Raw genomic sequence first — 114,228 nt, 5'->3', positions numbered from 1 at the left:
GCCCAAGCGCCAGCAGCCCAAGCGACAGAGCAAGTCGCAGCGCCAGTCCAAGACCGCCGGTGAGGCCGAGCCGAAGACGTCGCTGACCAAGCCGGACGAGCCGCAGGACGACAAGCCGGACAACCAGCCTGCCGCCCCTGCCGCCAAGAAGCCGGCTCAGAAGTCCGGCGGCGGCCGCAGCAAGGCCCAGTCCGGACAGCGCAAGGGCCCGCAGCGGCCCAAGTCCCCGTCGAAGAAGTAAGAAGGAGTCCATCCCGTGACGGAAGGCACCACCTCCGCCGCTGCCGAGGGCGCAGACACCCTGACCCGCCTCGAGCAGGAAGGCGAGATCGCCGCGGACTACCTGGAGGGTCTGCTCGACATCGCCGACCTCGACGGCGACATCGACATGGACGTGGAGGCCGACCGCGCCTCCGTCTCGATCATCAGCGACACGAACGGCCGGGACCTGCAGAAGCTGGTCGGCCGGGACGGCGAGGTGCTGGAGGCCCTGCAGGAGCTCACGCGCCTGGCCGTGCACCGGGAGACGGGTGACCGCAGCCGGCTGATGCTCGACATCGCGGGTTACCGGTCCGACAAGCGTGCCGAGCTGTCCGAGCTGGGCGCCAAGGCCGCGGCCGAGGTCAAGAGCAGCGGCGAGTCCGTGCGCATGAAGCCGATGACGCCCTTCGAGCGCAAGGTCGTCCATGACGCGGTCAAGGCCGCAGGCCTGCGGAGTGAGTCCGAGGGCGAGGAGCCGGAGCGCTTCGTCGTCGTGCTTCCCGCCTGATCGGTTCTCTCGTTCTCCGGCCCCGTCTGTTGCGCAGGCGGGGCCGAATTTTGTCAGCCTGATAGTTCTGGTGGTTCTGGCACCGGTGTCCTCGACGCCGGCGCCGTACGGAAGGACGGTCCCCGTGTCGGAGGCAGCGGAGCTTCCCCCTGTACCCGAGCAGGCACGCGACGTATTCGGTGATCGCTACGCGGACGCGGTCCGCTACGCGGAACTCCTTGCCGAGGCGGGGGTGAAGCGCGGTCTGATCGGTCCGCGTGAAGTGCCGCGCCTCTGGGAGCGGCACCTGCTGAACTGCGCGGTGCTCTCGGAGGTCGTCCCCGAGGGAGTGACCGTCTGCGACGTAGGTTCGGGCGCCGGTCTGCCCGGGATCCCGCTGGCGCTGGTACGGGAGGACCTGAAGATCACCCTCCTGGAGCCACTGCTGCGCCGTACCAACTTCTTGACCGAGGTCGTGGAACTGCTCGGCCTGGACCATGTCACCGTTGTGCGTGGGCGTGCCGAGGAGGTCATGGGCAAGCTGCCTCCGGTTCATGTCGTGACGGCCCGTGCCGTCGCTCCGCTGGACCGCCTCGCCGCCTGGGGGATCCCGCTGCTGCGCCCGTACGGGGAGATGCTCGCCCTCAAGGGCGACACGGCCGAGGAGGAGCTGAAGGCCGCCACTGCGGCGCTGAGCAAGCTCGGTGCGGAGGAGACGTCGATCCTTCACGTCGGTGAGGGCGTAGTCGATCCCATGTCCACCGTGGTGCGGGTCGAGGTCGGTGAGAGCCCGGGCGGTGTGCGTTTTGCCGCCAAGCGGGCGAAGGCCGCCCGGACGGGCCGGACGCGGCGGCGTCGCGGATAGCGTCACTGCCGGTGGCGGCGGCCGTTGTCGGGGCGAGTCCGTTCTGGTGCTGCCGTCGTACTCCACACAAGCTGCCGTACCCGCGCATGCCGGAGTGTCGCGGCAGTTCGGCATCTGTGGCTGTGCATCGTGTTTCACGTGAAACGTCGCTCACTGCTGCACGGCATCATCAGTCGCGGCCGCGCCGCGGCCGACCCCCACGACCGAAAGCCTCTCGGGGCACTCAGAGAGGGCATGGAGTTGTCCACAGAGGTGGATTTCTCCACAGAAGAGCAGGCCTCACTGGTTCATGACCCCGAAGGCATGGGAGGCTCTGTTCATTGCGAGCCTGAAGTCGAGGAGAGTGAATCCTTGCGGTCCGACGCCAATATCGCGGGACCGATGACCGATCCGGTCCCCGGCCCCCGTACCGAGTCGATGGGGGCGGATGTTTCACGTGAAACACCGCCGCCGATGGACGACACACCGATCGGTCGTGCTGCCCAACTGGCAGTGGAGGCTCTGGGCCGCGCCGGCGAGGGACTCCCGCGGCCGGAGCAGACCCGGGTCATGGTCGTGGCGAATCAGAAGGGTGGTGTGGGTAAGACGACGACGACCGTCAATCTTGCCGCGTCACTCGCCCTGCACGGTGCCAGAGTCCTGGTCGTCGACCTGGACCCGCAGGGCAACGCCTCCACCGCGCTGGGAATCGACCATCACGCCGATGTGCCCTCCATCTACGACGTACTGGTCGAGAGCCGACCGCTCTCGGAAGTGGTCCAGCCGGTCCCGGATGTCGAGGGCCTGTTCTGCGCGCCCGCCACGATCGATCTCGCCGGTGCGGAGATCGAACTGGTCTCCCTGGTCGCCCGCGAGAGTCGGCTCCAGCGGGCGATCACGGCGTACGAGCAGCCGCTGGACTACATCCTCATCGACTGCCCTCCCTCCCTCGGCCTGCTGACGGTGAACGCACTCGTCGCGGGTCAGGAGGTGCTGATCCCGATCCAGTGCGAGTACTACGCGCTGGAGGGTCTCGGACAGCTGTTGCGCAACGTCGACCTGGTTCGGGGGCATCTCAACCCCACACTGCACGTGTCGACGATCCTCCTCACCATGTACGACGGCCGGACGCGCCTCGCGTCACAGGTGGCGGACGAGGTGCGCAGCCACTTCGGTGAGGAGGTACTGCGGACGAGCATTCCCCGCTCGGTCCGTATCTCCGAAGCCCCGAGCTACGGGCAGACGGTACTGACCTACGATCCAGGATCGAGCGGAGCCCTCTCCTATCTGGAGGCGGCCCGGGAGATCGCGCTGAAGGGTGTGGGCCTCAACTACGACGGCACCCACGCTCACCTCGGCGCTCAGAATGACCCGAACATGGTGGAGGGGATCCAGTGAGTGAGCGACGGAGGGGGTTGGGCCGAGGTCTGGGCGCACTGATCCCCAACGCCCCGACTGAGAAGTCGGTCGCCTCGGCGGCTTTGGGCGGTGCGGTTTCCACGGCCCCGGGGGCGATGCCTCTGCTGCCGAACGAGCGCGGAGTGGCGGCGGCGAAGGTGGCCACCCTGTCGCGTGTTTCACGTGAAACAGGGGAGCCGATCACCCCCAGCGGTGCCGAGGCGCTTCGGCCCCCCATGGGGGCGCACTTCGCCGAGATTCCTCTCGACGCCATCACACCGAACCCGAAGCAACCGCGCAAGGACTTCGACGACGACGCACTGGCGGAGCTCGTCACCTCCATCAGGGAGGTCGGCCTTCTCCAGCCGGTTGTTGTCCGGCCGACGGAGCCGGGGCGCTACGAGCTCATTATGGGTGAGCGCCGCTTCCGTGCCTGTCGGGAGCTGGAGCTGGATGCGATCCCGGCGATCGTGCGGGCGACGGAGGACGAGAAGCTCCTCCTGGACGCGCTGCTGGAGAATCTCCACCGTGCCCAGCTGAACCCGCTGGAAGAGGCCTTCGCCTACGACCAGCTGCTGAAGGACTTCGACTGCACGCATGATCAGCTGGCGGACCGTATCGGTCGCTCCCGCCCGCAGGTCTCCAACACACTGCGTCTGCTGAAGCTCTCCCCGAAGGTTCAGAACCGGGTGGCCGCAGGTGTGCTCTCCGCGGGGCATGCGCGAGCACTGCTGTCTGTCGATGACCCGGAGGAGCAGGACCGGCTGGCCCACCGCATCGTGGCCGAAGGGCTCTCGGTGCGATCGGTCGAAGAGATCGTGACCCTCATGGGTTCCCGACCGCAGAAGCCGCAGCGAGCCAAGGGACCGCGAGCCGGCGCCCTGGTTTCCCCGGCGCTCTCGGACCTGGCGACGCGCCTCTCGGACCGCTTCGAGACGCGCGTGAAGGTCGACCTGGGACAGAAGAAGGGCAAGATCACCGTGGAGTTCGCCTCCATGGAGGACCTTGAGCGCATTCTCGGAAGTCTCGCTCCCGGCGAGGGGCCCGTCCTGCAGAAGGGCCTCCTGGACGACGAGGACGAAGACGCCGAGGCCTGATGTCTGGAGGGAGGGAGCGCCTGGTGGTGCTCCCTCTCCATCGAGGGCGGGCCGTGTCCGGTGCATACCGGAACACGGCCCGCCCTTTGCTCTGCGCCGGTGTCGAGGTCACCGCATCGTCGATACGATGCGATCGGGATGGCGTTGTCACCTGGCAGTACCTCTGGGAGGAAGGCAGGGGCCATGCGAACGATGAGCCGTACCGAACTGGTGGGCGCGGGCTTGGGGCTGGGCGCGGTCGGTGGGTTCCTCGGCAGCCTGCTCAGGGAACGGAGCGCTCTGACAGCCGCCCGCGACGCGGCAGGCGAAGGAAGCGAGGAACAGCCTTCATGGGCCGCCGGCTCGTACCGCTCACGCTGGACAACCTTCAGGACCTTCCCCAGCGCTGTCGCTCGTGCGTCTTCTGGGAACTGGACCCCGTCAGTGGCGAGGCCGCGGTAAAGGCGGGCACGCCGGCCCTGGAGAAGGAGTCCTGGATCTCCGCCGTCCTGTTGGACTGGGGGTCGTGCGGCCGGGTGGTCTATGTCGATGACATACCGGTGGGCTTCGTCCTCTACGCGCCCCCTGCTTACGTCCCGCGCTCGACGGCCTTCCCCACCAGTCCGGTATCGCCTGACGCGGTGCAGTTGATGACCGCGTTCGTGGTGCCGGGGTACCAGGGCCAGGGGGTGGGCCGGGTGATGGTGCAGACGGTGGCCAAGGATTTGCTGCGCCGGGGCTTCAAGGCCATCGAAGCGTTCGGTGATGCTCGCTGGAAGGAACCCGCCTGCGTGCTGCCGGCGGACCATCTGCTGGCAGTGGGCTTCAAGACGGTGCGGCCGCATCCTCGACATCCGCGGCTGCGGCTGGACCTTCGATCCACGCTGTCCTGGAAGGAAGACGTGGAGATGGCGTTGGACCGCCTTCTGGGAGCTGTCCAGAAGGAACCCGTGTTGCGCCCGTTGTAAAGCGAAGGGGCCGACCCGCGGTGGGTCGGCCCCTTCGTGTTTCACGTGAAACGTCAGTCGGCGATGAAGTCCTCAAGGTCGCGAACGATCGCGGCCTTCGGCTTGGCACCGACGATGGTCTTGGCGACCTCGCCGCCCTGGTAGACGTTCAGGGTCGGGATGGACATGACGCCGTACTTGGCAGCCGTACCCGGGTTCTCGTCGATGTTCAGCTTGACGATCTCGATCTTGTCGCCGTACTCGGCCGCGATCGCCTCGAGCGACGGCGCGATCTGGCGGCACGGACCGCACCAGGCGGCCCAGAAGTCCACCAGGACGGGCTTGTCGTTCTTGAGGACATCCTGCTCGAACGAGTCGTCGGTCACATGCTTCAGGGTGCCGGCCACGGCGGGCTCCTTAACTGGTTGGTGCGAGGGGATGGGGATCAGACGGTCGTCTTCTCGGGCTCCGCCTTGTCCTCGTCGCTGAGGGCGGCGAGGAAGCGCTCGGCATCGAGAGCGGCGGAACAGCCGGTGCCCGCGGCGGTGATCGCCTGGCGGTAGGTGTGGTCCACCACATCACCGGCGCCGAAGACACCCGTCAGGTTGGTGCGGGTCGACGGCGAGTCGACCTTCAGGTAGCCCTCCGGGTCCAGATCGAGCTGGCCCTTGAAGAGCTCGGTGCGCGGATCGTGGCCGATCGCGATGAACAGGCCGGTCACCGGCAGGTCCGAGAGCTCGCCGGTCTTGACGTTGCGCAGCTTCAGCCCCGCCAGCTTCTGCTCACCCTGGACCTCCGCGACCTCGCTGTCCCAGACAAACGTGATCTTGGGGTCGGCGAAGGCGCGCTCCTGCATCGCCTTGGAGGCGCGCAGGGTGTCCCGGCGGTGGACGATCGTCACGGACTTCGCGAAGCGGGAGAGGAACGTGGCCTCCTCCATCGCGGTGTCCCCACCGCCGATCACGGCGATGTCCTGGTCCTTGAAGAAGAAGCCGTCGCAGGTCGCACACCAGGAGACGCCGCGGCCGGAGAGAGCGTCCTCGTTCGGGAGGCCGAGCTTGCGGTGCTGGGAACCCGTGGTGACGATGACAGCCTTGGCCTGGTGGACCGTGCCCGCGGTGTCGGTGACGGTCTTGATCTCACCGGTGAGGTCGACAGCGACGACATCGTCGGGGATCAGCTCCGCACCGAAGCGCTCCGCCTGGGCGCGCATGTTGTCCATGAGCTCGGGGCCCATGACGCCGTCCTGGAAGCCGGGGAAGTTCTCCACCTCGGTGGTGTTCATCAGCGCTCCGCCCGCGGTGACGGCACCTTCGAACACCAGCGGCTTCAGCGAGGCGCGTGCGGTGTAGAGCGCCGCCGTGTAGCCGGCGGGCCCGGAGCCGATGATGATCACGTTTCGGACGTCGCTCACGGCTTCATTCCTCGTCTCTGGACTGCGTCTTCGGGGCCGGGTGGAGCTGCACTCGGAACTCTCACCCCACCTAACGGATCCTACGGGGCGCGCATTCCCGCTGTGCCCGGGCACACGGACGACGGGGCGGGGGCGAGTGACAAGGGGGTTGCGACGAGCGCTGAGAGGAGGAGCCTGACCTCTACGAACGCGAGTAGGAGTGCTTCAGGAGAATCTCGGCCTTGCCGACCGCGGGCTGCTCCACGCACGCCGAATCGACGATGTAGGCGGTGACCCGGGTGTCATTGGTGACGTCGGGCAGGACCACCAGCAGTGCTTCCCTGCCCTTGTAGACGCCCTCCTCCGTGGCGAGGGCCGCGTCGTCGCGACCGATTCCCCTCTGTACGCACTCGGGGACGGTCGGCTGCTTGAACACATGGTTCTCGGCGGTCCCGTTACCGTTCTCCGATTCCATGCCGAAGCTGCGTGGAGTACGGGAGCCGCCCTGTTCACTGTCCTCCGCGATGAGGGCGGTGACCTTGTCCTTCAGCTTCCCCTCGGAGAGGGTGTCGGCGAGTGCGGTCTGCTGCTCCTGCGCGGTGTCGTCAGTGGATCCCCCGGTCAGGGAGGACACGATGACCGAGCCGAGTCCGAGGGCGGCAGCGGCGGCCACGGTGCCCAGTACAGCGGCCCTGCGCCGCCCGAATCGACGGCGTTCCCTTCGGCCCGGGCCGGTGGAGGAGATACGGGCGTGCCCGGCCGGCCGGTCCGCCGACGCCGATGTTTCACGTGAAACGCGAGCATGGTCGCTGTCGGACGCGGCTTCCGAAGATGCGGGTCCGGGGGCTCCCCGGTGGGCCTCGGCCGCCAGGGCGGTGTCGATGCGGGCGGCCACGTCGGCCGGCATGCGCACCGGTTCCGGCAGGCCGCCGAGCAGTCCTTGGATCTCCTCCAACGACGCGTAGACCTCCGCGCAGAGCTCGCAGCTCTCCAGGTGCCGTCGTATGTCGGTGGTCCGTGTGGTCGGGAGGATTCCTTCGGCGAGGTCCGAGATTTCCGCGACGTCCGGGTGCCCGGTCATGTCTGTCGTCGACGACGTCACGCTCGTCCACCTCCGCCCTTCACTGCGGCTGAATCACTCGACCCTGCGTCCGGCGGTCCCGGAAGACGCGGTCCCGCTGCGGGTGGGACGGACGCCCCCTGCGTCCGGTTCCGCTCCGCGCCCGGTTTCGTCTTCTCCTCTCGGCCGTCGGGCCGGAGGTGAGTGAGGAGTGGCAGCAGCCTCGCTCTGCCCCGCGCGCACCGGCTCTTGATCGTCCCGGTCGGTACGTCGAGGATGCGAGCCGCCTCCGCGACGGGGTAGCCCTGCATGTCCACCAGGACGAGAGCGGCCCGCTGGTCGGCCGGCAGGGTGCCCAGCGCCTCCAGCAGCTGGCGGTGCAGGTCGTTGCGTTCGGCGGGCGCGGAGGCCGACTCGTGCGGCTCCAGGAGCTGCTCCAGGCGCTCGGTGTCGTCGACGGGCGCGGTCTTGCGTGACGCCGCCTTGCGGGCGCGGTCCAGGCAGGCGTTCACCGTGATCCGGTGCAGCCAGGTCGTGACGGCTGCCTGTCCGCGGAAGGTGTGGGCGGCCCGGTAGGCGGAGACGAGGGCGTCCTGGACGGCATCGGCGGCTTCCTCGCGGTCCCCCAGTGTCCGCAGGGCCACTGCCCAGAGACGGTCGCGGTGACGGCGCACGAGTTCACCGAAGGCGTCGGGATCGCCCTCGACGTGCCGGGCGAGGAGGTCCTGGTCGCCGATACCGCCGTATGCGGTGTCATCCGCCATGCCTCCACCCCTTCTCCCCGGTCGGCCGGCCCCTCAGCCCTTGAACGTCACGTCGGTGATCGCCTGCTTGTAGCCGGCGCCGCTGTAGCCGTCGGAAGGAGCGTTCGGCACGTCGGTCATCCACAGCAGCACGTACCGCGTCTTCACGGCCTTCGACGCCTTGGCCGTGAGGGAGGTGCCGGTCGTGGTGGAGGAAGCGATTTCCTTCATGCCGTCGACTCCTGCCGAGGGCGACAGCGAGTCGGTGGCGTAGAAGTGCACGGTCGTGTGGTCGCCGGTGTACCGGAGCCCTATCGACGCCGTGGAGACGTCCTGCGGCGAACCGAGGTCGTAGACGATGCCGACTCCGGGCTTGTACGGAGCGAGCTTCGGGCCTTCGTTGTACTTCTTCGTCCGCCAGAAGGTGGAGGCGTCGCCGTCGTAGGTGTTGGCCACGTCCTGCGGTGCCTGGGCCGAACCACTGGCCACGTACTCCTGGGCCCCCTGGACACTGATCGGTTCGACCGGCCTGGTCCGCTCGTCGTTCTTGTCGTTGCCGTCCGTCGTCTGGGTCTGGTTCTGGTCGTCGGTCTTGCCGCCCCGCTCCATGAGGGCGTCCGCGAGCTGCCAGCTACCGAGGCCGAGCGCGGCGATCAGCAGGGCCGAGACACCCCACTTGAGCGCCTTGCCGGTACGGCTCTGCAGCGGGGGCGGCGGCGTCGGCACCGGCTGGGTGGCACCGGGGTGCGCCGCCGGACGGCCGTACGCGCCCTGCTGGAAGGCGGTCCGCTGGTACGCGGGCGGAGCCGTGTACGCCGGCTCCGGCGGGCGGATGCGGGGCATCTCGCCGATCGCCTTCACCAGTTCCTCCGGCGTGGTGCACGGGGACTCGTGACGCGAAGCGGTGGCGCCGTCATTGGCGAGCGCGCGCATGGCCAGTTCGGACAGGCCGCGGTGGACACCCGCCCGCACCTGGTCCGGCGGGATCAGCCCGATGTCCTTGGGCAGGCCGGTCAGACCGTGCGCGTCGCTCTCGTACGGCCAGCGCTGGGTGAGCGTGGCGTACAGGAGGGCGCCGACCGCCTCGGTGTCGGTGCGCTGGGGGGTCTCGGAACTGATGCCGCGCAGGGCCGCGTTGACGGCCAGGCCGCGGATGCGCCACTGGCCCGTCGACGTGCGCAGCACCGCGTTGGGACTCAGACGCAGATGGGCGAGGCCCTCGCGGTGGGCGGCCGCCATGGCCGAGGCGACCTGACTGACCATCTGGTAGGCGTCGTACACCTCCAGCGGGCCGGAGGCGAGGAGGGCGGTCAGCTCGGTGGCGTCGGGGAGCCACTCGTGCACGACGTAGACGAGGTCGTCGTCCTCGACGGCATCCAGTACCTGGACGAAGCGGGGATCGCCGAGCAGGGCGGAGGAGCGGGCCGCAGCCAGCACGGAACGGGCGCGTGTGTGGTCCGCAGGGAGGAGGTGGACCCCGACGGCGCGGCGCAGCTTCTCGTCGACGGCCCGCCAACTGCTGAAGCCGTCCAGACGGGTGACGCACTCCTCGAGGCGGTAGCGTCTGGCGAGCTTGTGCCCGCTGTGCAGTTCGGGAGGCGAGGTCTTGCCGGCTTCCTCGCTCGCGTGGTTCCCCTGTGCCTCGTCGCTGTCCGTGTCCCGCTCCCGGTTGTTGGCCACCCCGTCGGCCGTGGACTGGTCCGCCTGTGCGGTCAGCGGCTCATCACCGCTGTTGTCTGCCACGTCGACGGCAGCTGTGCTCCGTTCCGCCACCGTCGTTCCTGCCTCCCCATTCGATGCACGCCGGCCGACTCCCGATGCGCGCAGTCCGACGCCGAACCCAATTGTGCCCACAGTCCGCCGCTATGCACGACACACAGCGGCGGATGATGGTTGTGCGCCTACCCCGGGTCTCAGCGTCCCAGGCGTCCGCGCACCATGCCGACCAGCGAGTTGACTTCTTCGATGCGCATGCGGCGGGCAGCGACGAAGAAGACGCCGAACAGGAGCAGCCCGCCGGCCAGCAGCGCGGCGAACGATCCAAGGACGCCCTGGCCGAGCGCGCGGCTGATCGCGTAGCAGGCGGCGCCACTGAGGAGGGCGGCCGGGACGGAGGCGATGCAGAGCCGGGCGTACGTCCGCAGGACGCGGGCGCCGTCCAGGTCCCCGCCGAGTCGCTTGCGCAGCCTGCGCCAGGCGACGCCCACGCCGATCACGTAGGCCAGGCCGTAGGAGGCTGCCATGCCGATGACGGCCCAGCGGGACGGCAGCAGGAGGTAACACAGTGCCGAGGCCGCGGCGTTGAACACGGCGACGATGACGGTGTTGTAGAAGGGCGTCCGGGTGTCCTCGTAGGCGTAGAAGGCGCGCAGGACGACGTACTGGACGGAGTACGGGATGAGGCCGAGACCGAAGGCCATCAGCATGTAGCCCATGTTGGTGGCCTCGCTGGTGCCTGAGGAGCCGAACATGAGCGTGCACATCGGGATGCCGAGTGCGACGAAACCGAAGGAGACGGGGACGATGGCGACGGCCGTGGTGCGCAGCCCCTGGGAGATGTCGTCCCGGACCGCTCCCCCGTCCTCCTCGGACGCCGAGCGGGAGATGCGGGGCAGCAGGGCGGCCATGAGGGAGACGGTGATGATGGCCTGGGGCAGGCCCCAGATCAGCTGGGCGTTCGCGTAGGCGGCGAAGCCGGTGCCGTCGACGGGTGACGCCTTGCCCGCGGCGGTCGACAACTGGATGACGATCATGGCGCCCGCCTGGTTGGCGAGGACGAACAGAACCGTCCACTTGGCGAGGGTGACGGCCTTGCCCAGTCCGTGGCCCCTCCAGTCGAAGCGCAGCCGAAGCCGGAAACCCGTCTCCCGCAGGTACGGGATCATGGCCAGCGACTGCACGATGAGCCCCAGCAGCACTCCGATGCCGAGCAGCCGCTCGCCCTCCGGCGGAATGCTCGTGACCTGCATCCCCGAGTTCTCGGCGGTGCCGTAGACCCAGATGAACATCCCCAGGGTCACGATGATGACGATGTTGTTCAGGACGGGCGTCCACATCATCGCGCCGAACCTGCCGCGGGCGTTGAGGACCTGCCCCATCACCACGTGCAGACCCATGAAGAAGATCGACGGCAGGAAGTAGCGGACGAAGGTGATGCCCACCTCGTTCGCGGCCGGGTCACTGGAGACGGAATTGGACAGGAGCCGGATCAGCAGGGGCGCGCCGAGGACGGTGAGAACCGTCAGTGCGCCGAGCGCCACCATGACAAGGGTCAGCAGGCGGTTGGCGTAGGCCTCGCCGCCGTCGTCGTCGTCCTTCATCGCTCGTACGAGCTGCGGTACGAAGACCGAGTTCAGGCCGCCGCCGACGGTGAGGATGTAGATCATCGTGGGCAGTTGGTAGGCGACCTGGAAGGTGTCGCCGAGCAGGCCGACGCCCAGCGCCGAGACGATCAGCGCCGAGCGGATGAAACCGGTCAGCCGCGACACCATCGTGCCGGCCGCCATCACGGCGCTCGACTTCAGCAGGCCTCCCGCCCGCCCGCCCTTCTTGGCCGGGGCGGCCGCGGGGGCGGGCTCCGGGGCCTGGAGGGGGGCCTCGGCCGCTTCGGGGGTGGGGGCCACCGCGTACTGGCCGGGGGCGGGCGCCGCGTGCTGTCCGGGCGTCGGGGCGGGCCCACCGCCGTACTGACCGTGCGCCGCCTGGGCGTTTCCGTACGGGTCGGGTGCCTGGTGTCCGCCGTACTGGCCCGGTGCCGGCGCTCCGCCGTACTGTCCGGGCCCCGGCGTTCCGCCGTACTGTCCGGGCCCCGACGCTCCGCCGTACTGTCCGGGCCCCGGCGTCCCGGCGTACGGCCCGGGGGCTGGAGCGGGTACGGATCCCTGGTTCTCGTACGAGGGGTGGCCGCCGCCCTGCTGCTGGTCGCGGAACAGGTGGGCGAAGGCGTCCGGCTCGTGACGTTGATCGCCCGCCTGGGTGACCAGGTCGTCGACGCCGACGAACTGGGTGGTCCGCGGGTCGTCGCCGTACGGCAGGTACTGGGTCGGGCCCTCCGGCTCGGGCGCCGGGGTCTGTGCCCAGACGCGGGGGTCCGGCGCGTAGGGCGACGGGGAGGGCTGGGAGTACAGCGGCTGCTGCGGCGGGTAGGTGCCCGGGGGCGGAGGAGGGTGCGCGGCGCGGTCGTAGAGCGCCTCGGACACGGGGTCCTGGGCGGAGAGGTCCTGCGCCCGGTACGGATCCTGGTCGTAGGCGTCCTGGAGGTACATGTCCACGGGCGGTTGCGGCGGCGTCTGGTCGGGGCCCGGTGGCGGACCCTGGGGTTGGCCCGAGCCGTCCACGGCCTGACCGCGGTCACCGTCGTACGGCGCGTTCATGGTTACCCCACCTCATCGTCCCGGGCCCACCGGCCACGACATCCTCAACGGTCCACTCTCTCACCCGTGCCGGACGGGTCGGCGCTTTCCGCTGCGGTGTCCGGTGTCGGGTCACTCGCCTGCTCCGGGTCGGCTGCCCGGCCCTGTTCCTCGGACTCCTGCGTGAGACGTCCTTCGGGGTCCTCCGGGTTCTCCGGGTCGTCCTCGGAGTTCTCCGCCGACTCCGTCTCCCCGGACTCGCTCTTCTCGGCGGCGCGGGCCGCGGCGCGCTTGCGCTGGGTGTACATCCGGAAGCCGGCGAGGACGAGCAGCAGGACACCGCCGCCGATGACGAGCATCACGGTGGCCGTGATCTCGGTGACCTTCACGTCGAAGGTGACGGGCTCGCCGTACTTCCGGCCGTCCGTCGTGTACAGCTGGGCGATCACCGTGGCCCGGCCGTTGGCGTTGGCCGACGTGGTGAACTTCACCGACTGGCTGTGGCCGCCGGATACGGAGATCGGCTGCTCCTCGTAGTCGGCGCCGCCGATCTCGAGGCGTGTCGGGTTCGTCGAGGTGAGCCGGAGGACCAGCGGACCGACGTCCTGCACCAGGTTGTTCTGTACCGTCACCGGGATCGTGGCGCTGCGGCCGGAGAGCTTCGTCTCCGACTTGTCGATCAGTCTGACCCGGCCCGTCAGGCTGTCGAGGTACGACTTCACGTCGGCTCGGAACGACGCCGCCTCGGTGGCCCGGCCCCGCCACGACGCGGACATCTCCCGGTTCAGAGCGCGCCCGAAGGGGGTCACCACCCGGGAGGGGTCGGACAGGACGACTTTGAACCTGTCGAGCGAGTTCTGGGTCCGCGCGCTCTCCACGAAGGCCGACCGGGGAAGTTCCTTCTTGCGCAGCGCCGAGGGGTACGAGGAGGTCCCCGGCACCTTGGTGGTGGCTTCCGGGTCAGGCTTGGCCGTGGAGGCCGACGCCAGCTTCTGGGAGGTGGACCAGGTGCCGCTCTGGATAGCCCGCAGGGCCTCGGCCATCGCGCGCGCCTGGCTGCCGGAGGGCGTGCGCTGCGGGGCGATGACGATGCTGCGCTGCTTGTCGGTCTGGAGGTTCAGGGCCAGGCTCTGGGCGAGGAAGCGCTGTACCGCGAGCGTAGAGGCGGAGGCCTTCGTCAGGTCGCCCCCGAACGCCGTGGACATGCGGGCGTCCGACACGACTGCCGTGGTGCCGCCGCCGATGGGGCGGGCGGCGGAGGGCGTGTACTGCAGACCGTTGGTCTCCTGGAGGCTGTCGCTGCGCGCGATCACCTTGTCGGCACCCGCGGAGGTGGCGACCTTCACGATCGACCGGTCGACGGCGCCCTCCACGGGCCAGGCGAATTCGGTGTTCGGCTTGACGTGGAGGATCGGCTCGACCGTGTTGCTGATGACGTCCGTGGCGTCCTTCAACTGGCTCAGGGAGCCGGCGACGTCCGTGCCGTTGTGGGCCAGGGACGCCAGGTCCGGGTCGGCGAAGGGGAGGGCGACGACCTCCTCGTCGGCCACCGCGTCCTGCAGGTCGGCCAACCACTGCTTGGCGATCGCCTGATGGGTGCCGGCGGTGGTCTTGTCCCCGTCCCGGATGCGGTAGCTGCCCGTCATCGCGTCGACGGAGGCCAGCAGGTCCGGATCGACCACCCAGGTGACGTCGAGGTCCTTGCCCAGCGTCACCATCTGGTTCAGACGGCCGCCGGGGGAGATCTCCTTGGCCAGGTCGTCGTTGAGGAAGACCGGTGTCTGCTCCTCGTTCGGTCCTGTCTCCGCGGCCATGTGAGTGGTGGAGACGAGGGGCCACAGCGCCGTGGTCTTGGTCCTGGTGGCGGCCTCGTCGGGCTGCCACGGCAGGAAGGTCCGCTGGATGCCGAGAATCTGCTCCCACGGCTGCGCGGAGGTCTCTCCGGAGAGGGAGACGGCGAATTCGTAGACGCCGTCGCCGCCGAGGTCCAGGTCGTCGACCGGTACGGAGATGTTGAAGTGCTCGGCGACGCCGGGAGCGAGCTTGGAGAACTTCGCGGTGTACTTGTCGTCGATCTCCGGGGCGATGGATCCCTGGAGATCGTCGCTGTCCTTGGAGATCGCGTCGACGGACGAGCGGGTGTCGATCTCGGGACCCACCCGCAGACCCACATGGGCGTCGGTGACGGCCCGCTTGCCCTTGTTGGTCACGGTGCCCGACACGGTCACCGTGTCCCCGTCCGTGGGCGCCGAGGGGGTGAGTGAGTCGACGGCCACGGCCACCGAGCCCGAGTCGGCGTCGGTGAGGGCGGCGGCCGCCTCCTCGGCGTGAACCGGTCCTGCGGCGGGCAGCTGGACCAGGCCGGCCAGCAACGGCGCCCCGGCGAGCAGTGTCGCGGTGCGCCGGAGCCACCGGCGGGCAGGTGAGGCACTGGTCCCCTGGAAGTCTGCCGCCTCGGCCACGCGCTCGCCCGTCCCTCGTCGTGATCAGTGGTCGTCGGAATGTGCGTCCACGCATGGTAACGATGTGCGCCGAGGGGAAGTGCCGCGGAGTACGGCACAAGATCGGCAGCCGGGCCGGGCCGCCCTGTATGTGCGCCTATAGAGGGAGCGGCGCGGAAGCGGGGGATTCGGTCCCCGATCAATGGGGGCGCCTGTCTCCGTCCGGGCCACGTACCCTGTTTTGTTGTGCCTAACGCCAACGAAGTCAGCCCCGATGCCCTGAGCCGGGAGCAGCACCGCGCGGTGACTGAGCCGCTGCGGGTCGCCCCTGTCGCCGACGATCTCGCCCGCCGTTTCCAGGATGCCGGGTTCGCGCTCGCCCTGGTCGGCGGCTCGGTCCGGGACGCGTTGCTCGGCCGGCTCGGCAACGACCTGGACTTCACGACCGATGCCCGCCCCCAGGACGTACTGAAGATCGTGCGGCCGTGGGCCGACGCGGTCTGGGAGGTCGGGATCGCCTTCGGCACGGTCGGGGCGCAGAAGGACGGCTGGCAGATCGAGGTGACCACCTACCGGTCGGAGGCGTACGACCGCACCTCGCGCAAGCCCGAGGTGTCCTACGGCGACACCATCGAGGAGGACCTCGTCCGGCGCGACTTCACGGTGAACGCGATGGCCGTCGCACTCCCGGAGAAGGTGTTCATCGACCCGCACGGTGGGCTCGACGACCTCGCGGCCCGCGTGCTGCGTACCCCGGGGACTCCCGAGGACTCCTTTTCCGACGACCCGCTGCGGATGATGCGAGCCGCGCGCTTCGCCGCTCAGCTCGACTTCCAGGTGGCCCCCGAGGTGGTGGCCGCCATGAAGGACATGGCCGAGCGCATCGATATCGTCTCGGCCGAGCGGGTCCGGGACGAGTTGAACAAGCTCATCCTCTCCCCGCACCCGCGCAAGGGACTGACTCTGCTGGTGGACACCGGCCTCGCCGACCGAGTCCTGCCCGAGCTGCCGGCGCTGCGGCTGGAGCGGGACGAGCACCACCGGCACAAGGACGTCTACGACCACACACTCATCGTGCTGGAGCAGGCGATGGCCCTGGAGAGTGAGGGCCCCGACCTGATCCTGCGCCTGGCCGCCCTGCTGCACGACATCGGCAAGCCGCGTACGCGCCGCTTCGAGGAGGACGGCAGGGTCTCGTTCCACCACCACGAGGTGGTCGGGGCCAAGATGACGAAGAAGCGCATGACCGCGCTCAAGTACTCCAACGACCTGGTGAAGGACGTCTCGCGCCTGGTCGAGCTGCACCTGCGCTTCCACGGTTACGGGACGGGCGAGTGGACGGACTCCGCGGTCCGCCGCTATGTCCGGGACGCCGGGCCGCTGCTGGACCGACTGCACAAGCTGACGCGCTCGGACTGCACGACGCGCAACAAGCGCAAGGCTTCGGCTCTCTCCCGTGCGTACGACGGTCTAGAGGACCGCATCGCGCAGCTTCAGGAGCAGGAGGAGCTGGACGCGATCCGGCCGGACCTGGATGGCAACCAGATCATGGAGATCCTCGGTGTCGGCCCCGGGCCGGCTGTCGGTCAGGCCTACAAGCATCTGCTGGAGCTGCGCCTGGAGAACGGGCCGATGGAGTACGAGGCCGCGGTGACGGCGCTCAGGGAGTGGTGGGCCGCTCAGGAGTTGTAACCCTGGAGCGTGGTCGTGTTTCACGTGAAACACGACCCCACGGAATGGTGCGAGACCGAGAGCAGGCGAAGGGCCGGTGTTTCACGTGAAACACCGGCCCTTCGCCTGCCCGAGGCTCTGCCCTGTTCGTCTGCCCTACTTGTCCTTCAGGCAGAGCAGGAAGTCACTGCCGCTGCCGCTCTCGGTGTACGAGTACTGGAAGTCCTTGGCCGCCGCCGAGCACTTGCTCTCGGCCGTGAGGGCGGAGAAGGACCCCTCGATCTTGGCCAGCACCACGTACTGGGCCTTCGTGTCACCGCAGTCGACGACCTCGAGGTCCGGGTCGGTGTCGCTGCTGCTGCCACGGTGCATGCAGTCGCCGACCGCGGCCGTGTCGGCGTCGTCACGGCTCGCGATGTAACCACCGACCGCGACACCCACGACGACCACCGCGATGACGATGTTCTTGATCGTCTTGAAGCTCAGCTTGCGGCGGGCGGGCTGGGGCGGCACCGGAGCGTAGGGCGCACCCTGCTGCGGAAACCCGGGCTGGCCGGGCTGACCGGCCTGCTGCGGGAAGCCCGGCTGCCCCTGGGCGTAGGGGTTCTGCCCCTGGGGCTGCTGCGGAGCCTGCGGCTGATTCTGCGCGAACGGGTTGCCCTGAGGCGGCGGCTGGGTGGTCACTGGGGGTCCCCCTGAAATAGGTGCGTGTCGCGGACATGCCGCGAGATAAGACGCACGTAAGCTACCGGGTCGCACTGACAACTCAGTAGTCCGGAGGGGCTCTGTGTCACTGATGTGACACTTACTGGCTCTCAAACCGTGCCATAGCCGCTGCAACCACTCCGTAGACCGCGGCGACCGTCACCACCAGCGGCACCGACCGGCCGTCCGGCGGCAGCATGAGCGCGGCCACCCCGGCCGCGCCGACGAAGGCGACGTTGAACAGCACGTCGTAGACGGAGAAGACCCGGCCGCGGAAGGTGTCGTCGACCGTGGACTGGACCACCGTGTCGGTCGCGATCTTCGCCCCCTGCGTCGCCAGCCCCAGCACGAACGCCGCGGCGAGCAGTGACCCCGTGGCGAACGGCAGCCCGAGGGCCGGCACGAGCACGGTGGCGCCCGCCGCGCAGACGGCCATCCATCGGCCGGGCCCCAGCCGTCCCGCGGCCCAGGGAGTGACCACCGCCGCCGCGAAGAAGCCCGCCCCCGAGACCCCCAGCGCCAGCCCCAGCAGAGCGAGCCCCTCCTCCGCGCTCGAGGTCAGGGCGTACCGGCACAGCATCAGCAGCATGACCAGCAGGGCGCCGTAGCAGAACCGCATCAGCGTCATGCCCGCGAGCGCCCAGGCCGCTTCCCGGCGGGCCGGAGCGGCAAGATGACGTAGGCCTGCCACGAGGTCGCGGGCGGTGCCGGTGAACGCGGAGGTCAGCCTCGGCGGTACGAGCGTCGGGTCGGGCCCCAGCAGTTCCACGGCGATCCGAAGGGATGCCAGCGCCCCGCACAGGTAGAGGAAGGCCCCGAGCAGCACCACGGCGGCATCGGTGTCGGCGACCGCGAGGCGCACGACGAAGGCGAGGCCGCCGCCCGCCGTGGCGGCCAGGGTGCCGGCGGTCGGGGAGAGCGAGTTGGCGATCACCAGTCGATCCGCGTCCACCACGCGGGGCAGCGCGGCGGACAGGCCCGCGAGCACGAAGCGGTTGACGGCCGTGACGCAGAGGGCCGAGACGTAGAAGAGCCAGTCCGGGACGGACGCGATCATCAGCACCGCGGTCACGGTGGCGAGGGCGGCGCGCAGCAGATTGCCGTACAGGAAGACCTGGCGACGCCGCCAGCGGTCCAGCAGGACCCCGGCGAAGGGGCCCACCAGGGAGTACGGGAGCAGCAGGACCGCCATGGCGGAGGCGATCGCGGCCGCGGAGGTCTGCTTCTCCGGGGAGAAGACGACGTAGGTGGCGAGCGCGACCTGGTAGACACCGTCGGCGCCCTGGGAGAGGAGGCGAACGGCGAGCAGGCGCCGGAATCCCTTCAGGCGCAGCAGGAAGCGCAGGTCACGGACGACGGCCATGGGGCACAGCCTCACATACGGGAAAGGTCCCCGGGTCATGCGACCCGGGGACCCTCGGCGGACCGGAGTCCGCGGTTCTCAGCGCTCGACCTCGCCGGCGATGAACTTCTCGACGTTGGCACGGGCTTCGTCGTCGAAGTACTGGACCGGCGGGGACTTCATGAAGTAGCTCGACGCCGACAGGATCGGGCCGCCGATGCCGCGGTCCTTGGCGATCTTCGCGGCGCGCAGGGCGTCGATGATGACACCGGCCGAGTTCGGGGAGTCCCACACCTCGAGCTTGTACTCGAGGTTCAGCGGGACGTCACCGAACGCGCGGCCCTCGAGGCGGACGTAGGCCCACTTGCGGTCGTCCAGCCAGGCGACGTAGTCGGACGGGCCGATGTGGACGTTGTCCGCACCCAGGTCGCGGTCGGGGATCTGGGAGGTGACGGCCTGCGTCTTGGAGATCTTCTTGGACTCCAGGCGCTCACGCTCGAGCATGTTCTTGAAGTCCATGTTGCCGCCGACGTTCAGCTGCATCGTGCGGTCCAGGACGACGCCCCGGTCCTCGAACAGCTTCGCCATGACGCGGTGCGTGATGGTGGCGCCGACCTGCGACTTGATGTCGTCGCCGACGATCGGGACACCCGCCTCGGTGAACTTGTCTGCCCACTCCTTGGTGCCGGCGATGAAGACCGGGAGGGCGTTGACGAAGGCGACCTTGGCGTCGATGGCGCACTGGGCGTAGTACTTCGCCGCGGCCTCGGAACCGACCGGCAGGTAGCAGACGAGGACGTCGACCTGCTTGTCCTTGAGGATCTGGACGATGTCGACCGGCTCCTCGGCGGACTCCTCGATGGTCTGGCGGTAGTACTTGCCGAGACCGTCGTGCGTGTGGCCGCGCTGGACCTGGACGCCGCTGTTCGGCACGTCGCAGATCTTGATGGTGTTGTTCTCGGAGGCGCCGATGGCGTCCGCGAGGTCGAGCCCGACCTTCTTGGCGTCCACGTCGAAGGCGGCGACGAACTCGATGTCACTGACGTGGTAGTCGCCGAACTGGACGTGCATCAGGCCGGGGACCTTGGCCGCCGGGTCGGCGTCCTTGTAGTACTCGACGCCCTGCACCAGCGATGCGGCGCAGTTGCCCACACCGACGATGGCTACGCGAACCGAACCCATTCCGGTTGCTCCCTGTGTGTACGAGTGAGGCCCTGACTGGGCGCTCACGTGGCGGTGTCGCCGGGCGTATCCGGCCGGGGGTCGTCCCCCGGCCGGGGCAGGCCGCCCGTCGCTCCAGATGTCGTGTCCTGTTGAGCGGTGTCCTCGGCGGCGGAACCTCTGAGGTCCCGCCCCGCCCGCTCGCTCTCGATGAGCTCGTTCAGCCAGCGCACTTCGCGCTCCACGGACTCCATTCCGTGGCGCTGGAGCTCAAGCGTGTAGTCGTCGAGTCGCTCCCGGGTGCGCGCCAGGGAGGCCCGCATCTTCTCCAGGCGCTCCTCCAGCCGGCTGCGCCGGCCTTCGAGCACGCGCATGCGTACGTCACGCGACGTCTGCCCGAAGAACGCGAAGCGAGCGGCGAAGGTCTCGTCCTCGTAGGCGTCCGGGCCCGTCTGCGAGAGGAGCTGCTCGAAATGGTCCTTACCGTCGGCCGTCAACCGGTAGACGATCTTGGCGCGACGTCCCGTGAGGGAAGCGGCGGCCTCGCCGACGTTCCCCGGCTCCTCGATCAACCAGCCGTTGGCGACCAGCGTCTTGAGGCAGGGATAGAGCGTTCCGTAGCTGAACGCCCGGAACACACCCAGTGACGTGTTGAGCCGTTTACGCAGCTCGTAGCCGTGCATCGGGGACTCGCGGAGCAGGCCGAGTACGGCGAACTCGAGGATGCCGGAACGCCGGCTCATCGTCGCCTCCTCTCGCCCTTATGCCGCGCTGATGTATCGAGTCGATACATCAGCACGATAGAACGAGCTTCCGCGTGCGACAAGGGGGGAACTGGTGAACGGGATCACATCGGGGTTTCATCGCGAGCAAGTTGCCTGATTTGAGGTGAACTTCGGGCCGCGGGGGTTTTGGCGGTGCGTAGTCTGTGCGCCATGCAGACCACTGGGAACCGAGTGACGCCTGAGGACGTCCTTGTCCCCGGTGCAGTACGGGTGAATGCGGAAGGGGCCGCATCCGTACTTCGGGGGGATTGGAAACCAGCCGCCGTTTCCAGGCGCGCAAGGGTGCGCCTGCCCGAGGAGTAGTCGTTCGATGAGCGAGCACCGTCGCAAACCGCCGCAGCCGCAGGGAGGCGGACGTGCCGCGGCCCGACGCGGCCAGTCCGGCTCGTCCTCCGGCCGCCGTGCGGCACCGCGAGGCGCCACAGGGTCTCCGTCCGGCTCGTACGGTCCTGAGGACGAGGAGCGTGAGTACGGCAGCCGTGCCGAGGCCCGGCGCGCGGCACAGCGGAGCGGAGGCGGCCGTCGCAGAGCGGCCGAGCCGGGCCGTGGCGGCCGGCGGGGAGCCCCCGGCGGTTCGACCGGGCCCGGGCGGGGACGCGCCGCCGCGCCCGGCAAGAAGCGGTTGATCGACTACCCGCGCCACGACAAGGACGGCTGGTACCGCTGGGTGCCTTCCTGGAGACTCGTCTCCGGACTGTGCATCGCGTTCTTCGGTTGCCTCGTCGGTGCCGCTGGACTCGCCTACGCCATGGTGAGCGTCCCGGTCATCGACGAGAGCGCGACGGCGCAGAACAACGTCTACTACTGGTCCGACAACAGCCGGATGGTGGCCACGGGCGGTGACCGCAACCGTCAGAGCGTCAATCTCTCGCAGATCCCCAAGGCGATGCGCAACGCCGTGATCTCGCAGGAGAACAAGACGTTCTACTCCGACAGCGGCATCGACCCCAAGGGCATCGCCCGCGCCGTGTTCAACATGGCCAAGGGCGGTGACACGCAGGGCGGCTCCACCATCACCCAGCAGTACGTGAAGAACGCGATGCTGAACGACCAGTCGCAGACGGTCTCCCGCAAGGTCAAGGAGATCTTCGTCTCGATCAAGGTCGGCGCCGAGGAACCGAAGGACAAGATCCTCGAGGGCTACCTGAACTCCGCCTACTACGGCCGCGGTGCCTACGGCATTCAGGCGGCGGCACGGGCGTACTTCAACGTGGACGCCGTCGACCTCAACCCCGGCCAGTGCGCCTTCCTGTCCGCGGTGCTCAAGGGCGCGACGTACTACGACCCGGCGGGTTCGATCTCGATCGACCCGTCGGCCACGCCCGACGCCAACAAGAAGCGGGCGCACAGCCAGATGCAGGACACCCTCGACAAGATGGTCGAGTACGGGCATCTGAGCCAGCAGGAGCGGGCCAAGTACCCCGAGCTGCCCAAGGTGAAGAATCCGCAGTCGAACGCGCAGCTGGGCGGCCAGATCGGCTACCTCGTCAGGCTCGCCAAGTCCTCCGTGGTCAGGAGCGGCGTGGTGTCGGAGCAGCAGCTGGAGAAGGGCGGCTACTCGATCTACACGACCTTCGACAAGAAGAAGGTCGATGAGCTCGAGAAGGCGGTGCAGAAGGTCTACAAGGAGAGGATCGACCCCAAGAAGCGCCCTGACACGGACACCCACGTCCAGTTCGGCGGGGCTTCCATCGACACCGCGACCGGGGCGATCAAGGCCATCTACGGCGGTGAGGACGCCACCAAGCACTTCACCAACAACGCCGATGTGACCGGTGCCCAGGTCGGTTCGACGTTCAAGCCGTTCGTGCTCGCGGCGGCCATGAAGTGGGGTGTGCGCGACCCGGACCTCGGCGAGGTCCAGGCCCAGGACGAACGCACTGTCGTCTCTCCGAAGAGCCTCTACAGCGGCAAGAACAACCTCAAGATCAATAATTACGACGGGTCGATCTGGGAGAACGAGAAGGGCGAGCAGTGGCGTCAGGAGAACGACGGCAAGAAGAACGCGACTGCCGGTAGCCCGCCCGACTTCAAGATCGACCTGCGGGAGGCGATGCGCGAGTCGATCAACTCCGCCTTCGTGCAGCTCGGCATGGATGTCGGCCTGGACAAGGTGAAGGAGTCCGCCATCGACGCCGGGCTCCTGGAGGACAGTCTGGCGGGCTCCGGCTACCCGTCCTTCTCCATCGGTGTCTCGGACCCCAGTGCCATCCGCATGGCGGGCGCGTACGCCACCTTCGCCGACAGCGGCAAGCAGCGCGAGCCGTACTCGGTGACGAAGGTGTCGAACAAGGACGGCACGATCTACACGCACAAGGTCGAGGAGAAGCAGGCCTTCACCGCGAAGGTCGCGGACAACGTCACGGACGTCCTGAAGACGGTCGTCGACAAGGGAACGGGCACCAACGCCCAACTGCCCGGCCGCGAGGTGGCGGGCAAGACCGGTACCACGGACGGCAACAAGTCCGCCTGGTTCGTCGGTTACACCCCTCAGCTGTCGACCGCGATCAGCATGTACCGCTACCCGGACGACGAGACCATCAAGGACCGCAAGTTCCTGGAGATGTACGGAACGGGCGACGAGACGAAGATCCACGGTGCTTCCTTCCCGTCCACGATCTGGCAGGACTACATGTCGGAGGCGGTGAAGGGCCTGAAGGTGGAGAAGTTCCCGAAGCCGGAGCCCATCGGCGAGGTCCTCAACGACGCGCCGTCGCCGACCCCCACACCCTCGCCCTCGCCCTCCGCCTCCGAGACCGAGGAGAGCAGCCCGTCACCGAGTCCCTCGCCCAGCGAGACGGAGACCAGCCCCTCGCCGCCGGCGCCGACGCAGACGTGTGGGGTCATCGACTGGAACTGCGACGACGGGAACGACGGAGGGAACGGCCCTGGAGGCAACGGCCCGGGCGGCTCGGACGGAAGTGAATCGCCTTCGCCGTCGGCCAGCGAGACGGAGGAAGGCGGCAACAACGGAAACAGCCGGGGAAACACCATCTGGGGAGCCAACGGCTAGCCGCCCCATGGCCAAGCATGGGTGTTTCACGTGAAACACCCGCACGTTTCACGTGAAACAGGGGCCGCCGCATCCGTCAGGGTGCGGCGGCCCCCACGTGTTCCCAGGTGCGTACGGCAGGATGTGCCCCATGCCCAGTGCAGAATCGACACCAGCGAGCGTGCACGAGCCGGACCCGGTGCGGCCGACCAGAGAGGACACGGTCGCCGCGGCCGGCAGCGAACTGATCGGCGGCCCGTTGGGGCGACGCGCCCTGCCCGGCACGTCCTGGTGGACCCCCGTGCGGGTGATCGCACTCGTGGCGATCGGCATGTTCGCCCTCGGGCTGGTCCAGAAGGCCCCCTGCTACAACGACGCCTGGTTCTTCGGGGCCAGTTCCCAGTACACGCACGCGTGCTACTCGGACATCCCGCATCTCTACCAGGGGCGCGGGTTCGTCGACGGGCTGGTGCCGTACTTCGACAAGCTCCCCGGCGACATGGAGTACCTGGAGTATCCGGTACTGACCGGCCTGTTCATGGAGGTCGCGTCCTGGCTCACGCCGGGCAGCGGGACCATCCAGGACCAGGAGCAGTGGTACTGGATGGTCAATGCCGGGATGCTCATGGTCTGCGCGGTCGCCATCGCCATCTGCGTGACCCGCACGCACACACGGCGCCCCTGGGACGGCCTGCTGGTCGCCCTGGCGCCGGCCTTCGCGTTGACCGCCACCGTCAACTGGGACCTGCTGGCGGTCGCGCTGACGGCCGCCGCCATCCTCATGTGGTCCCGGGAGCGTCCGCTGGCCTTCGGGGTACTGCTGGGCCTGGCCACGGCGGCCAAGCTCTATCCGTTCCTGATCCTCGGCCCTCTTCTCGTGCTGTGCTGGCGGGCCGGCAAATGGCGGGCGTTCGGAACGGCGCTCGGGGGCGCGGCCGTCGCCTGGCTCGTGGTGAACCTGCCGGTGATGCTCTTCGCCTTCGAGGGCTGGTCGAAGTTCTACACGTTCAGCCAGGAACGGGGCGTGGACTTCGGGTCCTTCTGGTTGATCCTGGTCCAGAACTCCGACAACCCGCCCAGCACCGAGACCGTCAACACCCTCGCCACGCTTCTGATGCTGCTGTGCTGCGGCGCCGTCGCGGCGCTCACCCTGACCGCCCCCCGGCGTCCGCGGTTCGCCCAGCTCGCCTTCCTGATCGTCGCGGCCTTCATCCTCACCAACAAGGTCTACTCACCGCAGTACGTGCTCTGGCTGGTGCCGCTGGCCGTGCTGGCCCGTCCGAAATGGCGGGACTTCCTGATCTGGCAGGCGTGCGAGGTTGCCTACTTCCTCGGTATCTGGATGTATCTCGCGTACACGACCAGTGGCGACGCCCACAAGGGCCTGCCGACGGACGGCTACCACTGGGCCATCGGCCTGCACCTGCTCGGAACGCTGTTCCTGTGCGCCATGGTCGTGCGCGACATCCTGATGCCGGACCGGGACCCGGTTCGGCGGACGGGTGACGACGACCCGTCGGGGGGTGTGCTGAACGGCGCGGAGGACGTCTTCGTCCTGGGGCCCGCGGCACACACCGAGGAACCCGTCTCCCACTTCGAGGGGCCGCGGGTGGACTGGGGCAAGGACCGCCAGGCCGACGGTTCGCTCTGAGCGAACACAGGAGAGGGCCGTACACGAAGACGCCGTGTACGGCCCTTTCTTCGGTACGGCCTGCTCGTCAGCGGTCGAGAATGCGATCGAACTGGGTGGTGGTGTGCCGCAGATGGGCGACCAGCTCGTCACCCACCTTGGGTTCCGACGCGTCCGAGGGAACGAACAGGATCGACACCTGCATGTGCGGCGGCTCCGCGAACCAGCGCTGCTTGCCGCTCCAGACGAACGGCGAGAGGTTCCGGTTGACCGTGGCGAGGCCGGCCCGTGCGACGCCCTTGGCGCGCGGCATGACGCCGTGCAGCGCCTTGGGGGCCTCCAGACCCACCCCGTGCGACGTTCCGCCCGCCACGACCACCAGGAAGCCGTCGGAAGCCGCCCTCTGCTGCCGGTAGCCGAAACGCTCGCCCTTGGCGACACGCGTGACGTCCAGGACCGCGCCGCGGTACTCGGTGGCGTCGTGGTCACCCAGCCACAGCCGGGTACCGATCCGGGCGCGGAAACGGGTCTGCGGGAACTGCTGCTGGAGCCGGGCCAGTTCATCGGCCTTGAGGTGGCTGACGAACATGGTGTGCAGCGGCAGCCGGGCGGCACGCAGCCGGTCCATCCAGCCGATGACCTCTTCGACGGCGTCCGAGCCGTCGGTACGGTCCAGCGGCAGGTGGATGGCGAAACCCTCCAGCCGGACGTTCTCTATGGCGGCGTGCAGCTGCGGCAGGTCCTGCTCGCTGATGCCGTGCCGCTTCATCGAGGACATCACCTCGATGACCACACGCGCGCCCACGAGTCCGTACACGCCGTCGATGGACGACACCGAGCGCACGACGCGGTCGGGCAGCGGAACGGGCTCCTCACCGCGACGGTACGGCGTGAGGACCAGCAGGTCACCGCCGAAGAAGTCTTTGATCCGGGCGGCCTCGTAGGTGGTGCCTACGGCCAGTACGTCCGAGCCCAGCCGCGTGGCCTCCTCCGCCAGCCGCTCGTGCCCGAATCCGTAGCCGTTGCCCTTGCAGACCGGGACCAGCCCGGGAAACTGCTCCTGCACGTGCTTGTGGTGCGCCCGCCAGCGCGCGGTGTCGACGTAGAGCGTGAGCGCCATGGCCGGACCTGGAACCTTTCTCGTGGCTGTCAGAGGTGCGGATTGGGGATGGGCCGAGGTGCGGTCAGCGGCGCGACATGTAGATGTCGAGCGCCTTGTGGAGCAGCTTGTTCAACGGGAAGTCCCACTCGCCGAGGTACTCGGCCGCCTGACCGCCCGTACCCACCTTGAACTGGATCAGACCGAAGAGGTGGTCGCTCTCGTCCAGCGAGTCGGAAATGCCACGCAGGTCGTAGACGGTGGCCCCCAGGGCGTAGGAGTCACGGAGCATGGCCCACTGCATGGCGTTCGACGGCCGGACCTCGCGGCCGATGTTGTCGGAGGCGCCGTAGGAGTACCAGACGTGCCCGCCGACGACCAGCATGGTCGCCGCCGACAGGTTCACCCCGTTGTGCCGTGCGAAGTACAGCCGCATGCGGTTGGGGTCCTCGTTGTTGAGGGCGGCCCACATGCGCTGGAAGTACGACAGGGGGCGCGGCCGGAAGTGGTCGCGCACGGCGGTGATCTCGTACAGGCGCTGCCACTCCTCGAGGTCGTGGTAGCCGCCCTGGACGACCTCGACGCCGGCCTTCTCGGCCTTCTTGATGTTGCGGCGCCACAGCTGGTTGAAGTTCTTGTGGACCTCCTCCAGCGAGCGGTTGGCGAGCGGCACCTGGAAGACGTAGCGGGGCTGTACGTCGCCGAAGCCGGCGCCGCCGTCCTCGCCCTGCTGCCAGCCCATGCGGCGCAGCTTGTCGGCCACCTCGAAGGCGCGCGGCTCGATGTGGTCCGCCTCTATGTCCCGCAGACGCTTGACGTCGGGGTCCTGGATGCCCTTCTTGATGGACGTCGCGTCCCAGCGCCGGATGATCACCGGTGGGCCCATCTTCACGGAGAAGGCGCCCTGCTGCTTGAGGTGCGCCAGCATCGGCTCCATCCAGTCCTGCAGGTTCGGCGCGAACCAGTTGATGACCGGGCCCTCGGGAAGGTAGGCGAGATACCGCTTGATCTTGGGCAGCTGCCGGTAGAGGACGAGACCCGCACCCACCAGTTCACCGGTCCGGTCGTCGAACCAGCCGAGGTTCTCCGAGCGCCATTCCGCCTTGACGTCGGCCCATGCCGGGACCTGCATGTGACTCGCCGCGGGCAGGCTCTGGATGTACGCCAGATGCTGCTCGCGACTGATGGTCCTCAGGGTCAGGGTCATTCGGGGCGCTCCTCGGGCTGGTGTGTCCCCATGGGTACAGGGGCTCCGGCTCTCGCGCGAAGCCTACTGCGCCCTGTGAGCGCCCCGTCCGGCGTACGGCTGGAAGGACGTTGTCCGGCGGGCGGACGGCTGCGGAGCTCAGCCGAAGAGCCCACCGTGGTAGATGCCGAAGAAGAGACCGAGCGCGGAGGCACCGAGACCCAGCACCAGGCCGAACCGCTCCCGCGTCGTCTCGGAGACGTACTGTCCGTATCCGCCGGTCAGGACACCGATCAGTCCCGCCCACGAGGTCAGGACGTGCAGCCCCCGGAAACTCGCGGTGGCGAGGGCGAGCACGCCCAGGACCAGGGTCGCGGCCAGCAGGGTGTCCTGGAGGGGGTGGCGTCTGCCGTCGGTGGCCAGCAAGCCGGTCCGGGGCTTGGCGGGTCGCATGATCTGTGCCATGGAGAACCTCCTGCCGAAGGCGGTGTGTTTTCGCCCTCACATCCCTGACTACCGATTGTGTCCCCTCGGGGCCGGATTTCAACCGCAGGCCGACAGCCGGGTACGCTGTACCTTCCGCACCGGTGTCTGTTGCCGGCCACGACCGGGTCGCCTCCTCGGAGGAGACCCGATTGTCAGTGGGTCCTGGTTAACTCGTTGATGCCGGTGCGAACGCATCGCAACCCTCCTGCCACGGAACGACCGTGGCCGCTGAGTCCAAAGGAGGTGGGTTCCACATGCGTCACTACGAGGTGATGGTCATCCTCGACCCCGATCTCGAGGAGCGCTCTGTCTCCCCGCTGATCGAGAACTTCCTCTCTGTCGTCCGTGACGGCGGCGGAAAGGTCGAGAAGGTCGACACCTGGGGCCGTCGTCGTCTCTCGTACGAGATCAAGAAGAAGCCCGAGGGCATCTACTCGGTCATCGACCTGCAGGCCGAGCCTGCGGTCGTCAAGGAGCTCGACCGCCAGATGAACCTGAACGAGTCGGTCCTCCGGACCAAGGTCCTCCGTCCCGAGATGCACTGAGCCTTCCCGCTCAGCTGGTCCCGGGATTCGAGTAGCAGCAACCAAGCAGCCAGAGCAGCAAACCCGCCGAGAGGTACCCCATGGCAGGCGAGACCGTCATCACGGTCGTCGGCAATCTTGTCGACGACCCCGAGCTGCGCTTCACCCCGTCCGGTGCGGCCGTCGCGAAGTTCCGCGTCGCGTCGACCCCCCGCACCTTCGACCGCCAGACGAACGAGTGGAAGGACGGCGAGAGCCTCTTCCTCACCTGCTCGGTCTGGCGTCAGGCGGCGGAGAACGTCGCCGAGTCGCTCCAGCGAGGCATGCGCGTCATCGTGCAGGGCCGGCTGAAGCAGCGGTCCTACGAGGACCGTGAGGGCGTCAAGCGCACGGTCTACGAGCTGGATGTCGACGAGGTCGGCGCCAGCCTGCGCAGCGCCACGGCCAAGGTCACCAAGACCTCGGGCCAGGGCCGCGGCGGAGGCCAGGGCGGTTACGGCGGCGGTGGCGGCCAGGGTGGCGGCGGCTGGGGCGGCGGCTCCGGCGGCGGTCAGCAGGGCGGCGGCGCTCCGGCCGACGACCCCTGGGCGACCGGCGGCGCTCCCGCCGGTGGCCAGCAGGGCGGTGGCGGCCAGGGTGGCGGCGGCTGGGGCGGCGGCTCCGGCGGCGGTGGCGGCTACTCGGACGAGCCCCCCTTCTAGGCGGGCGGGCTCTACCCACACTTCTTGATCACACAGGAGAAACATCATGGCTAAGCCGCCTGTGCGCAAGCCGAAGAAGAAGGTCTGCGCATTCTGCAAGGACAAGGTCACGTACGTGGACTACAAGGACACGAACATGCTGCGGAAGTTCATTTCCGACCGTGGCAAGATCCGTGCCCGCCGCGTGACCGGCAACTGCACCCAGCACCAGCGTGACGTCGCCACGGCAGTGAAGAACAGCCGTGAGATGGCGCTGCTGCCCTACACCTCCACCGCGCGATAAGGGAAGGGTGACCGAAACATGAAGATCATCCTCACCCACGAGGTCTCCGGCCTCGGTGCCGCGGGCGACGTCGTCGACGTCAAGGACGGTTACGCTCGCAACTACCTGATCCCGCGGAAGTTCGCGATCCGCTGGACCAAGGGTGGCGAGAAGGACGTCGAGCAGATCCGTCGCGCTCGCAAGATCCACGAGATCCAGACCATCGAGCAGGCCAACCAGGTGAAGGCCCAGCTCGAGGGCGTGAAGGTCCGTCTGGCCGTCCGCTCCGGCGACGCCGGCCGTCTCTTCGGCTCCGTCACCCCGGCCGACGTCGCTTCGGCGATCAAGGCTGCCGGTGGCCCCGAGGTCGACAAGCGCCGCATCGAACTGGGCTCGCCGATCAAGACCCTGGGCGCCCACGAGACGTCCGTGCGTCTGCACCCCGAGGTTGACGCCAAGGTCAGCATCGAGGTTGTCGCTGCCTGAGCCTCGCTCTCGCTGAAGCGATGAGAAGGGGCCGCACCCTCTGACCGGAGGGTGCGGCCCCTTCCTCCTTGCGCGTTGAAACGACGTGTTTCACGTGAAACGGTCAGCGCGTGGCCCCTGTGACGATCCAACGCCCCGATCGCGTACGCAGCCACAGTGTCACCAGACGCATCGCCATCATCAGCGTCATGGCCGCCCACAGGGCGGTGAGCCCGCCACCGAGCGTGGGGACGAGAAGGGCCGCGGGGGTGAAGACCGCCAGGGTCAGCAGCATGGCCCAGGCAAGGTACGGGCCGTCACCCGCACCCATGAGGACACCGTCCAGGACGTAGACCACTCCGCAGATCGGCTGTGCGACCGCCACGATCACCAGCGCGGGCAGCGCGGTGTCCTTGACCGCGGAGTCACCGGTGAACAGGGGCAGGAACGCCGGGCGGGACAGTACGACGAGCAGGCCGAGTACGACGCCGACCGCCACGCCCCACTCCACCATTCTGCGACAGGCGTCGCGTGCGCCCTGGGCGTCACCGGCTCCCAGATAGCGTCCGATGATGGCCTGTCCGGCGATGGCGATGGCATCGAGCGCGAAGGCGAGCAGGCTCCACAGGGACAGGACGATCTGATGTGCCGCGATGTCGGCATCGCCGAGGCGGGCCGCCACGGCCGTGGCGATCATGAGAATCGCCCGCAGGGAAAGCGTACGCACGAGCAGCGGCATCCCGGCCTGGGCGGAATTCCTGATGCCGGCCAGGTCCGGGCGCAGGGAGGCGCCGTGTCGTCGTGCCCCGCGGACGACCACCCACAGGTAGACCGCGGCCATGCCGCACTGAGCGATGACGGTGCCCCAGGCGGATCCCGCGATGCCGAGCCCGGCGCCGTAGACGAGCGCGACGTTGAGGACGGCGTTGGCGATGAAGCCGGCCACGGCCACGTAGAGCGGTGTCCGGGTGTTCTGCAGTCCCCTCAGGACGCCGGTCGACGCCAGCACGACGAGCATGGCGGGGATGCCGAGCGAGGAGATGCGCAGGTAGGTGACGGCATAGGGGGCCGCGGTCTCAGAGGCGCCGAACAATTCCACGAGCGACGGGGCGGTGGGCAGGACCACCGCGATGACGGCGGCGCCGAGCAGCAGCGCCAGCCAGATGCCGTCCATGCCCTGACGGATCGCTGCCTGCAGGTCGCCCGCGCCGACACGGCGGGAGACGGCCGCCGTGGTGGCGTAGGCGAGGAAGACGAAGACGCTGACGGCGGTGGTGAGCAGGGCCGAGGCGATGCCGAGTCCGGCGAGCTGAGCGGTTCCGAGATGGCCGACGATGGCACTGTCGGCCATGACGAAGAGGGGCTCGGCGACGAGCGCGCCGAAGGCCGGAACTGCCAGAGCGACGATCTCTCGGTCGTGCCGGCGCCGGGCGGTCCGGGTACGCGCGGGGGCCTGTGTCATGAGCACCAATCTAATCGTCCACAGGTAAGAGACGCAACGCTTTCCAGACCCTTACTCGCCGTCTCGCCCCGTGTACTTCTGGGCACAGTTCGAAGTGATCTTGATCCGAGTGGGCAAGTTTTTCTCCTGCACAGGCCGTGGATGGCAAAGGCGCAGCTCAGGGCGGCTCCTTGCGCTGGGCTGCGGGCTTGTTCACAGGGCTGTCCACCGGGTCGTGCACAGGTTTGGCGAGGTTCTCCACAGCATCTGGCCCGTCGTCCACATGGCCTGTGGATAACCAGATTGGCTGACGGTGCCCACGGGCCTACGGTTATCCGGCGCCCCCTGCGTCCGCCGACTCGTGAACCGTCACAAAACCGACGCGTCAGAACCGGAGTTGGGCGTCTTATTTGTCAGTGCCGTGCCGTAGAAATGAGGGGCACGGCGAGGTCCGCTCGGCGGACGGGAGGAGGTGGCTCGGTGAGCATTTCCGAACCCTTGGACGACCCGTGGGCCGACAGCGGCCCCAGCGATCGTCTGCCCGCCTCCCGCCGCCGCGGTGACGGGGACCGCACGCGCGGCGAGCAGCACGAGCGCGGCTCGGACAACGGTGCGTGGGACGGTGGCGGCCCGACCTTCGAACGGGTACCGCCCCAGGACCTCGATGCCGAGCAGTCTGTTCTCGGTGGCATGCTCCTGTCCAAGGACGCCATCGCCGACGTCGTCGAGATCCTCAAGGGCCACGACTTCTACAAGCCGGCCCACGAGACGGTCTACCAGGCCATCCTCGATGTCTACGCCAAGGGTGAGCCGGCCGACCCCATCACGATCGCCGCGGAACTGACCAAGCGCGGCGAGATCAACAAGGTCGGCGGCGCCTCGTATCTGCACACCCTGGTACAGACCGTTCCGACGGCCGCGAACGCCGCCTACTACGCGGAGATCGTCCATGAGCGGGCGGTGCTGCGCCGCCTGGTGGAGGCGGGCACACGCATCACCCAGATGGGATACGCGGCCGACGACGACGTCGACGAGATCGTCAACCGCGCCCAGGCCGAGATCTACGCCGTCACCGAGCAGCGCACCAGCGAGGACTACCTGCCGCTCGGCGACATCATGGAGGGCGCGCTCGACGAGATCGAGGCGATCGGGTCGCGCAGCGGCGAGATGACCGGTGTGCCGACCGGGTTCACTGACTTCGATTCGCTGACCAACGGCCTGCACCCCGGGCAGATGATCGTCATCGCCGCGCGTCCCGCCATGGGCAAGTCGACGCTCGCGCTGGACTTCGCGCGGGCCGCCTCCATCAAGAACAATCTGCCAAGCGTCATCTTCTCGCTCGAAATGGGGCGCAACGAGATCGCGATGCGTCTGCTGTCCGCCGAGGCCCGTGTCGCGCTGCACCACATGCGGTCGGGCACGATGACGGACGACGACTGGACCCGACTGGCCCGCCGGATGCCCGACGTGTCGGCGGCCCCGCTCTACATCGACGACTCCCCGAACCTGTCGATGATGGAGATCCGCGCCAAGTGCCGCCGCCTCAAGCAGCGCAACGACCTCAAACTGGTCGTCATCGACTACCTCCAGTTGATGCAGGCCGGCGGCTCCAAGCGCTCCGAGAGCCGACAGCAGGAGGTCTCGGACATGTCCCGCAACCTCAAGCTCCTGGCGAAGGAGCTGGAGATCCCGGTCATCGCGCTCTCCCAGCTGAACCGTGGCCCCGAACAGCGCACCGACAAAAAACCCATGGTCTCCGACCTGCGTGAGTCCGGTTCGATCGAGCAGGACGCCGACATGGTCATCCTGCTGCACCGCGAGGACGCCTACGAGAAGGAGTCGCCACGCGCGGGTGAGGCGGACCTGATCGTGGCCAAGCACCGCAACGGTCCGACGGCGACGATCACGGTCGCCTTCCAGGGCCACTACTCGCGCTTCGTGGACATGGCACAGACCTGATCGACGTTCTCTCCGGCTCTCGGCACGGCACGGGGAAATCAGCTCGACGTGGCGCGACCCGGCGGATGGACTGGGTGCATGACGACACCTCAGGAAGAGCTGCTCCCCGCCACCCGCCGCGCGCTGTCGCACCGGGTCGCCGTCGCCCAGGCCGAAGGACGTACCCCGTCGCTCGTCGCAGCGGTGGTCCGGGGTGGGCGGACCGTGTGGCACGGGGCGCGGACCTCGGTCGACGGCCACGGACCGGACGAGACCGTGCAGTACCGGATCGGCTCGATCACCAAGACGTTCACCGCCGTTCTTGTCCTGCGGCTGCGTGACGAGGGGCTGCTCGACCTCGGGGATCCGTTGGAGAAGCATCTGCCGGGCACCGGGGCGGGGGAAGCCACCATCGCCGAACTGCTCGCGCACTCAGGAGGACTGGCCGCCGAGTCGCCCGCGCCGTGGTGGGAGCGGACGCCGGGGTCGCTGCGGCCCGAGCTCATCGATGTACTGGGCGAGCGGCCGCTCCTGCACCCGGTCGGCCGGCGACACCACTACTCCAACCCTGGCTACACCCTGCTCGGCGCGCTGGTCGAAAAACTGCGCGGCGCTTCGTGGGAGGAGGTGCTGCGGCGGGAGGTGCTGGACCCGCTGGGGCTGGAACGCACGAGCGGGCGGCCGAGTGCTCCGCACGCCGATGGCTGGGCGGTGCATCCGTGGGCCGACGTGATGCTGCCCGAGCCCGTGGAGGACCTCGGGCGGATGGCCCCGGCGGGGCAGCTCTGGTCCACCACAGGGGACCTGGCAAGGTTCGCCGTCTTTCTGGCGCACGGTGACGACCGGGTGCTCGGCGCGGACACCGTCCGAGAGATGCGAGCGCCCGCTGCTCCGGCCGAGGCCGCCGACGTCGTGGACGGTGCGGCGTACGGACTGGGACTGCAGCTCCAGCACCGGGACGGGCGGCTGCTCGTGGGGCATTCCGGGTCCTTGCCGGGATTCCTGGCCAACCTCACGATCGGTGTGGAGGACGATGTGGCCGCGGTGGTTCTGACCAACTGCACCTCCGGGCCGCTGCTCGCCGCAGTCGGAGCCGACCTCGTGCGCATCGTCGCGGTGGCGGAGCCTCGCATCCCCGAGCCCTGGCGCCCACTGCGGGAGGTCGACTCCTCCGTACTGGAGCTGGCGGGGCAGTGGTACTGGGGAACACACGCCTTCGCCCTGCGACTGGTCTCCGACGGAGGGGTCTCTCTGGAGCCGCTGTCGGGGCAGGGGCGCCGTTCCCGTTTCCGGGTGAACGCTGACGGCAGCTGGACGGGGCTGGAAGGTTACTACGCAGGGGAGTTGCTGCGAGCGGTGAGGCACCCCGACGGAACCGTCAGTCATCTGGACCTCGGGTCGTTCGTCTTCACGCGTCAGCCGTACGACGAGGGCGCCCCTGTGCCCGGAGGGGTGGACCCGGCAGGGTGGCGGGGGATCGGCCAGTAGTCGTCCGAGGCCGGGCGCGGCCCTGTTTCACGTGGAACAGGGCCGCCGGTTGAGTGGGGAGCGGGCACTCAGAGCTGGAGCTTGAAGCCCGTGTGTGAAGCCGAGAAGCCGAGACGCTCGTAGAAGCGGTGGGCGTCCATACGGCTCTTGTCGGAGGTGAGCTGTACCAGATGGCAGCCCTGCTGCCGGGACTCGTCGATCGCCCACTCGATGAGCCGGGTGCCCAGTCCGGTGCCGCGCTCGTCACCGTGGATGCGTACGCCTTCGACGATCGAGCGGGTGGCGCCGCGCCGGGACAGGCCGGGGACGATCGTCAGCTGGAGTGTGCCGATGACCCGTCCGCCCCGCACGGCCACGACCTGGTGCTGGTTCGGATCCCCGGCGAGCCGTTCGAACGCGGCCAGGTACGGGCTCAGATCGTCCGGTGACTCGCGCTGAGCGCCCAGGGGGTCGTCGGCGAGCATCGCGACGATCTCCGGGATGTCGTCGGCGGTGGCGGGTCGTATCTCAAGATCTCCCATGACCGCACTCTAGGACGGGCTAGGCGGGCACCGGAGTCTTCAGAGTCTCGACCGCCCGGACCAGCGGAGCCAGGTCGGGATTCGTGGCGGCCGCGTCGAGGGCTTCGCGCAGGGCCGCGTCGTTGGTGGGCCGTGCCTGGTCCAGCAGCTTCAGGCCTGTCGCGGTGACGTTGGTGTAGATGCCGCGGCGGTCGGTGGGGCACAGGTAGCGCTCGAGCAGCCCTCGGTCCTCGAGTCGGGTGACGAGGCGGGTGGTCGCGCTCTGGCTGAGAACGACGGCGTCGGCGACCTGCTTCATCTGCAGATGCCCTCCGTCACCGTCGTGCTGGCGGCTGAGGACGTCGAGCAGGGAGTACTCGCGCACGCTCAGCTCGTGCCCGGCCTGCAGAGCACGCTCGATGTGCGCCTCGATCCTCCCGTGCAGAAGGGAGAGTGCACACCAGCCCTGGGAAAGGGCGGTGAGCGCGGGGTCCGTCGCTGTCATGTGAATCCTCCCGTCCCGGAGCGGCTGAGACCAGGGTAGACCAGGATCGCGATTGCCCGCGATTGCATTTAGCCCGCGCATGCAATTATTGTCGTCGCTCGTAAGGCGCTCCTGCAATCACATCACCTGGGAAGGTACCCTTCCATGCCTCTCGCGCTTCTGGCCCTCGCGATCGGGGCCTTCGGGATCGGAACGACCGAGTTCGTGATCATGGGCTTGTTGCCCGAGGTCGCGAGCGACTACGGGGTCTCCATCCCCACCGCAGGCTTCTTGGTGACCGGATACGCGCTCGGCGTGATGTTCGGTGCCCCGCTGATGACGGTCCTCGGCACCAGGGTGCCGCGCAAGCGCATGCTGATGCTGCTGATGGGCCTGTTCGTCGTCGGCAACCTGCTCTCCGCCGTCGCCCCCGCCTTCTCCGTCATGCTGATCGGCCGTGTGGTCGCCTCGCTTGCCCACGGCGCCTTCTTCGGCATCGGATCGGTCGTCGCGGCCGGCCTGGTCGCCCCGCACAAGAAGGCCGGTGCGATCGCGATGATGTTCACCGGGCTGACCGTCGCCAACGTCGTGGGCGTCCCGCTGGGAACGCTGATCGGGCAGTCCGTCGGCTGGCGCGTCACCTTCACCCTCGTCGCCGGGCTCGGCGTCGTCGGCCTCCTCGGAGTCGCCAAGCTGGTCCCCGACGTGCCGAAGGCGGAGGGCGTGCGGCTGCGTCACGAACTGGCCGCGTTCAAAAACGCCCAGGTACTGCTCGCGATGGCCATGACCGTCCTCGGCTTCGGCGGGGTCTTCGCGGCCATCACCTACATCGCGCCGATGATGACCCAGGTCGCTGGCTTCGCCGACGGTTCGGTCACCTGGCTGCTGGTCCTCTTCGGCCTCGGCATGGTCGGGGGCAACCTCGTCGGCGGCAAGTTCGCCGACCGCGCCCTGATGCCGATGCTGTACATCTCCCTGGGCGCCCTGTCCGTCGTACTTGCCCTCTTCACGCTGACAGCACACAACAAGATCGCCTCGGCCGTGACCGTCGTCCTGATCGGCGCCCTGGGCTTCGCCACCGTTCCACCGCTGCAGAAGCGCGTCCTGGATCACGCACACGGTGCGCCGACGCTCGCCTCGGCCGTGAACATCGGCGCATTCAACCTCGGCAACGCGCTCTCCGCCTGGCTCGGTGGTGTCGTCATCGCCGCCGGCCTCGGTTACACCGCCCCCAACTGGGTCGGCGCCGCGCTCGCCGCCGCCGCCCTGGTCCTCGCTGTCCTCTCCTCCGCCCTGGAACGGCGCGGCAGGGCTCCCGGACCGGTCGTCGCGGGCTCCGCGCCCGTCGAGCAGCGAGCCGCCCTGCATCACTGAACGACCCGACCGAGTGGCCGCGGGGCCAGAGCCGTCTCCGCGCCGCTACCGCCGCCTCGACGACCACCGAGGCATCGCCCCACCGCACGACCAAGGAGAAACATCCATGAGCACCATCGCTGTCACCCCCCTGTCGACCCGTGACGCCGAAGCCCTCGTCGCCGCCGCCCACCGTGCAGCCGAGGCCGCCGGGAGCACCGTCAGCGTCACGGTCCTCGACGCGGGCGGCCACCTGCTCGCCTTCCGGCGCGACGACCGTGCCGTGCTGATCTCCGGGGAGACCAGCACCCGTAAGGCCTACACGGCGCTCCAGCTGAACGCCCCCACCGCGGACCTCGTCGACGCCGTTCAGCCCGGTGGGCTCTTCCACACCCTGCCCACGGCGCTCGACCGGCCGCTGCTGTTCATCGCGGGTGGCGTGCCCGTGCATCGCGAGGGCCGGCTGATCGGGGCGGTCGGGGTGGGTGGAGGCGCACCCGAGCAGGACCACGCCTTCGCGTCGGCCGCCGTACGGTCCCTCGTCTGACGGCGGTGCGGGTCCCCTTCCGACGGAGTCAGCCCGCCGCCACCGTCAGCGGCGCGAAGCGGCGGGTCCAGTCCCCGGGCAAGTCGGTGATCCCGTACGTCATGACCGCGTTGGGGACGACCGCGGTGAGGCCGCGCTCCTTCACCCACGTCAGCAGTTCCTCGTGCCGTACGTCGATGTCCGTGCGCAGCGGTCGGTCGGTCCGGGCGGCGAGGGAGCCGATCAGCGCCTTGGCCGCCTCGGTGTCGCGGGCGATCAGCGGCCCCACGACGTGAGTGTCCATGTTCGGCCAGGCCGCGGCGTACCCGATGATCCGGCCGTCCTCCTCCGCGATGCGCAGTTGGTCGGCGAAGGCGGGCAGCCGCGTGACGATGTGGGTGCGGTCGACGCCGAAGACCTCCTCGTCGAGCCGGAGGATCGTGGTGAGGTCCTCGGCGGTCGCCGCGCGAGTGACGGTCCGGGGTTCCGGGCCGCCCGGAGTGAAACGCCCGCGCACCATCTCCGCGCTGCCCGTGACCTTGAAGCCGAGTTCCTCGTAGAGCGGCCGACCGTAGGGCGTCGCGTGCAGCGTCAGGGGGACGGTGCCCAGTGTGGCGACGATGTCGCGCATCAGTCGGCGTCCGATGCCCTGGCGGGCGTGCCGCTCGGCGACCAGCACCATGCCGATGGCGGCGAGCGCGGGACGCTCCGGCTGCCCGTACTCGGTGACGGTACAGGCGGCGACGAGACCGCCGCCGGGGTCGTCGATGCCGTACCCCTTTCCGGCTGTCAGCAGGAATGACCATTTGTGCTCCTCACGCGGCCACCCCCGGTCCTCGGACAGGTCGGCGCAGGCGGTGAGATCGCGGAGCGTCAGACGGCGGATCGGAGCAGAGGCGGGGGAAGGTGTCGGCACGCAGGTCAGGCTGTCCGACCGTGGCCGTCCGCGTCCACCTCTTTCCGGCGGAACACGCGATCTTTGGCCACGTCGGGTCAGCCGAGGTCCGGGGCCTGCATCGCTCGTACACCTTCGATGTTGCCGTCCAGGTAGTGCCGCAGCGACAGCGGTACGAGGTGGACGGAGGCGATCCCGACCCGGCTGAAAGGCACCCGGACGATCTCGTACTCACCGGCGGGTTCGTCGACCTCGGGGCCGTGCCGCAGGGACGGGTCCATGGATTCCAGGTGGCAGACGAAGAAGTGCTGCACCTTCACGCCGGTCGCGCCACCGTCCTCGCCGATGTGTTCCACCGTGTCCACGAAGCAGGGCACCACATCGTTGATCTTGGCGCCCAGCTCCTCGTACACCTCGCGGTGCAGGGCGTCCACGACGGTGCTGTCGTCCGGCTCGACCCCGCCTCCGGGAGTGACCCAGTAGGGGTCCACGCCGGGCTTGGTCCGCTTGATCAGGATCAGGTGGTCGCCGTCCAGAAGGACGGCGCGAGCGGTGCGCTTGACCACGGGTCGGACGGTCATGGGAGAAATGTGGCCCGGCTGGTTCCACGTGAAACATCGCGAGCACCTGCGGTTCGTGAGTCGCCGGTTCAGTTCCAGTCGGCCGCCGCGCGCAACAACCACCCGTGGGCGCGGGCGATGTGCGGCAAGGCCAGTGTGCCGGTGCGCGCCACCAGGAAGTACGTTCGCAACGGGGGCACCGCCGGATCATGCAGGGCGACGACGTCACCGCGCTCCAGCGCCTCCGCGCACAAGTAGCGGGGCAGCACGGCGAGCCCGGCGCCGGCCATCGTGCAAGTCAGGACCGCGCGCAGGTCGGGGGCGACGACAGCGGCAGGGGAAGCCGGGCGGGCATCGAAGACGGAGGCCCAGTAGCGGGTGACGAAGGGCAGTGACTCGTGCACTTCGACGACCGGAACCCCATCAAGGGCGGACGCGTCGGTGCCGTGAAGCCTCTCGGTACCGGCACGCTCCGCCCAGTGAGGGGCGGCGACCAGGACGTGCATCTCGTCGCAGAGCGGGGTCGCAGTGAGCAGCGCGCCGCGGGGGCGGCCCGTTCCGATGGCCAGATCGTGATGCCCGGCGGCCAGGCCTTCCATGGTCTCCTCGGCGTTTCCGAACGAGACACGCAGGGCGAGCACATGTCCCGACTCGCCGTTGAGTTCGGTGAGCGCCGGCAGTGCCCGTTCGACGGTGAACTCGGGCGGTCCGGCCAGATGCAGGGTCCGACGGGAGGAGCCGTCCTCCGACCCGGTCTCGGTGATCTCCACCAGCGCGTCGAGATGCGGTGCGGCCTTGTGGGCGAGTTCGTCGCCGATGGTCGTCGGGGTGACGCCGCGGGCCTGCCGGAGGAACAAAGGGCGGCCGAGCTGGCGCTCCAGCGTACGGATCTGCGAGGTGACGGCGGGCTGGGAGAGGCCGAGCAGGGCGGCCGCGCGAGTGAAGGAACCGGCTCGGTGCACGGTGACGAAGGTGCGCAGCAAGGCCAGGTCCACGGAGACCCTTCCCCTCTTCCGTTCTTCTCCAGCCCCCGGCAGTACCCAACTATAAATATGTCGATAGGTCGCTGTCGCTACGGTGATTGGACACTGACATGCAGTCAACTAGCCTGGTTCGCGCGGTTCTTCGCGCGTGGAACCGGAGGGCGGTCCGAGCCACGAGGGGGGAGGCTCGGACCGCCCGTCGTACCGCGCGGGGCCGGCCGCTACGGGTACGAACGGTCCGTCGGGCGGCGGTCAGCCTCCCGCCACGTCCAGCGCGCGCAGCAGATCGGCCACCAGGTCGTCGGGATCCTCCGCGCCCACCGAGAGCCGGACGAAGCCCTCCGGCACCGCGTCGCCGCCCCACCGCCCGCGCCGCTCGGCGGTGGACCGCACCCCGCCGAAACTCGTCGCGCCTTCGACGAGCCGCAGCGCGTCGAGGAAGCGATCGGCGTGCGCGCGCGAGGGCAGGGTGAAGGAGACGACGCACCCGTAGCGCAGCATCTGCCGTGAGGCGATCTCGTGGGAAGGATCGTCGGGCAGTCCCGGGTAGCGCAGGCCGGTGATCTCGGGCCGCCTCCGCAGCGTTTCGGCCACCTTGAGCGCGGTGGTGTCCTGCCGGTCCACGCGCAGCTGGAGGGTGGCGATCGAGCGGTGCGCGAGCCAGGCCTCCATGGGGCCGGGAATCGCTCCGACGATCTTGCGCCACCGCCGTACGGCGGTCATCGCGGTGGTGTCGTGGCCGACCACGTAGCCCAGGAGGACATCGCCGTGGCCGGTGAGCTGCTTGGTGCCGCTGGCCACGGAGAAGTCGGCGCCGAGCTCCAGCGGGCGCTGCCCGAACGGTGTGGCGAGGGTGTTGTCGACGGCGACCAGGGCTCCGCGCGCGTGGGCCGCTGCGACGAGTCGCCGGACGTCGCACACGTCGAGTCCGGGGTTCGACGGTGTCTCGATCCACAGCAGCTTCGCGCCCTCCAGCACATCGAGCTGGGCGTTCCCGCCGGTCGGCGCGGTGCGCACCTTGATGCCGTACGCCTCCAACTGGGCGCGGACCAGTGGCAGCGCCTGGTAGCCGTCGTCGGGCAGGACGGCCGTGTCCCCGGCGCGCAGCTGAGAGAACAGCACCGAGGAGATCGCGGCCATGCCCGAGGCGAAGACAAGCGTTTCGACGTCGTCCTGCCCGGGAGCCTCCAGCTCGCCGATGGCGCGTTCCAGATGGGTCCAGGTCGGGTTCTCGTCGCGGCCGTAGGTGTACGGACCGGTCGGATCGCCCGGCAGGTGGAAGTGGGCGGCGAACACGGGGCCGGGCAGCGTCGGTTCGTGCTTGACGGGTTCGGGCAGCCCGGCCCGCACCGCGCGCGTGCCGTCCCCGGGGCCGTCAGCGGGTCTCTTCGAACCCCCGACCGCCTTGCCGTTCGTAGCGGGATCACTCATGCCGCCCGTCCTTCCACTTGCTCGCGTACCGCGGCGAGCAGTCCGGTGCTCGCCGCCTCCACCATCTCAAGGCACTCCTCGAATCCGTCCCGGCCCCCGTAGTACGGGTCGGGGACGTCCAGGTCCCCGCTGTCCGCGGCGGAGTCGTACGACCGCAGCAGTCGCACCTTGGCGGCGTCCCGCTCCGTGGGAGCAAGGCGTCTCAGGGCCCTCAGGTGCCCGGCGTCGAGGGCGACGACGAGGTCGAGGCGGGCGAACCAGGACTGCTGGAACTCGCGGGCCGTGTGGTCGAGGTCATAGCCGTGCTGCGCCAGGACGGCCACGGTGCGCGGGTCGGCACCCTCGCCCTCGTGCCAGCCACCGGTGCCGGCGCTGTCGGCCTGGACCCGGTCGCCGAGGCCGGCGTCCGCCACGCGCGCGTGGAAGACGGCCTCGGCCATCGGGGAGCGACAGATGTTGCCCGTGCACACGAAACAGACGCGGTAGGTCATCGAGATCAGTCCCCGTCGGGCAGGAACGCGTTGAGGGCCCAGGAGACGATCGAGATGATCAGGCCGCCCAGGACGGCGGTCCAGAAGCCGTCGACGTGGAAACTCAGGTCGAGCTTGTCCGCCACCCAGGACGTGAGCAACAGCATCAGCGCGTTGACGACCAGCGTGAACAGGCCGAGGGTCAGGATGAACAACGGGAAGGTCAGCACCTGCACGATGGGCTTCACCACCATGTTGACCAGGCCGAACACCAGGGCGACCACGATCAGCGTGGCGGCCTTCTCCCCGGTGCCGCCCCCGGTCAGGGTGATCTTGTCCAGCAGCCACACGGCGACCGCGAGGGCGCCCGCGTTGGCGATCGTCTTGACTAGGAAATTCTTCATGTGTCTGATCGTGGCAGACGCGATCGGAAACGAACGGTGAGGCAGGGGCGGACGAGGCGATGAAGGCATTCCGGCTGGACGAACTGGAGGCGGAGCGCGCCGCCAACGACGGTGCCTACCTGCAGTTCCTGCGAGAGCGGAACATGTCGGTCGGTCTGTACGCCCTCGACGCGGGGACGGCCGATCCACAGAAACCGCACGCGCAGGACGAGGTGTACTTCGTGGTGAGCGGGCGGGCCGCGATCACCGTGGGCATGGAGACCACCGAGGTCGCGCGCGGCAGCGTGGTCTACGTGCCGGCCGGGGTCGCTCACAAGTTCCACCACATCAGTGAGGACCTGCGGGTCCTGGTGGTGTTCTCTCCGCCAGAGAGCTGAGACGCGCCCTCGGGGTTCCCTAGGGGATCGGTCAGGGGGAGGCAAGGGATGCGAGCGCCCTGCCGGGGCGCTCGCGGCTCTAGCATCGAGTGCAGGACATCAAAGGATTCCCGGACAGGGGACCGGGACGGCAGAGTGCCCGGGAACCGAACGGGGCGGAGAGGTAAGGACGAGGGCGATGCGAGAGATCTTCACGGGGCTTCCGTGGTGGGTGAAGTGGATCGCGGTGCCGGTCATCGCCCTCGTCGTGTTCGGCGGGCTGATCGCCACGGTGGTCGGTTTCGTGATCGGACTGCTGTTCAAGCTGCTGATCTTCGTGGCGCTCGTCGGCGGACTGATCTACGTCGTACGCAAGTTCATGTCGGGCTCGTCGTCGCGCAGCGACTGGTGAGAGCCCTGGGACACCGGTGGCGGTAACAGGAACCACCGGTTCCCTCGGGCGAGGGAAGTTTCCCGGACGGGCCCTCGGCGAGCGGTGACCGGCGGTTAGAGTCCGGAACTCCACGCGGGGGCGACCTCGCGAACGGCGCACACCCCCACCCGTGTTCCCCGCACGGGCTGCCCCTCGCGTTCCGGGAGTGACCCTTGGCCACGGCTGACACCGCATTCGCCCCGCTGCACACCCTCCCCGTGCAGCCCGGCTCGACGCCGCGGACACCGCCCTCCGCGCCACCTTCCGCCGACCCGCCGTCCGCGACTCTCATCGGCTCCGTGCAGCGCGCGATGCGCCTCCTCGAGTGCGTCGCCGGGCACGAGTACGGCGCCCCCGCCAAGCAACTGGCCCGGGAGACGCGGCTGGCACTGCCCACGGCGTACCACCTGCTGCGCACCCTGGTCCACGAGGGCTACCTGCGCCGGGAGAAGGGCCTGTTCTTCCTCGGCGAGGCCGCCGAGCGGCTGAGCAGCAGCGGTGCCGAGCAGAAACGTCGCAGCACGGTGGTCGACGCCATGGCCCGCTGGCGGGACGCGATCGGTGCCCCCGTGTACTACGCCGTGTACCGGGAGGGCGAGATCGACGTCGTGTGCGTCTCCGACACCCCGGGCAGCCCCGCGGTGGAGGAATGGGCGGACTTCCGCGAGACGGGGCACGCGCATGCCGTCGGCCAGTGCCTGCTGTCCCAGCTGGACGAGGACGCCCGCCGGGACCACCTCGACCGCTACCCGGTGCAGCCGGTCACGCCGTACACGGCACGTGACGGCCACAGTCTGCTCAAACGGCTGGAACGCGTGCGGCGGATGACCCCGGTGACCGAACGCCAGGAGTACGCCCTCGGAACGGTCTGTGCGGCGATTCCGATCACCGTCGGCACCACGGCCGCGACGATGGCCATTTCCTTGCCCCTGCACCAGGCCGACCGGTTGCTCCCCGCGGCGCAGCGACTGCAGCACGAGGTGGGGCGGCTTCTGGGATCACTCTCGCTCTCTATCAGTATCTGAAAACTCACTCCTTGTGATCTGGTGTGTACGTTGAGCAAGATGCCATCAGTGTTAGAGGTTTGATTCCCGGACAGTCGACGGCGAATGACGGGGTAGGCGATGGGCGAGTCCGTACAGGCAGAGGTCATGATGAGCTTTCTCGTGTCCGAGGAGCTCTCTTTCCGTATCCCGGTGGAGCTTCGCTACGCGACCCGTGATCCCTATGCCGTGCGCCTGACCTTCCATCTGCCCGGGGACGCGCCCGTGACCTGGGCCTTCGGCCGGGAACTGCTGGTCGACGGGGTGGGCCGGCCCTGCGGCGACGGGGACGTGCGCATCGCACCCGTCGATCCCGAACCCCTGGCGGAAGTGCTGATCCGCCTTCAGGTCGGAAGCGACCAGGCGCTGTTCCGTTCCTCGGCGGCGCCGCTCGTGGCCTTCCTGGACCGCACCGACAAGCTGGTGCCGCTGGGCCAGGAGGGCGCGCTCGCCGACTTCGACACCCACCTCGACGAAGCCCTGGACCGCATCCTGGCGGAGGAACAGAGCGCGGGGTGAACCGTTACGGCAGCCCGGCGGCGGCGTAACGCTTCGGCGGGGCGTCAGCGCTTGCGGCGACGGCCCCGCCCGCCACGTGCCGGCGCCGACAGGACCGGGCCCGACGTCCTCCCCGCGGTCCGGGCCTCCCGGGCGGTCGGCCGGTCCGCGGAGACGACCAGGGCGGCGAGGGCCGTGGTGACCGGCACGGAGGCCACCAGCCCGATCGAACCGACCAGTGTCCGTACGATCTCCTCCGCGACCAGTTCGCTGTTGGCGACCGTCCCCACGCCGCTCTGCGCGATCGAGAACAGCAGCAGCAGGGGCAGGGCCGCGCCCGCGTAGGCGAGGACCAGCGTGTTCACGACCGAGGCGATGTGGTCGCGGCCGATGCGGATGCCCGCCCGGTACAGGCCGCGCCAGCCCATCGTCGGATTGGCCTCGTGCAGCTCCCAGACCGCCGACGTCTGGGTGACCGTCACGTCGTCCAGGACACCCAGCGAACCGATGATGACCCCGGCGAGCAGCAGACCGCTCATGTCGATCGACGGATACAGGCCGTGGATGAGGCCGGTGTTGTCGTCCGTGTTGCCCGTGAGTGCGGCCCAGCCGATGAACAGCGACCCGAGAACACCGATCAGCAGCAACGAGATCAGGGTGCCGAGCACCGCCACGGACGTGCGCGCCGACAGGCCGTGGCACAGGTACAACGCGATCAGCATGATGGCGCTGGACCCGATCACCGCCACGACCAGGGGATTCGAGCCCTGCAGGATCGCGGGCAGGATGAAGAAGTTCAGCAGCAGGAAGCTGATGGCCAGCGAGACCAGCGCCATGAGGCCACGCAGTCGTCCGACGACCACCACGGCCAGGGCGAAGATGCCGGCGAGCAGTGCCAGGGGGAGCCGACGGTTGATGTCGGTCACCGAGTACTGCAGGTCCTTGGGCGCGGAGGGCTCGTAGGCGACCACGACCTTCTGGCCCTGGTGCAGTTGTCGTGACTGGTCCGGCTGCACGATCTCGGTGAACGTCCGGCCCTTGCCCTCCCCGGTGTCGACGCGGATCGTCGCCCGCTTGCAGTCGCCGTTCGCCTGTTGCACCGCCGAGGATCCCTCGGCGGTGGACGTGTCCCCGGTCGGGGTGGCGCCGGAGCCGTTGACGGACTGGCAGCTCAGTTCGACCACCTTGGTGACAGTGGCCTGCTGGGTCTGCCGATCGAAGCCGACCCCGGTGCGCTCGTGCGGCGGCGCACCGCTCGGCCACAGCACCGCGAGCCCGACGACCACGGCCGCGGCGAAGGGGATCAGGACCGCGGCGATGACTTTCCGCAGATGGCGGGAGACGGGAGCCGCCGGTCCGTGACTGTGCGCGTGCGAGTGCCCGTGGCCGCCGCCGGCACCGTGTCCACCGTCCGAACCATGCCCACCGTCCGTACCGTGCCCGTGTCCCGCACCGTGACCCCCGCCCTCCCCGTGACCGCTTCCCGCACCGTGGCCGCCGACAGGGCCATGTACGTCGTCGCCGCCGTCGTGGCCGTGGTCCGCGTCGTGTCTGCCGTCGCGCGCACCGTGGGCTCCGAAGGGGACGCGGCCGACTGCACGGCTGTCGCCCTCTTCGGCGTCCGGGCCGGGGCGGGGCCGACGCGGCGGAAAGGGGGGATGCTGCGGTGTGGTCACCGCCCGATCATCGCAAGAACGAGGGAGGCCCTCTGTTCACCGCGCCCGAAGGGACGCTAGCGTGGAGACACGTTTGTACACGCGGGAGCTCGGAGCACCGGGCTGAGAGGGCGCTGACCTCCGTCCCAGCGATGTTTCACGGGAAACGTCACCGAAGTCGAGTGATGTATCCCACGAAGCGTCGAGAGACGGAAGCCGCTGCGTCGACCGCCGAACCTGTTACCGGGTAATGCCGGCGTAGGGAGTAGGTCTCATGACCATCAAGGACGCACGCACGCCTGCCTCCGCGCAGAACTCCGCCCAGGAGGAGACCGCCGCGGAGGCCGGGAAGTCCATCGGCTGGCACAAGGCGTACGTCGAGGGCTCACGCCCCGATCTGCGGGTGCCGGTCCGTCAGGTGCATCTCACCAACGGGCAGTCGGTCACGCTGTACGACACCTCGGGCCCGTACACCGATCCGCTCGTCGACACCGATGTCCGCAGGGGGCTCTCGCCGTTGCGGGAGAACTGGATCATCGCCCGCGGGGACACCGAGGAGTACGCGGGCCGTCCCGTCCGTCCCGAGGACGACGGCCTCAAGCACACCTCGCCGCGCGGCGGTCTGCGCAACCTCGACGCCGTCTTCCCCGGACGGCCGCGCCAGCCGCGTCGGGGCCGGGACGGCCAGGCCGTGACCCAGCTCGCTTATGCCCGCCGGGGCGAGATCACGCCGGAGATGGAGTACGTGGCCCTCCGGGAGAACGCCTCACCGGAAGTGGTCCGTGAGGAGATCGCGGCAGGACGCGCCGTGCTGCCCGCCAACGTGAACCATCCGGAGATCGAGCCGATGATCATCGGCAAGCGGTTCCTGGTGAAGGTGAACGCCAACATCGGCAACTCGGCGGTGACCTCCTCCATCGAGGAGGAGGTCGACAAGATGACCTGGGCGACCCGATGGGGCGCCGACACGGTCATGGACCTCTCCACCGGCCGCAACATCCACACCACTCGCGAATGGGTGCTGCGCAACTCCCCCGTCCCCATCGGAACGGTGCCGCTCTACCAGGCCCTGGAGAAGGTCGACGGCCGGGCCGAGGAGCTGACCTGGGAGATCTACAAGGACACCGTGATCGAACAGGCCGAGCAGGGTGTGGACTACATGACGGTCCACGCGGGCGTGCGCCTGCCCTACGTACCGCTGACCGCGAACCGCAAGACCGGGATCGTCTCGCGCGGCGGTTCGATCATGGCCGCGTGGTGCCTGGCGCACCACAAGGAGTCGTTCCTGTACGAGAACTTCGAGGAACTCTGCGAGATCCTCGCCTCCTACGACGTCACGTACTCCCTCGGCGACGGCCTGCGCCCGGGCTCGATCGCGGACGCCAACGACGAGGCGCAGTTCGCCGAGTTGCGCACTCTCGGGGAACTCAACCGGATCGCCAAGCGTTTGAATGTTCAGACCATGATCGAGGGCCCGGGACATGTCCCGATGCACAAGATCAAGGAGAACATCGACCTTCAGCAGGAGATCTGCGATGAAGCTCCGTTCTATACGCTCGGTCCGCTGACGACGGACGTCGCGCCGGCGTACGACCACATCACCTCCGGCATCGGTGCCGCGATGATCGCCTGGTGGGGCACGGCCATGCTCTGCTACGTCACGCCCAAGGAACACCTGGGCCTGCCCAACCGCGACGACGTCAAGACCGGTGTCATCACCTACAAGATCGCCGCTCATGCCGCCGACCTCGCCAAGGGGCACCCGGGTGCACAGGAGTGGGACGACGCACTGTCGGACGCCAGGTTCGAGTTCCGCTGGGAGGACCAGTTCAACCTGGCCCTCGATCCGGACACGGCGCGGGAGTTCCACGACGAGACACTGCCGGCCGAACCGGCCAAGACAGCCCACTTCTGCTCCATGTGCGGCCCCAAGTTCTGCTCCATGAAGATCAGTCAGAGCATCACGGAGCGGTTCGGTGGCGCGGCGGCCGAGGGGGCGTCCCCGGAGGAGGTCGCCGAGGGCATGCTCCAGAAGTCCAAGGAGTTCGCGGCGAGCGGCAACAGGGTGTATCTGCCGCTGGCGGAGTAGTCCTCACCCGGCAGGACGGCTCGCGCCTCATGTGCGAGGCGCGGGTCGCGCTGCTCCTTCCGTGCCGGGGCCGGGCGCTGGTTCCGGAGGCGGTGCCACTCCGAACGGGTTGTCGATCACATAGCGCCAGAATCCGTCCGGGCCCCGGCGGGCCACGTCCGTCGCGGTGCCCTCGACGCGGACGGGGTGGCCCTGCGCCGCGAGCCCCTCGATGACGAAGTCGACGATCAGCAGTGCCAGGTCGCCGACGACATAGGTGTGACGCGGCGACACCCGGATCGGCACGCGCAGTCGGAGGAAGGCGTCATTGGCCCGGGGTCGGCCCGCCCCGGTGACCAGGTGTCCCGGGGTCGGCACGAAACCGGCGTCGGGCTCGTAGACCTGGTCCAGAACAGAGGGATCGAAGGTGTTGAAGGCCTGTGCGAACACCTGCGGATGATCGGCCGCGTCACGCGCCAGAGGCACACTGGAGGAATGCGTCATGTGGCAAGCGAACAGCCCGGCGACATGGGTCACCAAACGGAAACGCACGTCTGGGACGAGGAGTTGGCGCCGGAGCCCCGCGGCCGCACGTGGCGCCCGGAAGCCGGCTGCCCGGTGGAGGTCGCCCTGGCGGCGGTCTCCGGACGATGGACGACCCTGCTGCTGCGCGAGCTGATGGGAGGCCCACGCGGCTTCACCGAACTGAGGACCCTGTTCCCCGACCTGTCGGCGAAGGTGCTCAGCGAGCGGCTCCGCACCCTGCGGGAACGGGGGCTGGTCGCGGTGGAACGGCGCCGGGGCTTCCCGGTGCGTACGCGGTACGAGCTGACGCGGGCGGGCGAGGCCCTGCGCGTCCTGCTGGTCGAGTTGTACGCGACCGGCGAGGAACTGCTGCGTCTGACCACCGCCTCGGAGACCCGCGACGAGCGCTCTCCCGGCAGACTGGAGGCATGACAGCCACCTCCCTGAGCAAGGGCGCCAACCTCGCCGTCGACTCCCCCGCGGTGCGGGTCGAACTCGCGTGGTCCGCCGGGCCGGGTGTTCCCGAGGTCGACGCCTCGGCGCTGCTGCTCACCGCTGCCGGTCGGGTACGCGACGACGGTGACCTCGTCTTCTACAACCAGCCCCGCCACCCGTCCGGCGCGGTGCGGCACCTCGGCAAGCGGGTCGGCTCCGGCGCCGACGCGGGGGTCACGACCGGCGCCGTAGAGGTCGATCTGCGTTCGGTGGAGCCCGTCGTCGAACGCATCGCCCTGTGCGCGTCGGCGGACGGCGGGGCGTTCGGCCGGGTCCCAGGGCTGTCACTGCGCCTGCTGGACGCCGGGACCGGCACCGAGCTGGCCCGGTTCGACATGACGGCCGGGACGGAGACCGCGCTGGTCGGCGGCGAGCTGTACCGACGCCAGGGGAAGTGGAAGTTCCGCGCGGTCGGGCAGGGGTACGCCTCGGGACTCGCGGGGCTGGCCACCGACTTCGGCATCACCGTGGACGACGCTCCCCTGGCGGCGGCTGCCCACCGGGCCGCCGACCAGGCTGCCGACCGGGACACCGCCCCGCCGACGGCACCGCGGTCGTCGACGGCCTCCACGCCCCCACCGCCGCCGACGGCAACGGTGCCGCCCGTGCCGTCGATGTCGCCGCCCGCCCCCGGCCCCCGCCTCACCAAGGGCGAGGACCGTCTCCCCGTGGACATGCGCAAGCGGCTGTCCCTGCGCAAGCAGCAGGTCGCGGTGAGCCTGAGCAAGCACGGGGCGGCCGGCGCCACGGCCCGCGTCATCCTCGTACTGGATGCTTCGGGGTCCATGTCCTTCCTCTACTCCAAGGGCGTCGTCGCGGACGTCGTGGAGCGGATGGCCGCCGTCGCCGCGCAGTTGGACGACGACGGGGAGATGCAGGCATGGACCTTCGCCTCCAACCCGGCGCGTCTGCCCGACCTGAGCCTCGGCGAGCTGCCCGAGTGGCTGCGGCTGCACGTACGCGTGGGGGAGATCAGCCTGTTCCGGCGGGGCAGGAAGAAGGGCCTGCACCCCGAGCAGGTCGACATGAGGGCAGTCGGCATCCAGAACGAGGAGCAGAAGGTGATCGCCGAGGTCCGCGCCTTCGTCCGGGGCAACCCGGCGCCGGTTCCGACTCTGGTGCTGTTCTTCTCCGACGGCGGCGTCCACCGCAACGCCGAGATCGAGCGGGAGCTGCGGGAAGCCGTGGAGGAACCCGTCTTCTGGCAGTTCGTGGGGCTCGGGCGCTCCGACTACGGGGTGCTCGAGCGTTTCGACACCCTGCCGGACCGCCGCGTCGACAACGTGGGCTTCTTCGCCGTCGACGACATCGGCACCGTACCGGACCCGGAACTGTACGACCGCCTGCTGTCCGAGTTCCCGTCCTGGACCACTGCCGCCGGCCGGGCGGGCATCCTCTGACGCGCTGCCCGCCCGTGCCGGTGGCTACTCGGGCCGGTGATCCGGGCCGCCGAAGTCCGGACTGCTGTAGTCCGGCCTGGAGTAGCTCGGGCGCGGGCCCGCGTCGGGGCCACCGTCGGGGCTGGTGAACCCGGGGCGGCCGTAGCCGAGATGCGGCATACGGCTGCTCGGGGCCGCCGGTCCCGCGCGGTGCAGTGCCGCCGTGCCCGGGTCGGTGAGCGCATCCCGGAGGAAGGGCAGGATGCCGCGCTCCAGCAGGGCGTCGTGCCAGGCGTCCCTGGCGCGGGCCACTTCCTCGTCGAGCGCGCCGTAGAAGCCGGACTCCGCGGTGGGCCGGTTGCGCAGTGCGGTGAGCAGCAGCCCCACCGCCGCGACGAGGATCGCCACCACGGTCACGGCGCCGAAGACCCATCCGGTGGTGAGCATGGTCCGCGCGAAGGCCTGCTCCGGGTCGAGCATCTTCAGGACGTACCCGACGAGGAGGAAGATCGCCGCTGCGGTGCCGGCCAGGACCGGCGCCAGGACGGCGACGACGGCGACGGCACCCGCGCCGGTCGCCTCGGCCATCTCGCCCACGGTGGCGGCGAGCCCCACCGCGCCCGTGCCCCGCTCCTCCTCGGAGCCGGACTCGCGCGTGGCGGATGACGGACCGGAGGGCGCCGGGTGACGCAGTTCCTCGCGGACCTTCACGTAGTGCTGGTACTCGGTCGTGGCCGCCGCCGTGATGAGGGCGGTGGCGTTGAGTGCCATCGTGCGCAGTTGTTCGGAGGTGAGCCGCTGTCCGACAGCGGCCAGTTCCGGTCGGTGTGGTGCGGAGCGCAGCGCCTCGTCGAGGACCCGCTCGTACTCTTGACGGTCCTCGTTCGACAGGTGCTGCGGAACGCTGTTCATGTGCATCCCCCGATGCTCCGTAGGGCTTGGGGCTCGCATGCCAACGAGCCGTCGGGCAGAAACGGAGGGGAGCCTGCTACGGATAAGCCGATGGTAGAGCGGTGACGGTGGGTGGTGACAGGGGGTTTCCAGAAATTGGGTGCCGGTCCGTACGGACAACGCCCCGGGAATCCTGCTCCGCGAACGGTCAGACGTCGAGCGGGAGTTGTTCCACCAGTAGTTTTCCGGCCATGGTCACGCCGCCGTCCATCGCGATGGCCAGGCCGTCCGCGTAGACGTGCGGTCCCTCGACCGCGGTGCGGGTGTCGTCCTCGCCGTCCTCGGAGCCCACTTCGCCCAGCAGGTAGGGGATGGGGCTGTGACCGTGGACGATCCGGGTGCCGCCGTAGGTGTCCAGCAGCGAGCGCACGGCGTCGGCGCCGCCCTCGTCGCGGAAGGAGAAGCGCTTGGTGAACTTGCGGAACAGGTCCCACACCTCCTCCGCGTCGTTGCGCGTGAGTGTCTCGCGGACGGTGTCGTTGACCTCTTCGATGGAGCGGCCGTAGTCGAGGTAGGTGGTGGCGTCCGAGTGGACCAGGAGGTGGTCGTCGACCTCCTCCATGGCGTCGAGGCGGGCCATCCACTGCAGGTGGTGGTCCTGGAGGCGGTCCATGTCGGTCTTCTGGCCGCCGTTCAGCAGCCAGGCGGCCTGGAAGGTGGCGGTGCCCGCGCCGGAGTTGACGGGCGTGTCGCCGAACCGCTTGGCGCCGAGCAGCAGCAGTTCGTGGTTGCCCATCAGCGCCTTGCAGTAGCCGCCGGCCGCGGCGGCCTCCGCGGACAACCGCATCACCAGGTCGATGACGCCGATGCCGTCCGGGCCCCGGTCGGTGAAGTCGCCGAGGAACCACAGGCGGGACGTGCCGGCGCACCACTGGCCGGCGTCGTCGAGGAGGCCCTTCTCGCGCAGGGCGGCCAGCAGTTCGTCGAGGTAGCCGTGCACGTCGCCGACGACGAACAGGGGGCCCTGGCCCGTGGCCGGCTGCTGCACCGCGACCGGCTCGGGGGCGACGGGGACCTGGACCGTGTCACCCCGACGGATGACCGGCAGATCCCGCTGGGTGGGCGTGTACCCCTCCGGAAGGGCTTCCTCGTACCCCTCCTCGGAGGGTGGCGCGGCCTCGCTGGCGTGCGTGCCGGGGTCGGCGTACGGAGCGGTCTCGTGGACGTACGCGGGCACCCGGAAGTCGCGCACCGTCGCCGTCCGTTCCACCTCGGGTCCCTGACCGGCCCCCTGAGTCATCGACCCCTCCACCATCGCGCCGCATCTGCACCGCTTCGGACTGCCTGGTCGCAGCGGCCCGCGGTGTGTGGGCCCATCATAGGAATGCGGATCGCGCTGTGTGATGACCCAGGGGTGGTGAATCAGAACAGGACTCCGGTTCGCCGCGGCTTTCGCCCCGGTTGGACCCGTCTTGACCCGTCCGCGACTGTGGCCCGAAGCGCACCGGCCGCACCTCGAATGGGCTTGCGCCGCACCCCAAACGTGCTCGGGCCACGGCTCGGCGCACGCCGACCGGGCTCCGGATCGCCCCCGGACGTACGGATGCGGTCCTCGTCGGCCTTCCGAGCTCTCCGTTCGCGCCGGGGGCGCGCGCCCCCGGCGTGCTCGCCCTCGCCCCCGCGTACACGTCGCGCGTTTCCGGGGGCGCGTCGGCCAAGTCCCTAGGTGCCCTCGGGAGACCGCGGCGGGCTGACCGTCGTACGCGGCGGGCGGCGCTGCGACGACGTACGCACGATCAGTTCGGTCGGTATGACCTGCTCGACCGGCCGGTCGGTGTGGAGCCCCTCGATCGCGTCGATGAGGACCTGGATCACGGCGGTGCCGATGCGGCGCGGCTTCAGCGACAGGGTGGTGATCGGCGGCTCGGTGCTCGCGTACACGGTGGACTCGCTGCAGCAGACCAGCAGCAGGTCCTCGGGGACGCGCAGCCCGTAACGGCGGGCGGCGGCGAGCAGGTCGGTGCCGTTCGGGTCGAACAGGCCGTAGACGGCGTCGGGCCGGTCGGGGCGGGCGAGCAGCCGGTCGGCGGCGACCGCGCCGGCGCACGGGTCGTGCGCGGGATAGGCCTCGTAGACCGGATCCTGGCCGACGCGCTCGCACCAGCGCAGGTAGGCCGTGGTCGACAGACGGGTGTACGTGTCGGTGGTGGTGCCGGTGAGCAGGCCGATCCTGCGGGCGCCCGCGTCGGCGAGGTGGTCGAGGATGCCGAGTACGGCGGCCTCGTGGTCGTTGTCGACCCAGGCGGTGACGGGGAGCGAACCGGCGGGGCGGCCGTCGGAGACGACGGGTAAGCCCTGGCGTACCAACTCGCTGACGACCGGATCGTGGTCCGAGGGGTCGATGACGACCGTGCCGTCGAGCGCGACGTTGGACCACACGTCGTGACGGGAGGTCGCCGGGAGGATGACGAGGGCGTAGCCGCGTGCGAGCGCGGCGGACGTGGCGGCGCGCGCCATCTCGGCGAAGTACGCGAACTCGGTGAAGGTGAAAGGTTCATCCCCGTACGTCGTCACGGTCAGGCCGATCAGTCCGGACTTGCCGGTGCGGAGCGTGCGGGCGGCGGCCGAGGGCCGGTAGCCCAGTCGGTCGGCCACCTCGCGCACATGGCGCCGGGTGGCGTCCGGGAGTCGGCCCTTGCCGTTGAGGGCGTCGGAGACGGTAGTGATGGATACTCCGGCGGCGGCGGCCACGTCCCTGATACCCGCCCGGCCCGGCCGGCTGCCTCGACGTGAGGTTTCCGCGCGGCTCACCTGGTGCTTCCCTGCTGCTGTCATGGCGAGCCGATAGTAGGGCTCATGGGGTGGGGTAGGGCGGACGCATATGCACGCGTTGACAGTCACGTTTCTGCATGATCATTAACAGGGAACAGCCATGGAATGTCAGGCAGTTGGGGCTGACCATGCCGATACCTGACGTGTCGACCAGCGAGGGCCTGCCAAGTGGCCGATGTTGCGAAGAGGTCTCAACTCACCTGCACGAGGGATGCGCGCCACGGCGCGAGCCACCGGCGCATAGATATATGTGCAGCGCGCCCCCCGAATCGTGCGCCTTCGTGCACTGATGCCCCTGTTGCCGGTGTGACGGACGAGGTCTGGTCCCACCTATACGCAGCAGAGGCCAATCCTCATAAGGTGAGAAGTATTGAATGCCGGTGGTGAGTCACGAGGAGGACTGCGGTGAGCGAGAAGAGCCCCAAGCTGCGCGCCGAGCTGGAGGGGATTCCCACCTACAAGCCGGGCAAGCCCGCCGCGGCCGACGGCCCGGTGGCCTACAAGCTGTCCTCCAACGAGAACCCCTATCCGCCCCTGCCGGGCGTGATGGAGACGGTGACGTCCGCCGCCGCCTCGTTCAACCGGTACCCGGACATGTCCTGCGCTTCGCTGATGGCCGAGTTGTCGGACCGCTTCGGCGTGCCCCTCTCCCACCTGGCCACCGGCACCGGGTCGGTCGGTGTGGCCCAGCAGCTGATCCAGGCGACCTCGGGCCCCGGCGACGAGGTGATCTACGCCTGGCGCTCCTTCGAGGCATACCCGATCATCACGCAGATCAGCGGCGCGACCTCCGTACAGGTGCCGCTGACGCCCGGGGACGTGCACGACCTGGACGCGATGGCGGACGCGATCACCGACCGGACCCGGCTGATCTTCGTCTGCAACCCCAACAACCCGACGGGAACGGTGGTGCGCCGGGCCGAGCTGGAACGGTTCCTCGACCGGGTGCCGACCGATGTGCTGGTGGTCCTGGACGAGGCCTACCGCGAGTTCATCCGCGACGCCGAGGTCCCGGACGGCGTCGAGTTCTACCGTCAGCGGCCCAACGTCTGCGTCCTGCGCACCTTCTCCAAGGCCTACGGCCTGGCGGGACTGCGGGTGGGGTTCGCGATCGCGCACGAGCCGGTGGCCGCGGCGCTGCGCAAGACCGCGGTGCCGTTCGGGGTCAGCCAGATTGCGCAGGAGGCGGCGATCGCCTCGCTGCGTGCCGAGGACGAGCTGATCGGCCGGGTCGGCTCGCTCGTGTGCGAGCGCACGCGCGTGGTCGACGCGTTGCGCGCCCAGGGCTGGACGGTGCCGGACACGCAGGCCAACTTCGTCTGGCTGCGGCTGGGGGAGCACACGGTCGCGTTCGCGAACGCGTGCGAGCAGGCCGGCGTCGTCGTCCGGCCCTTCGCGGGCGAGGGGGTGCGGGTGACGGTCGGCGAGAGCGAGGCGAACGACATCTTCCTGAAGGTGTCGGAAGAGTTCCGCAAGGAGCTGTAGACCTCACTGCCTGAGAAGAACGACCCGCGGGGCGGCAGGTGCCGCCCCGCGGGTTCGTCATGCCCGCGGCGCGCGGGGCCGGAGCACCCGGTCGACCACGTGTGCAGGTCCCCGCCAAGGGGTTGACGTCACAGGGGACCCCCCTTCCGGTGTCGAAAAGCAGTAGGTCATAATTGCTTGTGAATGTGAACGCGTTCACAAGCGTGTCCCGATTGCGCCCGCATTGGGTGTGACAGACGCGCTCAAACTGCCGCTGACGACGGTGGTGTGGCGATGTGAGGAGAGTGACGACGTGGATCTGGCTCTGGCGCCGGAGACGCTGGCGCGATGGCAGTTCGGCATCACGACCGTCTACCACTTCCTGTTCGTCCCGCTGACGATCTCGCTGGCCGCCCTCACGGCCGGACTGCAGACCGCCTGGGTCCGCACGGAGAAGGAGAAGTACCTCAGGGCGACCAAGTTCTGGGGCAAGCTCTTCCTGATCAACATCGCGATGGGTGTCGTCACCGGCATCGTGCAGGAGTTCCAGTTCGGCATGAACTGGTCCGACTACTCCCGCTTCGTCGGTGATGTCTTCGGTGCCCCCCTCGCCTTCGAGGCGCTGATCGCCTTCTTCTTCGAGTCCACCTTCATCGGCCTGTGGATCTTCGGCTGGGACAAGCTCCCCAAGAAGATCCACCTGGCCTGCATCTGGATGGTCTCGATCGGCACCCTGCTGTCGGCGTACTTCATCCTCGCCGCCAACTCCTGGATGCAGCACCCCGTCGGCTACCGGATCAACGAGGAGAAGGGCCGCGCCGAACTCACCGACTTCTGGCAGGTCCTCACCCAGAACACCACCCTCAACCAGGTCTTCCACAGCTTCTCCGCGGCCTTCCTCACGGGCGGCGCCTTCATGGTCGGCATCGCCGCCTTCCACCTGATGCGCAAGAAGCACATCCCGGTGATGCGGACCTCGCTCCGGCTCGGACTGGTGACCCTGGCGGTCGGCGGCCTGCTCACCGCGGTCAGCGGCGACACCCTCGGCAAGGTCATGTACGAGCAGCAGCCGATGAAGATGGCAGCCGCCGAGGCCCTCTGGGACGGCGAGGAGCCGGCACCCTTCTCCGTCTTCGCGTACGGAGACGTCGACGAGGGGCACAACAAGGTCGCGCTGGAGATCCCCGGCCTGCTGTCCTTCCTCGCACACAGCGACTTCGAGTCCTACGTGCCCGGCATCAACGACACCAACAAGGCCCTCCAGGAGCAGTTCGGGCCCGGTGACTACAAGCCCATCGTCCCCGTCGCCTACTGGGGCTTCCGCTGGATGATCGGCTTCGGCATGGCGTCCTTCTCCCTCGGTCTGCTGGGCCTGTGGCTGACGCGGAAGCGGTTCCTGCTGCCACCGGCCCTGCGCACCGGAGAGGACGAGGTCCCGCACCTGGTGCTGCTGAAGAAGCCGCTCGGGGCGAAGCTCTCCCGGATGTACTGGCTGCTGGCGCTGTGGACGATGGCGTTCCCGTTGATCGCCAACTCCTGGGGCTGGATCTTCACGGAGATGGGCCGGCAGCCCTGGGTGGTCTACGGCGTGATGCAGACCCGGGACGCGGTCTCCCCCGGCGTCTCCACCGCCGAGGTCATCATCTCGATGTCCGTCTTCACGCTGCTGTACGCCGTCCTGGCCGTCATCGAGGTCAAGCTCCTGGCGAAGTACGTCAAGGCGGGTCCGCCCGAGCTGACCGAGGACGACCTCAATCCGCCCACGAAGATCGGCGGCGATCTCCGTGACGCCGACAAGCCGATGGCCTTCTCGTACTAGGCCGAGGGAGCTGCACAGTCATGGAACTGCACGACGTCTGGTTCGTTCTGATCGCCGTCCTGTGGACCGGCTACTTCTTCCTGGAGGGCTTCGACTTCGGGGTGGGTGTACTCACCAAGCTGCTCGCCCGGGACCGGGCCGAGAAGCGGGTGCTGATCAACACCATCGGCCCCGTGTGGGACGGCAACGAGGTGTGGCTGCTCACGGCCGGCGGCGCCACCTTCGCCGCCTTCCCGGAGTGGTACGCCACGCTCTTCTCCGGGTTCTACCTTCCCCTGCTGGTCATCCTGGTCTGTCTGATCGTCCGGGGCGTCGCCTTCGAGTACCGGGTGAAGCGGCCCGAGGAGAAGTGGCAGCGCAACTGGGAGACGGCGATCTTCTGGACCTCGCTGATCCCCGCGTTCCTCTGGGGCGTGGCCTTCGGCAACATCGTCCACGGCGTGGAGATCGACCGGGATCTGGAGTACGTCGGTTCCGTCTGGGACCTGCTCAACCCGTACGCCCTCCTCGGCGGCCTGGTGACGCTGACACTGTTCACCTTCCACGGGACGGTGTTCACGGCGCTCAAGACCGTCGGTGAGATCCGTGAGCGGGCGCGGAAGCTGGCGCTGCGGGTCGGGCTGGTCACGGCCGTGCTGGCCCTGGCCTTCCTGGTCTGGACGCAGGCCCACAGTGGGGACGCCAAGAGCCTGGTCGCCCTCGTGGTGGCCGTCGCCGCTCTCGTCGCCGCGCTGATGGCCAACCAGGCCGGGCGTGAGGGCTGGTCGTTCGCCCTGTCCGGCGTCACCATCGTGGCCGCCGTGGCGATGCTGTTCCTGACGCTCTTCCCGAACGTCATGCCCTCCACGCTGAACGCGGACTGGAGCCTCACCGTCACCAACGCCTCGTCCAGTGCCTACACGCTGAAGATCATGACCTGGCTGGCCGTGATCGCCACGCCCGTCGTCCTGCTCTACCAGGGCTGGACGTACTGGGTGTTCCGCAAGCGCATCGGCACCCAGCACCTCGCCGACGCCGCGCACTGAGTCCGAGGGGGTGCGTTTCACGTGAAACGCAGGGAAACGCACCCCCTCGGCAAGGAGGCCTGTTTCACGTGAAACCCATCGATCCACGTCTTCTGCGGTACGCCCGCGCCACCAGGTTCTTCCTGGCAGCCGTGGTCGCCCTGGGCGCCGTCGGGGCAGGACTGCTCGTCGCCCAGGCGATGCTGATCGCCGAGGTGGTCGTCGGAGCGTTCCAGCACGACACGACCGCCGCAGGGCTCCGCACGCCCCTCCTGTTGCTGGTGGCCGTTGCCTGTGGACGCGCGCTGGTGGGCTGGCTCACCGAGCTGGCCGCACACCGGGCGAGCGCGGCGGTGAAGTCCGAGCTGCGGGGCCGGCTGCTGGAGCGTGCCACCGCGCTCGGACCCGGCTGGCTGACTGGGCAGCGCACCGGGTCGCTGGTCGCTCTGGCCACCCGGGGAATCGACGCCCTCGACGACTACTTCTCGCGCTACCTGCCGCAGTTGGGCCTCGCGGTGGTCGTGCCCGTGGCGGTACTGGCCCGTGTCGTCACCGAGGACTGGGTATCGGCTGCCATCATCGTCGGCACCCTGCCCCTCATCCCGATCTTCATGATGCTGATCGGCTGGGCCACCCAGTCCCGGATGGACCGGCAGTGGCGGTTGCTGTCCCGGCTGTCCGGACATTTCCTGGACGTGGTCGCGGGGCTGCCGACGCTGAAGGTCTTCGGCCGGGCCAAGGCGCAGGCCGAGTCGATCAAGCGCATCACCGGCGAGTACCGACAGGCGACCATGAGGACCCTGCGGATCGCCTTCCTGTCGTCCTTCGCGCTGGAACTGCTCGCCACGCTGTCCGTGGCGCTCGTCGCCGTCACCATCGGCATGCGTCTCGTCCACGGTGACATGGCGCTGTACGACGGTCTGGTGGTCCTCGTCCTGGCGCCGGAGGCGTATCTGCCCCTGCGGCAGGTGGGAGCGCAGTACCACGCGGCCGCCGAGGGCCTCGCCGCCGCCGAGGACATCTTCTCGGTGCTGGAGCGTCCCGTACCGGCGTCCGGGACCGACCCGGTCCCGGCGGACGGGGCCCTGGCCTTCGAGGGCGTGACGGTCCGCTACCCCGGACGCGCCACGGACGCCGTCACGGACGTGAGCTTCACGGTCGAGTCCGGGGAGACGGTCGCCCTCGTCGGCCCGAGCGGAGCGGGCAAGTCGACGCTGCTCCACACCCTCCTCGGCTTCGTACCCCCGGCCGGCGGACGCGTCCGGGTCGGGTCGGCCGACCTCTCCTCGCTGGACCCGGCGCAGTGGCACGCCCATGTCGCCTGGGTACCGCAGCACCCGCACCTGTACGCCGGCACGATCGCGGAGAACGTACGGCTGGCCAGTCCCCACGCCGATGACGCGGCCGTACGGAGGGCGCTGCGGGACGCGGGCGCCCTGGAGTTCGTGGACGTACTGCCCGAGGGCACGGCGACCGTGCTCGGAGAGGACGGGACCGGCCTCTCCGCGGGGCAGCGGCAGCGGCTCGCACTCGCCCGGGCGTTTCTCGCCGACCGGCCGGTGCTGCTGCTCGACGAGCCGACGGCGGCCCTGGACGGGGCCACGGAGGCCGAGGTCGTGGCGGCCGTGCGCAGGCTCGCGAAGGGCCGGACGGTACTGCTGGTGGTGCACCGTCCGGCGCTGCTGGAAGTGGCCGACCGGGTGGTGCGTCTGGACGAGCCGACGCCCGTCGCCGCATCAGTCGGCACCGCCGGACTGCCGAGCGCCCGGACCGCCGAGGCGGCCCCGGCCGCCCTTGTTCCGGAACCCTTCGCCGCGGCGGAGCCGTCCGGACCCGCGGCGGATGCCCGGCGAGGCGTGCTGCCCCGGGTCCGTGCCATGTCCGGCGCCCGGCGGGGGCGGCTGGGGCTCGCGCTTCTGCTCGGCAGCCTGGCGCTCGGCAGCGCCGTCGGCCTGATGGCCACCTCCGGATACCTCATCTCGCGAGCCTCCCAGCAGCCGCCGGTGCTGTACCTGATGGTGGCGGTGACGGCGACGCGCGCCTTCGGCATCGGACGGGCCGTGTTCCGCTACGCGGAGCGGCTGGTGTCGCACGACGCCGTGCTGCGGATGCTGGCCGACACGAGGGTCGCCGTGTACCGGAGACTGGAGCGGCTGGCTCCCGCGGGGTTGCGCCGCAGCCGCCGCGGCGACCTGCTCTCCCGGCTCGTCGCCGACGTCGACGCCTTGCAGGACTACTGGCTTCGTTGGCTGCTGCCCGCCGGCAACGCGGTGGTCGTCTCCGCCGCGTCGGTGGGCTTCACGGCCTGGCTGCTGCCGGAGGCCGGCGCGGTGCTCGCGGTCGGTCTGCTGGTCGCCGGTGCCGGTGTTCCGCTGGTCACCGCAGCGGTCGCACGACGGGCCGAGCACCGGCTCGCCCCCGCCCGGGGCGTGCTCGCCACCCGGGTGACGGATCTGCTCACCGGCACGGCCGAGCTGACCGTCGCCGGTGCGCTGCCCGCGCGGGCCGCCGAGGCGCGGCGGGCCGACGGCACGCTCACCAAGATCGCCTCGCGTGCCGCCACCGCCACCGCGCTGGGGGACGGGCTCACCGCGCTCGTCTCCGGCCTGACGGTCGCGGGCGCCGCCCTGGTCGGGGCCCAGGCGGTCGCCGACGGTCGACTCGCCGGTGTGGCCGTGGCCGTCGTCGTCCTCACCCCGCTGGCCGCGTTCGAGGCCGTACTCGGGCTGCCGCTCGCCGTGCAGTACCGGCAACGGGTGCGCCGGAGCGCCGAGCGCGTGTACGAGGTGCTCGACGCCCCGGAGCCCGTGCGGGAGCCGAAGCCGCCCCGGCAGGCGCCCGCCTCGCCGTTCCCGGTGGTCCTCAAGGGGCTGGCCGCGCGGCACGCCGGGCAGGACCGGGAGGCGCTGGCGGAGCTGGACCTGACACTGGAGCGGGGGCGCCGCATCGCCGTCGTCGGACCGTCCGGCTCCGGCAAGACGACCCTGGCCCAGGTGTTGCTGCGCTTCCTCGACCCGGACGCGGGGTCCTACACGCTGGCCGGTGTGGACGCCCATGCCCTCGCCGGCGACGACGTACGGCGGCTCGTCGGGCTGTGTGCCCAGGACGCGCATCTCTTCGACAGCTCGGTGCGCGAGAACCTGCTCCTGGCCAGGAAGGACGCCACCGAGGGCGAACTGCGCGACGCGTTGGCGCGGGCCAGGCTGCTGGAGTGGGCCGACGGCCTGCCCGCCGGTCTGGACACGCTGGTCGGTGAGCACGGGGCACGACTGTCCGGCGGTCAGCGCCAGCGGCTCGCCCTGGCCCGGGCGCTGCTCGCCGACTTCCCCGTCCTGGTGCTGGACGAGCCCGCCGAGCACCTCGACCTGCCCACCGCCGACGCGCTCACCGCCGATCTGCTGGCCGCCACCGAGGGCCGTACGATCCTGCTGATCACGCACCGGCTGGCTGGTCTGCGAGCTGTGGACGAGGTGGTCGTGCTGGACCGGGGCCGGGTCGTGCAGCGGGGCGCGTACGCGGAACTGGTGGCCGTACCGGGGCAGCTGCGGGAGATGGCCGGACGGGAAGCGGCGGCGGAATCGCTGGTGGGAGCGCGGTGACCGGCCGATCCGGCGCGCGCTTCCGCGAGATTCCCCCGGAATTCCCGATTCATGACTTTCCTGGACGAAAGGGTCTCATTACGCTCGGGTCATGCCTCCAGCACCGCCCTCCGGTCCGCAGCCGCCCCGCGAGGCGGCCTCGGCCGAGCTTCTGGCGCGGGTGCCGAAGCTGCTGGACGCCATGCGGTCCGTCGGCAGCGGACTGGAGCTGCACTCCACGCTGAACCGGATCTGCGAGACCGCCGCGCAGCTGGCTCACGCCCGGTACGCGGCCATCGGCGTCTTCGACGAGGACGGTGACGGCCTCGTCGACTTCGTCCATCACGGCCTCGACGACGCGACCGTCCGGCGCGTCGGCGACCTCCCGGACGGCCGCAGGGGCCTGCTCGAGGCGCTCATCCGTGATCGCGAGCCGGGACGGCCGACCGATCCGGCCGAGGGCCCCCGCCCGAGCGGCCTTCCCGCGCACCACCCGCCGATGCGCAGCTTCCTGGGGGTCTCCATCCGTGTGCAGGGCGCCATCTTCGGCAATCTCTACCTGACGGACAAGCACGCGGGCGAGCCCTTCAACGACTACGACCTCGCCATGGTCCGGGTGCTGGCCACGGAGGCCGGTATCGCCATCGGCAACGCCCGCCTGTACGAGGCAGCCCAGCAGCGGGAGCGCTGGATCGACGGATCGGTCGCCGTCACCACTGCCCTGCTGGCCGGCGGAGACACCGACGACGCCCTCCAGACCGTCGCCGAGCAGGCCCGTCGGGTCTCCGGAGCGGCCGCCGGAATCGTGCTGCTGCCGGCCGACGGGGGCGGCCTGGAGATCGTGGCGGTCGACGCGCCCCACCGCACCGGCGCTCTCGGCGTGGTCATTCCGCCGGAGAACGGCATCGTCGCCGAACTCCTCGCCGGGCGTCCCGTCTTCGTGGACGACGCCGCCACCGACCCCCGTCTGTCCGCCGGACCGGCGCGCGACTACGGGCCGATCATGCTGTTGCCGCTGTGCCGGGACGGGAAGGTCCTCGGGGGCCTCGTCATGCCCCGCGCCCGGGGAGACCGTCCGTTCACCCGGACGGAGCGTGAGCTCGGCGACCGGTTCGCCGCCCAGGCCGCGCTGGCGCTGATGATGGCCGACACGCAGCGCGACCGGGAACGGCTCGCCGTGTACGAGGACCGGGACCGCATCGCCCGTGACCTGCACGACCTCGTCATCCAGCGGTTGTTCGCCACGGGGATGATGCTGGAGAGCGCCCAGCGCGGGGCGGCCGTGCCCGAGGTGCGCGACGGGATCGGTGGGGCCGTCGACGAACTCGACGTCACCATCCAGGAGATCCGCTCGGCGATCTTCGCGCTCCAGCAGCCGGCGGAGGAACCCGCGGGACTGCGCACCCGTGTACTGCGGGAGATCACCATGGCCGCCGTACCACTGGGTTTCACACCCGCGTACCGCTTCGTCGGCCCGGTCGACGCCGCCGTCGGCGACCTGACCGGCAAGAACCTCGTCGCCGCGCTGCGTGAGACCCTGTCAAACGCCTTCCGGCACGCCCGCGCCACCCGGATCGAGGTGGTCGTGGACGCGACGGCGACCCTGCCGGACGGCCGGCCGGGGGTACGTCTGACCGTCGCGGACGACGGTGTCGGTGTCCCCGAGGGCGGTCGGCGCAGCGGTCTGCGCAATCTGGAGCGGCGGGCCGAGAGCGTCGGCGGCGCCAGCCGGCTGGGGCCGGGCATCGGAGCGGAGGACGGCGGCACGACCGTGCTGTGGGAGGCGCCGTACTGAGCGCTGCCGACACCGTGTCCACTCGTGTGCAGCAGTCGCGCTGAGCCGTGTGGAGCAATGGGTACCCCGCACGTACGACCTGAACGAGACCCGGGGCCTCGCGCGGGTCCACGATCGCTGACATGCGCTCATCTCGCCGACATCCGCTGCTCGTTCCGGGGCTGCTGTGCGCACTGGCCGTGCTCGCGGCCCGCCCCACCGACGGCGTGGAGGGGGACGGCGGATCCGGTACCGCCCTCGGCCCGCAGGTGGCGCGACTGTACGAGGACGCGGCGAAGGCCACCCGCCAGTACGAGGACGGACGGCGGGAGGCCGAGGTCCAGCGGTCGAAGGCGCTGGAGTACGAGCGACTGCTGGACGGGCAGCGGCAGGAGATCGACGCCATGCACGAGGATCTGGGCCGCATCGCACGCGCCCAGTACCGTGGCGCCGGCGGACTTCCGTTCACCGCGCGGATGCTCCTCGCCGACGATCCCGATGAGCTGATGCGCGGTCAACGGGCCGTCTCCCGCGCGAACCTGACCGTCAGCACCGCCGTCGGCAAGAGCCTGCGGGCGGAGAAGCGGCTCGCCGCCGACGAGGCCAAGGCACAGGCGGCCTGGCAGGCGCTGGACAAACGCAACGCCGACCTGGTGAAGCTGAAGAAGGAGATCGAGGCCAAGCTGGGGTCGGCGCGTTCACGGCTGCAGGGACAGGCGGATGCCTCCGTCACGGCCGGGTCCTGCCCCGGCGCGGTCCGGCTGGACCAGCCCGAAGAGCGCGCCGGCCCGTCCTGGGTGGCGCCGGTGGAGACCTACGAACTGTCGGCGTCCTTCGGCAGCGGAGGGTCGCGATGGGCGAACCGGCACACCGGCCAGGACTTCGCGGTTCCGGTCGGGACACCGGTGCGCGCGGTCGGCACGGGCCGCGTCCTGAAGGTGACCTGCGGTGGGGCCTTCGGTATCCAGGTCGTCGTTCAGCACGCGGACGGTTACTACACGCAGTACGCCCATCTCGCCGCTGTCGCCGTCGACCAGGGCGACCGGGTGGGCCCCGGGCAGTGGATCGGTCAGTCCGGCACCACCGGCAACTCCACCGGCCCCCATCTGCACTTCGAGGTACGGGTCACACCCGAGATGGGCTCGGCACTGGACCCGGTGCCCTGGCTGTCGCGGCGCGGGGTGCCGTTGTGACGGCACCGGGTGTGCCGCGGCTGGGGGCAGGTCAGCGCAGGTCCGCCAGCACCCGCTCGATCACGACCGCCACTCCGTCGTCGTTGTTGGCGACCGTCCGCCCCGAGGCCGCGGCGATCACGTCCGGGTGAGCGTTGCCCATGGCGTACGACCGCCCCGCCCAGGTGAGCATCTCGACATCGTTCGGCATGTCACCGAAGGCGACGACCTCCTCGTGCGAGATACCGCGCTCGGCGCAGCACAGGGCGAGCGTGCTGGCCTTGGACACGTCCGGCCCGCTGATCTCCAGCAGAGCGCTCGGGCTGGACCGGGTGACGTTGGCGCGGTCGCCGATAGCGAGGCGGGCCAGGGTGAGGAAGCCGTCCGGATCCAGCTCCGGGTGGAAGGCCAGGATCTTGAGGACCGGCTCGGCGGCGGCGCGACCGCCCGGGGCCAGGATCTCCTCGGCGGGCAGGAGATCGTCGGGGACCTCCACGTGCAGCTTCGGGTACGCCGGTTCCTGGTGGAAGCCGTACGTCTGCTCCACCGCGTACACCGTGCCGGGCGCCGCCTCCCGCAGCAGTCGTACGGCGTCCAGCGCGTTCTCCCGGGGGAGCTCGCGGACCTTCACGAACCGGTGTGCGCCCGGGCCTCCGTGGAGGTCGACCACCGCGGCGCCGTTGCCGCAGATGGCGAGGCCGTGACCGTGAACGTGCGCACTGACGACGTCCATCCAGCGGGCGGGCCGGCCGGTGACGAAGAAGACCTCGATGCCGGCCTGCTCCGCGGCGGCCAGCGCGGCGACCGTGCGTGGGGAGACCGACTTGTCGTCCCGCAGCAGGGTGCCGTCGAGGTCGGTGGCGATGAGCCGCGGGCGGGTGGCGGCGGCCGGGGGCTCGGACTGTCGGGTCGCTGAGGTCACCCAGCCATTGTCATGCATATGCGTGCACGTTCGTGCGGCGGTCCGCACATGTGTGAGCTACGGCTCTCATTTTCGGCATCCGTTCCAGACTGTCGGTTCCCCGCTCTCATTCCCCCAGCTGTGCCGGTGCCTCCATGGCGATCCGCTCGAAGAGCTTCTCGTCGGCGGCGAAGTCCGAATCGGCGATCGGCCAGTGGACGACGAGCTCGGTGAAGCCGAGGTCCCGATGCCGGCCGGCGAAGTCCACGAACGCGTCCACGGACTCCAGCGGGCGACTGCGCTCCGGCGTGAAGCCGGTGAGCAGGATTCTGTCCAGCTCACTCACCTCGCGGCCGATCGCGGCGCAGGCGTCGGCCAGCCGGTCGGCCTGGTCCCGCAACGCCCGTTCCGACTGCTCGGGGGTGCCGCTCTCGAACAGCTTCGGGTCCCCGGTGGTCACCCACGCCTGCCCGTGCCGCGCGGCGAGCCGCAGGCCCCGGGGGCCGGTCGCGGCCACCGCGAAGGGCAGCCGGGGCCGCTGTACGCAGCCCGGGATGTTGCGTGCCTCGTGTGCCGAGTAGAAGTCGCCCTCGTACGACACGGCGTCCTCCGTCAGCAGCCGGTCGAGCAGCGGCACGAACTCGCCGAACCTGTCGGCCCGCTCGCGCGGCGTCCACGGCTCCTGGCCCAGTGCCGTGGCGTCGAATCCGGTACCGCCCGCTCCTATGCCGAGCGTGATCCGGCCGCCGGAGACGTCGTCGAGGGAGATCAGCTCCTTGGCGAGTGTCACCGGGTGCCGGAAGTTCGGCGAGGTGACCAGGGTGCCCAGACGCAACCGCTCGGTGACGGCCGCCGCGGCGGTGAGTGTCGGCACGGCGCCGAACCATGGGCCGTCCCGGAAACTCCGCCAGGACAGGTGGTCGTAGGTGTACGCGGTGTGGAAGCCGAGCTGCTCGGCCCGCGTCCACGTCGAACGGCCGCCTTCGTGCCAGCGGCGGTACGGAAGGATCACGGTACTCAGGCGCAGACTCATGTCTCCGAGCCTATGCGGAGGCTTCCGGTTTCACGTGAAACAGCGCTCGCCGTCACCGTACGCGGCTGCTCAGCCACGGACTGAGGAAGATCAGGGGCACGTACTCCCGGTGGGCGCGGTCACCGGGCAGGGGCACGATCAGGTGGTGGCCGGGTGGAAAGCGGCGCCCCTTGACGAAGGCGCGGTCGTCGAAGACGGAGCGCAGGAACGCGGGGACGTCGTCGCGTGGGATGTCGGGGCACTCCACGTTCTCGACGGTGATCAGGGCGTCGCCCTCGGGGAAGAGCCGGACGCTCACCCGGGGGACACCCCCGAACTCGACGAACGCCTCGTGCGGGAGGGAGCCGTCGGCGTCGGTGGTCACGCCCACCCCCGCGGCGCTGCGGCGCGAGGTCTGGTCGGCGCCGATGTCGTCGTGGACCTCGATCTCCAGCGCGTACTCCTCGGCGATGGCGCGGAGGGCGGTGACGGCGGCCTGGGTGGTGGGCAGGTGCTCCATGCCTTCGATCATGCTGGTTCAGTGCGGAGCGGGAAAACGCAGATGGCGTGCCGGCACGCTCTTCGTGAGCCATACCCCGTTCGCGCTGATGTGGAAGACATGGCCGTCGTGGTGCATGGCGGCGGCGTCCACCGAGAGCACGACCGGGCGGCCGCGACGGGCACCGACCCGGGTCGCGGTCTCACGGTCGGCCGAAAGGTGCACGTCGTGCCGGTTCATCGGCCGCAGTCCCTCGGCGCGGATCGCCTCCAGATGCCGGGCCACGGTCCCGTGGTAGAGGTACGGCGGCGGGGTGGCCGCCGGCAGTCCGAGGTCCACGTCGACGCTGTGGCCCTGGTTGGCGCGGACACGGGTGCCCTCGACGGCGAAGCGCCGTTTGTCGTTGGTGGCGACCACATGGTCGAGTTCTTCCCGGGTGAAGCGGAAGCCGTGAGCGGCCCCGGCCGCGATCAGCGTGTCGATCTCGACCCAGCCGCCCTCGTCGAGCGTGAGCCCGATCCTCTCCGGCTGGTGGCGCAGGTGCTTCGACAAGTACCTGGAGACCCGGACCGTGCGTCTGTCGTCGATGCGGTCGTCGTGTCCGTCGTCGGTGTGTTCCCGTTGCATGACACCAGCCTGCCTAGTGAGACCCACGTCACGCGATGGGTTTTACGGGCAGGGTTTGATCCACAGTCGGGGCCGCTTATCCACAGGCCGGCCGGTGCTTCCTGTGGAAACTACAGAGGCGGCCTCACACGAGCGAGGCGCCTCAGCATCCCTGGTGCCACCCGGGACAGGAGGTGGGCGCCGCGCGCCTCCGGCGTCACCGGGACCACGGCCCGGTTGCGCACGACCGCGTCGAGGACGGCATCGGCCACCTTTTCCGGCGGGTAGTTGCGCAGCCCGTACAGCCGGGAGGCGCGCTGCTGCCGGCGCTTCTCCTCGTCGGCTCCGACACCCGCGAAGTGCGCCGTGGACGTGATGCCGGTATTGACGAGGCCCGGGCAGACCGCCGTGACACCGATCCCCTGCTCGGCCAGTTCGGCGCGCAGGCACTCGCTCAGCATCAGCACGGCCGCCTTGGAGGTGCCATAGGCGGGCAGCGCCCTGGAGGGCTGGAAGGCCGCCGCCGAAGCCGTGTTGACGATGTGACCGCCCTGCCCGCGCTCGGCCATCTGCCGGCCGAACAGGCGGCAGCCGTGGATCACACCCCACAGATTGACGTCGAGGACCTTCCTCCAGTCCTCCGGAGTGGTGTCGAAGAAGGAGCCCGACAGGCCGATCCCGGCGTTGTTGACGAGCACGTCCACCACGCCGTACTCGGCGGCGACCTTGGCCGCGAGCTTCTCCATGGCCGGCTCGTCGGCGACGTCCACCGTCTCCGCCCACGCGTTCCGCGCCCCGATCAGCCGGGCCAGCTCTACGGTGCGGCCGGCGGCCTCGGTGTCCCGGTCGACGACCACCACACGTGCCCCGGCCTCGGCGAACGCGAGCGCCGTCGCCCTCCCGATGCCGCTGCCCGCGCCGGTGACCAGGACCAACTGCCCGCCGAAACGGTCGGCGTGCCTCCCGCTTGCCGGGGCTTCGGACCGCCCCTCCTCGGTGGCGGTGACGAACTCCGTGATCCAGTCGGCCAGCCGATCCGGCCGGGTGCGCGGCACCCAGTGCCCCGCGGGCAGCGTGCGCCGGGTCAGCCGCGGCGCCCAGAGCTCCAGCCCGTCGTAGAGCCGCTCCGACAGGAAGGCGTCCCCCAGAGGCGTGATGAGCTGCACGGGAGCGTGGGCGTAGGCGTCGTCGCGCGGTCGGCGCAGCCGGGGCCGGACGTTGTCGCGGTACAGCCACGCCCCGTTCGCCGCGTCCGTCGGCAGGGACGCGGTCGGGTAGTCACCGCCGGGCACCTTCTCGACCCGCTCCAGGATGCCCGGCCAGCGCTTGCCGAGGGGGCCGCGCCAGGCCAGCTCGGGCAGGACGGGGGTGTGCAGCAGGTAGACGTACCAGGACTTGGCGCCCTGGCCGAGGACCTGCCCCACCCGACGCGGGGTGGGCCGCCTGAGACGCCTGTTGATCCAGTGCCCGAAATGGTCGAGGGACGGACCGGACATCGAGGTGAAGGAGGCGATGCGGCCTTCGGTGCGCCTGACCGTGACGAACTCCCAGGACTGCACCGACCCCCAGTCGTGACCCACCAGGTGGACGGGGCGGTCCGGGCTGACCGCGTCGGCCACGGCCAGGAAGTCGTCCGTCAGCTTCTTCAGCGTGAACCCGCCGCGCAGCGGACGCGGCGCGGTGGACCGGCCGTGGCCGCGGACGTCGTAGAGGACCACGTGGAAGCGGCCGACGAGACGGGCGGCGATCTCGGACCAGACCTCCTTGCTGTCCGGGTAGCCGTGCACCAGGACGACCGTGGGCTGTCGCGGATCGCCCATCTCCACCACGCACAGCTCGACCCCGCCCGTGCGTACCCGGCGCTCCCGCGCGCCGTCCGGCATCGTCATCGATCCTCCGCCCAGCGCCGCACGTGCGGCGGTTCGTCGTCCACCCGGTCCCGTGCCTGATCCACCTGTCCCGGTGCCGTTCGCACCGGCCGTGCTACTCGCTCGTCACCCGACGCCGCCGAATCTCCCAGCTGTTAGACCGATCGTCAATAGGGCGGGGAGCGGGCCCGAGGAGGGCGTGCCGTGGCTCTCAGGTACGGCATCCCCTACGGGCCCGTACTACTCGAGTCTGACGCCAGGACGGCTCTACGGTCTGACGACCGCAGTGGCGCTCGTCACTACTGTCGTCGATGTGACTGTGATCGCGACCGAAAGCCTGAGCAAGCGGTTCCCCCGGGTGACCGCGCTCGACCGGCTGTCCGTGGACGTCGGGCCGGGTGTGACCGGACTCGTCGGTGCCAACGGCGCCGGCAAGTCCACCCTGATCAAGATCCTGCTGGGTCTGTCTCCCGCCACCGAGGGCCGAGCCGAAGTGCTCGGACTCGATGTCGCCACCAAGGGCGCCGACATCCGCGAGCGGGTCGGCTACATGCCGGAGCACGACTGCCTGCCACCCGACGTCTCGGCCACCGAGTTCGTCGTCCACATGGCGCGCATGTCCGGCCTGCCGCCCACCGCCGCCCGCGAACGCACGGCCGACACCCTGCGCCACGTCGGCCTGTACGAGGAGCGCTATCGGCCCATAGGCGGCTACTCGACCGGCATGAAGCAGCGCGTGAAGCTCGCACAGGCCCTCGTGCACGATCCCCAGCTGGTCTTCCTCGACGAGCCGACCAACGGCCTCGACCCGGTCGGCCGCGACGAGATGCTCGGTCTCATCCGGCGCATCCACACGGACTTCGGCATCTCCGTCCTGGTCACCTCCCACCTGCTGGGCGAGCTGGAACGCACCTGCGACCACGTCGTCGTCGTGGACGGCGGCAAGCTGCTGCGCTCCAGCTCCACCACGGACTTCACCCAGAGCACCACGACCCTCGCGATCGAGGTCACCGACACCGACGAACACCCCGACGGCACCCGCGCGGTCCGCGACGCGCTCGACGCGCGCGGGGTGACCGTCCAGGACGGCAGCGGCCTGCCCGGCGCCGGCCACGTCCTGCTGCTCACCGCGTCGGGCGAGGAGACCTACGACCTGGTCCGCGACGTCATAGCCGACCTCGGCCTCGGCCTGGTCCGCATGGAGCAGCGGAGGCACCACATCTCGGAGGTCTTCACCGACAGCGACGCAGAACGGAAGGAGGCGGTCGGCCATGGCAGCTGAGCACCCCACAGCCACGGTGACGGGTGACCAGACCCGCATCCACAACATCGGCTACCGCAGCTACGACGGCCCCCGCCTCGGCCGCGCCTACGCCCGTCGCTCGCTGTACTCGCAGTCCCTGCGCGGCGCCTACGGCCTCGGCCGCTCGGCCAAGTCCAAGGTGCTGCCGATGCTGCTGTTCGTGGTGATGTGCCTGCCGGCGGCCATCATGGTCGCCGTCGCCGTCGCCACCAAGGCCAACGACCTGCCCGTGGACTACACGCGCTACGCGATCGTCCTCCAGGCCGTCATCAGCCTCTACGTCGCCTCCCAGGCACCGCAGTCCGTCTCGCGCGACCTGCGCTTCAAGACCGTGCCGCTGTACTTCTCGCGGCCGATCGAGACCTCCGACTACGTCCGCGCCAAGTACGCGTCGCTGGCCTCGGCCCTGTTCGTCCTGACCGCCGCCCCTCTGCTGGTGCTCTATGTGGGCGCGCTGCTCGCCAAGCTCGACTTCGCGGACCAGACCAAGGGGTTCGCACAGGGACTCGTCTCCGTGGCACTGCTCTCGTTGCTCTTCGCCGGCCTCGGTCTCGTGGTCGCCTCGGTCACCCCGCGTCGCGGCTTCGGCATCGCGGCCGTCATCGCCGTCCTCACCATCACCTACGGCGCGGTCTCCACGCTCCAGGCCATCGCGGACGTCCAGAGCAGCTCCGGGGCCGTCGCATGGATCGGCCTGTTCTCGCCGATCACCCTGATCGACGGAGTGTCATCGGCGTTCCTGGGCGCCACCTCGGCCTTCCCCGGAGGGGCCGGCCCGAGCAGCGGTGTGGGAGCTCTCTACGTCCTCGTCACCCTCGGCCTGATCGCCGGCGCCTACGGCCTGCTGATGCGCCGCTACAAGAAGGTGGGACTGTGACCACGCTGAACATCGACCACGTCTCCCGCTGGTTCGGCAACGTGGTCGCAGTCAACGACATCACCATGACGATCGGCCCCGGCGTCACCGGCCTGCTCGGCCCCAACGGAGCGGGCAAGTCCACCCTCATCAACATGATGGGCGGCTTCCTCGCCCCTTCCACCGGCAGCGTCACCCTCGACGGCCAGCCGGTCTGGCGCAACGAGGCCATCTACCGGCACATCGGCATCGTCCCCGAGCGCGAGGCGATGTACGACTTCCTCACCGGCCGCGAGTTCGTCCTCGCCAACGCCGAGCTGCACGGCCTGGGCGCCAAGGCCGCTGACGAGGCCCTGGCCACCGTGGAGATGGCCTACGCCCAGGACCGCAAGATCGCCACGTACTCCAAGGGCATGCGCCAGCGCGTGAAGATGGCCTCCGCCCTCGTCCACCAGCCGTCGCTGCTCCTGCTCGACGAGCCGTTCAACGGTATGGACCCGCGCCAGCGCATGCAGCTGATGGACCTGCTGCGGCGCATGGGCGACGAGGGCCGCACCGTGCTGTTCTCCTCGCACATCCTCGAAGAGGTCGAACAGCTCGCCTGGCACATCGAGGTCATCGTCGCCGGACGCCACGCGGCCAGCGGCGACTTCCGCAAGATCCGCCGTCTGATGACCGACCGGCCGCACCGCTACCTGGTGCGTTCCAGCGACGACCGGGCCCTCGCGGCGGCGCTGATCGCCGACCCGTCGACGTCCGGCATCGAGGTCGACCTGGTCGAGGGCGCCCTGCGCATCCAGGCGGTCGACTTCGGCCGGTTCACGGCCCTGCTGCCGAAGGTCGCCCGCGACCACGGCATCCGGCTCCTCACGGTCTCGCCGTCCGACGAGTCCCTCGAGTCCGTCTTCTCGTATCTCGTCGCGGCGTAGGAGGCCGAAGAATGTACGACCCCACAGTCGCCCGGCTCACCTACCGAGCTCTCCTCGGCCGTCGCCGGGCCCTCATCCTGGGCGCACTGCCCCTGTTGCTGCTCGTCATCGCCGTCGCGGTGCGGGCGCTCGCCGGAGTCGACGACCAGACCGCGTCGGACGTGCTGGGCGGGTTCGCCCTGGCCACCATGGTGCCGATCATCGGCGTCATCGCCGGAACCGGCGCGATCGGCCCCGAGATCGACGACGGCTCGGTGGTGTACCTGCTGTCCAAGCCGATCAAGCGGCCGACGATCATCTTCACCAAGCTGATCGTCGCCATAGCCGTGACGATGGTCTTCTCCGCCGTGCCCACCCTGCTCGCCGGCCTGATCCTCAACGGCAACGGCCAGCAGGTCGCCGTGGCCTACACGATCGCCGCGCTGGTCGCCTCGATCGCCTACGCCGCGCTGTTCCTGCTCCTGGGTACGGTCTCCCGGCACGCGGTGGTCTTCGGGCTCGTCTACGCGCTCGTCTGGGAGGCCCTCTTCGGCTCCCTGGTGCCGGGCGCCCGCACGCTGAGCGTCCAGCAGTGGTCGCTCGCGGTGGCCCAGAAGGTCGCCGACGGAAACCTGGTGACGTCCGACGTCGGCCTGCCGACCGCGACCGTGCTGCTCGCCGCGGTGACCGTGCTCGCGACCTGGTACGCGGGCCAGAAGCTGCGGTCGCTGACGCTGGCCGGGGAGGAGTGATCGGGCCCGGGCACTGACGGGGCCTTCACGTCGGCCCGGGCACACTGGGCGCAGGAAATATACGGACAAGGACGCACGAATACCACGGCACGGCTGGGAGGAATCGGATGGCGGGCCACACACCTCGACAGGACGGGCGCGAACAGCCGGAGAGCCGTGCCGAGGACACCGCCTGGGACGACCTCGTCCTGGACGAGGAGTTCATACGGGAGGCCGGGGCTTCCGAGCCCTCGGCCCGCGCCCGGATGCTCACCGCCCGCTGGCGTCGGGAGAAGCCGGAACCGCAGCCGTGGCGTTCCGACGAGCCGCCCGCCGGCTGGTTCTTCGGCAAGGGCCGCCGACGGCGCAGGTGGCGCCGGGACTGACGTGGCGCGGGCCCGCACGGCGGGTCTGCGGTGTACGTCCGCTTTTAATCGGTGGCGTCCGGCTTCCTGCGGCGGCAATGTGGGGGATGCACGAGGCCGGGCGGCGCCGGCGCATCGGGCGGCCGCTTCGAGCACGCGAGATGCCTCGCGTGGGCCGACCGACGGGGACGCCGTCGCTGTCCGGACCGTGCGCCGGGACCACGGCCGCCAAGGCGGACCGGACGTCGACCGCGGCGACGGATTCGGGCGGGACCGGCCGGATGCGGTCTGCGGTGCCGGAACGGGTGCCGGGCCGACCAGGTGCTCGCCCGCCCGGCGATGTGTCCGCCCGCCCGACGATGTGCACGTCCGCCCGGCCGTCAGGACCGGAGGCCGGTCGAGGCGACGGGGCGTCAGGCGGAGAGGCGTTCCAGCACGACCGCGATGCCGTCCTCGTCGTTGGAGGAGGTCACCTCGTCGGCGACCGCCTTAAGCTCCTGGTGGGCGTTGGCCATCGCCACGCCGCGGGCCGCCCAGCCGAACATCGGGATGTCGTTGGGCATGTCGCCGAACGCGATCGTGTCCGCGGCCTTGAGGCCGAGCCGGCGTGCCGCCAGTGACAGGCCGGTCGCCTTGGACAGGCCGAGGGGGAGCAGCTCGACGATGCCCGCTCCGGCCATGGTCACCGTGACGAAGCCGCCCGCGGTACGCCGGGCCGCCTCGGCCAGCTCGTCGTCCGACAGGGTCGGATGCTGGATGTAGATCTTGTTCAGTGGGGCCGACCACAGGTCCGACGCGTCGGTGAAGGGCACCGCGGGGAGGTCGCCCCCGACCTCGTAGCCCGGGCCCACCAGCACGTCGCCGTCCAGACCGTCCCGGCTGGCGGCGAGGTACAGGGGACCGGTCTCCGCCTCGATCTTGGCCAGCGCCACCCCGGCCAGCTGCCGGTCCAGCGTCACGGAGGTCAGCAGCCGGTGTTCCCCGGCGTGGTAGACCTGCGCGCCCTGACCGCAGACGGCCAGCCCGTCGTACCCGAGGTCGTCCAGGATGTGCCGGGTCCACGGAACCGCCCGCCCGGTGACCACGATGTGGGCCGCGCCCGCAGCGGTGGCCGCGGCGAGCGCGGCACGGGTGCGTCGCGAGATCGTGTCGTCGCCGCGCAGCAGCGTGCCGTCGAGGTCGGTCGCGATCAGCCGGTAGGGGAAGCCCCCGGCGGGGCCGGTGTCGGAGACGGCGGCTGCTCCGGTGTCAGTCACTTGGCCACCGGTTCCAGGACCTCCCGGCCGCCCAGGTACGGGCGCAGCACCTCGGGCACCCGCACCGAGCCGTCGGCCTGCTGGTGGTTCTCCAGGATCGCGACGATCGTGCGCGGAACGGCGCACAGTGTGCCGTTGAGCGTGGCCAGCGGGCGCACCTTCTTGTCCTCGCGCACCCGGATCGACAGCCGGCGGGACTGGAACTCGGTGCAGTCCGAGGTCGAGGTCAGCTCGCGGTACTTGCCCTGGGTCGGGATCCAGGCCTCGCAGTCGTACTTGCGGGCGGCCGAGGAGCCCAGGTCGGCCGAGGCCACGTCGATCACCCGGAACGGCAGCTCCAGCGACGTCAGCCACTGCTTCTCCCACTCCAGCAGGCGCTGGTGCTCGGCCTGCGAGTCCTCCGGGAGGACGTAGGAGAACATCTCGACCTTGTCGAACTGGTGCACGCGGAAGATGCCCCGGGTGTCCTTGCCGTGCGAGCCCGCCTCTCGGCGGAAGCAGGGCGAGAATCCGGCGTAGCGCAGCGGCAGGCTGCCGGCGTCCAGGATCTCGTCCATGTGGTACGCGGCCAGCGGCACCTCGGACGTGCCGACGAGGTACAGGTCGTCCTTGTCGAGGTGGTAGACGTCCTGGGCGGCCTGGCCGAGGAAGCCGGTGCCGGCCATCGACTGCGGGCGCACCAGGGCCGGGGTCAGCATCGGCGTGAAGCCGGCCGCCGTGGCCTGCGCGATCGCCGCGTTGACCAGGGCCAGCTCCAGGAGCGCGCCGACACCGGTCAGGAAGTAGAAGCGCGAGCCAGAGACCTTGGCGCCGCGCTCGACGTCGATGGCGCCGAGCAGCTGGCCCAGCTCCAGGTGGTCGCGGGGCTCGAAGCCCTCGGCGGCGAAGTCGCGGTGCGTGCCGTGCGTCTCCAGCGTGACGAAGTCCTCCTCGCCGCCGACGGGCACGTCGGGGTGGACGAGGTTGCCGAGCCGCTGGAGCAGCTGCTGGGTCTCGGCGTCGGCCGCGTCGCGTTCGGCGTCGGCGGCCTTGACGTCGGTCTTGAGCTGTTCGGCCCGCTTGAGCAGGTCGGCCTTCTCGTCTCCGGCGGCCTTGCCGATCAGCTTGCCGAGGCCCTTCTGCTCGGCGCGCAGCTCGTCGAAGCGGACGCCGGACGACCTGCGCCGTTCGTCGGCGGACAGGAGGGAGTCGACGAGCGCGACGTCCTCTCCACGGGCGCGCTGCGACGCGCGCACACGGTCGGGGTCCTCACGGAGCAGGCGAAGGTCAATCACGCGGTCAAGGCTACCGGTGCGCGGTGTCGGGTCTCGACCCACTATTGCCGGGCGCGGGGCCCGTACCTCGACCGACCGGTCAAGAAGGAGGCGCGACATCCCTGGAACGAGGTCCCGTACGGGTGCCGGGTTGACCGGATTTCCTTGTGCGGGGCGGGACTTGAGGAGGGACTGTCCACAGGGATCCACAGTCGGGAAAAGTTATCCACAGGCTGTGCGAAAGATCTGTGGATTCATGGAAGTGATCATTCCCGATTCGTGAAGGCGGGCCACCCAAACCCTCCATGCCCTCACTTTCGAGTGGAAACGGGGCACCTGGCGTCACTCTGGAGGATGGGGTGCAAGAGACAGGTGGACGAAGGGTGACCTGGCCCTCTGTGGGTGAAGTAGGGGATCGTAGGCGGATTTGTCGACCAAATGCCGCTTCGTTGTCGACTTGTCCCCAGGTCGAGAAGGGGACCTGTGGATAACTTCTGTGGACAACGAAAATCGGCAGATAGGAAAGGCGGTCAGAACCGGCCGTCCTGGCAGCGTGCCACCCAGTCAGCCGCCGCCACGAACGCCTCGTCGGAGGTGCCCGGCCGCGGCGCGTCCACGTCCGTCGGCTCGACCTCCGCGCGCGGATACGAACCGAGGTAGCGCACTTGCAGGCAGGAGCGCTTCAGACCCATCAGCGCGTCGGCCACCCGGCGGTCGGAGATGTGGCCCTCGGCGTCGATGCAGAAGCAGTAGTTGCCGATCCCGGCGCCCGTGGGCCGGGACTGGAGCAACATCAGGTTGACACCGCGGGTGGCGAACTCGCCCAGCAGGTCGCGCAGGCCGCCGGGGTGGTCGTCGCGCTGCCAGAGCACGACGGACGTCTTGTCGGCACCGGTCGGTGCGGCGGGCCGGGCGGGACGGCCCACCAGCACGAAGCGCGTCTGGGCGTTCTCCGCGTCGTGGATGTCGGCCTCCAGCACCTCCAGGCCGTAGCGCTCCGCGGCGAACTCACCGGCGAAGGCCGCGTCGTACCGCCCTTCCTGCACCAGACGGGCGCCGTCCGCGTTGGAGGCGGCGGACTCCCAGGCGACGTCCGGGAGGTGTGCCTTGAGCCAGTTGCGGACCTGGGGCTGGGCGGCCGGGTGGGCGGTGACCGTCTTGATGTCCGACAGCTTGGTGCCGGGACGGACCAGCAGCGCGAAGGTGATGGACAGCAGCACCTCGCGGTAGATCATCAGCGGCTGGCCGGCGACCAGCTCGTCGAGGGTGGTGGTGATGCCGCCCTCGACGGAGTTCTCGATCGGCACGAAGGCGGCCTCGGCCTCGCCGGTGCGCACCGCGTCGAGCGCGGACTGGACGGACACGTACGGGACCAGTTCCCGGGTCGCCGTCTCCGGAAGTGTGCGCAGGGCGACTTCGGTGAAGGTGCCTTCAGGGCCGAGATACGCGTAACTGGCTGGCATGTCCTCACCCTAATGGGCCCGGCGGGACCCGGCTCACGCGTTTCGCACCAGCCCCTCCCCGGGGTGATTCACCGGCCCGTTCACCCCTCCAGCAGCCGCTGCCCCACGTACTCTCCGTCCGCCGCCCCGCCCGGCACCGCGAACAGGCCGCTCGCCTCGTGCCGGATGAAGCGCGACAGCGCGTCGCCCCGGTCCAGCTTGCGCTGCACGGGCACGAAGCCCCGCAGCGGATCGGCCTGCCAGCAGATGAAGAGCAGCCCGGCGTCCGGCACGCCGTCGGCGTCGAAACCGTCGTGGTAGGAGAAGGGCCGGCGGACCATGGCCGCGCCGCCGTTCTGGTCGGGGCGGGTGATACGCGCGTGGGCGTTGATCGGGACGACGAGTTTCCCGGCCCCGTCCGTCTTCTCCAGGTCCATCTCGGTCGTCTCGGTGGCCCCTGTTCCTCCGGACAGCGGCGCCCCGTCGGACTTGCGGCGCCCGATGACGTCCTCCTGAGCCGTGAGCGACAGCCTCTCCCAGTCGTCGAGCAGCATGCGGATGCGGCGTACGACGACGTAGGAGCCGTTGGCCATCCAGGCCGGACCACCCGGCCCGGTCCCGTCCTTCCCGGTCCCTTCCTTCCCGGACCCTCCCTGCCCGGATCCCGGCTCCCCCGGGACGAAGATCCGCTGGTCGAAGTCGGCCTCGGCGGGCTTCGGGTTGCGGGTGCCGTCGACCTGGCCCATGAGATTGCGGGCCGTCATGGGGTGGTCGGTGGCCCCCGGCGAACGGTTGAAGCCGTTCATCTGCCAGCGGACGCGGGCGGCCGCCCCGGCGTCCTGCTGGATCGCGCGCAGGGCGTGGAAGGCCACCAGGGCGTCGTCGGCGCCGATCTGCACCCAGAGGTCGCCGTTGCTGCGGTTCTTGTCGAGGTGGTCCGAGGAGAAGTCGGGGAGTGGGTCGAGAGCGACCGGGCGTAGCTTGTCCAGGCCGGTCCGGCCGAAGAAGCTGTGCCCGAATCCGAAGGTGATGGTCAGCGAGGAGGGCCCGGCGTCCCGGGCCACGTCGGTGTCCCGGGTTCCGGCAGGCTCGCCCGCCATCAGCCGCCGGGCCGTGTCGGACCAGCGGCGCAGCAGTGCGGTGGCCTCTTTGCGTCCGGCGCCCGCTGCGAGGTCGAAGGCGACGAGGTGGCCGCGGGCCTGCATCGGGGTGGTGATGCCGGGCTGATGTTTCCCGTGAAACATCGCTCGCTCGCTGCCGAGCGAGGTGAGGGGGGTGGCGGCGGAGGACGGCGCGGCGGTGTAGCCCGTGGCGGCACCCGCGGCGCCGAGGACGAGCCCGGTGGCCCCTGCGGTGCCGAGCAGCCGCCGTCGTGAGATGCCCCCGGGGGCGGTCGTGTCCTTGGAGGTCCCGGACTTGTCGGAGCCCCCGGAGCCCGCGGCGTTTTTGGAGTTGCCCGAGTCGAGCGGTCCGGGTCCGGCGGGCGTTCCGCGGGTCGGCTCGGGGTTCCGGGCCTCCGGGATGGACTGGTCAGCCATGGTGCGGTTCAGCCGATCTGCGCGTTCTTGGAGAGGGTGACCTGGTCGATGTCGGAGGTCCGTACGGTCACGGCGACTTCCCAGTCACCGGCCATCGGGATCTGCACTCCGCTCGCCGACCAGTGGCCGGTGGTGATGTGGTCGGGGGCGACGGGCAGGGGCCCGATGTCCTTGGCCTCCTGGGTGAGGGCCACCTTCACCTCGGGGATGTCGAAGGCGGTCCCGTCGGGGCGCTCGACGTAGAGGTGCAGGTCGTTGGCGCCGACCCGGGCGGGATCCAGTTCGACGCGGACGACGCCCTTGCCGTTCTGCCCGCCGGTGTCGAAGGGCATGTCCAGTGTGACGGCCCCGGTGCCGGGGGTGGATGCGGCGGTGGAGGAGGCGCCGGCGGCCTTGGCCTCCTCTTCGGTGCGGCCCGGCTCGGTCTGGGTCAGGACCGTGGTGACGGCGAGCAGGACGACGGCGACGCCTGCCTCGGCGAGCACGGAGCGGCGCAGCCCGAAGCGGTGGGGGTCGGAGTCCCGCTGCCGTTTCTGCCGGGCCGCGTCCACGGCCGCGCGCTGCCTGGCCAGCTGGGCGGCGCGCTGGGATCCGCCCGAGCCCTTCGCCGTGCCGGACGCCTTCTCCGGGACGTCGCCCTTCCCCGCGGTCTTTCCGGACGACTTCCCGGACGTCTTCCCGGACATCTTCTCGGCTGTCGGTCCGCCTTCCTTCCCGGCCTCCTTCTCGGCAGCCTTGCCGCCCCCCTGCGAAGCCAGGGCAGCCTTCCTCCCGCCCCGGTCCTGCTCCGAGGCCTCCGCCCCGGCCTTCCCGCGGTCGCCGGCCGTACCCGCCCGTTCCTTCCCCCGCTGCCGGGCGATGACGGGCACGGCCTCCGCCAGCTGTGCCGTCCACCGCCGGGAGAAGTAGGCGGCGCCGACGAGTACCGCGACGAGCGCGATCTTGACGAGGAGCAGCTGTCCGTACCGGGTGTCGGTGAAGGCCGTCCAGGAACCGAGCTGGCGCCAGGACTGGTAGGTGCCGGTCGCCACCAGCGCGATCACGCTGCCGAAGGCGACGCGGGAGAACCGGCGTACGGCGCGGGCGGGGAGCGGTGTGTCCGCCGGGGCGCGGTACAGGGCGACGAGCAGGGCGGTGAGTCCGCCGAGCCAGGTGGCGACGGCGATCAGGTGGACGACGTCAACCGGCATGGCCAGTGCGGCCTGCAGACCGACGGAGGCGTGCTCGGACATCGCCCAGGTCGCCGCGAGGCCCACCGCGACGACGCCCCCGCCGACCGCGAGCCTGAAGGTGAGGTCCTTCTTCTCCTCGTCCTCCCGTTTGTCGTACGCGCCGAAGAGCACGGCGATGAACAGCGCGGCGGCCGCGAGCAGCAGCAGCCGGGAGACGAGCGCGGCGCCCGCCTTGGTCTGGAGGACCTCGCCCAGCAGGCTCAGGTCGAAGACGTCGGCGGCCTTCCCGGACCCGGTGTAGGAGCCGCGCAGCAGGAGGAGCAGCAGGGTGGCGGCGGTCAGCGCGAGCCAGCCGCTGACGACGAACCGCTGCACCACCCGGACCCCGGAGCCGCGCGGCCAGCAGGCCAGCACGAAGGCGGCGCCGCCCACCAGGACGGCGAACCCGGCGTACGACACGTACCGCCCGACGCCGTAGAGCCCGCCGACGAATCCGCCGCCCGCTCCCTGTCCGGAGACGGAGACCGAGGTCTCGGACGGGGCGCCGACGGAGAAGGTGTAGGCGCCGGCCACGGGGTGGCTGTCGGCGGACACGACCTGGTAGGTCACCGTGTACGTGCCGTCGGGCAGCCCGGCGTGGAGTTTCACGGAGTACGTCGTGCCGCCCGTGCCGGACGGCTTGCCGTCGTCGACCCGCTTGCCCTTGGGATCGAGGACGCGCAGCGAGTCGTCGTCCATGGAGACCGACTCGGAGAAGGTGAGCGACACCTGGGCCGGAGCCTTGTCGACCACCGCCCCCTGCTGGGGATCGCTGCCGGTCAGCGCGGCGTGCGCGGAGGCCGGTCCGGCTCCGGCCAGCAGTGCGCAGGCCGCGGCCAGAAGCAGCAGCACCAGGGTCCGGACGCGCGGGGCGATGGTCTGCGTCAAGGTGGTCCCTCCCTCAGTGTCCGGAGTGTTCGGAGTTCTCGGAGTTCTCGGAGTGTCCGGCGGCGGGCCGGTAGGTGGCCGACTTCACCGGCAGCTCGACCGTGACGGGATCGGAGTGGGCGAAGTGCAGTTCGACGGTGACCGACTGTCCCTGCTTCGGCTGTTGCTTCAGCTTCTCGAACATCAGGTGGTTTCCGCCGCTCTTGAACACGAGTTGCCCGTGGGCCGGGACCTCGAGGCGGTCGACCTCCTTCATGGTCCCGTCGACGGTCTCGTGCACGGTGACCTCACCGGCGTCGCTGGTGACCGAGGTCAGTTCGTCCGCCGCGTCGCTCTCGTTGGTGATCGTGAGGAACCCGGCCGCCATCGAGTCGGAGACGGGCTGCGGTATGTAGGCGGCGTCGACCGAGAGTTCGGCGCCGGAGGCGGGGGAGTCGGAGTCCGAGCCGCCACAGCCCGTGAGGACCAGGGCGCCGATCACCGCGACGGCGGCGAGGGCGGGCCCGCGGCTCACGGTTCGCCTTACGGGCCCCCTCACGGGTTCTGTCCCTTGAGGAGCTTGGGCAGGTCCTTGGTGTAGTCGTCGACGGTGGCGTCGTCGCCGTAGAGGACGTAACCCGCGTCGGACTTGGGGGAGAAGGCCACGACCTGGGTGCCGTGGGTCGAGACGATCTCGCCGTTCTTGTCCTTGGTCGGCGGATCGATCGAGATGCCGAGGGTGCGGGCGCCGGCCTGGATGGTGTCGAAGTCGCCGGTCAGGCCGACGATCTGCGGATCGATGCCCTTGAGCCACGTGCCGAGCGCGGCCGGGGTGTCGCGCTCCGGATCCGTGCTGACGAACACGACGCGCAGGTCGTCCTGCTCCGCCTGGGAGAGCTGCTTCTTGGCCACGGCGATGTTGTTCATGGTCAGGGGGCAGACGTCGGGGCAGTGGGTGTAGCCGAAGTAGATCAGGGTGGGATGGCCGGCGGTCTGCTCGCGGAGGTCGTACTTCTTGCCCTGGGTGTCGGTGAGGACCAGGTCGGGCTTCTCGAAGGGCTTGTCGAGGACGGTGGCGGCCTGCTGGCTGTTGTCCTCGGAGACCACGGTCACGGGCTTGTCGTTGTCGGCGCCGCTCCCGCAGGCGGACAGGGCCAGGGAGGCGGCGGCGAGCAGGGCGGCCGCGGCGAAGGTGTTCTTGCGCATAGAAAAAATGTCCCAGATGTGAGGTGCTCCGGTGCGCGCCGGGGTCCGTCGGACCGACGGAAGGGACCCGGCGCGCACCGGACGAGAGGATGCGTCGGCGAGGTCACGCCGACGCACCGGCACGGGCGTTGTTACGCCGAGGCGCCGGAGTCGCGCCGACGGCCGGCCAGCACGCCGTAACCGACGCCTGCCGCACCGACGACGATGCCGACGATGCCGAGGACCCGGGCGGTGGTGTCACTGCCGTCGCCGGAGCCGGAGTCCGACGAGGAGGCGTCGGCGGCGGTGTTCTGCGCGGCGGCCGCGGTGTCGTCGGCCTTGGCGTCCGAGGAGCCCGAGGCGCCGTGGGCGTCGTCCTCGGCGGCGGACAGCTTGAGCACGGGCGCCGGGGTGTCGGGCTCCTCCTGGCCCTCCTGCGGCACCTCGATCCAGCGCACGACCTCCTTGTTGGAGTACGTCTGGATCGCCTTGAACGCCAGCTGGTCGGCGTCCTCGGGCAGCGCGCCGATGGAGACCGGGAACTTCTGGAAGTAGCCGGGCAGGACGCCCTTGCCGTCGTCGGCGGTCCAGGTCACCTTGGTGACGACCTCGGTGATCTGCTTGCCGTGCGACTCCAGCGGCTTGGCCGGCTTGGCCTTGGTGACCTCGGCCTTCCAGCCGGGGACCGGCTGCGGCATCACGGACGCCAGCGGGTGGTCGGTGGGGAAGTTGACCTCCAGCTTGGTGGTGGAGGCGTTGTCGCGCTCGTTGGGGACCTTGAAGTCGACGACCGCGTAGCCGCCCTTGGCGGCCGCGCCCTCCGGCTGCACGCTGACGTGCGCGAAGGCGGGGGCGGACAGGGCGAGCACGGCGATGCCGGACACGGCGCCGACGGCGACGAGACGGGAAGCCTTCATGAAGGGGTACTCCGCTTCGAGTGGTCACCGGTGACGACCCGGTGACGAGTGACGGGAGGGAATGCGCGCACGCGCGCGTGCCGCACGACGGCGGCCCCTCCCCGAAGCGGGGGTGGTGATCGCGTCGTGTCAGGCGGCGAGGGCGAACGTCCCGCCGGGCGGGCCGCGCCTGATGACCGTGTGCTGGAGCGCGGTGGTACGGGGGCGTGGCGGCACCGACAGGGTGGGGTGCGGCGGACGCGGGCCGGTGCCGGGGGCGCCGGCGATCCCGGCGTGCAGGGCGCGGACCAGGGAGAACGCGGCGCGCAGGGCGCGTACGAAGGCTGCTTCGGCCATCGTGTGGGCCGAGTGCGCCGACAGTTCGACGAGGCGGGCCAGGGCCAGGTCCCCGCGGCGCAGCAGCCAGCCGGCGGCCAGGGCCGCGAGGACGTGACCGAGCAGCATCGGCAGGGACGGCAGCAGCGAGGCGGAAGCGCCGCCGGTCGTCAGCGCGTCGGCGGGGTGGTGCACGGCGCCGGTGTGGGCGTCCGGAGCGATCCGCGCGTCGGTGAGGATCTGCTGGGCCCGGGCCGGGCTGATCGCCGCAGCGGTGGTGCCGCAGACCAGCCGTGCGGCCTGCTGGACCAGGGAGGCGTCGGACAGCGCGCCCGCTCCGCCGCCAGTTGCGACGGCCGTGCCGGGTGCCGCGGCCGCGGTGGCGCCGTGCTGGCCCAGTCCGAACAGGGCGTGCAGCGCGGTCTGGCCGACGGTGAGCAGCAGCACGATGCCGGGCAGTGAACGCCGGCGTCCGGCGAGGGGCACGGCGACCAGGACCGCCCCGAGGAATCCCGCGCCCAGCGACCACAGCGGGACGGTGGCGCAGGAAGCGAGGGTGTGCCCCGCCGCGGCCAGCACGACGCAGACCGCGGCGAACACCGCGGCCCGCAGGATCCGGAGGTCGTTCCCGGAGCGCGCCGTTGGCGGGTGGGGGGCAGTCATGGCGCGCTCATCATCGCACTGACGACCCACGCGCCGTACGGCAGGTCCACAAGATGCCGTACGACGGGAAGGCGGGAGAACCGACCGGAAGGCGACGGAAGCGACCGTAAGGCGGCAGGACCGACCGGAAGGCGACGGAACACGATGGAACGCTCCGCAACAGGATGGAACGCAACGGAAGATGAGGGAACAGCCCGGAAAGGGTGGAACATTCCGGAAGATCACCGTCTGGTGCGAGTCGCCCCGCATACACCGATCGGCGGTGGGGACGCATCCGCCAGATGAGCGGCGTCACGGTCGCAGGGCGCTTACGTAGGGGCGTGAGGGGCAATACGTATCGGTATGTCGAGCCGCGGCCGGGAGGCTGGAGCATGAGCATCTGGTGGTCACTCCATTTGCGGCGCGAGGCTGCGAGCGTGCCCCTGGCCCGCCGCCTGCTGATCGGCACCATGGAGACCGCGGGCGTCGACCCCGACATCTCCTTCGACCTCTCCGTCGCGCTGAGCGAGGCCTGCGCCAACGCCGTCGAGCACGGCGGGGACGACGGGCCCGGCGGTCCCCGCGAGGCGTACCGCGTCACGGCCTACCTCGACGGCGAACGGTGCCGCATCGAGGTCGCCGACACGGGCCCGGGCTTCCCCGCCGCCGCTCCGGGACGGCCGCAGGGCGTGGCCCGCCCGGCGCCCGCGGAGGCGGAGAGCGGTCGCGGCCTCTGCCTCATCCGGGAACTCGCCGACCACGTCCACATCGGCAGTGCACCGGGGCGGGCCGGTGCGGTGGTGAGCTTCGACAAGATCCTCAAGTGGCGCGAGGACGCCCCGCTCATGGCGGTGTGACGGACCACTCCGGAGTACGCGGAAGGCCGGGTCCCCGTGTGGGGCCCGGCCTTCGCGTGGTGGGGGTCAGCTCTTCAGCGCGGCCATCCACTCCTCGACCTCGTCCGACCGGCGCGGCAGGCCGGCGGACAGGTTCCGGTTGCCGTCGGCGGTGACGAGGATGTCGTCCTCGATGCGCACGCCGATGCCCCGGTACTCCTCGGGCACGGTCAGGTCGTCGGCCTGGAAGTACAGGCCCGGCTCGACGGTGAGCACCATGCCGGGCTCCAGCGTGCCGTCGACGTAAGACTCCACGCGCGCGGCGGCGCAGTCGTGGACGTCCAGGCCGAGCATGTGACCGGTGCCGTGCAGCGTCCAGCGGCGCTGCAGGCCCAGCTCGAGGACGCGCTCGACGGGGCCCTCGACCAGACCCCACTCGACGAGCCGCTCGGCCAGCACGCGCTGGGAGGCGTCGTGGAAGTCGCGGTACTTGGCGCCCGGCTTCACCGCCGCGATGCCGGCCTCCTGGGAGTCGTACACGGCGTCGTAGATCTTCTTCTGCAACTCGCTGTACGTGCCGTTGATCGGCAGCGTGCGCGTGACGTCGGCGGTGTAGTACGTGTGGGTCTCCACGCCCGCGTCGAGCAGCAGCAGGTCGCCGGAGCGGACCGGGCCGTCGTTGCGCACCCAGTGCAGGGTGCAGGCGTGCGGTCCCGCGGCGCAGATGGAGCCGTAGCCGACGTCGTTGCCCTCCACGCGCGCGCGGAGGAAGAAGGTCCCTTCGATGTAGCGCTCGCTGGTCGCCTCGGCCTTGTCGAGGACCTTCACGACGTCCTCGAAGCCGCGCACGGTGGAGTCGACGGCCTTCTGCAGCTCGGCGATCTCGAACTCGTCCTTGACCAGGCGGGCCTCGGACAGGAAGACGCGCAGTTCCTCGTCCCGCTCGGCGGTGACCTTGTCGGTGAGGGCCGCCTCGATGCCGGCGTCGTAGCCGCGCACGACGCGCACCGGGCCGGTGGCCTCGCTCAGGGTGCCGGCCAGCTCGCGGACGTCGGAGGCGGGGATGCCGTAGAGCTTCCCGGCCTCGGTGAGGGAGTGGCGGCGGCCGACCCACAGCTCGCCCTGGCCGTTCAGCCAGAACTCGCCGTTCTCACGGTCCGAGCGCGGCAGGAGGTAGATCGTCGCGGTGTGGCCGTCGCCCTCGGGCTCCAGGACCAGGACGCCGTCCTCGGTCTGGTTCCCGGTCAGGTACGCGTACTCGACCGAGGCGCGGAAGGAGTACTCCGTGTCGTTCGAGCGGGTCTTGAGGTTGCCCGCGGGGATCACCAGGCGCTCGCCGGGGAAGCGGGCGGACAGGGCGGCGCGTCGGGCGGCCGTCTCGGCGGCCTGGGCGATCGGCTCCAGGTCGTGCAGCTCCGTGTCGGCCCAGCCGGACTGCATGTTCTCGGCCAGCTCGTCGGACACGCCCGGGTACAGGCCGTTCTTGCGCTGCTTGTTGGGCTCCTCGGTCTCCGGGTTCTCCGGGTTCTCCGGGTTTTCCGGGGTGAGCTCCTCCGCCACGTCATCCTCCTCGATACGGCACTGGACCACCCCCATCGTACGGCCGTACGGAAGGGGGCCCAGGGCCGAAGGGCCTCTTACATACGGGCGCTACCGTCCGTTATGTGCGACGCGTGAGGCGCTACCGTCCGTTATTCGAACCGAACGGCCAGCAGAACGACGTCCTCCTCGGAGTCCGCGTCGGCCTTCCCGTCCGGCAGTACGGTGCGCAGGACGTGCTCGGCGACGGCGTCCGGGTCGTGGCGTGCGGCCCGGGGTACGCCGGCCGCCGCCGCGTGCAGCCGGGCGAAGGCGCGGTCGGCCGGGTCGCCGGTGCGGTGCAGCAGCCCGTCGGTGTAGAGCAGAACCGTCTCTCCGGGTTCGGCGTGCAGTTCCACGCTGGGGGCCTCCCAGCAGGCGAGCATGCCGAGGGGCGCGGAGACGGAGGTCTCGACGAACTCGGTGCGCCGCTCCCCGATCAGCAGGGGCGGGCTGTGCCCGGCGCCTGCCAGGGTGATCCGGCGCAGCGCGGGCTCGCAGTAGCCGAACAGGGCGGTGGCGGAGCGGGCGGGCTCGGTGAGCCGCAGCAGCAGCTCCAGGTCGGACAGGACGGCGACCGGGTCCTCGCCCTCCATCACGGCGTACGCCCGCAGGGACGCGCGCAGCCGCCCCATCGCCGCGACCGCGCTGGGCCCCGACCCGGTGACGGACCCGACGGCGAGACCGAGGGCGGCGTCCGGCAGCGGCAGCGCGTCGTACCAGTCGCCCCCGCCGAGCGGGCCGGTGCGGTGCCGTGCGGCGAGCTGGACCCCGGGCACCCGGGGCAGCCGGGAGGGCAGCAGTTCCTCGGCCATCGTCGCCATGGACGTGCGGGCGCGTTCAACCTCCAGGAGGCGGTCCAGGTGCCGCGCGGCGCAGCGGACGTACAGATCGGCGAGGTGGCGCGGGCGTTCACCGGGCTCGGCGGGTTCGTCGTAGAGCCATACCGCGGCGCCGAGGCGGGCGGTGCCGTCGGCGCACAGGGGGAGCGTGTAGCTGGCGGCGTAACCGAGGCGGGCGGCGACCTCGCGGTGCCGGGGGTCGAGGTTCTCCTCGGCGAGCAGGTCGGGGTCGGCGATGCCGCCCTCGCCGGTCGTCGGCGCTCCGTCCAGGATCCGCCCGTAGGACAGGGAACTCCGGGGCACGGTCTCGATGTGGCCGAGGTCGGCGCGGGCGAGCCCGAGCCCGAGGGTGGTGTGGGGGCCCAGACCGTCGGCCGGTTCCAGGACGACGAGCCCGCGCGGGGCGCCGACCAGGGCGGCTCCGGCGCGCAGCAGTTCCTGGAGGCCGTCGGAGAGGGTGTCCGTACGGACCAGGCGCTCGGTCAGTTCGTGCAGGGTCGTGAGGTCCGAGACCCAGCCGGCGAGCCGGTCCTGGAGCAGGTCCCCGGGGGCACAAGGGGTGCCCGGGGCACCCGTGACCGCCGAGGTGTCCGTGCCGTTCTGCGGAGTCGTCGAGGACGAGGCGCCCGCGGCGGCGGGCGCGACAGTGTGTGCGGGGGAAGGAACCGTTGAATCGATTCCGGCCACTTTCGCAGGGTGCGGGGCGTTCATGGCGTCCGGCCTTCCGACCGGCGCTTACTGCTGAAAAGCATCGCGAACCCCCATGTCATTCTGCGCCGCTAGCAGTGTCTCCACATGTACACGCACTCGTGAGGGGATGTCCAGCATTGTCCTGCCGGGATTCCTGGTGTCCATGAGGTGGGGGCGACCTCTTCCCCAACCTCTTGCGCAAAAGCAAAATTGGCTTGAAACTGCCCTGGAGGACGCCTTGTTGCGGTCGACTGGGGGTGCTTCACGGAGCGTCACAGCGGTCGTGATGGGTACGTACTCGGAGAAGGCCAGGGGTGGTTGGGGACCACCTTGGAACCTGGCGGCGGACCCGGGCGTCCTATCCACCGACGACCGTGCCCCATCCTCCCGTGGCGGAGGCGGAGAGAAATACGCGCGACGGCAAACGCCAGACTTCGCCACCCCCGCGCCACGCCCATGCTGTTGCCAGACGCAGTGTGGTCGGAACCGTCACGGACCCAGTCAGTGCTCGATCCACAGGGGTTTCCCTTGCCCTTGGCGGAGGCGTTCCCGGCGGGGACGCCCCTCGGCAGGGGTGTGATGCGCCACCAGCAACGCACAGCGAAGTGATCGACACATGGTGTGAAGTGACCACGGTGTTGCCAGGCGTGCAACGGAAAGGAACGAGCGCTCATGCGCGAGATCCTCGGAAAGCGACGCAGGCTCCTGTCCCGGCACGACGACGGGCGGCCTGAGCTGATCGGCGCGGCCCTGACCTACGCGACGCAATGGCAGTGGCCCGTACTCCCGGGTGCGTCGGCCGACCCGCGGGCGCGCTCGCGCTGCGGCTGTCCCGACCCCGAGTGCACGGTGCCGGGCGCGCATCCCTTCGACCCCGGCCTCCTCGCGGCCACCACCAACGAGCGCATGGTGCGCTGGTGGTGGACCAACCGGCCCACCGCGCCGATCGTCCTCGCCACCGGGGGCGGCGCTCCGTGCGCCGTCTCCCTGCCCGCGCTGCCGGCCGCCCACACCCTGGCCGCGCTCGACCGCGCCGGGCTGCGGATCGGCCCGGTCGTCGCCTCGCCGACCCGCTGGGCGCTGCTGGTCAGGCCGTACTCCCTGGAGCAGTTGGGTGAACTGCTCTACGCCAAGGACTTCGTCCCCGGCTCCCTGCGCTTCCACGGCGAGGGCGGCTATCTGGCGCTGCCCCCGTCCGAGACCGGCGCCGGTGCCGTCCGCTGGGAACGCGGACCGCTGCCCGGCTCCGCCTCCCCCTGGCTGCCCGACGTGGAGGCCGTGGTGGACGCGGCGGTCGACGCCCTCACTCGTACGGGTGTGAGCGCGCCCGAGTTGTAGGAGTGTCCGGCGCGCGCGGAAGCCCGGGCCCGGCCCGGTCGTTATCGTCCGCCCCATGCCGCTTCATGCAGGGGAGCACCGCGCCGGCGGGTGGTTCCGCGCCGGGCCACGTCGTGGCGCTCGCGAGAGCGGCGGTGCCGCCCGCGGTGGGCCGGGCCGTCGGCGGATCCGTCTGTACGGGCTCGTGGGTGTCGTGGTGTGCGCGGTCGTACTGCCGTTCGCCGTGGCGTCCGCGGGGCCCTCGGGCGACGCGGACGCCACGGTGCCCGCGACCGTGCCCCTCCTGTCGCGGGGCGGCGACGGCAAGGCGCCGGGAGGGGCCGAACGGGCTCCGGCACGGGCCGCGCCCACCCGTTCCCCGCTGCCGCCCGGTCCGGCGCTGGCCGCGCGCTGCGGCCCCGAACTCACCTCGCCCGCGGGCGTCGAGGCGCAGACCTGTGTCCTTACCCGGGGGACGGAGACCTGGGCCAGGACCTACTACCGCAACATCACCGGCAGCTCGCTCGAGGCCGTGCTGAGCCTGCTGGGGCCCGAGGGGCGCAGCGTGCGGATCCGGTGCGCGGTGAGTGCGGAGGACGAGCCGAGCACCTGCGAGACGCCACCGGAACGCACCCCGACCGGGTCGGCCGGATACACCGCGATCGCGGAGTTCGCGAGCCGGGCCGGTTATGGACCGCTGCTGCTGCGCACGGGAAGCAACGGGAGCCCCGGAAGCGCCCGGGGTACCGGAAGCAGCGGAAGCGAGAGCGGTCCCGAAAGCGACGGGGCGTCGTAGACGCGGGGGCGGTGAGGTGCAGCCGGGCGGCGTGGCTGCTGGGTCCGGGGCAGACGATGACAGCAACTCACCTGCGAGAACGGTGAGTTGGCGGACGACCGCGGTGCGTGTGCGGTGCGGCGCATGGAAAGACCCGGTTGCTGGCGACGGGGGATGCACCAGCAACCGGGCTACTGGAACGGTAACAAGAGATCGGCGGTTAGCAAATTCGATCTCTTGGTTTCCGGTCACCGACTGGCTTTCCATCACCGGGAGTTGTGACCGGAGTCACCCGTCCACGGTCGCGCCGCTCCGGCTGACCGGTCGGTCAGCCGGATGGACGTCCGCGGCCGTGCGTCAGCTGAGGGTGACCTGCCGGTTGGTCAGCCCGCCGCGCGCCCGGCGCTCGTCGTGCGTGAGCGGAGCGTCCGTGGCCAGAGCCTCGGCGAGCCGCTCGGCGAACTCGGCGGCGGGCTTCTCGATGTCCTCCGCGGTGATCTCGCTCGGCAGGTCCCACACCGGCACGGTGAGTCCGTGGGCGCGGAAGGAGCCGACGAGGCGGGTGCCCTCACCCAGGGACGACCGGCCCGCGGCGTGCAGCCGGGCAAGAGCGTCCAGAAGCCGCTCCTCCTCGTGCGGCATGACCCAGCGCAGGTGGTTCTTGTCCGGCGTCTCGCACCAGTAGGCGGCGTCCACGCCGCGCAGCCGGACGGTCGGGATGGCCGCGGCGTTGGCCCGCTCCAGGGAGGCGGTGACGTCCGGCGTGGCGTTGTCGGGGTCCGGGACCCAGAACTCGAAGCCCGAGTGCACCTCCGGCTCGAACGCTCCCTCGGGCGCGAGCAGGTCCTGGAGCCGCGGACCGTCGGCAGGTGCGCGGCGGCCCTGCACCGGGGTGCCGGGCTCGGCGGCCAGCGCCCGCGCGAGGGTGTCGGCGAGGTCGCGGCTGATGTCGCCCGACGCCGTGTCGTTCTGCAGGCCGAGCAGGACCGAGCCGTCGTCTCGGCGCAGGGCCGGCCAGGCCATCGGCAGCACCGTGGCCAGCGTGACGGAGGGGACGCCCTCGGGCAGGCCGTCCCGCAGGGTCAGTTCGACGGTGGCGGCCGGCACCAGCTCCCGCAGCGCCACCCAGTCGCACTCGCCGGGCAGCCCCTCGAACGGGCGCTGCACCAGCGCGGTCGTGGCCTGCGCGGCGGTCCGGCCGTGGCAGGCCTTGTACCGGCGGCCACTGCCGCAGGGGCAGGGCTCGCGGGCGCCGACGACCGGGACCTCGGCATCGTCGAGCTGGGGCCGCTTGGCCTTGGTCTGGGGTCGCTTCTTGGCCATCGTGGGTGTCTCCCGGTTACGGCTCTACTCGTACGGGCGCGAGCCTAGCCGTTCCCACCCCGGCCGACGGGACCCTGTGGACAACGGACCGTCCGTGGACAACTCACCCCGGCCCGCCGCGCGGTCGGCCCGGTCGGGCCCGCCACCTGCCCCGCGTCTGGATGCCCCGCGTGTGGACGTCCCGCCTGGGGGCGCCCTGCGTGGGGTTGTTGCCCCGTGCGCGGCTGCTCCGTGCGCGGCCGCGGGGCCGGTCGGGTTGTCGCACGAACCCGACGGCAACGGACGAGTCGTCCCAGGACGTCGACCGTGTCCGCCCGGGGTGTCGGGCGAACCAGTCCAGGACGTCGACCGTGTCCGCCCGGGGTGTCGGGCGAACCAGTCCAGGACGTCGACCGTGTCCGCCCGAGGTGACGGGCGAACCAGTCCAGGGCTTCGACCGTGTCCGGTCCGGGCTCCGGCCGCGCCCGCCCCGCGTGTCGACCGAGTCAGCCCAGGTCGTCGAAGGCGTCCGCGAAGTCGAGGCCGGGGATCTCCGACACCGCCGGTGCCGAGATCCGGGCGGCGAAGTCGTCGCGCCGGTGTCCGGCGTCCGGGTCGTGCACGTCGTCGTGGACGACGACCCAGACCGTGACCTCCCCGCGCGCGTCGTCCCGTACGCCCCAGTCATCGGCGAGCGCCGTGATGATGTTCAGCCCGCGGCCGCCGTGCGCGGTGACCGAGGGAGTCGCCGGAGCCGGGCGGGTGGGGCCGCCGCCGTCGGTGACCTCCACCAGCAGCCGGCCACCCGCGTCCACCTGCCACGCGGCGCGGACGTCGCCGTCCCCGCTCAGGGCGTCGCCCAGCGGGCGGCCGTGCTTGCACGCGTTGCTCAAGAGTTCCGAAAGGACCAGTACGGCGTCGTCGATGACCGCTTCCGCCACGCCGCCCCTGCGCAACTGATCACGCATGCGGTGTCTCGCTTCCCCCACGCCCGCAGGGCCATGGGGCACGGCCATGCTCGACGACGTGGGCACCTCCTGTGCCACCACCAACGCCACCCCCGAGACCTCCTTCGCCCCACGCCACGGTGTGGATGCCCCATCGCCCAGAGCCGGAAACCGGCCGATCGCCGCACGGTGACGCATTCGACACGGTCGAACACGCACCGAACGCGCCGGAGCACTCCCTGTGACCGGCTGGCTGGATTTGATCGGTGGGGCCGAGAGCGGAGAAGGCGGCAGTAGGGCCGCCGGGTCGAGGGACGCGGGCGAATCAGCGGCCCAGGTGGTCCAGGACCGCGCGCGGCCGGTTGGTGATGATGGCGTCGACGCCCAGGTCGGCGCAGAGATCCACGTCGGCCGGCTCGTTGACCGTCCACACGTGCACCTCGTGGCCGGCCCGCTTCAGGCGCTCGATGTAGGCGGGGTGGTTGCGCACGATCCGTATCGAGGGGCCCGCGATCCGGACGTTCGCGGGCAGCCGCCCGTCCCGCAGCCGGGGCGAGACGAACTGCATCAGATAGACCGTCGGCAGCGTCGGTGACGCGGCCCGCACCCGGTGCAGGGACCGGGCCGAGAAGCTCATCACGCGCACGGGGGACTCCTCGGCCGAGGTGGGGGCGTCGAGTCCGAACCGCTTGAGGAGCAGCAGCAGCCGCTCCTCCACCTGCCCCGCCCAGCGCGTGGGGTGCTTGGTCTCGATGGCCAGCTCCACGCGCCGCCCCGCGTCGGAGACCAGCCGCAGCAGCCGCTCCAGGGTCAGGACGGAGGTTTCCTCCCGGTCCTCGGGGCGGTGCTCCCAGTCGGGCTGCTCGTCGCGCGTGCGCCAGAACTCCCGGGTCCTGCGGGCGCCGAAGTCGAGCGCGGCCAGGTCGGCGAGCTCCAGCGCGGACACCGCGCCGCGGCCGTTCGACGTACGGTTGACGCGCCAGTCGTGGACGCAGACGAGGTGGCCGTCGGCCGTCAGGCGCACATCGCACTCGAGCGCGTCGGCCCCGTCCTCGATCGCCTTCCGGTACGCGGCCAGCGTGTGTTCGGGCGCCTCCTCGGAGGCTCCGCGGTGGGCGACGACCTGGATCCGGTGCTGTCGAGCGTGAGTCACCGCGTCATGGTGCCACCGCGGGCGGGTAGACGTGCCATCGGCGGAATGGGCAACGCGTCCGTTTAGTCTGGGATGACCCATATAAAGGACGGTCGAGGACCCACAGCAACCGCTTATGGTGCTCTGACGGCCCGTGGGAAAAGCTGATGGCATACAGAATCACCAGCACATCCGCATCGCGCCGGACCGTGGAGCAGCGCGTGAGCGTGGCTGAGCGCGACCAGGGTGAGCGACAAACAGCCGTGGAACGAGGAGAGAAGCTGTGAGCACCGAGAACGAGGGCACCGCGGTACCCCCGGCCCCGTCCGCACCTCCTGTGCCGGTGGATGCTCCCGCTGCCTCCGCCCAGCCCCCCGCGCCGCACCAGGCGCCGACTCCGCAGGCGCCGGAGGCTTCCCCCGTCCAGGCCCCGGCCGCGCCGCAGGGGCACACGGCACCGCTGGGCACGGCAGCTCACGGGCACGCGGCACCGCAGGGGGGTGAGGTCCCTCAGGGCTCCACGGCGCCCGACGCCTCCTGGCCCCCTCCTCCGCCGCCGGGCGCCCCGACCGGCGCGACCACCCAGTTTCCGGCGTACGGCGCGGGCGGCGGCGCCGGCTTCGGCGAGGGTTCCGGCGACGGCTTCGGCGGCGGTTCCGGTGGTGGCGGCTGGGGAGCCTCGTACCAGCCACCGCCACCGAAGTCGGGGCGCGGCCGCGGCGGCCTGGTCGCCGGCGTCCTGATCGCCGCGCTGGTCGCCGGGGGCGTGGGCGGCGGTCTCGGCTACGGCCTCGCCAAGAACAACGACGAGAGCGGTTCCACGACGGTCTCCGCCTCCGACACGGGCGGCTCCGTCAAGCGCGACGCGGGCACCGTGGCGGGGGTGGCCGCCAAGGCGCTGCCCAGCACGGTCACCATCCAGGCCGAGGGGAGCAACGGCGAGGGCGGCACCGGCACCGGGTTCGTCTTCGACAAGCAGGGCCACATCCTCACCAACAACCACGTGGTGGCCGAGGCCGTGGACGGCGGCAAGCTCAGCGCGACCTTCCCGAACGGCAAGAAGTACGAGGCCGAGGTGGTCGGCCACGCCCAGGGCTACGACGTGGCGGTCATCAAGCTGGAGAACGCCCCCTCGGACCTGAACCCGCTCCCCCTCGGCGACTCCGACAAGGTCGCCGTCGGCGATTCCACGATCGCCATCGGCGCTCCCTTCGGCCTGTCCAACACGGTGACCACGGGCATCATCAGCGCCAAGAACCGCCCCGTGGCCTCCAGCGACGGCGGTGCCGACAGCAAGGCGTCCTACATGAGCGCCCTGCAGACCGACGCGTCGATCAACCCGGGCAACTCGGGCGGGCCGCTGCTGGACGCGCAGGGCAACGTCATCGGCATCAACTCCGCGATCCAGTCCACGAGCAGCGGCGGCTTCGGCACCGGCCAGGCCGGCTCCATCGGTCTGGGCTTCGCGATCCCCGTGAACCAGGCCAAGTACGTCGCCCAGCAGCTGATCGAGACCGGCAAGCCGGTGTACGCGAAGATCGGCGCCTCCGTCTCCCTGGAGGAGACCACGAACGGCGCCAAGATCACCGAGCAGGGCGTGGGCGGCTCCGCCCCCGTCGAGAAGGGCGGTCCAGCCGCCGACGCGGGCCTGAAGCCCGGCGACGTGATCACCAAGCTCGACGACCGGGTGATCGACAGCGGCCCGACCCTGATCGGCGAGATCTGGACCCACAAGCCCGGCGACAAGGTCGCGGTCACCTACGAGCGCGGCGGCAAGCAGCACACGACCGACGTCACCCTCGGCTCCAAGCTGGGCGACGACTGATCCCGACTGATCCCGACTGCCCGCGCCTGATCCGCCACGACTTCGCCACCGGGTTCCCCCCGGTGGCGAAGTGCGTAGGAGAGTCCGCTTCGGAGGGCGTTCGAAGGGTGTTCGGAGAGCGTTCGGTGGTGCCCGTCACGTCGTCGGGCCGCACCGTGCTCGGGCTCCCAGGAGGTCGGTGTGAAGGACTGGGTGAAGGGCGGACCGGCCCCGCCTCAGACGATCAGGACCCGCCGCCCGCGCGTGTGACCGGCCCGGCTGTCCGTGTGGGCCGCCGCGGCGTCGGCGAGCGGGTACGACTTCTCGACCGGGATGTGGAGCCGGCCGCGCGCCATGAGGCCGACGGCCTCGGCGAGAGCCGCGGGCACGCTCCCGGCCACGCCCGAGAACCGCACGCCGAACTCGGGCGCACCGAGGTCAGCGATGGTCACCACCTTCTCCGGGTCCCCGGTCAGCCCGACGAGTTCGGGGATCACACCCGAGCCGGCCAGGTCCAGCGCCGCGTCGACACGGCCGAGCCGCCGCACCCGCTCCACCCAGCCCTCGCCGTACGTCGTGGCGAGGGCGCCGAGGCCGCGCAGGTACTCCTGGTTGGCGGCGCCGGCCGTGCCGATCACCGTGATGCCCCGGTCGCGGGCGATCTGCAGCACCGCTGACCCGACTCCCCCGGACGCGCCGCTGACCAGCAGCGTCTGCCCGGGGCGCACACCGACCTCGTGGATGACGCGCAGCGCGGTCTCCACCACGGAGGGGTACCCGGCCGCCTCTTCGAACGTCAGCCCCTCGGGCATGCGCGCCCAGGCCGACAGCACGGCGAACTCGGCGTAGGTGTCGGCTCCCTCGCCGAACACCGGGTCACCGACCTCGACCCCTGCCACGCCCTCGCCGACCTCGTCCACGATCCCGGCGGCGTCCAGCCCGACTCCGGAGGGCAGCGAGATCGGATGGGCCCCCAGGACCTGGCCCTCCCGGATCCTCCAGTCGACGGGATTCACGCCCGCCGCCCGCACGGCGATACGTATGCGGCCGGGGCCCGCGTGAGGCTCCTCGGCGTCGATGAGTTGCAGAACGTCCGGACCGCCGAACTCGGCGAAGCTCACTTTCCTCATGCCGCCGAACGTAGCACTAACGGATAGGTTTTCATAACGGTTCCACTTTCATACCTGCTAGCCTGCGGTCATGACCGTGCAGTCCGGACGCCGTGAGCGCAAGAAGGCCGCGACCCGTCAGAAGATCGCCGACACGGCGCTGCGGCTCTTCCTGGAGCGCGGGTACGACGCGGTGGGCATCCGCGACGTGGCCGCCGAGGCGGACGTGGCCGTCACCACGCTCTTCTCCCACTTCGCCTCGAAAGAGGCCCTGGTGTTCGAGCAGGACGAGGACTTCGAGCAACGCCTCACCCGGGCGGTCACCGACCGGGCGCCGCACGAGCCGCTCGTCCCCGCCCTGCGTCACGAGGTCCTGGCCCTCGTACGGCACTGCACCGCGGACAGCGCCGCCCCGATCTGGCGCATGATCGACGCGTCCCCCGCCCTGCGGAAGTACGACGAGTCCGTCCGCCTGCGCCACGCGGACGCCCTGGCCGCGGTCATCGCCGCGGACCCCGCCCTGAACCGGAGCGACATCGCCGCCCGCACCCTCGCGAGGTTCGTGATCGACGCCTACTCCCTGGCCCGCGAGGACCCCGACCCCGAGGCCGCGCTGGACGAGATCTTCCCGATGATCGAAGCGGCCTGGGAGGCCACCCGCCCCCCTCTCCCCACGTGAACCCCGCCCGGCGGACGGGGCCGGTAGGCTGTACCCGCTCCGACCCAGGCGGGACGGCGCACGGGTGGGTTGCCCGAGCGGCCTAAGGGAACGGTCTTGAAAACCGTCGTGGCGCGAGTCACCGTGGGTTCAAATCCCACACCCACCGCAGCAGGTCAGAGAAGGTGCTGATCAGAAGGGGTGTCCCGAGAACGGGGCGCCCCTTCGTCGTAGGCCCTGTCTCACCTTGATTCGCCCCTGTGCCGCTTTGGATCACCGTGCGTGGACCAGGCGTGGACCACGGTCCACCAACAGATCGGTGGGCGTCCGGAACGTGAACAGCAGCGGCGTGGGGGACTCCCTGGCACACTCTCCGCGTGATCCCACTCAACCTGGCAGCCTCGCGGGACAACATAGCCGCGCTACCGGCTGCGGCCTTCGTCGCTGCCTGCGCTTTGGTCTTCACTGTGGCTTCGTTCTGGTGGCTTAATGCCCGACGGGGGCATCTGAAGACCTGGGAGCCGCACTCGTTCGCCCTCGCGGCGAACACGACCAAGGTGCGTATCCGGTTTCCGCTGGTGCTTCACAACACGGGGGCGAAGCCGATTGTGGTACTCGACCTACGTCTGTCGTTTCCAGATGAGCCCTCCTCCGTACTGCCGTTGCCGTGGACGACTACGAGGGATCGCTTGCGGCCGGAATCGGACGATGGCCTACGCCTCCCCGCCTGCTTCGCGGTTGCTGGGCGGGGAGCGGACCAGCTGTTCGTCGAGTTTGGGGCGCCGTTCCCCAGCTTCGTGCCGGAGGCCCGGGATTACAAGGTGCGGATTGAGGCGAAGCTGGGGCATCGCCTGCTCAGGCATCGACTGCTGAGGCGAGCGAAAGGTGGGTGGCAACACCTGGTCACCTTCCCCTTGCGTGCTGCCCACATCACGGAGCCTGGTAGGTACCTGGCTTACAGCAACTCTCCTCATGACCTCACGAAGGACGACGTGCGTAAGGCTAATGAGGCTCTGGCAGGGCTGCTGAACAAGCTTGAGGAGTATCAGCAGGGCCAGGGGAAGGACGGGGCATCAGGCGCCTGACCCGGACAACACGCAAGGGGCTCCCGTTGTGGGGAGCCCCTTGCATGCCTTGCGATCTACTGTTCTGCCTCGTCAGAGGCTTCCAGCGCCCGTTCGATCTGCTGGTTGGCGTGGTGCTGGTTGCGGCGGATGGCCTTGGCGTAGAAGCGGAACAGCACGGCGATGCTGTGGCCTGCGCGGCGGGCGACCTCGGCCGGGGAGACGCCGGACTCCAGCCAGAGGGAGACGCAGGCGGCGCGGAGTCCGTACGGGACCTCGGCGAGCGGCGTCTTGACTTCTTGCTCGGTGAGGACGGCTTCGCGGGCGGCCTTCCAGATGTCTCCGTACTCCTTGCTGAGCAGGCCGCCGCTGCGGACAGCTCGGAAGAGTCGTCCGTCCTCGGCCGTACCGAACTCCTTGATGTGGTCACGGATCATGCGAACGAGGACCGGGGGAATGGGTACCTCGCGGGTAGCCCGACGTGCTCGCTTCTTGAGGCCGCGGGAGTCGTACGACTCGCCGGAATCGGTCCACCCGGAGCCGACACGCGCCGAGCTGGATGACAGGACGACTTGGCCCCAGCCCTCCTCGGGCAGGGTGAAGTCGGACTCCCGGAGCGTCACGGCCTCGCCGGGGCGGGTTGCCGCGTAGTAGATGCACCCGAAGAACGCCTTGAGGTGCCGTCCACGATCACCTTGTGTTTCTACGGCATCGATCAGCTTCCTGGCGAGAGCTGGGCCAGGCACGTATCGGAAATCGATCTCGTCGTCAGTCTCGGGCGGAGTCCAGTCCACCTTGGCCAGCGGCAGCGACGGCAGGCGCTCCAACTCGACGGCATAGCGGAGGCAGTTACTAAATACGGGTACCTTGCGGTTCACCGTGTTGTCCGCCGCAGCAGTGCCGTCCATCTTGCGGGCAAGTGCATCCAGGGCGGACCGGACGACAGCCGGCGTGTTCAAGGCCGAGATGTCCACGGACTTGCGTCCGATCCAGTCGAGGGCCGCCACGATGGGTTCCGGCGCTTCCTCGGCGTCGATGCGGGCCACGAGCTCGCCGTCCTGGTCCAGGACAAGGCGGAAGGCCCAGGAGTAGAGCGCGGCGCGGAGGACCCGGGGGGCGGGTGCCCCTCGGTTGTCCTTTACCAGGCGCGGGGTGACCGTGGCCAAGGCGTCCGCGATGCTCGCACGGTGCTTGGCCGAGGCGTTCGGCCACTTCATCACCACGTACTCCCGAGCGTGGGCGAACCACGTCGGGGACTGGGACGCCAGCACTTCCGAGGCCGGCAGGCCGGTCTCGGTGTCGAACTGCTCGCGGTTGCGCAGCGCGGTGAGCAGTTCGGAACGTCGGCCATCCGCCTGGGCCTTGAGCTTGTAGCTCTTGGAGAACGGCTGAGCACCGACCCGCCAGCGCAGCTGGTAGGCGGCAGCGCGGTCAGGGCGCTTACGGATGCTCCAGATCTTCACGTCGTACGTCAGCATGCGGGCACCTCGCAGCCCTTGAACCAGGCGTCGAGGTCGGTCCGGCGGATGCGGAGCTGACCGTTGGGGAGCTTGAGGCAGCGGGGCGCGCTTCCACGTGCGCGGAGCCGGTAGAAGGCGGCCCGGGACATGCGCAGCTCTGCCAGGGCCTCCCCCAGGGTCAGCATGCGGGTGGTCGGTGCGGCAGTCACTGCCAGACCTCCCCTTCGGTCTTGGCCCGTTCCTTGTCGTCGCGGGCCTGGTCGATGTTGTGGCGGGTCTGGCTGGCGAGGAGTTCTTCGCCGGGGCGGTAGCCAGAGGCGAGGTAGGCCCAGGAGGACTCGGTGACGAGCACGGTGTCCGGGGCGGGTACGGGGTGGCCGGCGCGGACGCGGGCGGCGTCGGCCTGGGCGAGCCGCCAGGCGCGGCGGACGTCGCGCAGGGCGCCGAGGGTGGTGGAGTAGGCGCGGGACTTGGTGGAGAAGTGGCCGCGGAAGCCGAGCATGTGGGCCCACTTGCAGAGCTTGAGGTCCGCGAATTCGGGCAGGCCGCCCAGGTCCCAGGCAGTGCGGATCATCTGCCGGACGTGCCGGTGCACGGGCAGGTCCCGGAGAGGTTCGGCCTGTCGGGTGCCATCGCAGTCGGGGCAGAGGTCCTTCACCCGTCCGCCAATCGTGCCCCGGCCGGAGCAGGTCCGGCAGATCAGGCTCCGGTCCACGGTGCCGGAGTCCTCGGCGCTCTTGGTGGCGTACTTGGCGACGTATCCGGCCACGGCGGCGTCGGTGAGTACGCCGTCGCCGAGTGCGGTGATCTCCCGCACGTCGAGCATCGTGCCCCAGCGGATCTGCTGGTCTCCCACGGTGTCGGAGGAGACGGTCAGGGCGGTGCGGCGGACGGCGGCGCGGATGGCGTAGGTGAGGTCGTCCACGCCTGCCCAGGCCGGCGGGGCGCTGGTGTGGCCGTCGGGGCCATCGAAGCGGACGACGGCGTGGAAGTGGACCAGGCCGCGCTGCTGGTATTCGGCGACCTTGGCGAAGGAGACGCGAAGGAGCTGCTTCATGTCCTTCTGGGTGATGTTGAAGTGGGCGGCCAGGGCGCGGCGGAGGTTGAGGGTGAAGCGTGCCCACAGAGCTCCGGCGTGGGCGTTCCACAGCACGGCGCCGGTGTAGTCGTACGCCTTCGGGTCCAGCGGGGTTCCGAGTTCGGGGGCTCCCTCGGGGTGGTGGGTGCCGCAGCGGCAGGGCTGGGTGGTGCCGTCCTTGTTGGTGGGTCGGTTGTGGACGGGGCCGAAGGAGGGGGCGGTGAGGGTGAGGAACACGCGGGGGTGCGTGCGGACGGTTTCGGGGACGTTCTTGCCGCCGCAGAGTCCGGCGCGGACGAGGTGGTAGGTGTCGGCGGCGTAGGTGCGGGAGCAGGCGGGGCAGCGGGAGGCGCGGCGGTTGCCGCAGGGGGTCAGCAGGCGTCCGGTGGGTTCGTCGCTGGTGGAGTACGAGCGGATCGTTTCACCGGTGGCGGCGTTGTGGGTGTGGGTGTGGCCCACGAGGTTGATCGGTCGGGCGCAGCCGCGCAGGCGGGTGATCTGCTCGCGGGTGCGGTCGAAGTCGCCCAGATTGGCCAGTTCGATCAGGTCCCGGACAGCGGGGCTGATCACGTGCCGCAGGTCGAGGTCGCGGGGCATCGGCAGGAGGATCCTTTCCGCCGGTGGAAGGGCCCTCGGGCAGCACCAGGCCAGGGGTGGTGGTGCTGCCCGAGGGCATGATGGGTCAGGCCCAGGGGGCCAGGGGTGGGGAAGGTGCCGGGAGGCCGGCGGGAGAGTCAGGCCGACAGGGCCGCGTGTGCGGCGGTGGCGAGCGGCAGGGCGATGCCGAGCCGGGCGCGGAGCTGCACCGCGGTGATGGGTTCGCCGTGTGCGGCCAGGTGGGATGCGGCGATGGTGCGGGCCGCGTTCATCAGCGGCTCCGGCACCGCGGGGGCCGCCTGAGCCGGTGCGGGTTTCACCACGGGGGCCGGTGCGGCAGTAGCGGCCGGGGCCGGGTCGGCGAGGGGTGCCAGGGGTTCGGCGACGGGTTCCACGACGGGTTCCGCCACGGCCGGGGCCGGCTGGATGTCTGGCTCAGGCTCCGGTGCCGTGACCGTTTCGGGCACTGGGACCGGTGCGGGACTCAGGGCGACGGGGGTGACGGAGTGGAAGTGCCGCAGCAGGGTGGGGCCCACCGCGCCCCAGCCGAGCAGGAGGAGCGGGGCCACGCTGTCGAGGGCGGCCCGTCCGTAGTGTCCAGCCAGGATCGGGTGCGCGGTGTTGAGGGCGAGGGTCAGCAGGCCGGACAGGTGCATGAGGCGAGTTGCCGAGCGCAGGTCACCGGCCGGGACTCCGCGCAGGGACAGGGAGCGCAGTGCGACCAGGAGGCCGACCACCGACAGGTCCACCATGGGCGCGATCAGCGGTGCGATGGGGGCCGGGACTCCCAGGCGCAGGGCCAGGGCCCAGACGTTCCCGAAGGAGAACACGAACGCCAGGGCGGCGATCAGGATCATTACAACGGTGATGGTGCGCTGCGTCGTCCGGTCTTCCGTCAACGTAATTCACCTCCTTTCCGAGGGAGTTGGGTACGGGTGGGAGTCCTGGGTTCAGGCTGCGGCGGGGGCGTCGTCCTCCGGAGGCTCGTCCTTGCGCAGGTTGGGCGGGGTCAGGTTGGCCAGCAGTTCGGTCGGGTCCTGGGTGAGGTGGGCGGTGAGCTTGGCGACGGCGGCGGCGTGGGCGGGGTTGAGGTAGGGGGTGCGGACGCGGACGAAGCCGGGGCGTCCTTCGGCTGCCATGGAGGCGACGCCCACGTACTGGGATCCCTGGAGGTTGATCGGGTCCATGTCCGGCCAGTTGCGGATGTCGTCCCCGAGCGCGGCGACGGATGCTTCGGTGGTGCGCTGGTAGAAGGACAGGGCGGCGCTGCACACGTCCCGGATCGAGGTGGGGATGGCGTCGCCGGTCGCCTTCTGGGTGGCCGGCACCGTGTAGATCCCGACCGACCGGCCGCCCTTGACGAGCAGACCCGTCAGGCGGATGTTCTCCGCCGCGAGGGCGGCCAGTGCGCGGGTCTCCTTGTCGCTGCCCTTGTGGTCGTGGAAGAAGGTGTGCGACTCGTCGATGACGGCGAACACCAGTGGCCATTGTTCGCTGGGGCCGACGTTCCACATGTTCGACGTGCCCAGCACCGTCCGGGCCATCGTGGCGCGGTCGTGCAGCAGCTTGACCAGCCGCCGCAGCAGCGCGTTGGCCTCCCGCAGGTCATGACCGGCGTGCGCGAACACACGGGGCAGCACGTCCGCGTAGTCACCATGGGCGGCGTCGGACACCTTGCCGTCGATCACCGCGAACTGCACGGCCGGGGACGGCCCGAAGTAGGAGACTAGCGCGGTGAGCAGGTTGGACTTGCCGCCGCCGACACCACCCGCGACCACCGCCCCCGACTTGTTCTTGAGCTCGACGTGGACCGGGGCGCCGTACTCGTCCCGGCCGACCGGCCACACCGTCAGGTCGGCGGGCGGCTCACCGGTCGGCACGTACTGGATGTGGCCGGCCAACGGGTCGCGACGGATCGCCCGCAGGGTCGCCAGGCCCGGCTTGCCCGCCTCGACGGCGACCCGGACGCAGCCCCAGGCATCGGCCAGGAACCGGGCCTTGTCCTGGAGTTCCTTGATCCCGACCTTCGGCAGCAGCTTGACGTGGACGATCACTCCGTACTGGTCCGGCTGCGTCTTGATCACCGGGACCAGTTCGCGCGGCTTGGGCTCCGGAGCGCCCTTGCTCGTGTTGAGGGAGGACAGCCAGGGCGGGGTGCGGTCGGTGACCGACAGCCCGGCCATCTTCGCCAGCCGCGTCCACGTCATCCGGATCTTCACGGCCTGCCGGATGCTCCGGCGCATCTCCTTGTCCGCCTGGACGTAGCGGACCGTCTTGACCATCGCCCACGCCGTCAGCAGCACGGCGCAGATCACCAGCACCACCGGTAGCAAGCCGAAGACCTGTTCCACGTTCATCGAACCCTCCCCGAATCCTTCTTCTTCACGTCCTCGATGGACACCCTGATGTCCTGTCCGGCCTCAAGCCGTGCCAGAAGTGCGGTGGCCAGAGCCCGCCGCTTGGATCCCAGTGGCAGCCCCGCCCCGTCGGACGCGGACCGCATCAGGTCCCACAGTGCGCGAGTGCGCTCGTTGATCTGTTCGGAGTACAGGAACCAGTGGAGCGTCAGCTCCAGGTGCTCCAGGTCCCGCTCATCGCCGAGCTCGGGGTACCCGTGCGCCCGCAGCACAGCGTGCACGTCCATCAGCAGCCGCTCGCTGAACCGGGGGTCTCCCCCCTCGGGGAGAAGGACCGGGTAACCGGGAACCTCCGGGGTACCGGCCTCCCGAGCGGGGCCGCTGTTGATCTCTTCCGGAGTCATCGTGCCCTCCCCTTCCGTTGCTTGTTCATGTCCTCGATGGACGCCTTGATGTCCGCGCAGATCCCGTAGCCGTAGACCGACATCCGGGCGTCATGGACCGCGCTGGAGACGTGCATCCGGGCGATCGGGTCCAGTTCGATCCCGTGGGCGGTGAACACAGCCAGCACGTCAGCGGAGAGGGACGAGGGCCCGTCGCCGCCGCCGGGCGGAGTGGTCGAACCCCGCCCGGCAGTGGCGCCCATTACGCGACCTTCTTGGCCGCAGCGGCCGACTCGGAGGCCGTCTCGACCGGAGCGGCGGGCGTGGCCATGGCGGGGGCCTGGACGAGCTCCAGGCGCGTGACCCGGTAGGCGACGCCGTCGGAGAGGCTGCCGTTGAAGATGCGGGCCCACGGGGTGGCGATCAGGTCCACCGGACGGACCATGACGCCCGGCAGCAGACCCGCCGGGACACCGGACTCCGGCACGGTGATCTTGAGGATCTCGGCGCGGCCATCCGACATCTGCATCACGGTGACCGTGTGGAGGACCTCTCCCGTGTCGCGGTCGGTCGCGATCTCTCCCGTCTCCGGGTTCTTGATCTTCGGGGTGTTGCCGGTGCCGGTGATGTAGATGTCGGTCGGCTTGACGAGGACCGGGATACGAGCCATGTGCTCACTCCTGCGATTCGGGGCCCTTGGTGGGCCCGACGAGGAAGAAAGTATCTCGCCCAGCTAGCCCGGTCAAGTAAATAGAAGTGAGCGACTTAGCTATGTCCAGCTAGGTGGGTTGGCCTGACTCGGCAGAACTCGGGATAGCTGGGCTAGGGGCCGCTACCCTGGGACCATGACGAAACGGCCCTCCAGCGACACGCGACCGCCCTACCGGCGGATGGCGGACGTGCTGCGCGACGAGATCGAGCGGGGTGTCCTGAAGCCCGGCCAGCAGCTCCCCTCCCACCGCGAGCTGCAAGAACGCTTCGAGGTCGCCAACATGACCGCCCGCAGCGCACTGCGCGTCCTGCGGGACGAGGGCCTGATCCACACCGTGCAGGGCCGGGGCAGTTTCGTCCTCTCGCCCCAGGCCGAAGAGGCCGGTGACGCCGAACACCCGGGCGAGCCCGCCAGCGGCTACACCCCTCCGGCCTGGTACACGACGTCGATCGGCCGCAAAGAAGTGTGGGCCCGTCCCGAAAGCCCGCCCTCGCTGCGAGACCTGTTCAGACGCGAGTCGGACACCGGCGAGGCCGAGCCGACAACGCAGCGAGCGGAACCGCCAGCCACCGGCGAGCCGGGAACGCTGACCCGCCCGGACGCCAGCCCGGAGTTCAACGCCCTAGCCCGCCAGGTGGAAACCCTCACGCAGCAGGTCGGCCAGCTTGAGCAGCTTTTCCGGCAGGTTCTTGAAGCAGTGCAGAAGCCGGACCCGTCATAGCTCCCAGCAGGCTCGCCACCTCTTCCGCCAACTGGGCCAAGCGTTCTACCCGCTCGCCCAACTGAGCCAGGCATCCGGCCAGTACCTGCTGTTCCCGCTCGTTCATTTCCACCCGTTCGTTGTCGCGCCTTTGTTGCGTGTCGAGATCAGCCAACCGCCGAGGGCTTGCCCGGCGGTGATCCGCCGGCGGATCAGGGCTTGCCCGTGCCGCTCGGCAAGCCGTCACTGCGGTTGTTGAGTCAGGTCTACCGGCCGGACCGGACAGGTTCGCGAGCCCTGACCCAACCCTCCCGCCGGGCGGGCAGAAACCTTCCTTTGCGTCCTGCCGTGCGGGACGGTGCCTCTTCTGTGCGCTCATGCCGCTCGTCCTTCCAGTCGTCCGGCTCGTACATCAAGGGTTCGGAGAAACGCCGGTTTGGCTAACCGGCGATCGTCGGCTATGTTCCGCCGCCCCGCTTTCAGTGGATCGCCCATAGAGGTCGGTTTCTCGGGGTGTGTGTGACCCCGGGTGAATGTGACGCCGATCACCTCTCACCTCTTCCGCATCTAGCGCCTCCGGGCCCTCCATGGCGCGCGACAACAGGCCATCGAAAGCCGACACCTTCGCCGCGACGAATCGCTCCCTGCACTGGGGACAGGTGCCGAAAAGCCCTACCGGTGTGACACCACCACGTTGTGACCTGCGCCACATTTCGCCGGGTGAGCCGTCGACTCTTCCGCAGGCCATGACGATGCAACGGTCAGCCTGTGGATATCTTTCGGCGATCCCACGAACAGAACGGCATGAATCAGCTGATCACGATGTGATCGGGGCGAAACGTGGCAAACGGCCCACTCCCTACCGGCCGAAGTCGCCGAAGGGGTGAGCTGTCCAAAGTTTCTTTACTGGATCAAGGCGGCCCGCTGGCGCGGGCCGCGCGGCGCGGCGGCCCCAGGCCGCCGCTGGCTCCATGTCTCCGCCACCGCCCGCGACGGCCCCCGCCCGCTCGCGCCGCAAAAGCCCGAGAAGCGGGCAGGCAGACCCGCGAAAGAACCCCGACAGCCGCCCCACGGCGAGCACGGCCAGGAGGAGCGGGACGCATGCCAAGTCCGCACCGGTCACCGCGGATTGCCGTTCAACCAGCTGTGGCGGGGGCGGCCGGCCTCCACGGCTTTACCCACCTGTTCGGGCCGGGGCCCGCGTCGGGCAAGTCCAGGGGGCCACTCGTTCAAATTCCGGGCAGGGGCAAAGCCTGCCCGAGTTGCCGGGCCAGCGTACGGCCCCCTGAACATGCCCGACCCCAACCCGAACAGGACACCGGCCAAAGCCGCTCCGGTCGGCCGCGAGGTCTACTTCACGCCCGGGTCCAACTGCCCAAAGAAGGGGCCGACCGGGGCCCGGGAGGAGACCAGGATGGAGAGGTGGCGGAATGCTGTCAGACGACTGTTGGAAGGGCCCGCAGCCTGTCCCGGAACTCACGCACGGACGGCACCCTGGCGTGCGGCTCCAGGTAGTCGCTGAACTTCGTCAGTCGGACGTGTGCTCGGTCGGAGCGGACTCGGTTCTCCAGCAGCTCCAGACCGACGTTCGCGGCGTCCAGGGCGCCATCCAGGTCCCGGGCTGCCAGGCGTGCGGTGGCGAGGCGGCCGGAGCGTACGGCACGGTCGCGGGGGACCGCTTGGTCTACCGCGACGGCGAGGGCGCTGGTGGCTCGCTCGGGGAAGCCGGAGCGCAGCATGATCTTGCCCTCGGTCGACTTGAGTTGGGCCTCGCCATACCAGCCGAGCCAGTCGGGGCGGTCGCCTTCGCGGTGGGTTCCCCACAGGTCGTAGGCGCGGTTGAGGGACTTGCCGGCTGCTTCGTGCTGGGTGTCCCGGGAGAGGGCTTCGGCCTGGTGGAGGTGGAGGTACGAGGTCGCCGCCGGGGGGAGGGCCGAGGGGGCGTTGCCGATGGCGGTGTCGATCAGCTTCACGCGTGCGGCCGTGTCGCCGGAGTCGGAGATGTGGACGCCCATCTCGGCCAGGATGAAGGCGCCGAAGCCGTCGTCCTTCGCGCTGTGGGCGCTGCGGAGGGCGCCGACGTAGTAGCGCTGGCCGAGGGAGCGGAGGCCCTTGTCGTAGGCCATCCATCCGGCGAGGTAGGACACACGGGCGGCCGTGGCGTACAGGCGGTGTTCGATGGCGTCGGTGTAGCGCCCGTGGTCAAGAAGGCTGGTGATCAGTGCGAGGTCGCTGGTGGCCTGGTCCAGGAGGCGGGCGCCGCCCATCTGGTCGTCGAGGGTGCGGAGGGTGTCCACGCGCGCTTCGATGGTGGTCACCATCGCGTCGGTGACGCGGTCGCCGTCGATTGCCGAGGCGAACGCCTCTGGTGCGGCTGCCCAGTTGGCGGCTACTCCCGTCAGCGCGACGCCGGTGATGGACAGGAATCCCCGTCGGTCCATGTGACCGCTCCTGACCAGATCGGCGAATACCTTCACGGTGCCGGCCGGAGTCCACGGGGCCGCGAGGGCTGTGGATTCCCAGGCTGGCAGCCATCGGGGCCAAGGCACCGAGCGTACGTGTTCCTCGGGGACGCCCAGGAGGTCGGCGAGTACCCGTTGCGCGTCCGCGTCAGGTGCCTGTCCCTGCTCCCACTTCCAGACCGTCGTCCGGTTGGTGGCCAGTGGTACGCCCAGCTCGGCCCCGCGTTCGCGCATGAGCCGGGCTAACTCGGCTTTACCCCAGCCCTTGCCTTCTCGCACGTAGGTCAGCGGGTGCAGGGCCATCGGGTCAGACATCCCACCCTCCCCTCAGGTTGGTAGTCAGGAGGCTACTCCCCGTGCGTGCGGGAAACGGGGGTTTCTCTCGCTGGAGGAACCCCCTGGAAACGTTCCGGGCCCGTGGTCCACGGCCGTTCACTGGGCCTCACGCCGTTCGGAGCTGAGCACCCGGGTTAACCGGCTCCCCCGCCCTGCTCCGGACGGCTCCCAGGACCGCAGCCCGTCATCGACGTCCCTCGCGTGGGTGACGGGCTGCACCACCCCGAGGAGATCGTGATGAGCCAGCCTCTGCCCGTCCGTACGCCCGGCGACAGCGGACGACAGCACACGGTTCCCGAGCCGCCGGCCGGTCCGAGTCCGGCTCTCCGTGCCCGCGCCGAGTCCGGGTGGGAGAGATTCCTCCGGCGCGGAGCGAGCGACCGCGAGGAGTCCGAGCGGTGAATCCGGTCGATGCCGAAGGCCGGGAGGACCATCCCCTCCTTCACTGCCTGGTCCGCGATATCGCGAGCCGCGGTGAAGGAGAGCTGACCGAAGTCGTCCACGAGAGGCACGGCGGCCGGCTCATCCGCATCGCCTACATCCAGCCCGCGAACGGCATCGCCTGGTCCACCGCCGCCAACAACATCGGGCCCGCCCGATGAGGCAGCGCCTCGCTGTCGTGGCCTACGTGATCGCCGTCACCGCGCTCGTCGTCACGTTGGCCATCGCCGGAACCCCGAACCGCTGAGAAACGGGAGGAGCACCATGAGACATACCGCGAACCGCGGCTTCAACCACCGCCAAGCCGTGACAGAGGAGTGGTTCCGCACCCAGGTCCTTCCCCGCGTGTCCGGCGCGCGGTTTCTCCCTTACCAGGTGCGGCAACTGCGGAGCGAGCACCTTCCCGCGATGCTGCTCGACGAGGACAGGAAGAGCCTGGCCCGCATCGCCGGCGACTTGGTGAAGGTCTCCGCGCGGTGGCGCTGCCTGCCGTTCCACTACTTCCGCTACGGCGGATACCGGCGCGAGGTGTCCTCCGAGCGGGCCTGCTCGTACCTGCCGGAGAGCGCCCTCTTCCACCGGCTCCTTCCCCGCGTGAACCGGGACGCGATCGACCTGGACGACAAGTCGTCCTGCAAGAGGATCCTCGCGTCCGCAGGCATCCCGCAGCCCGCGCTCATCGCAAGCGGTGACCGTCGCACGGGTGTGACGTCCGCTGGCGATGTGGTGCCGCTGACGGAGGTCTTCGACCACGCTTCCGGACTCGGCCGCATGGTGGTCAAGCCCTCCCGCTACTCCAGCGGTGGGTCCGGCGTCGTGATCGTGCGGCCTGGCGAGGACGCCTTCGACCTTGCGGCCTACGCGCAGCGGTGGGGCACGTGGCTGGTGGAGCAGCACGTACCCCAGCATCCCGACCTGGACATGCTGAACCCGTACGCCCTCAACACGTTCCGCGTGATCACCCTGCTGCGCGATGGTGCCGCCGAGGTTCTGTACGTGATGTTGAAGCTCGGCGGCGCCGATAGCACCACGGACAACTCGGCCGCCGGCGGCATGCAGATCCGTGTTCATCCGGACGGAAGGCTCGACCGTCACGGGTACGACCGGTACCTGAATGCCCACACCCGCCACGAGGTCAGTTCGGTGCTGTTCGCCGACCACCGGATCTCCCGCATGGCGGAGGTCCGAGAGCTGGCCGAGCGCTGTGCCCGCCTGTTCCCGCAGGTGCCCTTCATCGGCTGGGACATCGCGCTGACGCCCGGCGGACCCGTGGTCATCGAGGGCAACAGCAGCCCTTCCCTCGCACACATCCAGCGCACCCACGGCGGCGTCGCGCTGGAGCTCGTTCCCGCGCTCCGCTCCGTGATGGATCGCCCGATCATCTGACCAAGGAGTTCCCGTGGAAAACCTGAGAATGCAGGCCCGCGCCGCGGCCGGAGGTCTGCTCGACACGCTCAAGACGATGCCCGAGGTCCAGGCGCTCTACGTCCTGTCCTCCTCGGCGGTCGCGCCCCGCAACGTCACCCGGTTCAGCACCGATTCCGACTTCGACCTGGCCGTCATCCTCGATGTCCCGATCAAGGAGGACGAGTGGAGGTCGCGGCCGGCGGACACGTACGCCCTGGTCCGCGACCGGCTCCCCGCCTGGATCCCGGAGTTCAGCTTCCACCTGCCGGTTCCCTGGGGACGCATGGAGGTCAACGTCCACCAGCTCCTCTTCCAGTACGAGGCCGACCCCCGCACGACGTGGAACAGCGACAAGTGCGACGCCTACGGGAACAAGGGCGAGCCGCTGTTCGACCGCGAGGAAGCCTTCGCGGCACTGATCTCCCACAAGACGCGTGAGCAGCTCCAGCGCCTGGAGGGCGAGACCCACCGGCTGCACAACCGGCTCACCTGGGACGTGCGCGAGATCCCGCTGCGCATGGCGCGGAGGGTCGGAGTGCCCACGGGCCACTTCGTCCTCTCCGGGGCGCTGGACGAGGTCGTGGACTGGATGTACGCCCGCTCGGGCCAGCTGCTGCCGAACATGAAGTGGAAGCTGTACTCCCTCGGCGCGCTCGGCCTGATCAGCGGCGAGCAGGAGAACCTGCTGATCGAGGCCCAGCAGTGCGACCCGCTGTCGATGGTCGACCTGGAGCGGCGGTGCGAGGCCCTGAGCGAGTTCTGTCGCGTGGTCGGGATGGACCTCAGCCCCAGGGCGATCGAGGCCGTGCGGAAGGCGTACCAGCAGGCCAACCACCACCTGCTCGGGGGGGAGGCGTCGGTCTTCGCCACGCTGCCGTCCCCGCGATTCGTCCCCTTCGGCGAGCGCGGCGGTTCCAGTTAGACGCTTATGTCCGGGCGTCAGTACGCTGCGTGATCCGCTTACACAGGAGGCATGATGTCGATCAAGGTCCACAACACGCTGACCGGCCAGACCGAGGAGTTCCGCCCCGAGCGGGAGGCCGAGGTGCGGATGTTCGTGTGCGGACCCACCGTGTACGGCCCCAGCCACGTCGGGCACGCGAAGACGTACACGCAGTTCGACTTCATCGCCCGGTACCTGGAGGCGAGCGGGTACAAGGTCACGTACCTCCAGAACATCACCGACGTCGATGACAAGATCATCCGGCGGTCGGCGGAGGAGGACGTCCCGCCGGAGGAGATCGCGGCCCTCTTCGAGAAGCAGTACCTGGAGGACATGGCCGCGCTGGGGAACACCCGCGTCGATGTCCACGCGCGAGCCCACGACCACATCGACGCGATCGTGGACCAGATCAAGAGGCTGATCGAGCGCGGCCACGCCTACCAGCTCGACGACGGCTGGTACTTCGACCTGGCCTCGTTCCCCGCGTACGGCAAGCTCTCCGGCCGCACCGACCTGCGCCCCGAGGACTCGGTTTCGCGGATCGACGACAACTCGAAGAAGCGCAACCCGGGCGACTTCGCCCTGTGGAAGGGCCGCAAGGACGGCGAGCCGTTCTGGGAGACCGACCTGGGCCCGGGCCGGCCGGGCTGGCACATCGAGGACACCGCGATCACGGAGACCTTCTTCGGGCCCTCGTACGACCTGCACGGCGGCGCCGTCGACCTCATCTTCCCGCACCACGAGGCCGAGGTCGCCCAGATGGAAGCCGCCTCCGGCATCGAGCCGCTGGCCCGCTACTGGATGCACACCGGTCTGCTGCGGGTCGACGGCGAGAAGATGTCGAAGAGCACCGGCAACTTCCTCACCATCCGCGACGCCCTCGCCCGGACGGACTTCCGCACCCTGCGGCACGCCTTTCTCTCCCAGCACTACCGCTCCTCCATGGAGCTGAACGACTCCACCCTGGAGCAGGCCCGAGGGGCACGCCGCCGGATCGAGAACTTCGCCCGGACCATCGACCCCGCGCACACCGACAGCCCGGCGAACGCCGCACGCGCGACGGACGCCTGGAAGGAGATGCGCGAGCGCCTGGACGACGACTTCGACACCCCCGGTGCCCTCGCCGTCCTGTTCCAGTACATCCGCGAGCAGAACCGCATGGAGGAGCCGGCCGGCCCGGCCGCTCTGCGGCTGATCGAGGACGTGAACAACCTCTTCGGAACGTTCGACATCCCCGGCGCCGCCCAGAGCGACGCCGCCGTCGACGAACTCGTGAAGGAACGCGACCGGCTCCGCGCGGCGAAGAAGTTCGCCGAGGCCGACGCGATCCGTGAACAGCTCACCCAGCAGGGCGTCGTCCTTGAGGACTCGCCCGAAGGCACCCGTTGGTGGAAGGAGACCACCTCATGACCTGGAAGAGCCGCTTACCGCTCGTCGTAGAGAGCGCCATCCCCGTCAGCCTCTGCGGAGCGCTGATGGACCACGTGAAGAACCACACCGCCCGCCCGCGCACCTACCAGGGCGTCATCGACGAAACGCTGCGCAAGAGCGACTACGTCGAGGTCCCGACGCACCTGGAGGAGGCAGTCATCGCCCACTGCGCCGCCCACGTCCGCGATCACTTCGAGATCGCCCCGGCGCGCATACCCACCCAGCCGGCGGTCGTCTATCGCTACGGCCCCGGCGTCGGATTCGTCGCCCACCACGACGAGGTGACCGACATCGAGCGCGAACGGGCCCGGACCAATGGTCAGCCTGTCGTCGGCGGCGACCTCACCCTCGTGGTCTGGCTCAACACGCCGGACTCCTACGGCGGCGGGGAGCTGTTCTTCGAGAACCCTGCCCAGGAGATCAAGCCGCCCTGCGGCACCCTGGTCGCCTTCCCCGCCACCCGCGACCACATCCACGGCGTACGGCCGATCAAGAGGGGCGAACGCGTCACCCTCGTCGTACGCGTCGACGCCGAATGCCTCTGAGCACAGGCCAGTTCCCCTGTCAGTGAGAGCGGCACGGCTGCCAGGATGAACGGTATGACGACGATCAACGGTGAGGTAGCACCCGGGTTCGAACCGGTCCGCGAGGCGTTCGCCGCGAACTTCACCCAGCACGGAGACATCGGCGCGGCCGTGTGCGTCTACTGGCACGGCCGGCCG

Annotated in this window: 105 protein-coding genes and 1 tRNA gene (2 of these 106 cut by a window edge); 49 read left to right on the top strand and 57 right to left on the bottom strand. The window is 70.0% G+C overall.

Going from position 1 to position 114,228, the window contains the following annotated elements:
* The 6 genes from yidC to BJ961_RS35895 form a co-directional block, all read left to right on the top strand.
* Positions 1-241, top strand: partial view of a membrane protein insertase YidC gene (gene yidC, locus BJ961_RS35920; protein WP_271416920.1) — the final stretch only. 1,043 nt of this gene lie to the left of the window's left edge; 241 of the gene's 1,284 nt are visible here — the last part of the coding sequence; its start codon lies beyond the left edge, outside the window; the stop codon is at positions 239-241.
* A 15-nt stretch (positions 242-256) separates the two neighbouring features.
* Positions 257-769 carry a Jag family protein gene (locus BJ961_RS35915; RefSeq protein ID WP_271416919.1) on the top strand — a complete coding sequence of 171 codons (513 nt, stop codon included), beginning with the start codon at positions 257-259 and terminating at the stop codon, positions 767-769.
* Between the two features lie 124 nt (positions 770-893).
* On the top strand, positions 894-1,613 hold the full coding sequence (gene rsmG, locus BJ961_RS35910) for a 16S rRNA (guanine(527)-N(7))-methyltransferase RsmG (RefSeq protein WP_271416918.1): 720 nt from the start codon (positions 894-896) through the stop codon (positions 1,611-1,613).
* 303 nt (positions 1,614-1,916) lie between these two features.
* Positions 1,917-2,990, top strand: coding sequence for a ParA family protein (locus BJ961_RS35905; RefSeq protein WP_271417275.1), 1,074 nt, complete (start codon positions 1,917-1,919; stop codon positions 2,988-2,990).
* The gene (locus BJ961_RS35900) at positions 2,987-4,087 is read left to right on the top strand and encodes a ParB/RepB/Spo0J family partition protein (RefSeq protein ID WP_271416917.1); all 1,101 of its coding nucleotides are present in this window, start codon (positions 2,987-2,989) and stop codon (positions 4,085-4,087) included. Before BJ961_RS35905 ends, BJ961_RS35900 begins: the two co-directional genes overlap by 4 nt.
* A 329-nt stretch (positions 4,088-4,416) precedes the next feature.
* Positions 4,417-5,034, top strand: coding sequence for a GNAT family N-acetyltransferase (locus BJ961_RS35895; protein ID WP_271416916.1), 618 nt, complete (start codon positions 4,417-4,419; stop codon positions 5,032-5,034).
* Between the two features lie 53 nt (positions 5,035-5,087).
* On the opposite strand, the gene trxA is transcribed toward BJ961_RS35895, so the two are convergent.
* The 7 genes from trxA to BJ961_RS35860 form a co-directional block, all read right to left on the bottom strand.
* On the bottom strand, positions 5,088-5,420 hold the full coding sequence (gene trxA, locus BJ961_RS35890; protein WP_003975042.1) for a thioredoxin: 333 nt from the start codon (positions 5,418-5,420) through the stop codon (positions 5,088-5,090).
* A gap of 38 nt (positions 5,421-5,458) precedes the next feature.
* Entirely contained in the window at positions 5,459-6,427 is a 969-nt protein-coding gene (gene trxB, locus BJ961_RS35885) for a thioredoxin-disulfide reductase (RefSeq protein WP_271416915.1), read from the bottom strand.
* 181 nt (positions 6,428-6,608) lie between these two features.
* A complete protein-coding gene (locus BJ961_RS35880) occupies positions 6,609-7,487 on the bottom strand; it encodes an anti-sigma factor family protein (protein WP_271417274.1) in 879 nt (292 codons plus the stop codon).
* 17 nt (positions 7,488-7,504) lie between these two features.
* Positions 7,505-8,230, bottom strand: a complete 726-nt coding sequence (gene sigM / locus BJ961_RS35875) for an RNA polymerase sigma factor SigM (protein ID WP_271416914.1) — start codon at positions 8,228-8,230, stop codon at positions 7,505-7,507.
* Between the two features lie 33 nt (positions 8,231-8,263).
* Positions 8,264-9,982: a protein kinase family protein gene (locus BJ961_RS35870; RefSeq protein ID WP_271416913.1), complete on the bottom strand. Its 1,719-nt coding sequence runs from the start codon at positions 9,980-9,982 to the stop codon at positions 8,264-8,266.
* A gap of 140 nt (positions 9,983-10,122) precedes the next feature.
* Positions 10,123-12,582 carry a murein biosynthesis integral membrane protein MurJ gene (murJ, locus tag BJ961_RS35865; protein ID WP_271416912.1) on the bottom strand — a complete coding sequence of 820 codons (2,460 nt, stop codon included), beginning with the start codon at positions 12,580-12,582 and terminating at the stop codon, positions 10,123-10,125.
* A 44-nt stretch (positions 12,583-12,626) separates the two neighbouring features.
* A complete protein-coding gene (locus tag BJ961_RS35860) occupies positions 12,627-15,023 on the bottom strand; it encodes a DUF6049 family protein (protein WP_271416911.1) in 2,397 nt (798 codons plus the stop codon).
* 225 nt (positions 15,024-15,248) lie between these two features.
* Between BJ961_RS35860 and BJ961_RS35855 the strand changes: the two genes are divergently transcribed.
* Complete coding sequence (locus BJ961_RS35855; protein ID WP_271416910.1) at positions 15,249-16,694, top strand: CCA tRNA nucleotidyltransferase; 1,446 nt, start codon at positions 15,249-15,251, stop codon at positions 16,692-16,694.
* A 135-nt stretch (positions 16,695-16,829) separates the two neighbouring features.
* Here the strand turns inward: BJ961_RS35855 and BJ961_RS35850 are convergent, their stop codons facing one another.
* The 4 genes from BJ961_RS35850 to BJ961_RS35835 form a co-directional block, all read right to left on the bottom strand.
* Positions 16,830-17,357, bottom strand: coding sequence for an LppU/SCO3897 family protein (locus BJ961_RS35850; protein ID WP_271416909.1), 528 nt, complete (start codon positions 17,355-17,357; stop codon positions 16,830-16,832).
* Between the two features lie 121 nt (positions 17,358-17,478).
* Positions 17,479-18,741, bottom strand: coding sequence for an MFS transporter (locus BJ961_RS35845; protein WP_271416908.1), 1,263 nt, complete (start codon positions 18,739-18,741; stop codon positions 17,479-17,481).
* A gap of 78 nt (positions 18,742-18,819) precedes the next feature.
* Entirely contained in the window at positions 18,820-19,902 is a 1,083-nt protein-coding gene (locus tag BJ961_RS35840) for an inositol-3-phosphate synthase (protein WP_271416907.1), read from the bottom strand.
* Between the two features lie 44 nt (positions 19,903-19,946).
* The gene (locus BJ961_RS35835; RefSeq protein ID WP_271416906.1) at positions 19,947-20,624 is read right to left on the bottom strand and encodes a PadR family transcriptional regulator; all 678 of its coding nucleotides are present in this window, start codon (positions 20,622-20,624) and stop codon (positions 19,947-19,949) included.
* A gap of 352 nt (positions 20,625-20,976) precedes the next feature.
* Between BJ961_RS35835 and BJ961_RS35830 the strand changes: the two genes are divergently transcribed.
* Together BJ961_RS35830 and BJ961_RS35825 are read left to right on the top strand one after the other, a co-directional pair.
* Positions 20,977-23,679 carry a transglycosylase domain-containing protein gene (locus BJ961_RS35830; protein ID WP_271416905.1) on the top strand — a complete coding sequence of 901 codons (2,703 nt, stop codon included), beginning with the start codon at positions 20,977-20,979 and terminating at the stop codon, positions 23,677-23,679.
* Positions 23,680-23,800: 121 nt separating this feature from the next.
* A complete protein-coding gene (locus BJ961_RS35825) occupies positions 23,801-25,309 on the top strand; it encodes a glycosyltransferase family 87 protein (RefSeq protein WP_271416904.1) in 1,509 nt (502 codons plus the stop codon).
* A 67-nt stretch (positions 25,310-25,376) separates the two neighbouring features.
* Here the strand turns inward: BJ961_RS35825 and BJ961_RS35820 are convergent, their stop codons facing one another.
* The 3 genes from BJ961_RS35820 to BJ961_RS35810 form a co-directional block, all read right to left on the bottom strand.
* Positions 25,377-26,408: an alanine racemase gene (locus tag BJ961_RS35820; protein WP_271416903.1), complete on the bottom strand. Its 1,032-nt coding sequence runs from the start codon at positions 26,406-26,408 to the stop codon at positions 25,377-25,379.
* 64 nt (positions 26,409-26,472) lie between these two features.
* Complete coding sequence (femX, locus tag BJ961_RS35815) at positions 26,473-27,594, bottom strand: peptidoglycan bridge formation glycyltransferase FemX (protein WP_271416902.1); 1,122 nt, start codon at positions 27,592-27,594, stop codon at positions 26,473-26,475.
* A 138-nt stretch (positions 27,595-27,732) separates the two neighbouring features.
* Positions 27,733-28,038: a hypothetical protein gene (locus tag BJ961_RS35810; protein ID WP_271416901.1), complete on the bottom strand. Its 306-nt coding sequence runs from the start codon at positions 28,036-28,038 to the stop codon at positions 27,733-27,735.
* Positions 28,039-28,313: 275 nt separating this feature from the next.
* Here BJ961_RS35810 and rpsF point away from each other — a divergent pair, with 275 nt between their 5' ends.
* The 4 genes from rpsF (at position 28,314) to rplI (ending at position 30,032) form a co-directional block, all read left to right on the top strand.
* Positions 28,314-28,604, top strand: coding sequence for a 30S ribosomal protein S6 (gene rpsF, locus BJ961_RS35805; protein WP_003975025.1), 291 nt, complete (start codon positions 28,314-28,316; stop codon positions 28,602-28,604).
* Positions 28,605-28,684: 80 nt separating this feature from the next.
* Entirely contained in the window at positions 28,685-29,284 is a 600-nt protein-coding gene (locus tag BJ961_RS35800; RefSeq protein ID WP_271416900.1) for a single-stranded DNA-binding protein, read from the top strand.
* Between the two features lie 46 nt (positions 29,285-29,330).
* Positions 29,331-29,567, top strand: a complete 237-nt coding sequence (gene rpsR / locus BJ961_RS35795; RefSeq protein WP_003949403.1) for a 30S ribosomal protein S18 — start codon at positions 29,331-29,333, stop codon at positions 29,565-29,567.
* An 18-nt stretch (positions 29,568-29,585) separates the two neighbouring features.
* Positions 29,586-30,032 (top strand): 50S ribosomal protein L9, encoded by a 447-nt coding sequence (rplI, locus tag BJ961_RS35790; RefSeq protein WP_003975023.1) that lies wholly within the window; start codon positions 29,586-29,588, stop codon positions 30,030-30,032.
* A 103-nt stretch (positions 30,033-30,135) separates the two neighbouring features.
* Here the strand turns inward: rplI and BJ961_RS35785 are convergent, their stop codons facing one another.
* Positions 30,136-31,473: an MATE family efflux transporter gene (locus BJ961_RS35785; RefSeq protein WP_271416899.1), complete on the bottom strand. Its 1,338-nt coding sequence runs from the start codon at positions 31,471-31,473 to the stop codon at positions 30,136-30,138.
* Positions 31,474-31,932: 459 nt separating this feature from the next.
* Between BJ961_RS35785 and dnaB the strand changes: the two genes are divergently transcribed.
* Together dnaB and BJ961_RS35775 are read left to right on the top strand one after the other, a co-directional pair.
* Positions 31,933-33,411: a replicative DNA helicase gene (dnaB, locus tag BJ961_RS35780; protein ID WP_271416898.1), complete on the top strand. Its 1,479-nt coding sequence runs from the start codon at positions 31,933-31,935 to the stop codon at positions 33,409-33,411.
* Positions 33,412-33,489: 78 nt separating this feature from the next.
* Entirely contained in the window at positions 33,490-34,878 is a 1,389-nt protein-coding gene (locus tag BJ961_RS35775) for a serine hydrolase domain-containing protein (protein ID WP_271416897.1), read from the top strand.
* Between the two features lie 68 nt (positions 34,879-34,946).
* Here the strand turns inward: BJ961_RS35775 and BJ961_RS35770 are convergent, their stop codons facing one another.
* Both BJ961_RS35770 and BJ961_RS35765 read right to left on the bottom strand, forming a co-directional pair.
* Complete coding sequence (locus BJ961_RS35770) at positions 34,947-35,399, bottom strand: GNAT family N-acetyltransferase (RefSeq protein WP_271416896.1); 453 nt, start codon at positions 35,397-35,399, stop codon at positions 34,947-34,949.
* A 19-nt stretch (positions 35,400-35,418) separates the two neighbouring features.
* A complete protein-coding gene (locus tag BJ961_RS35765) occupies positions 35,419-35,883 on the bottom strand; it encodes a MarR family winged helix-turn-helix transcriptional regulator (RefSeq protein ID WP_271416895.1) in 465 nt (154 codons plus the stop codon).
* Between the two features lie 144 nt (positions 35,884-36,027).
* Between BJ961_RS35765 and BJ961_RS35760 the strand changes: the two genes are divergently transcribed.
* Together BJ961_RS35760 and BJ961_RS35755 are read left to right on the top strand one after the other, a co-directional pair.
* Positions 36,028-37,236: an MFS transporter gene (locus BJ961_RS35760; protein WP_271416894.1), complete on the top strand. Its 1,209-nt coding sequence runs from the start codon at positions 36,028-36,030 to the stop codon at positions 37,234-37,236.
* 106 nt (positions 37,237-37,342) lie between these two features.
* Entirely contained in the window at positions 37,343-37,762 is a 420-nt protein-coding gene (locus BJ961_RS35755; protein WP_271416893.1) for a GlcG/HbpS family heme-binding protein, read from the top strand.
* A 28-nt stretch (positions 37,763-37,790) separates the two neighbouring features.
* Here the strand turns inward: BJ961_RS35755 and BJ961_RS35750 are convergent, their stop codons facing one another.
* From BJ961_RS35750 to BJ961_RS35725, 6 genes are all read right to left on the bottom strand, one after another.
* The gene (locus tag BJ961_RS35750) at positions 37,791-38,657 is read right to left on the bottom strand and encodes a GNAT family N-acetyltransferase (RefSeq protein ID WP_271416892.1); all 867 of its coding nucleotides are present in this window, start codon (positions 38,655-38,657) and stop codon (positions 37,791-37,793) included.
* Positions 38,658-38,734: 77 nt separating this feature from the next.
* Positions 38,735-39,217: an NUDIX domain-containing protein gene (locus BJ961_RS35745; protein ID WP_271416891.1), complete on the bottom strand. Its 483-nt coding sequence runs from the start codon at positions 39,215-39,217 to the stop codon at positions 38,735-38,737.
* A gap of 68 nt (positions 39,218-39,285) precedes the next feature.
* Positions 39,286-40,191, bottom strand: coding sequence for a LysR family transcriptional regulator (locus tag BJ961_RS35740; RefSeq protein ID WP_271416890.1), 906 nt, complete (start codon positions 40,189-40,191; stop codon positions 39,286-39,288).
* 240 nt (positions 40,192-40,431) lie between these two features.
* Positions 40,432-41,610: a cystathionine gamma-lyase gene (locus tag BJ961_RS35735; RefSeq protein ID WP_271416889.1), complete on the bottom strand. Its 1,179-nt coding sequence runs from the start codon at positions 41,608-41,610 to the stop codon at positions 40,432-40,434.
* Positions 41,607-42,101, bottom strand: a complete 495-nt coding sequence (locus tag BJ961_RS35730; RefSeq protein ID WP_271416888.1) for a low molecular weight protein-tyrosine-phosphatase — start codon at positions 42,099-42,101, stop codon at positions 41,607-41,609. Before BJ961_RS35730 ends, BJ961_RS35735 begins: the two co-directional genes overlap by 4 nt.
* 5 nt (positions 42,102-42,106) lie before the next feature.
* A complete protein-coding gene (locus tag BJ961_RS35725) occupies positions 42,107-42,484 on the bottom strand; it encodes a phage holin family protein (RefSeq protein ID WP_271416887.1) in 378 nt (125 codons plus the stop codon).
* Positions 42,485-42,543: 59 nt separating this feature from the next.
* Between BJ961_RS35725 and BJ961_RS35720 the strand changes: the two genes are divergently transcribed.
* From BJ961_RS35720 to BJ961_RS35705, 4 genes are all read left to right on the top strand, one after another.
* Positions 42,544-42,861 (top strand): cupin domain-containing protein, encoded by a 318-nt coding sequence (locus BJ961_RS35720; RefSeq protein WP_055422103.1) that lies wholly within the window; start codon positions 42,544-42,546, stop codon positions 42,859-42,861.
* A 178-nt stretch (positions 42,862-43,039) separates the two neighbouring features.
* Positions 43,040-43,252: a DUF5326 family protein gene (locus BJ961_RS35715; RefSeq protein ID WP_271416886.1), complete on the top strand. Its 213-nt coding sequence runs from the start codon at positions 43,040-43,042 to the stop codon at positions 43,250-43,252.
* 320 nt (positions 43,253-43,572) lie between these two features.
* Positions 43,573-44,298: an IclR family transcriptional regulator gene (locus BJ961_RS35710; RefSeq protein ID WP_328661433.1), complete on the top strand. Its 726-nt coding sequence runs from the start codon at positions 43,573-43,575 to the stop codon at positions 44,296-44,298.
* Positions 44,299-44,397: 99 nt separating this feature from the next.
* The gene (locus BJ961_RS35705) at positions 44,398-44,835 is read left to right on the top strand and encodes an SsgA family sporulation/cell division regulator (RefSeq protein WP_271416885.1); all 438 of its coding nucleotides are present in this window, start codon (positions 44,398-44,400) and stop codon (positions 44,833-44,835) included.
* A 44-nt stretch (positions 44,836-44,879) separates the two neighbouring features.
* On the opposite strand, the gene BJ961_RS35700 is transcribed toward BJ961_RS35705, so the two are convergent.
* The gene (locus tag BJ961_RS35700) at positions 44,880-46,490 is read right to left on the bottom strand and encodes a YibE/F family protein (RefSeq protein ID WP_271416884.1); all 1,611 of its coding nucleotides are present in this window, start codon (positions 46,488-46,490) and stop codon (positions 44,880-44,882) included.
* 253 nt (positions 46,491-46,743) lie between these two features.
* On the opposite strand from BJ961_RS35700, the gene thiC reads away from it, so the two are divergent.
* Positions 46,744-48,558: a phosphomethylpyrimidine synthase ThiC gene (thiC, locus tag BJ961_RS35695; protein ID WP_271416883.1), complete on the top strand. Its 1,815-nt coding sequence runs from the start codon at positions 46,744-46,746 to the stop codon at positions 48,556-48,558.
* 27 nt (positions 48,559-48,585) lie between these two features.
* Here the strand turns inward: thiC and BJ961_RS35690 are convergent, their stop codons facing one another.
* Positions 48,586-49,074 carry a YybH family protein gene (locus tag BJ961_RS35690; protein ID WP_271416882.1) on the bottom strand — a complete coding sequence of 163 codons (489 nt, stop codon included), beginning with the start codon at positions 49,072-49,074 and terminating at the stop codon, positions 48,586-48,588.
* On the opposite strand from BJ961_RS35690, the gene BJ961_RS35685 reads away from it, so the two are divergent.
* Both BJ961_RS35685 and BJ961_RS35680 read left to right on the top strand, forming a co-directional pair.
* Positions 49,066-49,494 carry a winged helix-turn-helix transcriptional regulator gene (locus BJ961_RS35685; protein WP_271416881.1) on the top strand — a complete coding sequence of 143 codons (429 nt, stop codon included), beginning with the start codon at positions 49,066-49,068 and terminating at the stop codon, positions 49,492-49,494. The two genes, BJ961_RS35690 and BJ961_RS35685, sit on opposite strands and share 9 nt — an antisense overlap.
* On the top strand, positions 49,491-50,957 hold the full coding sequence (locus tag BJ961_RS35680; protein ID WP_271416880.1) for a VWA domain-containing protein: 1,467 nt from the start codon (positions 49,491-49,493) through the stop codon (positions 50,955-50,957). Before BJ961_RS35685 ends, BJ961_RS35680 begins: the two co-directional genes overlap by 4 nt.
* Before the next feature lie 24 nt (positions 50,958-50,981).
* Here BJ961_RS35680 and BJ961_RS35675 read toward each other — a convergent pair whose 3' ends face one another.
* From BJ961_RS35675 to BJ961_RS35665, 3 genes are all read right to left on the bottom strand, one after another.
* A complete protein-coding gene (locus tag BJ961_RS35675; protein ID WP_271416879.1) occupies positions 50,982-51,854 on the bottom strand; it encodes a hypothetical protein in 873 nt (290 codons plus the stop codon).
* Between the two features lie 181 nt (positions 51,855-52,035).
* On the bottom strand, positions 52,036-53,142 hold the full coding sequence (gene sppA, locus BJ961_RS35670) for a Ser/Thr/Tyr protein phosphatase SppA (RefSeq protein ID WP_271416878.1): 1,107 nt from the start codon (positions 53,140-53,142) through the stop codon (positions 52,036-52,038).
* A gap of 407 nt (positions 53,143-53,549) precedes the next feature.
* On the bottom strand, positions 53,550-54,662 hold the full coding sequence (locus BJ961_RS35665) for a LacI family DNA-binding transcriptional regulator (protein WP_271416877.1): 1,113 nt from the start codon (positions 54,660-54,662) through the stop codon (positions 53,550-53,552).
* A gap of 402 nt (positions 54,663-55,064) precedes the next feature.
* On the opposite strand from BJ961_RS35665, the gene hisC reads away from it, so the two are divergent.
* The 6 genes from hisC to BJ961_RS35635 all read left to right on the top strand — a co-directional run bounded on the left by hisC (position 55,065) and on the right by BJ961_RS35635 (position 65,491).
* Entirely contained in the window at positions 55,065-56,144 is a 1,080-nt protein-coding gene (hisC, locus tag BJ961_RS35660; RefSeq protein WP_271416876.1) for a histidinol-phosphate transaminase, read from the top strand.
* A 292-nt stretch (positions 56,145-56,436) separates the two neighbouring features.
* Positions 56,437-57,942 (top strand): cytochrome ubiquinol oxidase subunit I, encoded by a 1,506-nt coding sequence (locus BJ961_RS35655; protein ID WP_271416875.1) that lies wholly within the window; start codon positions 56,437-56,439, stop codon positions 57,940-57,942.
* A gap of 20 nt (positions 57,943-57,962) precedes the next feature.
* Positions 57,963-58,967 (top strand): cytochrome d ubiquinol oxidase subunit II, encoded by a 1,005-nt coding sequence (gene cydB / locus BJ961_RS35650; RefSeq protein ID WP_271416874.1) that lies wholly within the window; start codon positions 57,963-57,965, stop codon positions 58,965-58,967.
* A gap of 68 nt (positions 58,968-59,035) precedes the next feature.
* Positions 59,036-62,545 carry a thiol reductant ABC exporter subunit CydD gene (gene cydD, locus BJ961_RS35645; RefSeq protein WP_271416873.1) on the top strand — a complete coding sequence of 1,170 codons (3,510 nt, stop codon included), beginning with the start codon at positions 59,036-59,038 and terminating at the stop codon, positions 62,543-62,545.
* 91 nt (positions 62,546-62,636) lie between these two features.
* On the top strand, positions 62,637-64,319 hold the full coding sequence (locus BJ961_RS35640; RefSeq protein WP_271416872.1) for a GAF domain-containing sensor histidine kinase: 1,683 nt from the start codon (positions 62,637-62,639) through the stop codon (positions 64,317-64,319).
* 122 nt (positions 64,320-64,441) lie between these two features.
* On the top strand, positions 64,442-65,491 hold the full coding sequence (locus BJ961_RS35635) for a M23 family metallopeptidase (RefSeq protein ID WP_271416871.1): 1,050 nt from the start codon (positions 64,442-64,444) through the stop codon (positions 65,489-65,491).
* Between the two features lie 31 nt (positions 65,492-65,522).
* On the opposite strand, the gene BJ961_RS35630 is transcribed toward BJ961_RS35635, so the two are convergent.
* From BJ961_RS35630 to BJ961_RS35610, 5 genes are all read right to left on the bottom strand, one after another.
* The gene (locus BJ961_RS35630) at positions 65,523-66,410 is read right to left on the bottom strand and encodes an HAD family hydrolase (protein WP_271416870.1); all 888 of its coding nucleotides are present in this window, start codon (positions 66,408-66,410) and stop codon (positions 65,523-65,525) included.
* Positions 66,411-66,498: 88 nt separating this feature from the next.
* On the bottom strand, positions 66,499-67,404 hold the full coding sequence (locus tag BJ961_RS35625) for an LLM class flavin-dependent oxidoreductase (RefSeq protein WP_271416869.1): 906 nt from the start codon (positions 67,402-67,404) through the stop codon (positions 66,499-66,501).
* 52 nt (positions 67,405-67,456) lie between these two features.
* Positions 67,457-67,915, bottom strand: a complete 459-nt coding sequence (locus BJ961_RS35620; RefSeq protein ID WP_271416868.1) for a hypothetical protein — start codon at positions 67,913-67,915, stop codon at positions 67,457-67,459.
* Positions 67,916-67,921: 6 nt separating this feature from the next.
* Complete coding sequence (locus BJ961_RS35615) at positions 67,922-68,470, bottom strand: RNA 2'-phosphotransferase (RefSeq protein WP_271417272.1); 549 nt, start codon at positions 68,468-68,470, stop codon at positions 67,922-67,924.
* A 149-nt stretch (positions 68,471-68,619) separates the two neighbouring features.
* A complete protein-coding gene (locus BJ961_RS35610; protein WP_271416867.1) occupies positions 68,620-70,377 on the bottom strand; it encodes an SDR family oxidoreductase in 1,758 nt (585 codons plus the stop codon).
* Between the two features lie 298 nt (positions 70,378-70,675).
* Between BJ961_RS35610 and BJ961_RS35605 the strand changes: the two genes are divergently transcribed.
* The 5 genes from BJ961_RS35605 to BJ961_RS35585 all read left to right on the top strand — a co-directional run bounded on the left by BJ961_RS35605 (position 70,676) and on the right by BJ961_RS35585 (position 74,540).
* The gene (locus tag BJ961_RS35605; RefSeq protein ID WP_271417271.1) at positions 70,676-71,638 is read left to right on the top strand and encodes an ABC transporter ATP-binding protein; all 963 of its coding nucleotides are present in this window, start codon (positions 70,676-70,678) and stop codon (positions 71,636-71,638) included.
* Positions 71,628-72,536: an ABC transporter permease gene (locus tag BJ961_RS35600; protein ID WP_271416866.1), complete on the top strand. Its 909-nt coding sequence runs from the start codon at positions 71,628-71,630 to the stop codon at positions 72,534-72,536. The genes BJ961_RS35605 and BJ961_RS35600 overlap by 11 nt, the downstream gene beginning before the upstream one ends.
* A complete protein-coding gene (locus BJ961_RS35595; protein ID WP_271416865.1) occupies positions 72,533-73,444 on the top strand; it encodes an ABC transporter ATP-binding protein in 912 nt (303 codons plus the stop codon). The genes BJ961_RS35600 and BJ961_RS35595 overlap by 4 nt, the downstream gene beginning before the upstream one ends.
* A gap of 11 nt (positions 73,445-73,455) precedes the next feature.
* Positions 73,456-74,175, top strand: a complete 720-nt coding sequence (locus BJ961_RS35590) for an ABC transporter permease (RefSeq protein WP_271416864.1) — start codon at positions 73,456-73,458, stop codon at positions 74,173-74,175.
* 107 nt (positions 74,176-74,282) lie between these two features.
* On the top strand, positions 74,283-74,540 hold the full coding sequence (locus BJ961_RS35585; protein ID WP_271416863.1) for an SGM_3592 family protein: 258 nt from the start codon (positions 74,283-74,285) through the stop codon (positions 74,538-74,540).
* A 392-nt stretch (positions 74,541-74,932) separates the two neighbouring features.
* On the opposite strand, the gene BJ961_RS35580 is transcribed toward BJ961_RS35585, so the two are convergent.
* The 9 genes from BJ961_RS35580 to BJ961_RS35540 all read right to left on the bottom strand — a co-directional run bounded on the left by BJ961_RS35580 (position 74,933) and on the right by BJ961_RS35540 (position 85,166).
* Positions 74,933-75,775 carry an HAD family hydrolase gene (locus BJ961_RS35580; RefSeq protein WP_271416862.1) on the bottom strand — a complete coding sequence of 281 codons (843 nt, stop codon included), beginning with the start codon at positions 75,773-75,775 and terminating at the stop codon, positions 74,933-74,935.
* Positions 75,772-77,049, bottom strand: a complete 1,278-nt coding sequence (gene serS / locus BJ961_RS35575; RefSeq protein ID WP_271416861.1) for a serine--tRNA ligase — start codon at positions 77,047-77,049, stop codon at positions 75,772-75,774. Before serS ends, BJ961_RS35580 begins: the two co-directional genes overlap by 4 nt.
* Positions 77,050-77,558: 509 nt before the next feature.
* Positions 77,559-78,491 carry a prephenate dehydratase gene (pheA, locus tag BJ961_RS35570; RefSeq protein WP_271416860.1) on the bottom strand — a complete coding sequence of 311 codons (933 nt, stop codon included), beginning with the start codon at positions 78,489-78,491 and terminating at the stop codon, positions 77,559-77,561.
* Positions 78,492-78,571: 80 nt separating this feature from the next.
* Entirely contained in the window at positions 78,572-80,008 is a 1,437-nt protein-coding gene (gene efeB / locus BJ961_RS35565; RefSeq protein WP_271416859.1) for an iron uptake transporter deferrochelatase/peroxidase subunit, read from the bottom strand.
* Positions 80,009-80,016: 8 nt separating this feature from the next.
* On the bottom strand, positions 80,017-82,107 hold the full coding sequence (locus BJ961_RS35560) for a copper resistance CopC/CopD family protein (RefSeq protein WP_271416858.1): 2,091 nt from the start codon (positions 82,105-82,107) through the stop codon (positions 80,017-80,019).
* A 13-nt stretch (positions 82,108-82,120) separates the two neighbouring features.
* Positions 82,121-82,621, bottom strand: coding sequence for a copper chaperone PCu(A)C (locus BJ961_RS35555; RefSeq protein ID WP_271416857.1), 501 nt, complete (start codon positions 82,619-82,621; stop codon positions 82,121-82,123).
* 20 nt (positions 82,622-82,641) lie between these two features.
* Positions 82,642-83,292, bottom strand: a complete 651-nt coding sequence (locus tag BJ961_RS35550; RefSeq protein ID WP_271416856.1) for an SCO family protein — start codon at positions 83,290-83,292, stop codon at positions 82,642-82,644.
* 131 nt (positions 83,293-83,423) lie between these two features.
* Positions 83,424-84,188 carry a YcnI family copper-binding membrane protein gene (locus BJ961_RS35545; protein WP_271416855.1) on the bottom strand — a complete coding sequence of 255 codons (765 nt, stop codon included), beginning with the start codon at positions 84,186-84,188 and terminating at the stop codon, positions 83,424-83,426.
* Positions 84,189-84,317: 129 nt separating this feature from the next.
* Positions 84,318-85,166, bottom strand: a complete 849-nt coding sequence (locus tag BJ961_RS35540; RefSeq protein ID WP_271416854.1) for a hypothetical protein — start codon at positions 85,164-85,166, stop codon at positions 84,318-84,320.
* Between the two features lie 371 nt (positions 85,167-85,537).
* On the opposite strand from BJ961_RS35540, the gene BJ961_RS35535 reads away from it, so the two are divergent.
* Entirely contained in the window at positions 85,538-86,002 is a 465-nt protein-coding gene (locus BJ961_RS35535; RefSeq protein ID WP_271416853.1) for an ATP-binding protein, read from the top strand.
* Between the two features lie 66 nt (positions 86,003-86,068).
* Here the strand turns inward: BJ961_RS35535 and BJ961_RS35530 are convergent, their stop codons facing one another.
* Positions 86,069-87,541, bottom strand: a complete 1,473-nt coding sequence (locus BJ961_RS35530) for an aminopeptidase P family protein (protein WP_271416852.1) — start codon at positions 87,539-87,541, stop codon at positions 86,069-86,071.
* A gap of 131 nt (positions 87,542-87,672) precedes the next feature.
* A complete protein-coding gene (locus BJ961_RS35525; protein WP_271416851.1) occupies positions 87,673-89,112 on the bottom strand; it encodes a PP2C family protein-serine/threonine phosphatase in 1,440 nt (479 codons plus the stop codon).
* Between the two features lie 651 nt (positions 89,113-89,763).
* Between BJ961_RS35525 and BJ961_RS35520 the strand changes: the two genes are divergently transcribed.
* Together BJ961_RS35520 and BJ961_RS35515 are read left to right on the top strand one after the other, a co-directional pair.
* Positions 89,764-90,429 carry a bifunctional DNA primase/polymerase gene (locus tag BJ961_RS35520; RefSeq protein WP_271416850.1) on the top strand — a complete coding sequence of 222 codons (666 nt, stop codon included), beginning with the start codon at positions 89,764-89,766 and terminating at the stop codon, positions 90,427-90,429.
* 55 nt (positions 90,430-90,484) lie between these two features.
* Positions 90,485-91,204: a hypothetical protein gene (locus tag BJ961_RS35515; protein ID WP_271416849.1), complete on the top strand. Its 720-nt coding sequence runs from the start codon at positions 90,485-90,487 to the stop codon at positions 91,202-91,204.
* A gap of 336 nt (positions 91,205-91,540) precedes the next feature.
* Here the strand turns inward: BJ961_RS35515 and BJ961_RS35510 are convergent, their stop codons facing one another.
* The 3 genes from BJ961_RS35510 to BJ961_RS35500 all read right to left on the bottom strand — a co-directional run bounded on the left by BJ961_RS35510 (position 91,541) and on the right by BJ961_RS35500 (position 94,585).
* Positions 91,541-92,506, bottom strand: a complete 966-nt coding sequence (locus tag BJ961_RS35510; protein WP_271416848.1) for a DUF5926 family protein — start codon at positions 92,504-92,506, stop codon at positions 91,541-91,543.
* Between the two features lie 485 nt (positions 92,507-92,991).
* Entirely contained in the window at positions 92,992-93,630 is a 639-nt protein-coding gene (locus BJ961_RS35505) for an ATP-binding protein (RefSeq protein WP_271416847.1), read from the bottom strand.
* Between the two features lie 127 nt (positions 93,631-93,757).
* Positions 93,758-94,585 carry a glycerophosphodiester phosphodiesterase gene (locus BJ961_RS35500; RefSeq protein ID WP_271416846.1) on the bottom strand — a complete coding sequence of 276 codons (828 nt, stop codon included), beginning with the start codon at positions 94,583-94,585 and terminating at the stop codon, positions 93,758-93,760.
* Between the two features lie 262 nt (positions 94,586-94,847).
* Between BJ961_RS35500 and BJ961_RS35495 the strand changes: the two genes are divergently transcribed.
* Positions 94,848-96,389, top strand: coding sequence for a S1C family serine protease (locus BJ961_RS35495; RefSeq protein WP_271416845.1), 1,542 nt, complete (start codon positions 94,848-94,850; stop codon positions 96,387-96,389).
* Positions 96,390-96,604: 215 nt separating this feature from the next.
* Here BJ961_RS35495 and BJ961_RS35490 read toward each other — a convergent pair whose 3' ends face one another.
* Entirely contained in the window at positions 96,605-97,498 is an 894-nt protein-coding gene (locus BJ961_RS35490; protein ID WP_271416844.1) for an NADP-dependent oxidoreductase, read from the bottom strand.
* A gap of 70 nt (positions 97,499-97,568) precedes the next feature.
* Here BJ961_RS35490 and BJ961_RS35485 point away from each other — a divergent pair, with 70 nt between their 5' ends.
* From BJ961_RS35485 to BJ961_RS35475, 3 genes are all read left to right on the top strand, one after another.
* Complete coding sequence (locus BJ961_RS35485; protein WP_271416843.1) at positions 97,569-98,156, top strand: TetR/AcrR family transcriptional regulator; 588 nt, start codon at positions 97,569-97,571, stop codon at positions 98,154-98,156.
* A gap of 63 nt (positions 98,157-98,219) precedes the next feature.
* Positions 98,220-98,304, top strand: a tRNA-Ser gene (locus BJ961_RS35480).
* Between the two features lie 208 nt (positions 98,305-98,512).
* Positions 98,513-99,220, top strand: coding sequence for a hypothetical protein (locus tag BJ961_RS35475; protein ID WP_271416842.1), 708 nt, complete (start codon positions 98,513-98,515; stop codon positions 99,218-99,220).
* Between the two features lie 56 nt (positions 99,221-99,276).
* On the opposite strand, the gene BJ961_RS35470 is transcribed toward BJ961_RS35475, so the two are convergent.
* The 8 genes from BJ961_RS35470 to BJ961_RS35435 all read right to left on the bottom strand — a co-directional run bounded on the left by BJ961_RS35470 (position 99,277) and on the right by BJ961_RS35435 (position 105,744).
* Positions 99,277-100,677: a tyrosine-type recombinase/integrase gene (locus BJ961_RS35470; RefSeq protein WP_271416841.1), complete on the bottom strand. Its 1,401-nt coding sequence runs from the start codon at positions 100,675-100,677 to the stop codon at positions 99,277-99,279.
* A complete protein-coding gene (locus tag BJ961_RS35465; RefSeq protein WP_271417270.1) occupies positions 100,671-100,844 on the bottom strand; it encodes a helix-turn-helix transcriptional regulator in 174 nt (57 codons plus the stop codon). Before BJ961_RS35465 ends, BJ961_RS35470 begins: the two co-directional genes overlap by 7 nt.
* A gap of 20 nt (positions 100,845-100,864) precedes the next feature.
* Positions 100,865-102,334: a replication initiator gene (locus BJ961_RS35460; RefSeq protein WP_271416840.1), complete on the bottom strand. Its 1,470-nt coding sequence runs from the start codon at positions 102,332-102,334 to the stop codon at positions 100,865-100,867.
* A 137-nt stretch (positions 102,335-102,471) separates the two neighbouring features.
* Entirely contained in the window at positions 102,472-103,233 is a 762-nt protein-coding gene (locus BJ961_RS35455) for a DUF2637 domain-containing protein (protein WP_271416839.1), read from the bottom strand.
* Positions 103,234-103,284: 51 nt separating this feature from the next.
* Entirely contained in the window at positions 103,285-104,691 is a 1,407-nt protein-coding gene (locus BJ961_RS35450) for an FtsK/SpoIIIE domain-containing protein (protein WP_271416838.1), read from the bottom strand.
* A complete protein-coding gene (locus BJ961_RS35445) occupies positions 104,688-105,095 on the bottom strand; it encodes a hypothetical protein (protein ID WP_271416837.1) in 408 nt (135 codons plus the stop codon). Before BJ961_RS35445 ends, BJ961_RS35450 begins: the two co-directional genes overlap by 4 nt.
* A complete protein-coding gene (locus BJ961_RS35440) occupies positions 105,092-105,337 on the bottom strand; it encodes a hypothetical protein (RefSeq protein ID WP_271416836.1) in 246 nt (81 codons plus the stop codon). Before BJ961_RS35440 ends, BJ961_RS35445 begins: the two co-directional genes overlap by 4 nt.
* Positions 105,337-105,744, bottom strand: a complete 408-nt coding sequence (locus BJ961_RS35435) for an SCO3933 family regulatory protein (RefSeq protein ID WP_271416835.1) — start codon at positions 105,742-105,744, stop codon at positions 105,337-105,339. The genes BJ961_RS35440 and BJ961_RS35435 overlap by 1 nt, the downstream gene beginning before the upstream one ends.
* 175 nt (positions 105,745-105,919) lie before the next feature.
* Between BJ961_RS35435 and BJ961_RS35430 the strand changes: the two genes are divergently transcribed.
* On the top strand, positions 105,920-106,507 hold the full coding sequence (locus tag BJ961_RS35430) for a GntR family transcriptional regulator (RefSeq protein ID WP_271416834.1): 588 nt from the start codon (positions 105,920-105,922) through the stop codon (positions 106,505-106,507).
* Between the two features lie 1,415 nt (positions 106,508-107,922).
* Here BJ961_RS35430 and BJ961_RS35425 read toward each other — a convergent pair.
* Entirely contained in the window at positions 107,923-109,263 is a 1,341-nt protein-coding gene (locus tag BJ961_RS35425; RefSeq protein ID WP_271416833.1) for a helix-turn-helix domain-containing protein, read from the bottom strand.
* A gap of 419 nt (positions 109,264-109,682) precedes the next feature.
* Here BJ961_RS35425 and BJ961_RS35420 point away from each other — a divergent pair, with 419 nt between their 5' ends.
* The 6 genes from BJ961_RS35420 to BJ961_RS35395 form a co-directional block, all read left to right on the top strand.
* Positions 109,683-109,886 carry a hypothetical protein gene (locus tag BJ961_RS35420; RefSeq protein WP_271416832.1) on the top strand — a complete coding sequence of 68 codons (204 nt, stop codon included), beginning with the start codon at positions 109,683-109,685 and terminating at the stop codon, positions 109,884-109,886.
* A 103-nt stretch (positions 109,887-109,989) separates the two neighbouring features.
* Positions 109,990-111,111 (top strand): sugar-transfer associated ATP-grasp domain-containing protein, encoded by a 1,122-nt coding sequence (locus BJ961_RS35415; RefSeq protein ID WP_271416831.1) that lies wholly within the window; start codon positions 109,990-109,992, stop codon positions 111,109-111,111.
* 13 nt (positions 111,112-111,124) lie between these two features.
* Positions 111,125-112,054, top strand: a complete 930-nt coding sequence (locus BJ961_RS35410; protein ID WP_271416830.1) for a hypothetical protein — start codon at positions 111,125-111,127, stop codon at positions 112,052-112,054.
* A gap of 51 nt (positions 112,055-112,105) precedes the next feature.
* A complete protein-coding gene (cysS, locus tag BJ961_RS35405) occupies positions 112,106-113,485 on the top strand; it encodes a cysteine--tRNA ligase (protein WP_271416829.1) in 1,380 nt (459 codons plus the stop codon).
* Positions 113,482-114,051 (top strand): 2OG-Fe(II) oxygenase, encoded by a 570-nt coding sequence (locus BJ961_RS35400; RefSeq protein WP_271416828.1) that lies wholly within the window; start codon positions 113,482-113,484, stop codon positions 114,049-114,051. The genes cysS and BJ961_RS35400 overlap by 4 nt, the downstream gene beginning before the upstream one ends.
* Before the next feature lie 54 nt (positions 114,052-114,105).
* Positions 114,106-114,228, top strand: partial view of a serine hydrolase domain-containing protein gene (locus BJ961_RS35395; protein WP_271416827.1) — the beginning only. Its footprint extends 1,050 nt past the window's final position; only the first 123 of its 1,173 coding nucleotides appear in the window; its start codon is at positions 114,106-114,108; its stop codon lies off the right edge, out of view.

This window comes from Streptomyces lienomycini, from assembly GCF_027947595.1.
In the GTDB taxonomy this organism is placed as follows: domain Bacteria; phylum Actinomycetota; class Actinomycetes; order Streptomycetales; family Streptomycetaceae; genus Streptomyces; species Streptomyces lienomycini.
Note: the sequence above shows the minus strand (reverse complement) of the source record. Positions and strands in the feature narration are given on the sequence as shown.

Bases quoted from the DNA above. Each gene is read 5' to 3' on its own strand.
- BJ961_RS35905 (WP_271417275.1), top strand. From the start codon at position 1,917: ATGGGAGGCTCTGTTCATTGCGAGCCTGAAGTCGAGGAGAGTGAATCC.
- BJ961_RS35895 (WP_271416916.1), top strand. From the start codon at position 4,417: ATGGGCCGCCGGCTCGTACCGCTCACGCTGGACAACCTTCAGGACCTT.
- BJ961_RS35720 (WP_055422103.1), top strand. From the start codon at position 42,544: ATGAAGGCATTCCGGCTGGACGAACTGGAGGCGGAGCGCGCCGCCAAC.
- BJ961_RS35775 (WP_271416897.1), top strand. From the start codon at position 33,490: ATGACGACACCTCAGGAAGAGCTGCTCCCCGCCACCCGCCGCGCGCTG.
- BJ961_RS35585 (WP_271416863.1), top strand. From the start codon at position 74,283: ATGGCGGGCCACACACCTCGACAGGACGGGCGCGAACAGCCGGAGAGC.
- BJ961_RS35415 (WP_271416831.1), top strand. From the start codon at position 109,990: ATGAGACATACCGCGAACCGCGGCTTCAACCACCGCCAAGCCGTGACA.
- BJ961_RS35620 (WP_271416868.1), bottom strand. From the start codon at position 67,915: ATGATCGAAGGCATGGAGCACCTGCCCACCACCCAGGCCGCCGTCACC.
- BJ961_RS35425 (WP_271416833.1), bottom strand. From the start codon at position 109,263: ATGTCTGACCCGATGGCCCTGCACCCGCTGACCTACGTGCGAGAAGGC.
- BJ961_RS35435 (WP_271416835.1), bottom strand. From the start codon at position 105,744: ATGGCTCGTATCCCGGTCCTCGTCAAGCCGACCGACATCTACATCACC.
- BJ961_RS35535 (WP_271416853.1), top strand. From the start codon at position 85,538: ATGAGCATCTGGTGGTCACTCCATTTGCGGCGCGAGGCTGCGAGCGTG.
- BJ961_RS35490 (WP_271416844.1), bottom strand. From the start codon at position 97,498: ATGAGGAAAGTGAGCTTCGCCGAGTTCGGCGGTCCGGACGTTCTGCAA.
- BJ961_RS35450 (WP_271416838.1), bottom strand. From the start codon at position 104,691: ATGAACGTGGAACAGGTCTTCGGCTTGCTACCGGTGGTGCTGGTGATC.
- pheA (WP_271416860.1), bottom strand. From the start codon at position 78,491: ATGCCAGCCAGTTACGCGTATCTCGGCCCTGAAGGCACCTTCACCGAA.
- BJ961_RS35735 (WP_271416889.1), bottom strand. From the start codon at position 41,610: ATGAGTGATCCCGCTACGAACGGCAAGGCGGTCGGGGGTTCGAAGAGA.
- femX (WP_271416902.1), bottom strand. From the start codon at position 27,594: ATGACCCTGACCCTGAGGACCATCAGTCGCGAGCAGCATCTGGCGTAC.
- BJ961_RS35550 (WP_271416856.1), bottom strand. From the start codon at position 83,292: ATGCGCAAGAACACCTTCGCCGCGGCCGCCCTGCTCGCCGCCGCCTCC.
- murJ (WP_271416912.1), bottom strand. From the start codon at position 12,582: ATGAACGCGCCGTACGACGGTGACCGCGGTCAGGCCGTGGACGGCTCG.
- BJ961_RS35505 (WP_271416847.1), bottom strand. From the start codon at position 93,630: ATGCGTCACCGTGCGGCGATCGGCCGGTTTCCGGCTCTGGGCGATGGG.
- BJ961_RS35665 (WP_271416877.1), bottom strand. From the start codon at position 54,662: ATGACAGCAGCAGGGAAGCACCAGGTGAGCCGCGCGGAAACCTCACGT.
- BJ961_RS35840 (WP_271416907.1), bottom strand. From the start codon at position 19,902: ATGGGTTCGGTTCGCGTAGCCATCGTCGGTGTGGGCAACTGCGCCGCA.
- BJ961_RS35835 (WP_271416906.1), bottom strand. From the start codon at position 20,624: ATGAGCCGGCGTTCCGGCATCCTCGAGTTCGCCGTACTCGGCCTGCTC.
- BJ961_RS35820 (WP_271416903.1), bottom strand. From the start codon at position 26,408: ATGGCGCTCACGCTCTACGTCGACACCGCGCGCTGGCGGGCGCACCAC.
- BJ961_RS35755 (WP_271416893.1), top strand. From the start codon at position 37,343: ATGAGCACCATCGCTGTCACCCCCCTGTCGACCCGTGACGCCGAAGCC.
- BJ961_RS35600 (WP_271416866.1), top strand. From the start codon at position 71,628: ATGGCAGCTGAGCACCCCACAGCCACGGTGACGGGTGACCAGACCCGC.
- BJ961_RS35715 (WP_271416886.1), top strand. From the start codon at position 43,040: ATGCGAGAGATCTTCACGGGGCTTCCGTGGTGGGTGAAGTGGATCGCG.
- thiC (WP_271416883.1), top strand. From the start codon at position 46,744: ATGACCATCAAGGACGCACGCACGCCTGCCTCCGCGCAGAACTCCGCC.
- rplI (WP_003975023.1), top strand. From the start codon at position 29,586: ATGAAGATCATCCTCACCCACGAGGTCTCCGGCCTCGGTGCCGCGGGC.
- BJ961_RS35545 (WP_271416855.1), bottom strand. From the start codon at position 84,188: ATGAAGGCTTCCCGTCTCGTCGCCGTCGGCGCCGTGTCCGGCATCGCC.
- BJ961_RS35675 (WP_271416879.1), bottom strand. From the start codon at position 51,854: ATGCACATGAACAGCGTTCCGCAGCACCTGTCGAACGAGGACCGTCAA.
- BJ961_RS35630 (WP_271416870.1), bottom strand. From the start codon at position 66,410: ATGCATGACAATGGCTGGGTGACCTCAGCGACCCGACAGTCCGAGCCC.
- cydB (WP_271416874.1), top strand. From the start codon at position 57,963: ATGGAACTGCACGACGTCTGGTTCGTTCTGATCGCCGTCCTGTGGACC.
- BJ961_RS35745 (WP_271416891.1), bottom strand. From the start codon at position 39,217: ATGACCGTCCGACCCGTGGTCAAGCGCACCGCTCGCGCCGTCCTTCTG.
- BJ961_RS35430 (WP_271416834.1), top strand. From the start codon at position 105,920: ATGACGAAACGGCCCTCCAGCGACACGCGACCGCCCTACCGGCGGATG.
- BJ961_RS35465 (WP_271417270.1), bottom strand. From the start codon at position 100,844: ATGCTGACCCTGGGGGAGGCCCTGGCAGAGCTGCGCATGTCCCGGGCC.
- BJ961_RS35845 (WP_271416908.1), bottom strand. From the start codon at position 18,741: ATGGCCGTCGTCCGTGACCTGCGCTTCCTGCTGCGCCTGAAGGGATTC.
- rpsR (WP_003949403.1), top strand. From the start codon at position 29,331: ATGGCTAAGCCGCCTGTGCGCAAGCCGAAGAAGAAGGTCTGCGCATTC.
- BJ961_RS35770 (WP_271416896.1), bottom strand. From the start codon at position 35,399: ATGGGAGATCTTGAGATACGACCCGCCACCGCCGACGACATCCCGGAG.
- BJ961_RS35825 (WP_271416904.1), top strand. From the start codon at position 23,801: ATGTGCCCCATGCCCAGTGCAGAATCGACACCAGCGAGCGTGCACGAG.
- BJ961_RS35510 (WP_271416848.1), bottom strand. From the start codon at position 92,506: ATGGCCAAGAAGCGACCCCAGACCAAGGCCAAGCGGCCCCAGCTCGAC.
- BJ961_RS35440 (WP_271416836.1), bottom strand. From the start codon at position 105,337: ATGGGCGCCACTGCCGGGCGGGGTTCGACCACTCCGCCCGGCGGCGGC.
- BJ961_RS35730 (WP_271416888.1), bottom strand. From the start codon at position 42,101: ATGACCTACCGCGTCTGTTTCGTGTGCACGGGCAACATCTGTCGCTCC.
- BJ961_RS35705 (WP_271416885.1), top strand. From the start codon at position 44,398: ATGGGCGAGTCCGTACAGGCAGAGGTCATGATGAGCTTTCTCGTGTCC.
- BJ961_RS35610 (WP_271416867.1), bottom strand. From the start codon at position 70,377: ATGACGATGCCGGACGGCGCGCGGGAGCGCCGGGTACGCACGGGCGGG.
- efeB (WP_271416859.1), bottom strand. From the start codon at position 80,008: ATGGCTGACCAGTCCATCCCGGAGGCCCGGAACCCCGAGCCGACCCGC.
- BJ961_RS35400 (WP_271416828.1), top strand. From the start codon at position 113,482: ATGACCTGGAAGAGCCGCTTACCGCTCGTCGTAGAGAGCGCCATCCCC.
- BJ961_RS35625 (WP_271416869.1), bottom strand. From the start codon at position 67,404: ATGAGTCTGCGCCTGAGTACCGTGATCCTTCCGTACCGCCGCTGGCAC.
- BJ961_RS35800 (WP_271416900.1), top strand. From the start codon at position 28,685: ATGGCAGGCGAGACCGTCATCACGGTCGTCGGCAATCTTGTCGACGAC.
- BJ961_RS35810 (WP_271416901.1), bottom strand. From the start codon at position 28,038: ATGGCACAGATCATGCGACCCGCCAAGCCCCGGACCGGCTTGCTGGCC.
- BJ961_RS35460 (WP_271416840.1), bottom strand. From the start codon at position 102,334: ATGCCCCGCGACCTCGACCTGCGGCACGTGATCAGCCCCGCTGTCCGG.
- BJ961_RS35515 (WP_271416849.1), top strand. From the start codon at position 90,485: ATGCCGCTTCATGCAGGGGAGCACCGCGCCGGCGGGTGGTTCCGCGCC.
- BJ961_RS35725 (WP_271416887.1), bottom strand. From the start codon at position 42,484: ATGAAGAATTTCCTAGTCAAGACGATCGCCAACGCGGGCGCCCTCGCG.
- BJ961_RS35640 (WP_271416872.1), top strand. From the start codon at position 62,637: ATGCCTCCAGCACCGCCCTCCGGTCCGCAGCCGCCCCGCGAGGCGGCC.
- BJ961_RS35685 (WP_271416881.1), top strand. From the start codon at position 49,066: ATGGGTCACCAAACGGAAACGCACGTCTGGGACGAGGAGTTGGCGCCG.
- BJ961_RS35760 (WP_271416894.1), top strand. From the start codon at position 36,028: ATGCCTCTCGCGCTTCTGGCCCTCGCGATCGGGGCCTTCGGGATCGGA.
- BJ961_RS35880 (WP_271417274.1), bottom strand. From the start codon at position 7,487: ATGACCGGGCACCCGGACGTCGCGGAAATCTCGGACCTCGCCGAAGGA.
- BJ961_RS35520 (WP_271416850.1), top strand. From the start codon at position 89,764: ATGCGCGAGATCCTCGGAAAGCGACGCAGGCTCCTGTCCCGGCACGAC.
- sigM (WP_271416914.1), bottom strand. From the start codon at position 8,230: ATGGCGGATGACACCGCATACGGCGGTATCGGCGACCAGGACCTCCTC.
- BJ961_RS35765 (WP_271416895.1), bottom strand. From the start codon at position 35,883: ATGACAGCGACGGACCCCGCGCTCACCGCCCTTTCCCAGGGCTGGTGT.
- BJ961_RS35485 (WP_271416843.1), top strand. From the start codon at position 97,569: ATGACCGTGCAGTCCGGACGCCGTGAGCGCAAGAAGGCCGCGACCCGT.
- BJ961_RS35445 (WP_271416837.1), bottom strand. From the start codon at position 105,095: ATGACTCCGGAAGAGATCAACAGCGGCCCCGCTCGGGAGGCCGGTACC.
- BJ961_RS35470 (WP_271416841.1), bottom strand. From the start codon at position 100,677: ATGCTGACGTACGACGTGAAGATCTGGAGCATCCGTAAGCGCCCTGAC.
- BJ961_RS35830 (WP_271416905.1), top strand. From the start codon at position 20,977: ATGAGCGAGCACCGTCGCAAACCGCCGCAGCCGCAGGGAGGCGGACGT.
- BJ961_RS35525 (WP_271416851.1), bottom strand. From the start codon at position 89,112: ATGAACGCCCCGCACCCTGCGAAAGTGGCCGGAATCGATTCAACGGTT.
- rpsF (WP_003975025.1), top strand. From the start codon at position 28,314: ATGCGTCACTACGAGGTGATGGTCATCCTCGACCCCGATCTCGAGGAG.
- BJ961_RS35785 (WP_271416899.1), bottom strand. From the start codon at position 31,473: ATGACACAGGCCCCCGCGCGTACCCGGACCGCCCGGCGCCGGCACGAC.
- BJ961_RS35590 (WP_271416864.1), top strand. From the start codon at position 73,456: ATGTACGACCCCACAGTCGCCCGGCTCACCTACCGAGCTCTCCTCGGC.
- sppA (WP_271416878.1), bottom strand. From the start codon at position 53,142: ATGGTGGAGGGGTCGATGACTCAGGGGGCCGGTCAGGGACCCGAGGTG.
- cysS (WP_271416829.1), top strand. From the start codon at position 112,106: ATGATGTCGATCAAGGTCCACAACACGCTGACCGGCCAGACCGAGGAG.
- BJ961_RS35635 (WP_271416871.1), top strand. From the start codon at position 64,442: ATGCGCTCATCTCGCCGACATCCGCTGCTCGTTCCGGGGCTGCTGTGC.
- BJ961_RS35680 (WP_271416880.1), top strand. From the start codon at position 49,491: ATGACAGCCACCTCCCTGAGCAAGGGCGCCAACCTCGCCGTCGACTCC.
- BJ961_RS35540 (WP_271416854.1), bottom strand. From the start codon at position 85,166: ATGACTGCCCCCCACCCGCCAACGGCGCGCTCCGGGAACGACCTCCGG.